The 108,294-nt window shown below is 61.3% G+C and carries 121 protein-coding genes and 1 pseudogene; 38 read left to right on the top strand and 84 right to left on the bottom strand.

What is annotated here, in order from left to right:
• Nucleotides 1–137: 137 nt before the first annotated feature.
• Nucleotides 138–728, bottom strand: coding sequence for a pyridoxal 5'-phosphate synthase glutaminase subunit PdxT (gene pdxT / locus BKN05_RS04120; protein ID WP_286688010.1), 591 nt, complete (start codon nt 726–728; stop codon nt 138–140).
• Nucleotides 722–1,624 carry a pyridoxal 5'-phosphate synthase lyase subunit PdxS gene (gene pdxS / locus BKN05_RS04115; protein WP_286688009.1) on the bottom strand — a complete coding sequence of 301 codons (903 nt, stop codon included), beginning with the start codon at nt 1,622–1,624 and terminating at the stop codon, nt 722–724. The genes pdxT and pdxS overlap by 7 nt, the downstream gene beginning before the upstream one ends.
• Nucleotides 1,625–1,705: 81 nt before the next feature.
• Between pdxS and pdxR the strand changes: the two genes are divergently transcribed.
• From pdxR to metX, 4 genes are all read left to right on the top strand, one after another.
• On the top strand, nt 1,706–3,010 hold the full coding sequence (gene pdxR / locus BKN05_RS04110; RefSeq protein WP_286688008.1) for a MocR-like pyridoxine biosynthesis transcription factor PdxR: 1,305 nt from the start codon (nt 1,706–1,708) through the stop codon (nt 3,008–3,010).
• Between the two features lie 37 nt (nt 3,011–3,047).
• Nucleotides 3,048–3,209 (top strand): hypothetical protein, encoded by a 162-nt coding sequence (locus tag BKN05_RS04105; protein ID WP_239273749.1) that lies wholly within the window; start codon nt 3,048–3,050, stop codon nt 3,207–3,209.
• 122 nt (nt 3,210–3,331) lie between these two features.
• Complete coding sequence (locus BKN05_RS04100; protein ID WP_239273750.1) at nt 3,332–4,648, top strand: O-acetylhomoserine/O-acetylserine sulfhydrylase; 1,317 nt, start codon at nt 3,332–3,334, stop codon at nt 4,646–4,648.
• Nucleotides 4,645–5,763, top strand: coding sequence for a homoserine O-acetyltransferase MetX (gene metX, locus BKN05_RS04095; RefSeq protein ID WP_049378936.1), 1,119 nt, complete (start codon nt 4,645–4,647; stop codon nt 5,761–5,763). The genes BKN05_RS04100 and metX overlap by 4 nt, the downstream gene beginning before the upstream one ends.
• Before the next feature lie 113 nt (nt 5,764–5,876).
• Here the strand turns inward: metX and BKN05_RS04090 are convergent, their stop codons facing one another.
• The 3 genes from BKN05_RS04090 to BKN05_RS04080 form a co-directional block, all read right to left on the bottom strand.
• The gene (locus BKN05_RS04090; RefSeq protein ID WP_286688007.1) at nt 5,877–6,857 is read right to left on the bottom strand and encodes an HNH endonuclease signature motif containing protein; all 981 of its coding nucleotides are present in this window, start codon (nt 6,855–6,857) and stop codon (nt 5,877–5,879) included.
• A 125-nt stretch (nt 6,858–6,982) separates the two neighbouring features.
• Complete coding sequence (locus BKN05_RS04085; protein WP_286688006.1) at nt 6,983–7,297, bottom strand: DUF3017 domain-containing protein; 315 nt, start codon at nt 7,295–7,297, stop codon at nt 6,983–6,985.
• Nucleotides 7,294–8,142 carry a bifunctional methylenetetrahydrofolate dehydrogenase/methenyltetrahydrofolate cyclohydrolase gene (locus tag BKN05_RS04080; RefSeq protein WP_049378933.1) on the bottom strand — a complete coding sequence of 283 codons (849 nt, stop codon included), beginning with the start codon at nt 8,140–8,142 and terminating at the stop codon, nt 7,294–7,296. The genes BKN05_RS04085 and BKN05_RS04080 overlap by 4 nt, the downstream gene beginning before the upstream one ends.
• Before the next feature lie 23 nt (nt 8,143–8,165).
• Between BKN05_RS04080 and BKN05_RS04075 the strand changes: the two genes are divergently transcribed.
• Complete coding sequence (locus tag BKN05_RS04075; RefSeq protein WP_049378932.1) at nt 8,166–8,636, top strand: tRNA (cytidine(34)-2'-O)-methyltransferase; 471 nt, start codon at nt 8,166–8,168, stop codon at nt 8,634–8,636.
• Here the strand turns inward: BKN05_RS04075 and BKN05_RS04070 are convergent.
• Both BKN05_RS04070 and BKN05_RS04065 read right to left on the bottom strand, forming a co-directional pair.
• Nucleotides 8,620–9,945 carry a PH domain-containing protein gene (locus tag BKN05_RS04070; RefSeq protein WP_049378931.1) on the bottom strand — a complete coding sequence of 442 codons (1,326 nt, stop codon included), beginning with the start codon at nt 9,943–9,945 and terminating at the stop codon, nt 8,620–8,622. The genes BKN05_RS04075 and BKN05_RS04070 overlap by 17 nt on opposite strands.
• On the bottom strand, nt 9,942–10,403 hold the full coding sequence (locus tag BKN05_RS04065) for a PH domain-containing protein (protein WP_284787195.1): 462 nt from the start codon (nt 10,401–10,403) through the stop codon (nt 9,942–9,944). Before BKN05_RS04065 ends, BKN05_RS04070 begins: the two co-directional genes overlap by 4 nt.
• 111 nt (nt 10,404–10,514) lie before the next feature.
• Between BKN05_RS04065 and BKN05_RS04060 the strand changes: the two genes are divergently transcribed.
• From BKN05_RS04060 to BKN05_RS04045, 4 genes are read left to right on the top strand one after another with little or no spacing between them, the layout of a single operon-like run.
• Nucleotides 10,515–11,063: a hypothetical protein gene (locus BKN05_RS04060; RefSeq protein ID WP_286688005.1), complete on the top strand. Its 549-nt coding sequence runs from the start codon at nt 10,515–10,517 to the stop codon at nt 11,061–11,063.
• Between the two features lie 16 nt (nt 11,064–11,079).
• Nucleotides 11,080–11,274 carry a helix-turn-helix domain-containing protein gene (locus tag BKN05_RS04055; protein WP_286688013.1) on the top strand — a complete coding sequence of 65 codons (195 nt, stop codon included), beginning with the start codon at nt 11,080–11,082 and terminating at the stop codon, nt 11,272–11,274.
• A 42-nt stretch (nt 11,275–11,316) separates the two neighbouring features.
• A complete protein-coding gene (locus BKN05_RS04050) occupies nt 11,317–11,580 on the top strand; it encodes a helix-turn-helix transcriptional regulator (RefSeq protein ID WP_023020645.1) in 264 nt (87 codons plus the stop codon).
• On the top strand, nt 11,580–12,077 hold the full coding sequence (locus BKN05_RS04045; RefSeq protein WP_286688004.1) for a hypothetical protein: 498 nt from the start codon (nt 11,580–11,582) through the stop codon (nt 12,075–12,077). The genes BKN05_RS04050 and BKN05_RS04045 overlap by 1 nt, the downstream gene beginning before the upstream one ends.
• Here the strand turns inward: BKN05_RS04045 and BKN05_RS04040 are convergent.
• Nucleotides 12,074–15,193 carry an error-prone DNA polymerase gene (locus tag BKN05_RS04040; protein ID WP_286688003.1) on the bottom strand — a complete coding sequence of 1,040 codons (3,120 nt, stop codon included), beginning with the start codon at nt 15,191–15,193 and terminating at the stop codon, nt 12,074–12,076. The two genes, BKN05_RS04045 and BKN05_RS04040, sit on opposite strands and share 4 nt — an antisense overlap.
• A gap of 137 nt (nt 15,194–15,330) precedes the next feature.
• Here BKN05_RS04040 and BKN05_RS04035 point away from each other — a divergent pair, with 137 nt between their 5' ends.
• From BKN05_RS04035 to BKN05_RS04025, 3 genes are all read left to right on the top strand, one after another.
• Nucleotides 15,331–16,194, top strand: coding sequence for a MetQ/NlpA family ABC transporter substrate-binding protein (locus BKN05_RS04035; RefSeq protein WP_286688002.1), 864 nt, complete (start codon nt 15,331–15,333; stop codon nt 16,192–16,194).
• A gap of 70 nt (nt 16,195–16,264) precedes the next feature.
• Nucleotides 16,265–17,302, top strand: coding sequence for a methionine ABC transporter ATP-binding protein (locus BKN05_RS04030; protein ID WP_286688001.1), 1,038 nt, complete (start codon nt 16,265–16,267; stop codon nt 17,300–17,302).
• A complete protein-coding gene (locus tag BKN05_RS04025) occupies nt 17,299–17,979 on the top strand; it encodes a methionine ABC transporter permease (RefSeq protein WP_049378924.1) in 681 nt (226 codons plus the stop codon). The genes BKN05_RS04030 and BKN05_RS04025 overlap by 4 nt, the downstream gene beginning before the upstream one ends.
• Nucleotides 17,980–18,010: 31 nt before the next feature.
• On the opposite strand, the gene BKN05_RS04020 is transcribed toward BKN05_RS04025, so the two are convergent.
• Nucleotides 18,011–18,871: a sucrase ferredoxin gene (locus BKN05_RS04020; RefSeq protein ID WP_286688000.1), complete on the bottom strand. Its 861-nt coding sequence runs from the start codon at nt 18,869–18,871 to the stop codon at nt 18,011–18,013.
• A gap of 110 nt (nt 18,872–18,981) precedes the next feature.
• On the opposite strand from BKN05_RS04020, the gene BKN05_RS04015 reads away from it, so the two are divergent.
• Complete coding sequence (locus BKN05_RS04015; protein ID WP_049378922.1) at nt 18,982–19,539, top strand: AMIN-like domain-containing (lipo)protein; 558 nt, start codon at nt 18,982–18,984, stop codon at nt 19,537–19,539.
• On the opposite strand, the gene BKN05_RS04010 is transcribed toward BKN05_RS04015, so the two are convergent.
• Both BKN05_RS04010 and imuA' read right to left on the bottom strand, forming a co-directional pair.
• Complete coding sequence (locus tag BKN05_RS04010; protein WP_286687999.1) at nt 19,536–21,059, bottom strand: DNA polymerase Y family protein; 1,524 nt, start codon at nt 21,057–21,059, stop codon at nt 19,536–19,538. The two genes, BKN05_RS04015 and BKN05_RS04010, sit on opposite strands and share 4 nt — an antisense overlap.
• Nucleotides 21,056–21,718 carry a DnaE2-dependent mutagenesis accessory factor ImuA' gene (gene imuA', locus BKN05_RS04005; protein WP_502686332.1) on the bottom strand — a complete coding sequence of 221 codons (663 nt, stop codon included), beginning with the start codon at nt 21,716–21,718 and terminating at the stop codon, nt 21,056–21,058. The genes BKN05_RS04010 and imuA' overlap by 4 nt, the downstream gene beginning before the upstream one ends.
• A gap of 64 nt (nt 21,719–21,782) precedes the next feature.
• Between imuA' and BKN05_RS04000 the strand changes: the two genes are divergently transcribed.
• Both BKN05_RS04000 and BKN05_RS03995 read left to right on the top strand, forming a co-directional pair.
• Complete coding sequence (locus BKN05_RS04000) at nt 21,783–22,202, top strand: membrane protein (protein WP_049378919.1); 420 nt, start codon at nt 21,783–21,785, stop codon at nt 22,200–22,202.
• A 137-nt stretch (nt 22,203–22,339) separates the two neighbouring features.
• Complete coding sequence (locus BKN05_RS03995; RefSeq protein ID WP_049378918.1) at nt 22,340–23,377, top strand: HNH endonuclease signature motif containing protein; 1,038 nt, start codon at nt 22,340–22,342, stop codon at nt 23,375–23,377.
• Between the two features lie 66 nt (nt 23,378–23,443).
• Here the strand turns inward: BKN05_RS03995 and guaA are convergent, their stop codons facing one another.
• Entirely contained in the window at nt 23,444–25,018 is a 1,575-nt protein-coding gene (gene guaA / locus BKN05_RS03990; protein WP_049378917.1) for a glutamine-hydrolyzing GMP synthase, read from the bottom strand.
• Nucleotides 25,019–25,051: 33 nt separating this feature from the next.
• Between guaA and BKN05_RS03985 the strand changes: the two genes are divergently transcribed.
• Nucleotides 25,052–25,423 carry a hypothetical protein gene (locus tag BKN05_RS03985; protein ID WP_049383599.1) on the top strand — a complete coding sequence of 124 codons (372 nt, stop codon included), beginning with the start codon at nt 25,052–25,054 and terminating at the stop codon, nt 25,421–25,423.
• 111 nt (nt 25,424–25,534) lie between these two features.
• Here the strand turns inward: BKN05_RS03985 and BKN05_RS03980 are convergent, their stop codons facing one another.
• Both BKN05_RS03980 and guaB read right to left on the bottom strand, forming a co-directional pair.
• The gene (locus BKN05_RS03980; RefSeq protein ID WP_286687998.1) at nt 25,535–26,698 is read right to left on the bottom strand and encodes a GuaB3 family IMP dehydrogenase-related protein; all 1,164 of its coding nucleotides are present in this window, start codon (nt 26,696–26,698) and stop codon (nt 25,535–25,537) included.
• A gap of 7 nt (nt 26,699–26,705) precedes the next feature.
• Nucleotides 26,706–28,226: an IMP dehydrogenase gene (gene guaB / locus BKN05_RS03975; RefSeq protein ID WP_049378915.1), complete on the bottom strand. Its 1,521-nt coding sequence runs from the start codon at nt 28,224–28,226 to the stop codon at nt 26,706–26,708.
• 119 nt (nt 28,227–28,345) lie between these two features.
• Between guaB and BKN05_RS03970 the strand changes: the two genes are divergently transcribed.
• Nucleotides 28,346–28,717 (top strand): DUF5319 domain-containing protein, encoded by a 372-nt coding sequence (locus BKN05_RS03970; RefSeq protein WP_005326826.1) that lies wholly within the window; start codon nt 28,346–28,348, stop codon nt 28,715–28,717.
• Nucleotides 28,718–28,720: 3 nt separating this feature from the next.
• Here BKN05_RS03970 and BKN05_RS03965 read toward each other — a convergent pair whose 3' ends face one another.
• Nucleotides 28,721–29,476 carry a hypothetical protein gene (locus BKN05_RS03965; RefSeq protein ID WP_049378914.1) on the bottom strand — a complete coding sequence of 252 codons (756 nt, stop codon included), beginning with the start codon at nt 29,474–29,476 and terminating at the stop codon, nt 28,721–28,723.
• A gap of 65 nt (nt 29,477–29,541) precedes the next feature.
• Nucleotides 29,542–30,114 carry a sigma-70 family RNA polymerase sigma factor gene (locus tag BKN05_RS03960; RefSeq protein WP_049378946.1) on the bottom strand — a complete coding sequence of 191 codons (573 nt, stop codon included), beginning with the start codon at nt 30,112–30,114 and terminating at the stop codon, nt 29,542–29,544.
• Between the two features lie 306 nt (nt 30,115–30,420).
• Here BKN05_RS03960 and BKN05_RS03955 point away from each other — a divergent pair, with 306 nt between their 5' ends.
• Entirely contained in the window at nt 30,421–30,723 is a 303-nt protein-coding gene (locus tag BKN05_RS03955) for a WhiB family transcriptional regulator (protein WP_198492550.1), read from the top strand.
• A 60-nt stretch (nt 30,724–30,783) separates the two neighbouring features.
• Here BKN05_RS03955 and BKN05_RS03950 read toward each other — a convergent pair whose 3' ends face one another.
• From BKN05_RS03950 to BKN05_RS03930, 5 genes are all read right to left on the bottom strand, one after another.
• Complete coding sequence (locus BKN05_RS03950) at nt 30,784–30,930, bottom strand: daunorubicin resistance protein (RefSeq protein ID WP_198492549.1); 147 nt, start codon at nt 30,928–30,930, stop codon at nt 30,784–30,786.
• A 224-nt stretch (nt 30,931–31,154) separates the two neighbouring features.
• Entirely contained in the window at nt 31,155–32,771 is a 1,617-nt protein-coding gene (gene groL / locus BKN05_RS03945; RefSeq protein WP_049378912.1) for a chaperonin GroEL, read from the bottom strand.
• 8 nt (nt 32,772–32,779) lie between these two features.
• Nucleotides 32,780–33,073 (bottom strand): co-chaperone GroES, encoded by a 294-nt coding sequence (groES, locus tag BKN05_RS03940; RefSeq protein WP_005322702.1) that lies wholly within the window; start codon nt 33,071–33,073, stop codon nt 32,780–32,782.
• A 174-nt stretch (nt 33,074–33,247) separates the two neighbouring features.
• Nucleotides 33,248–34,501 carry an FtsX-like permease family protein gene (locus BKN05_RS03935; protein WP_286687997.1) on the bottom strand — a complete coding sequence of 418 codons (1,254 nt, stop codon included), beginning with the start codon at nt 34,499–34,501 and terminating at the stop codon, nt 33,248–33,250.
• Nucleotides 34,485–35,090 (bottom strand): ABC transporter ATP-binding protein, encoded by a 606-nt coding sequence (locus BKN05_RS03930; RefSeq protein WP_198492546.1) that lies wholly within the window; start codon nt 35,088–35,090, stop codon nt 34,485–34,487. Before BKN05_RS03930 ends, BKN05_RS03935 begins: the two co-directional genes overlap by 17 nt.
• 112 nt (nt 35,091–35,202) lie before the next feature.
• Here BKN05_RS03930 and BKN05_RS03925 point away from each other — a divergent pair, with 112 nt between their 5' ends.
• Nucleotides 35,203–36,357, top strand: a complete 1,155-nt coding sequence (locus BKN05_RS03925; RefSeq protein WP_286687996.1) for a sensor histidine kinase — start codon at nt 35,203–35,205, stop codon at nt 36,355–36,357.
• Nucleotides 36,354–36,989: a response regulator gene (locus BKN05_RS03920; RefSeq protein WP_225745944.1), complete on the top strand. Its 636-nt coding sequence runs from the start codon at nt 36,354–36,356 to the stop codon at nt 36,987–36,989. The genes BKN05_RS03925 and BKN05_RS03920 overlap by 4 nt, the downstream gene beginning before the upstream one ends.
• A gap of 18 nt (nt 36,990–37,007) precedes the next feature.
• Here the strand turns inward: BKN05_RS03920 and BKN05_RS03915 are convergent, their stop codons facing one another.
• The 12 genes from BKN05_RS03915 to BKN05_RS03860 all read right to left on the bottom strand — a co-directional run bounded on the left by BKN05_RS03915 (nt 37,008) and on the right by BKN05_RS03860 (nt 51,866).
• Nucleotides 37,008–38,462 (bottom strand): purple acid phosphatase family protein, encoded by a 1,455-nt coding sequence (locus tag BKN05_RS03915; protein WP_286687995.1) that lies wholly within the window; start codon nt 38,460–38,462, stop codon nt 37,008–37,010.
• Nucleotides 38,463–38,584: 122 nt separating this feature from the next.
• Nucleotides 38,585–39,013 carry a hypothetical protein gene (locus tag BKN05_RS03910; RefSeq protein WP_005322709.1) on the bottom strand — a complete coding sequence of 143 codons (429 nt, stop codon included), beginning with the start codon at nt 39,011–39,013 and terminating at the stop codon, nt 38,585–38,587.
• 91 nt (nt 39,014–39,104) lie between these two features.
• Nucleotides 39,105–40,148, bottom strand: coding sequence for a tRNA (adenosine(37)-N6)-threonylcarbamoyltransferase complex transferase subunit TsaD (tsaD, locus tag BKN05_RS03905; RefSeq protein ID WP_049378906.1), 1,044 nt, complete (start codon nt 40,146–40,148; stop codon nt 39,105–39,107).
• 9 nt (nt 40,149–40,157) lie between these two features.
• On the bottom strand, nt 40,158–40,646 hold the full coding sequence (gene rimI / locus BKN05_RS03900) for a ribosomal protein S18-alanine N-acetyltransferase (RefSeq protein ID WP_286687994.1): 489 nt from the start codon (nt 40,644–40,646) through the stop codon (nt 40,158–40,160).
• Nucleotides 40,643–41,350, bottom strand: a complete 708-nt coding sequence (gene tsaB / locus BKN05_RS03895) for a tRNA (adenosine(37)-N6)-threonylcarbamoyltransferase complex dimerization subunit type 1 TsaB (protein WP_198492541.1) — start codon at nt 41,348–41,350, stop codon at nt 40,643–40,645. Before tsaB ends, rimI begins: the two co-directional genes overlap by 4 nt.
• Nucleotides 41,350–41,859 carry a hypothetical protein gene (locus BKN05_RS03890; protein ID WP_198492540.1) on the bottom strand — a complete coding sequence of 170 codons (510 nt, stop codon included), beginning with the start codon at nt 41,857–41,859 and terminating at the stop codon, nt 41,350–41,352. The genes tsaB and BKN05_RS03890 overlap by 1 nt, the downstream gene beginning before the upstream one ends.
• Nucleotides 41,860–42,023: 164 nt before the next feature.
• Nucleotides 42,024–43,613, bottom strand: coding sequence for an aspartate:alanine exchanger family transporter (locus BKN05_RS03885; RefSeq protein WP_198492539.1), 1,590 nt, complete (start codon nt 43,611–43,613; stop codon nt 42,024–42,026).
• 89 nt (nt 43,614–43,702) lie between these two features.
• The gene (tsaE, locus tag BKN05_RS03880; protein ID WP_286688012.1) at nt 43,703–44,203 is read right to left on the bottom strand and encodes a tRNA (adenosine(37)-N6)-threonylcarbamoyltransferase complex ATPase subunit type 1 TsaE; all 501 of its coding nucleotides are present in this window, start codon (nt 44,201–44,203) and stop codon (nt 43,703–43,705) included.
• The gene (gene alr, locus BKN05_RS03875) at nt 44,193–45,296 is read right to left on the bottom strand and encodes an alanine racemase (protein WP_049378945.1); all 1,104 of its coding nucleotides are present in this window, start codon (nt 45,294–45,296) and stop codon (nt 44,193–44,195) included. The genes tsaE and alr overlap by 11 nt, the downstream gene beginning before the upstream one ends.
• An 82-nt stretch (nt 45,297–45,378) precedes the next feature.
• Nucleotides 45,379–46,902, bottom strand: a complete 1,524-nt coding sequence (locus BKN05_RS03870) for an ABC-F family ATP-binding cassette domain-containing protein (RefSeq protein ID WP_286687993.1) — start codon at nt 46,900–46,902, stop codon at nt 45,379–45,381.
• Nucleotides 46,903–47,094: 192 nt separating this feature from the next.
• Complete coding sequence (glmS, locus tag BKN05_RS03865; protein ID WP_198492537.1) at nt 47,095–48,966, bottom strand: glutamine--fructose-6-phosphate transaminase (isomerizing); 1,872 nt, start codon at nt 48,964–48,966, stop codon at nt 47,095–47,097.
• Between the two features lie 95 nt (nt 48,967–49,061).
• Nucleotides 49,062–51,866 carry an FAD-binding and (Fe-S)-binding domain-containing protein gene (locus BKN05_RS03860; protein WP_286687992.1) on the bottom strand — a complete coding sequence of 935 codons (2,805 nt, stop codon included), beginning with the start codon at nt 51,864–51,866 and terminating at the stop codon, nt 49,062–49,064.
• Between the two features lie 204 nt (nt 51,867–52,070).
• Here BKN05_RS03860 and BKN05_RS03855 point away from each other — a divergent pair, with 204 nt between their 5' ends.
• A complete protein-coding gene (locus BKN05_RS03855; RefSeq protein WP_049378898.1) occupies nt 52,071–52,904 on the top strand; it encodes a dienelactone hydrolase family protein in 834 nt (277 codons plus the stop codon).
• 3 nt (nt 52,905–52,907) lie between these two features.
• Here BKN05_RS03855 and BKN05_RS03850 read toward each other — a convergent pair whose 3' ends face one another.
• The 10 genes from BKN05_RS03850 to eccCa all read right to left on the bottom strand — a co-directional run bounded on the left by BKN05_RS03850 (nt 52,908) and on the right by eccCa (nt 63,925).
• Nucleotides 52,908–53,168, bottom strand: coding sequence for a hypothetical protein (locus tag BKN05_RS03850; RefSeq protein ID WP_005322739.1), 261 nt, complete (start codon nt 53,166–53,168; stop codon nt 52,908–52,910).
• Entirely contained in the window at nt 53,168–54,925 is a 1,758-nt protein-coding gene (locus BKN05_RS03845; protein ID WP_049378897.1) for a hypothetical protein, read from the bottom strand. The genes BKN05_RS03850 and BKN05_RS03845 overlap by 1 nt, the downstream gene beginning before the upstream one ends.
• Entirely contained in the window at nt 54,922–55,233 is a 312-nt protein-coding gene (locus BKN05_RS03840; protein ID WP_239661112.1) for a hypothetical protein, read from the bottom strand. The genes BKN05_RS03845 and BKN05_RS03840 overlap by 4 nt, the downstream gene beginning before the upstream one ends.
• A gap of 111 nt (nt 55,234–55,344) precedes the next feature.
• On the bottom strand, nt 55,345–56,688 hold the full coding sequence (glmM, locus tag BKN05_RS03835) for a phosphoglucosamine mutase (RefSeq protein ID WP_049378896.1): 1,344 nt from the start codon (nt 56,686–56,688) through the stop codon (nt 55,345–55,347).
• Nucleotides 56,689–56,875: 187 nt separating this feature from the next.
• A complete protein-coding gene (rpsI, locus tag BKN05_RS03830; RefSeq protein ID WP_049378895.1) occupies nt 56,876–57,418 on the bottom strand; it encodes a 30S ribosomal protein S9 in 543 nt (180 codons plus the stop codon).
• Complete coding sequence (rplM, locus tag BKN05_RS03825; protein ID WP_049378943.1) at nt 57,418–57,861, bottom strand: 50S ribosomal protein L13; 444 nt, start codon at nt 57,859–57,861, stop codon at nt 57,418–57,420. The genes rpsI and rplM overlap by 1 nt, the downstream gene beginning before the upstream one ends.
• A 405-nt stretch (nt 57,862–58,266) precedes the next feature.
• A complete protein-coding gene (locus BKN05_RS03820) occupies nt 58,267–58,554 on the bottom strand; it encodes a WXG100 family type VII secretion target (RefSeq protein ID WP_005322746.1) in 288 nt (95 codons plus the stop codon).
• Nucleotides 58,555–58,623: 69 nt separating this feature from the next.
• Nucleotides 58,624–58,938, bottom strand: coding sequence for a WXG100 family type VII secretion target (locus BKN05_RS03815; protein ID WP_005322747.1), 315 nt, complete (start codon nt 58,936–58,938; stop codon nt 58,624–58,626).
• Between the two features lie 142 nt (nt 58,939–59,080).
• Nucleotides 59,081–60,205, bottom strand: a complete 1,125-nt coding sequence (locus tag BKN05_RS03810) for a type VII secretion-associated protein (RefSeq protein ID WP_049378894.1) — start codon at nt 60,203–60,205, stop codon at nt 59,081–59,083.
• Nucleotides 60,206–63,925, bottom strand: a complete 3,720-nt coding sequence (gene eccCa, locus BKN05_RS03805; protein ID WP_286687991.1) for a type VII secretion protein EccCa — start codon at nt 63,923–63,925, stop codon at nt 60,206–60,208.
• Nucleotides 63,926–64,079: 154 nt separating this feature from the next.
• Between eccCa and eccD the strand changes: the two genes are divergently transcribed.
• Entirely contained in the window at nt 64,080–65,507 is a 1,428-nt protein-coding gene (gene eccD / locus BKN05_RS03800; protein ID WP_286687990.1) for a type VII secretion integral membrane protein EccD, read from the top strand.
• Entirely contained in the window at nt 65,507–66,655 is a 1,149-nt protein-coding gene (locus BKN05_RS03795) for a S8 family serine peptidase (RefSeq protein WP_049378891.1), read from the top strand. Before eccD ends, BKN05_RS03795 begins: the two co-directional genes overlap by 1 nt.
• On the opposite strand, the gene eccB is transcribed toward BKN05_RS03795, so the two are convergent.
• The 12 genes from eccB to secY all read right to left on the bottom strand — a co-directional run bounded on the left by eccB (nt 66,645) and on the right by secY (nt 76,384).
• On the bottom strand, nt 66,645–67,931 hold the full coding sequence (eccB, locus tag BKN05_RS03790) for a type VII secretion protein EccB (protein ID WP_049378890.1): 1,287 nt from the start codon (nt 67,929–67,931) through the stop codon (nt 66,645–66,647). The two genes, BKN05_RS03795 and eccB, sit on opposite strands and share 11 nt — an antisense overlap.
• Nucleotides 67,932–68,005: 74 nt before the next feature.
• Entirely contained in the window at nt 68,006–68,899 is an 894-nt protein-coding gene (gene truA, locus BKN05_RS03785; RefSeq protein WP_286687989.1) for a tRNA pseudouridine(38-40) synthase TruA, read from the bottom strand.
• A gap of 134 nt (nt 68,900–69,033) precedes the next feature.
• On the bottom strand, nt 69,034–69,531 hold the full coding sequence (gene rplQ, locus BKN05_RS03780) for a 50S ribosomal protein L17 (RefSeq protein ID WP_286687988.1): 498 nt from the start codon (nt 69,529–69,531) through the stop codon (nt 69,034–69,036).
• Between the two features lie 72 nt (nt 69,532–69,603).
• Nucleotides 69,604–70,614 carry a DNA-directed RNA polymerase subunit alpha gene (locus BKN05_RS03775; protein WP_005322760.1) on the bottom strand — a complete coding sequence of 337 codons (1,011 nt, stop codon included), beginning with the start codon at nt 70,612–70,614 and terminating at the stop codon, nt 69,604–69,606.
• Nucleotides 70,615–70,728: 114 nt separating this feature from the next.
• On the bottom strand, nt 70,729–71,334 hold the full coding sequence (gene rpsD / locus BKN05_RS03770; RefSeq protein WP_005322762.1) for a 30S ribosomal protein S4: 606 nt from the start codon (nt 71,332–71,334) through the stop codon (nt 70,729–70,731).
• Between the two features lie 21 nt (nt 71,335–71,355).
• A complete protein-coding gene (gene rpsK, locus BKN05_RS03765) occupies nt 71,356–71,760 on the bottom strand; it encodes a 30S ribosomal protein S11 (RefSeq protein WP_005322764.1) in 405 nt (134 codons plus the stop codon).
• A 3-nt stretch (nt 71,761–71,763) separates the two neighbouring features.
• A complete protein-coding gene (gene rpsM / locus BKN05_RS03760; RefSeq protein WP_005322765.1) occupies nt 71,764–72,132 on the bottom strand; it encodes a 30S ribosomal protein S13 in 369 nt (122 codons plus the stop codon).
• Between the two features lie 183 nt (nt 72,133–72,315).
• Nucleotides 72,316–72,534, bottom strand: a complete 219-nt coding sequence (infA, locus tag BKN05_RS03755; RefSeq protein ID WP_004566852.1) for a translation initiation factor IF-1 — start codon at nt 72,532–72,534, stop codon at nt 72,316–72,318.
• 265 nt (nt 72,535–72,799) lie between these two features.
• Nucleotides 72,800–73,651 (bottom strand): L,D-transpeptidase, encoded by an 852-nt coding sequence (locus tag BKN05_RS03750; protein ID WP_286687987.1) that lies wholly within the window; start codon nt 73,649–73,651, stop codon nt 72,800–72,802.
• Between the two features lie 65 nt (nt 73,652–73,716).
• Nucleotides 73,717–74,511, bottom strand: coding sequence for a type I methionyl aminopeptidase (map, locus tag BKN05_RS03745; RefSeq protein ID WP_049378886.1), 795 nt, complete (start codon nt 74,509–74,511; stop codon nt 73,717–73,719).
• A 2-nt stretch (nt 74,512–74,513) separates the two neighbouring features.
• Complete coding sequence (locus BKN05_RS03740) at nt 74,514–75,059, bottom strand: adenylate kinase (protein WP_225745961.1); 546 nt, start codon at nt 75,057–75,059, stop codon at nt 74,514–74,516.
• Complete coding sequence (gene secY, locus BKN05_RS03735; protein WP_049383597.1) at nt 75,059–76,384, bottom strand: preprotein translocase subunit SecY; 1,326 nt, start codon at nt 76,382–76,384, stop codon at nt 75,059–75,061. Before secY ends, BKN05_RS03740 begins: the two co-directional genes overlap by 1 nt.
• A 372-nt stretch (nt 76,385–76,756) precedes the next feature.
• Here secY and BKN05_RS03730 point away from each other — a divergent pair, with 372 nt between their 5' ends.
• Together BKN05_RS03730 and BKN05_RS03725 are read left to right on the top strand one after the other, a co-directional pair.
• Nucleotides 76,757–78,064, top strand: a complete 1,308-nt coding sequence (locus tag BKN05_RS03730) for a class I SAM-dependent methyltransferase (protein WP_286687986.1) — start codon at nt 76,757–76,759, stop codon at nt 78,062–78,064.
• An 11-nt stretch (nt 78,065–78,075) separates the two neighbouring features.
• The gene (locus tag BKN05_RS03725; protein WP_286687985.1) at nt 78,076–79,578 is read left to right on the top strand and encodes an FAD-binding oxidoreductase; all 1,503 of its coding nucleotides are present in this window, start codon (nt 78,076–78,078) and stop codon (nt 79,576–79,578) included.
• A gap of 105 nt (nt 79,579–79,683) precedes the next feature.
• Here the strand turns inward: BKN05_RS03725 and BKN05_RS03720 are convergent, their stop codons facing one another.
• From BKN05_RS03720 to rpsH, 7 genes are all read right to left on the bottom strand, one after another.
• Nucleotides 79,684–80,172: a hypothetical protein gene (locus BKN05_RS03720; protein ID WP_286687984.1), complete on the bottom strand. Its 489-nt coding sequence runs from the start codon at nt 80,170–80,172 to the stop codon at nt 79,684–79,686.
• 238 nt (nt 80,173–80,410) lie between these two features.
• Complete coding sequence (gene rplO / locus BKN05_RS03715; RefSeq protein ID WP_005322777.1) at nt 80,411–80,857, bottom strand: 50S ribosomal protein L15; 447 nt, start codon at nt 80,855–80,857, stop codon at nt 80,411–80,413.
• A 3-nt stretch (nt 80,858–80,860) separates the two neighbouring features.
• Entirely contained in the window at nt 80,861–81,046 is a 186-nt protein-coding gene (gene rpmD, locus BKN05_RS03710; RefSeq protein WP_023020587.1) for a 50S ribosomal protein L30, read from the bottom strand.
• Between the two features lie 3 nt (nt 81,047–81,049).
• Nucleotides 81,050–81,673 carry a 30S ribosomal protein S5 gene (rpsE, locus tag BKN05_RS03705; protein ID WP_023020586.1) on the bottom strand — a complete coding sequence of 208 codons (624 nt, stop codon included), beginning with the start codon at nt 81,671–81,673 and terminating at the stop codon, nt 81,050–81,052.
• Nucleotides 81,674–81,713: 40 nt separating this feature from the next.
• Nucleotides 81,714–82,115 carry a 50S ribosomal protein L18 gene (gene rplR / locus BKN05_RS03700; RefSeq protein ID WP_005322788.1) on the bottom strand — a complete coding sequence of 134 codons (402 nt, stop codon included), beginning with the start codon at nt 82,113–82,115 and terminating at the stop codon, nt 81,714–81,716.
• 3 nt (nt 82,116–82,118) lie between these two features.
• On the bottom strand, nt 82,119–82,655 hold the full coding sequence (gene rplF, locus BKN05_RS03695) for a 50S ribosomal protein L6 (protein WP_049378880.1): 537 nt from the start codon (nt 82,653–82,655) through the stop codon (nt 82,119–82,121).
• A 15-nt stretch (nt 82,656–82,670) separates the two neighbouring features.
• On the bottom strand, nt 82,671–83,054 hold the full coding sequence (gene rpsH / locus BKN05_RS03690) for a 30S ribosomal protein S8 (RefSeq protein ID WP_005322799.1): 384 nt from the start codon (nt 83,052–83,054) through the stop codon (nt 82,671–82,673).
• Between the two features lie 355 nt (nt 83,055–83,409).
• On the opposite strand from rpsH, the gene BKN05_RS03685 reads away from it, so the two are divergent.
• A complete protein-coding gene (locus BKN05_RS03685) occupies nt 83,410–83,658 on the top strand; it encodes a DUF6457 domain-containing protein (RefSeq protein WP_049378879.1) in 249 nt (82 codons plus the stop codon).
• Nucleotides 83,658–84,476: a formate dehydrogenase accessory sulfurtransferase FdhD gene (gene fdhD, locus BKN05_RS03680; protein ID WP_286687983.1), complete on the top strand. Its 819-nt coding sequence runs from the start codon at nt 83,658–83,660 to the stop codon at nt 84,474–84,476. Before BKN05_RS03685 ends, fdhD begins: the two co-directional genes overlap by 1 nt.
• Here fdhD and BKN05_RS03675 read toward each other — a convergent pair.
• Nucleotides 84,473–85,260, bottom strand: a pseudogene (locus BKN05_RS03675) (formate/nitrite transporter family protein). The gene fdhD and the pseudogene BKN05_RS03675 overlap by 4 nt on opposite strands.
• Before the next feature lie 140 nt (nt 85,261–85,400).
• On the opposite strand from BKN05_RS03675, the gene BKN05_RS03670 reads away from it, so the two are divergent.
• Complete coding sequence (locus BKN05_RS03670) at nt 85,401–86,282, top strand: sortase family protein (RefSeq protein ID WP_286687982.1); 882 nt, start codon at nt 85,401–85,403, stop codon at nt 86,280–86,282.
• 109 nt (nt 86,283–86,391) lie between these two features.
• Here the strand turns inward: BKN05_RS03670 and rplE are convergent, their stop codons facing one another.
• Genes rplE through rplN form a run of 3 tightly spaced genes read right to left on the bottom strand, consistent with a single transcriptional unit; the run spans nt 86,392 to nt 87,633 of the window.
• Nucleotides 86,392–86,943: a 50S ribosomal protein L5 gene (rplE, locus tag BKN05_RS03665; RefSeq protein ID WP_049358620.1), complete on the bottom strand. Its 552-nt coding sequence runs from the start codon at nt 86,941–86,943 to the stop codon at nt 86,392–86,394.
• A 2-nt stretch (nt 86,944–86,945) separates the two neighbouring features.
• The gene (gene rplX, locus BKN05_RS03660; protein WP_049378876.1) at nt 86,946–87,260 is read right to left on the bottom strand and encodes a 50S ribosomal protein L24; all 315 of its coding nucleotides are present in this window, start codon (nt 87,258–87,260) and stop codon (nt 86,946–86,948) included.
• A gap of 4 nt (nt 87,261–87,264) precedes the next feature.
• Complete coding sequence (rplN, locus tag BKN05_RS03655) at nt 87,265–87,633, bottom strand: 50S ribosomal protein L14 (protein ID WP_049378875.1); 369 nt, start codon at nt 87,631–87,633, stop codon at nt 87,265–87,267.
• 538 nt (nt 87,634–88,171) lie between these two features.
• Between rplN and BKN05_RS03650 the strand changes: the two genes are divergently transcribed.
• A complete protein-coding gene (locus BKN05_RS03650) occupies nt 88,172–89,104 on the top strand; it encodes a hypothetical protein (protein ID WP_198492513.1) in 933 nt (310 codons plus the stop codon).
• 270 nt (nt 89,105–89,374) lie between these two features.
• On the opposite strand, the gene BKN05_RS03645 is transcribed toward BKN05_RS03650, so the two are convergent.
• On the bottom strand, nt 89,375–91,396 hold the full coding sequence (locus BKN05_RS03645; protein WP_049383591.1) for a sucrose-specific PTS transporter subunit IIBC: 2,022 nt from the start codon (nt 91,394–91,396) through the stop codon (nt 89,375–89,377).
• Between the two features lie 133 nt (nt 91,397–91,529).
• Nucleotides 91,530–92,738 carry a glycoside hydrolase family 32 protein gene (locus tag BKN05_RS03640; protein ID WP_286687981.1) on the bottom strand — a complete coding sequence of 403 codons (1,209 nt, stop codon included), beginning with the start codon at nt 92,736–92,738 and terminating at the stop codon, nt 91,530–91,532.
• Nucleotides 92,739–92,758: 20 nt separating this feature from the next.
• On the opposite strand from BKN05_RS03640, the gene BKN05_RS03635 reads away from it, so the two are divergent.
• Complete coding sequence (locus BKN05_RS03635; protein WP_286687980.1) at nt 92,759–93,643, top strand: carbohydrate kinase family protein; 885 nt, start codon at nt 92,759–92,761, stop codon at nt 93,641–93,643.
• The gene (locus tag BKN05_RS03630) at nt 93,640–94,032 is read left to right on the top strand and encodes a multidrug transporter (RefSeq protein ID WP_286687979.1); all 393 of its coding nucleotides are present in this window, start codon (nt 93,640–93,642) and stop codon (nt 94,030–94,032) included. The genes BKN05_RS03635 and BKN05_RS03630 overlap by 4 nt, the downstream gene beginning before the upstream one ends.
• 36 nt (nt 94,033–94,068) lie before the next feature.
• Here BKN05_RS03630 and BKN05_RS03625 read toward each other — a convergent pair whose 3' ends face one another.
• The 4 genes from BKN05_RS03625 to BKN05_RS03610 all read right to left on the bottom strand — a co-directional run bounded on the left by BKN05_RS03625 (nt 94,069) and on the right by BKN05_RS03610 (nt 98,067).
• The gene (locus BKN05_RS03625) at nt 94,069–94,911 is read right to left on the bottom strand and encodes an ABC transporter ATP-binding protein (protein WP_286688011.1); all 843 of its coding nucleotides are present in this window, start codon (nt 94,909–94,911) and stop codon (nt 94,069–94,071) included.
• Nucleotides 94,912–94,995: 84 nt separating this feature from the next.
• Nucleotides 94,996–96,030, bottom strand: a complete 1,035-nt coding sequence (locus BKN05_RS03620) for a FecCD family ABC transporter permease (RefSeq protein WP_286687978.1) — start codon at nt 96,028–96,030, stop codon at nt 94,996–94,998.
• Between the two features lie 3 nt (nt 96,031–96,033).
• Nucleotides 96,034–97,119: a FecCD family ABC transporter permease gene (locus BKN05_RS03615; RefSeq protein ID WP_286687977.1), complete on the bottom strand. Its 1,086-nt coding sequence runs from the start codon at nt 97,117–97,119 to the stop codon at nt 96,034–96,036.
• Nucleotides 97,120–98,067, bottom strand: a complete 948-nt coding sequence (locus BKN05_RS03610; protein WP_286687976.1) for an ABC transporter substrate-binding protein — start codon at nt 98,065–98,067, stop codon at nt 97,120–97,122.
• 127 nt (nt 98,068–98,194) lie between these two features.
• Between BKN05_RS03610 and BKN05_RS03605 the strand changes: the two genes are divergently transcribed.
• Complete coding sequence (locus tag BKN05_RS03605; RefSeq protein ID WP_049378866.1) at nt 98,195–98,989, top strand: siderophore-interacting protein; 795 nt, start codon at nt 98,195–98,197, stop codon at nt 98,987–98,989.
• 71 nt (nt 98,990–99,060) lie between these two features.
• On the opposite strand, the gene rpsQ is transcribed toward BKN05_RS03605, so the two are convergent.
• Genes rpsQ through rpsJ form a run of 11 tightly spaced genes read right to left on the bottom strand, consistent with a single transcriptional unit; the run spans nt 99,061 to nt 104,222 of the window.
• Complete coding sequence (gene rpsQ, locus BKN05_RS03600) at nt 99,061–99,369, bottom strand: 30S ribosomal protein S17 (protein WP_049378865.1); 309 nt, start codon at nt 99,367–99,369, stop codon at nt 99,061–99,063.
• 2 nt (nt 99,370–99,371) lie between these two features.
• Nucleotides 99,372–99,602: a 50S ribosomal protein L29 gene (gene rpmC / locus BKN05_RS03595; RefSeq protein ID WP_005322842.1), complete on the bottom strand. Its 231-nt coding sequence runs from the start codon at nt 99,600–99,602 to the stop codon at nt 99,372–99,374.
• A complete protein-coding gene (rplP, locus tag BKN05_RS03590) occupies nt 99,602–100,018 on the bottom strand; it encodes a 50S ribosomal protein L16 (protein ID WP_023020553.1) in 417 nt (138 codons plus the stop codon). Before rplP ends, rpmC begins: the two co-directional genes overlap by 1 nt.
• Before the next feature lie 3 nt (nt 100,019–100,021).
• Complete coding sequence (gene rpsC, locus BKN05_RS03585; RefSeq protein WP_023027807.1) at nt 100,022–100,765, bottom strand: 30S ribosomal protein S3; 744 nt, start codon at nt 100,763–100,765, stop codon at nt 100,022–100,024.
• A complete protein-coding gene (gene rplV, locus BKN05_RS03580; protein ID WP_005276938.1) occupies nt 100,765–101,127 on the bottom strand; it encodes a 50S ribosomal protein L22 in 363 nt (120 codons plus the stop codon). Before rplV ends, rpsC begins: the two co-directional genes overlap by 1 nt.
• 3 nt (nt 101,128–101,130) lie before the next feature.
• Nucleotides 101,131–101,409, bottom strand: coding sequence for a 30S ribosomal protein S19 (gene rpsS, locus BKN05_RS03575; RefSeq protein ID WP_005276936.1), 279 nt, complete (start codon nt 101,407–101,409; stop codon nt 101,131–101,133).
• 13 nt (nt 101,410–101,422) lie between these two features.
• The gene (gene rplB / locus BKN05_RS03570; protein ID WP_023020551.1) at nt 101,423–102,259 is read right to left on the bottom strand and encodes a 50S ribosomal protein L2; all 837 of its coding nucleotides are present in this window, start codon (nt 102,257–102,259) and stop codon (nt 101,423–101,425) included.
• Between the two features lie 25 nt (nt 102,260–102,284).
• Nucleotides 102,285–102,587 carry a 50S ribosomal protein L23 gene (gene rplW, locus BKN05_RS03565; RefSeq protein WP_005322846.1) on the bottom strand — a complete coding sequence of 101 codons (303 nt, stop codon included), beginning with the start codon at nt 102,585–102,587 and terminating at the stop codon, nt 102,285–102,287.
• Nucleotides 102,587–103,240 (bottom strand): 50S ribosomal protein L4, encoded by a 654-nt coding sequence (gene rplD, locus BKN05_RS03560; RefSeq protein ID WP_005322847.1) that lies wholly within the window; start codon nt 103,238–103,240, stop codon nt 102,587–102,589. Before rplD ends, rplW begins: the two co-directional genes overlap by 1 nt.
• Nucleotides 103,237–103,893, bottom strand: a complete 657-nt coding sequence (rplC, locus tag BKN05_RS03555) for a 50S ribosomal protein L3 (protein WP_049378864.1) — start codon at nt 103,891–103,893, stop codon at nt 103,237–103,239. Before rplC ends, rplD begins: the two co-directional genes overlap by 4 nt.
• Nucleotides 103,894–103,916: 23 nt before the next feature.
• On the bottom strand, nt 103,917–104,222 hold the full coding sequence (rpsJ, locus tag BKN05_RS03550; protein WP_003848085.1) for a 30S ribosomal protein S10: 306 nt from the start codon (nt 104,220–104,222) through the stop codon (nt 103,917–103,919).
• Nucleotides 104,223–104,941: 719 nt separating this feature from the next.
• Between rpsJ and BKN05_RS03545 the strand changes: the two genes are divergently transcribed.
• From BKN05_RS03545 to amaP, 6 genes are read left to right on the top strand one after another with little or no spacing between them, the layout of a single operon-like run.
• The gene (locus BKN05_RS03545; protein WP_049378863.1) at nt 104,942–105,421 is read left to right on the top strand and encodes an Asp23/Gls24 family envelope stress response protein; all 480 of its coding nucleotides are present in this window, start codon (nt 104,942–104,944) and stop codon (nt 105,419–105,421) included.
• Nucleotides 105,422–105,426: 5 nt separating this feature from the next.
• A complete protein-coding gene (locus BKN05_RS03540) occupies nt 105,427–105,774 on the top strand; it encodes a hypothetical protein (RefSeq protein ID WP_049378862.1) in 348 nt (115 codons plus the stop codon).
• 2 nt (nt 105,775–105,776) lie between these two features.
• Nucleotides 105,777–105,971 (top strand): hypothetical protein, encoded by a 195-nt coding sequence (locus tag BKN05_RS03535; protein WP_005322852.1) that lies wholly within the window; start codon nt 105,777–105,779, stop codon nt 105,969–105,971.
• A complete protein-coding gene (locus tag BKN05_RS03530; protein WP_049378861.1) occupies nt 105,971–106,936 on the top strand; it encodes an Asp23/Gls24 family envelope stress response protein in 966 nt (321 codons plus the stop codon). Before BKN05_RS03535 ends, BKN05_RS03530 begins: the two co-directional genes overlap by 1 nt.
• Nucleotides 106,929–107,495: a DUF6286 domain-containing protein gene (locus BKN05_RS03525; protein WP_005327992.1), complete on the top strand. Its 567-nt coding sequence runs from the start codon at nt 106,929–106,931 to the stop codon at nt 107,493–107,495. Before BKN05_RS03530 ends, BKN05_RS03525 begins: the two co-directional genes overlap by 8 nt.
• Complete coding sequence (gene amaP / locus BKN05_RS03520) at nt 107,488–108,063, top strand: alkaline shock response membrane anchor protein AmaP (protein ID WP_049378860.1); 576 nt, start codon at nt 107,488–107,490, stop codon at nt 108,061–108,063. Before BKN05_RS03525 ends, amaP begins: the two co-directional genes overlap by 8 nt.
• Before the next feature lie 168 nt (nt 108,064–108,231).
• Here the strand turns inward: amaP and BKN05_RS12620 are convergent.
• Nucleotides 108,232–108,294, bottom strand: a 63-nt coding sequence (locus BKN05_RS12620) for an IS3 family transposase (RefSeq protein ID WP_353734806.1), incomplete at its 5' end; no start/stop codon positions are given.

The raw sequence follows: 108,294 nt of genomic DNA, 5'->3' as shown, positions 1-108,294 counted from the left end.
GCTGAACTTCACTCAGCGAACTACGTGCTCTCAAAGAAAATGCTCCCCACTAGTTGTTGGCAACTGATTTCTCAGTCCAACTAATGGGGAGCAGTTCACAATGAACGCTGCGGGGCGGCTTTGGTGTATCTGCGTACTTAGAAGCTTTCGAGCCAAGCGGCGTGCACGCGGGCGTCACCGTTTTCTTCTGGGTGGAAGCTCAGCGCCGTCACGCGGCCTTGGCGCACGCCGACCACCGCGTCGCCGTTCTCGCCCGGCACCGTCGCGATGATTTCGACGCCGTCGCCCACGCGAGTAACCAATGGGGCACGGATGAAGCTCGCCTCAATGTCGAGCGTGTCCTCCCCCATCGCGACGGGCACGATGCGTTCTTCGGAGAAGCGCTGGTTGCCAAAAGCATTGCGACGCACGGTCACGTCCAGCAGCCCCAGGGTTTGCTGCCCCGGCGCGGGATTCTCCAGCTCGCGGGCGCAGTAGATGAGCCCCGCGCAGGTCGCGAGCACCGGCAATCCTGCAGCTGCGTCGTCGCGCAGCGGCTCGGCCAGCCCGAAGCTACGCGCCAGCTTATCGATAACACTCGACTCGCCGCCCGGAATCACCAGCCCATCGAGCCCGTCCACGTCGCGCGGCACCCGCACCCGGCGCGTAGCCACACCGAGCCCGTCCAGAATGCGCAGGTGCTCCTCGACGCCGCCTTGCAGCGCCAGTACCCCGACGGTAGCTACCATCCGCGCTCAGCCAGGCGGTGCGGTGCAGGCACGTCGTTGACGTTGATGCCCACCATGGCCTCGCCGAGGCCGCGGGAAAGCTTGGCGAGTTCGGCGGGGTCGTCGTAAAGCGTGGCGGCCTTCACGATGGCTTCCGCGCGCGCTGCCGGGTTGCCGGACTTGAAGATGCCGGAGCCAACGAAGACGCCTTCGGCGCCCATCTGGCGGACAAGGGCGGCGTCGGCAGGCGTAGCCACACCACCGGCAACAAAGAGCACGACCGGGAGCTTGCCCGTCTCCGCAACCTCTGCGACCAGGTCATACGGGGCCTGCAGCTCCTTCGCTGCAACGTAGAGTTCATCCCGATCCAGGTGGCGCAGGCGCGCAATCTCGGCCTTAATGGTGCGCAGGTGCTTCACGGCCTCGGAGACGTCGCCGGTGCCGGCCTCGCCCTTGGAGCGAATCATGGCCGCGCCCTCGGTGATGCGGCGCAGCGCCTCACCCAGGTTGGTGGCGCCGCACACGAACGGCACGTCGAAGTCCCACTTATTGATGTGGTTGACGTAATCGGCCGGGCTGAGCACCTCGGACTCATCGATAAAGTCCACGCCGAGCTCGCCCAGGATCTGCGCCTCTACAAAGTGACCGATGCGAGCCTTGGCCATGACGGGGATGTCGACGGCCTCGACGATGCCCTCGATAAGCTCCGGGTCAGACATGCGGGCGACGCCGCCCTGCGCGCGGATATCGGCCGGCACGCGCTCCAGCGCCATCACGGCCGATGCGCCTGCGTCCTCCGCAATACGCGCCTGCTCCGGCGTGACGACGTCCATGATGACGCCGCCCTTCAACATATCGGCTAGTCCTCGCTTCACGCGCGTAGAGGCGCGTCCTTGTTCATTTACCTGTTCAGTCATAGGTCACATAGTGGCCCACACAAGTGGTACAAGACAAGAGCCATTTTCAGCGTGTTGGATTAGACCACTTATGATGGGTCCGTGCCCCTTCGTCTCGATCCCTCTGATACGCGGCCGCTGCCCGTGCAAATAGCCGCAGCCTTGCGCGCCCAGGTTGCCGCCGGCGTCCTCCTGCCCGGCGAGCGCGTTCCCTCGACCCGCCACTTGGCTTCGCAGCTCAGCGTTTCCCGAGGCAGCGTGGTCACCGCCTACGACCAACTCACAGCCGAGGGCTACCTCACCGCCGAGGTTGGCTCCGGTACCATCATCAACCCTCTGCTCCCCCACGCCCGGACTCCACAGCCTCAACCCGCGCCGCACCCTGCCCCTACCCCGAAACTCATCGAGCTAACCCCAGGCCTTCCGGACACCGCCGGGATCCTCACCCCCGAATGGAGGGCAGCGTGGCGTCAGGCAGCGGTGGACCCCTCCGGCGATCTCCCTCGCGAGGTAGCCGGGCACCTGCGTCACATGCGTGGACTCACCGTCGATCCGGCCTACGTGGTGGTGACCGCCGGCGCCCGCGATGGCTTGTCGGTGCTGCTGCACGCGCTGGGCGGGCAGCTTCGAGTGGGCGTAGAGTCGCCGGGCTACCCCAGCCTGCGCCGCGTACCCCACGCTTTGGGCCATACGCTTGTCGACGTCCCCACCGACGCCGAAGGCGTCACCGTCCCCACCGTGGACCTCGACGTTCTCATCGTTACTCCTTCCCACCAGCACCCCTATGGAGGATCCTTGCCAGCGGCGCGGCGCGCGGAGCTCGTCGAATGGGCCCGCGCACACGACGCCCTCCTCATCGAGGATGACTTTGATTCCGAACTGCGCTACATCGGCCAGCCACTGCCCGCCCTGGCCGCGCTCGCTCCAGAGCACACCGTGCTGCTGGGCACCTTCTCCTCGGTCATCTCCCCCTCCATTGCCTGCGGCTACCTCGTCGTCCCACCGCGCCTGCGCCCAGCCGTTGACCGCGTGCGCGAGGTCTTCGGCCAACCCGTCGGCGCCATCCCCCAGGCCGCACTCGCCCACTACCTTGCCAGCGGCGCTTTACGACGCCACACCGGCCGCATGCGCCGCACCTACAAACGCCGCCGCAACCTAGTGGCCGAAACGCTGGGCTCCGTCGATGGCGCCCAGCTCCTGCCCATCCACGGTGGCCTCCACGCGGTCCTTTTGTGCGATCCGGCCGTTGTTCCTCGCGCCGCCGCCCGCGGCATCAAACTCACCCCGCTGCGCGATTATTGGGGAGGCGCCGACGCCGAAGACGGCGTCGTCCTCGGCTTCGGCCACCTTAGCGACACCGAACTGCGCACGAGCCTCACCGCGGTCGCGGCCGCCTTACGCGAGTGATACCGTAATGCCAACGTTCATAAACGAAAGGCAATACATGTCCCTCGGCCCGCTTGAATTCCTACTCATACTCATTCCGTTTCTTATCCTCGCCGGAATCATCGCCATCGTGGTCAAGCTCGTGCGCAATAGCAACGAAACTCGCGCAAACACCCGCCGCATTGCCGAACAGCTCGAGAAACAAGACCGTCACCGCTAAGCAAGGCACCCCACCAGACCAAGCGCACACCGACCGCTTAGTCTATTTTTATTCTCGTTTCTGCCAGCGAGTTTCCATGAATCCATTCGCCATACATACCGCTTGGTCTAGTCTTGCCAAGCATGACGACGAAATACGATAACTCCAATTCCAACTGGTCCTTCGCTACCCGCTCCGTGCACGCGGGCCAAAACCTCGACGGGCACCACAACGCCCGCAACGTGCCGATTTACCAGACCACTTCCTACGTTTTTAACGATGCCGAGCACGCGGCCAACCGCTTCAATCTTTCCGACGCCGGCCCCATCTACACCCGCCTGACCAACCCCACCCAGGACGCGCTGGAAGAGCGCCTCGCCTCCCTCGAGGGCGGCGTCGCGGCCGTTGCCTTCGCCTCCGGCCAGGCCGCCGAAACCGCGGCCATTTTGAACCTCGCCTCGGCCGGCGACCACATCGTGACCTCCCCGCGCCTCTACGGCGGCACCTCAACACTCTTTACCGTCACGCTCAAGCGCCTAGGCATCGACGTTACCCTCGTCGAGGACCCGGATGACCCGCAATCCTGGCAGGACGCCGTCCAGCCGAATACTAAGGCCTTCTACGGCGAGACCTTCGGCAACCCCGTAGCCGATGTCCTCGATATCCCGGCCATCGCCGAGGTCGCCCACAATAACCAAGTCCCGCTCATCGTGGATAACACCATCGCCACCGCCGCCCTCGCCCGGCCGTTGGACCTCGGCGCGGACATCGTCGTGGTTTCGACCACCAAATTCTACACCGGCAATGGCTCGGCCATCGGCGGCGCGATTATCGACGGCGGCTCCTTCGACTGGACCGTCACCCGCAACGGCGAGCCCGTCTTCCCCTACTTCGTCACTCCAGATGAGGCCTACCACGGCCTGAAGTACGCCGATCTCGGCGCCCCAGCCTTTGCACTCAAGGCCCGCGCCGGCCTGCTGCGCGATACCGGCGCCGCCATCTCCCCCTTCAACGCCTGGCTGACGCTGAATGGAATTGAGACGGTGGGGCTGCGCGTCGAAAAGCACAATGCCAACGCCCAGGCCGTCGCCGAGTACCTGGAAGGCCACGCCAAGGTCACCAAGGTCAACTACGCCGGCCTGGATTCTTCGCCGTACAAGGCCACCAAGGAAAAGCTCGGCTATGCCTACACCGGCTCCGTCCTCTCCTTCGACATCGACGGCGGCCGCGAGGAAGCCTGGGCGTTTATCGACGCCCTCAAGCTCCACTCCAACCTCGCTAATATCGGTGACACCCGCTCCCTGGCCGTACACCCGGCAACCACCACGCACTCCCAGTCCGACGAGCCTGCGCTTGCTGCTGCCGGCATCACCCAGTCCACCATCCGCCTATCCGTGGGCATCGAGCACATCGATGACATCATCGCGGACCTCGAGCTGGGCTTTAACGCGCTGGCATGAAGCTAGTTAGCATCGGCGACTTTCACACCGAAGCCGGCGCCACGCTTGCCGACGCCCACATTGCCTACCACCGCTTCGGCCAGCTCCTCGGAGATCCCCACGGCCGCAATAACGTCATTGTGGTTGAACACGCTCTGACCGGGGACTCGAATGTGGCCGAATGGTGGGCCGATCTGGTCGGCCCTGGCAAGGCGCTAGATACGACGAAGTGGTGCGTTATCGCCACCAACGCACTGGGCGGATGCGGCGGCTCCACCGGCCCCGCCTCCCCGCACCCAGACGACGGCCGTGCCTGGGGCTCGCGCTTCCCCGCGCTTTCGGTGCGCGACCTTGTCTCGGCCGAGCGCGCCGCGCTCCGCGAGCTCGGCATCACCCACGTCCACGCCATCATTGGCGGTTCGATGGGCGGCGCGCGCACGCTGGAGTGGACGCTGATGCACCCCGAGGCCGTTGATGCGGCCTGCGTCATTGCCGTATCGGCCCGCGCTTCCGCCTGGCAGATTGGCATCCAGTCGGCGCAAATCGCGGCCATCGAGCAGGATTCCTTCTGGCATGGCGGCGACTACTACGCCTCCGCGCAGCGCCCACGCGAGGGGCTGGCGGCCGCGCGTCGCATTGCACACCTGACGTATCGCGGCGAGCAGGAAATCGACGAGCGCTTCGGTGTCCAGGCCCAGACCGGCGAGAACCCGCTCGGGCCCTACCGCCGCCGCAATGAGCGCTTTGCCGTCAATTCCTACCTGGACTACCAGGGCACCAAGCTGGCCGATCGCTTCGATGCCGGTTCCTATGTCACCCTCACCGAGGCGCTCAACCGCCACGATATCGGCCGCGGCCGCGGCGGCCTCAACCGCGCGCTGGGCTCGTCCAAGGTGCCAACGATGGTCGTCGGCGTGGACACGGATATCTTGTATCCGTACCATCAGCAAGAACACATCTCGCGCAATCTGGGAAATCTGTTGGCGATGGCGAAGGTTGTCTCCCCAGTGGGCCACGATGCCTTTCTTACCGAGTCACGCCAGATGGATCGCATCTTGCGAAACTTTCTCGCCCTTTCCCAACCGGACCCGCGCATCGATTCTGCGGCCGGCGATCCGACTGAGTACACGATTTAAGAACCCGCCAAGTCTGGGATCGCCAAAGCCGCGCAGCGCGCACTAGCGATAAGCGGTGCGGCACGCTGCGCTGGGACTATGGATTGACGGGGCGAGCAGAGGCGGGACGCGGCTCAGCGATCTTCGGGCGGTGTAGCCCAGGGCGGGCGCCAGACGATACCTTCGCCGGGGCGGCGCTCGAGCCGGCCGCGGCGCGGCGGCGCATTGGGGTCATCATCATTGACCCCGTTGTGATACTTGCAGGCCATGGTGAGGTTTTCGGAATTGGTGTCCCCACCGAGCAGCCACGGGGTGAGGTGGTGAACTTGGCATTCATCCGCTGGCGTGTGGCAGTCGGGCCACGGGCACACTGGATTTTCCGCCATCGCCATCTGCCGTTGCTTCCACGTAGCCCGGCGCCGCGATTGGTAAAGGTTTACGGGTCCGGTGACGGGATGGATGAGGGTGATAAGGCCGACGTCGGCAAGCGCACGGCGGGCAAGGTCCGCACCGGAAATCTGCGCGCCATTGGTCAGCTGCAGCGTCACGTCCTCGCCGTGGGTGACCTTGACCATCTCATTGAGGGTGAGGACCACGTTGGTGGTGATTGTGGAAGCGGCGGCACCCTGGGAAAAGACGCGGCGAGCATCGGCGACGGTGGAGACATGGTTATTAATCTCTGCCACCAGTTCGGACTCGGCGGTAATGGTCAGCGTCCACAGGTCATCGCGGCGGCGGGTTAGGCGCACTCCCTCAGAGCGCTTGGTGGTGCGCTCCTCGCGCACAAGGCGGCGGGCGCGCTTTTCAATCTCGCTGGTAGCAACGCGCAGAGCGCAGAGTTCTTCGCGCAGCGCCCAGGCCGCACGCTGGGTTTTCATCTTCTGGGCGTAGTGCTCGATGATTTTTAGCGCATCGAGCGGCAGCGTCGTGCGGCGGGCGGTGCGCTGCTTGGCGCGAAAGGAGGTGCGACCGAAGTAGGTATCGGCAAGGCGGGCGAACTCGGCGGCTTCGCGGTCGCTAAAGCCCTTATCGACGAGCTCTTCTACCGACAACCCAGCACACTCCTCGATGAGCACCATCGGGGAGTTCACGGCTGTCAGGTAGGTCGAAATCATGGCTCCGAGCCTAAGTGGGCCGCGCATGCCGGTGCGCGGAGGCGGGCGGTGACCTGTGGATAACCGCCCGAACTACACCATTTAGGGCCGAGATGGGTGATGGCTCTACAAAAACCTGTGGATAACTAGCTGCCGAGCGAGTCCACGGAAAAGGCCAGAAAGGCCATCGTGGCGCCGAGCAGGCCGGTGAAACAGGCGTCGAAGCGGCGCGAGCGCACGGCTAGCACGCCGACGCGACTAGAATCACACGTCAGTCGGACCACGGTGAGCCACAGCAAGGCCAAGCCGAGGAGGAATGTGGCTCGCCGCCAGTACTCGAAGACGGCGTAGCCACCGGAGACAACCACGCCGGCCACGAAGAGGCCGATTGCTGCCCACTGCGCGGCGGGCGGCAGCGGGGAGGGCGCGAGGCCGGCGTCGTGCGGGTTATCTAGATTCACGCCAACTTTTCCGCGCGCTCGACGATATTGCGCACCAAGAAGGCACGAGTCAGCGGGCCGACACCGCCCGGGTTCGGCGAGACGAATCCGGCCTTGTCCCAGCAGTCTGGGTGGATGTCGCCGGTGAGCTTGCCGTCGACGCGGGAAACTCCGACGTCGAGAAGCGCGGCGCCTTCCTTAATCATGTCCGCGGTGAGCATGTGGGGCTGGCCGGCGGCGGCGATGACGATATCGGCCTCGCGGGTCTCGGCGGCCAGGTCTTTGGTTCCGGTGTGGCACAGGGTGACGGTGGAGTTCTCGCTGCGGCGGGTAAGCATCAGGCCAATAGGGCGGCCCACGGTAACGCCGCGGCCGATGACCACGGTCTTGGCGCCGTTGAGCTCAACGCCGAAGCGTCGCAAAAGGTGCAGGCAGCCGTTCGGGGTGCACGGCAGGGGCGCCTCCTCGTTGAGCACGAGCTTGCCCAGATTGACCGGGTGCAGACCATCGGCATCCTTGGCGGGGTCGATGCGCTCGAGGATGGCGTTTTCATCCAGGTGCTTGGGCAGTGGCAGCTGGACGATGTAGCCGGTGCAGGCGTCATCGGCGTTGAGCTCATCGATGACGGCCTCGAGCTCTTCCTGCGTGATGTCGGCCGGCAGGTCCTTGCGGATGGAGTTGATACCGAGCTTTTCGCAGTCGCGGTGCTTCATCTTCACATAGGACTGGGAGCCGGGGTCCTCGCCGACCAGGACGGTGGCGAGGCCGGGCGTAATCCCCTTGTCCTTCAGCGCGGCCACGCGCTGGGCGAGGTCGGCGAAAATCTCGTCGCGGTACAGTGTGCCATCTAGTTTGGTAGCGCTCATAGCCACCATCCTAGACTGAAGGCATGAGCCAGCTGCACATTGTCTTTGATAACCCGGTCATTCCTACTAATACAGGCAACGCCATCCGCACGGCCGCGGTGACGGGCGCGAGCCTGCACCTAATTGAGCCGCTGGGTTTCAATTTCGACGATAAGCACTTAAAGCGCGCCGGGCTGGATTATCACGATCTGGCCGATGTGCAGATTCACAAGGATTTTCAGGCCTGCATGGATGCGCTGCCGGGCGCGCGCGTATTCGCGTTTACCACGCATACGGATAAGTGGTTTACGGATATCGAATACCAGGAAGGCGATGTCTTACTCTTTGGCACGGAGCCGACCGGCCTGCCGGAGGAGCATATTAACCATTCGCGCGTGACAGACCACGTGCGCATTCCTATGGTGCCGGCTAGGCGCTCGATGAACCTGTCGAATTCGGCGTCGACGGCCGTATTCGAGGCGTGGCGCCAGCTGGGCTTTAACGGGGCGGTTTAAAATCCGGCAGTTGGCGGGAGCGCAGGCGGGCAAGGAGTGCGGCGGCGTCGGCAAGCGTGAGGTTGCGCGCATCCATGCGCACGGGCCCTTGGACGAGGTCGAGGCCGACGGTGGCTAGGCCGAGCGCTTGGGAAATCGGCCCGCGGCGGTAGGTTAGCTCCTGGATATGGGAGGTGTGGATGGCCTTGACGCGGCGGTTGAGCCGGCCGTTGCGCACGATGACGTAGTCGCCGGTGAGCGCGACGGTTTGCTGGCGGTAATCCAGCGGGGAGACCCATTTGGCGCGGGCCGGCGAGGCGTAGGTGGGTGCGGCGTCGGCCGGCAGGAATTGCTGGGCTTGGGCGAGGGTGCCCACCGGCAGGATGCGGGTGGAGCCAGAAGCCTTGCCGCTTGCCGACGCCCCATATCCCGCCACCGAAACCCTCACCTCGTACCAGCCCAAGGGCCGCCAGAGGAAGGGCTGGGTTATCTGCACGGCGTGGATGCGGTCGAGGCGAATGCTTTGGCGGCGGCGATCAGCCAGGCCGTAGGTGATATTGAGTACCTCGCCGTCGGTGCGGGCGGTATAGCGCCAGGAAGAATCGAGCACGTTCCAAGCGTTGGGAAGCGCGCCGACGAGAATGGGCAGCGCGGTCGACAGCGGCAGCCGGGTGACCACGACGACGATCAGGAAGCCGACGAGGAAAAGCGTGGACGTACGCAACGCGGCCGCAATCAGGGAGCGGGCGATGGGGATTTCGGGCACGAGGGCCGGTTCTTCGGCCAGTTCTGCAGCCGATTCCTCGGCCGGTGTCTCGGTTTGGGAGATGGGAGCTCCGTGAACGCGGGCGAGGATGTCATCGCGTAGGGCCTCGGCGTCGGCCTTCTTCAGGTAGGCGATTTCGATGACAGAAGATTGACCGCCTGCGGTTTCCACGCGCACGGCCGCGAGGCGAAAGAGTCGGGCGATGACGGGCTCGACGACGTCAACGGCCTGCGTGCGGTCATAGCGTGCGGTGCGCAGCTGGACAGATAATAGGCCGCGGCGCAGAGAAAGCTCTTCTGCGCCGAGCCGATAGCCCATGCGGCGCCACCATAGGCCTGAGACGAGCCACACCACCGCGCAGACCGCGATGAAGCCGGCGAGGGCGAGGGCGGTATCGCGCAAGGCCTCGCCGCGGTGTTCGCCGGTAATAAAAGCGAAGATATCGCGCAGGGCTGCCAGGTTGACGTTGAGGGCGAAGGCCGCGATGAGGGCTAGGATTACGGACCACAGGCGCAGCAGCGGGGTGAGGCGGTGGACGCGCCGGAAGCTGAGCTGATCGCTCATAGGCCGCTCATCCGTTCGCGGGCTTGGTGGGCAAGGCGGGTACGGAGGGCGTCGGCAAGCGGGGCTTCCAAGCCTTTGATGGTGGCATCCGTGCTGGCCGAGGCCGTATGGAGCTGCAGCTTTTTCAAGCCTAGGGCACGGTCGATGGGCCCGGAGGTCACGTCGACGAACTGGATGCGGCCATAGGGCACGACGGTGAAGGTGTACCAGAGCTTGCCGCGGGTGATAAGTAGCTCGTCGTCGGTTTCGAGCCAGCCCATGTTGCGCACTTGGGCGGGGATGAGCCAGAGCAGCCAGAAGAAAAGGGCGACGAAAATTCCGGCCGCCCAATAGAACCACGGGGTCCACCAAAAGCCTGCAGCAGCGGCGGCCGCGGCGAGCAGAAACATCCAGCTCAGGTGGTGGATATAGCGCGAGGTCACCAGTCGCTGTGAGACGGGATTCATTTCTTCGCTCATAGATATTGACAGTATCAATCGGGTTCACCCCTTGCGCAACTTATCGTTACTCGATATTATCGAATTACGACAACATCGAAAGTCGATAAATTATCGACGGAAAGGATTGCCATGACCACCCCACAACCCACCCCTAAGGCCGAGCGCCGCGAAATTAATGCGGCAGCCGGTCTCGCCCTCCTCACCATTATCATCCTCGGCCCCACCTACCTGCGCGACCTTGCCACCGGCCACTTTTCCACCGCACTGAGCGCGGCCATCCCAGAAGGCCTAAGCAAACACAACCTCGACGGCGAACCATTCTGGATACTCACTGCGGCGCTCGTTACCAAAATCGCGGCAATCTTAATCATCGCGTTCTTTGCCTACCGCCTGGTCAGGCCAATGCTTCGCGGGCAGGTTTTTAATACGAAAAATATCCGCCTCCTGAACGGAATGACCGCCGGCATCCTCGTCTGGTTTATCGGACGGTTCGCACTCGAAGGCCTGGGCAATAACTGGGCCTCCTCACAGCTTGGAATCGACTGGTGGGCCAGCCAGGACGGAACGTCCCTTGGCGAGCTCGCCCTGCCCTACCTCTTCGTCTGCACCTTGCAGCTCTTCTCGGCCGCCATCAAGCGCGGCTGCAAGCTGGAAGAGGAGGCCGAAGGCCTTGTCTGAGACACAAGAACCCCAGGTGGTTTGCCACCTCGACCACATCATGCAAGAGCGCGACATTACCGGCGCGGCGCTCGCTAGAGAAGTAGGAATCACCCCAGTTAACCTCTCCGTCCTAAAGAATAATCGCGCCAAGGCCGTACGCTTTAGCACCCTGGCAGCACTGTGCACGGCACTGGACTGCCAGCCGGGAGACATCTTCGGCGTCGAGTAACGACCCTTGCCAGCATGTTGGGTTTATGCAATACTTTGATTTATGTCCCCAAAGAAGAAGCCCTCCGCACCCATTTATAACCGGGTTCGTGTGCTGCGCGCCGAGCGGGACATGTCGCGCGCGCAGTTGGCTGAGGCCATCGATGTCAACCCCCAGACCGTCGGTGCACTTGAGCGCGGCGACCACTCCCCCAGCCTGGACTTAGCCTTCCGCGTCTGTGAGGTCTTTGATCTCCCCGTGGAGGCTATTTTTTCCCGCCAGGAATTTTCCCCCATGTCCACTGAAATCTACAGGAAGAATTCCTAATGGCTAACACGATTCCCGCCTCCGTTTCTCGCCGCAAGCGCCTTGTCCTGACCGGCGACATTTTCCTCGGCCTGGCCATCGTGGCGGCGGCCCTGCACTTCTTCGCGCTCGGCTTGTCTAATCTGCTGTGGCCGATAGCTGGCATTGCGGCGACTATCTGCACCGCATGGCTGCGCCAGTCCATTCGGCACCTCGACGTTCCCACCACGGAGATGGACGAGTACGAGCTGCGTCTGCATACCGGCGCCCGCGACCAAGGCCTTAAAACTGCCTTGGCCACGGCCATAGTGCTCTTCCTCGTCGCCGGCGCCACCGCATGTGGGCTGCGCTTCTTAGGCGCGGAGCAGGTTGCGGTGGAGCAGGCAACCTCCGGGGCTAATATCGCCATCTTCTTTGCCAAGCTCATCTACATCCAGCTGCTGTGGATCCCATTTGCGGTAGCCAAGGAATTGGCCAATAAACTTAACGCGGACGAGCTGCGCAGCGGCGGCAACTAGCGGAAGTCGCGGGAGCCGCGGGAGAGGAATTCACCAAAGTCCAGCGGCTCTAGTTTGTCCGCGACCACGCTCACCGCACCAGTGGCATTTTGCACGATGCCGCGGATGATCATCGCACGCGCGGTGCGGGCCAGAACTTTATGCCGCGACCACAATCCGGGTGAAACCATCACATTCATCAGGCCGGTTTCATCCTCCACACCCAAAAAGGTCAGGCCAGACGCTGTACGCGGGCGCTGGCGGTGGGTAATAATGCCGGCAATGCGCACGCGGGTGCCATCGGGGACATGGGGGAGCTGGGAGGCAGGGAGGACGTCGGCAAGCGAGGCACGCACCAGCTCCATCGGCTGCTGGTTATGGGTCACGCCGGTGGCAGCGACGTCGGTAGCCATAAGCTCAAAAGCAGACATGCCGGGCAGGTGCGGCGAGGCCAGGGCGGAGGTGCCGGGCAGCATGCCCTCGCGCTCGGTGGCGGCAACGCCGGCCTGCCACAACGCTTGGCGACGGTCCAGCCCAAGGCACTCCAACGCCCCGGCCGTGGCCAGCGCCTCCACCTGCTCCACGCTGAGGTCCGCCCGGCGCGAAAGATCGGACACGCTAGCAAAAGGCGCGGCCGCCTCCACACGCTCGGCGGCGGACTCCCCCAGCCCTTTGATGAGGTTAAGGCCCAAGCGAATCTCGGCAGGTCCCGTCGCGCGGGCCTGGGCGCCGGAGTCATTAATACTTACCGGCAGCACCCGCACGCCGTGGCGCCGGGCATCCTGGATGAGTGACTGCGGGGAATAGAAACCCATCGGCTGTGCGCGCAGCAGGCCCACACAAAATTCCGCCGGGTAGTGATATTTAAACCACGCGGAAAAATACACCAGCGAGGCAAAGGACTGCGAGTGCGACTCCGGGAAGCCATAGGCAGCAAAGGCCACAATCTTGGTCCAGAGCTTATCGGCCACCTCGCCCTCGATGCCATTGGTTTCGCGCAGACCGGCATAGAAACGACTGCGCAGCGCGGCCATCTTTTCCGGGGAGCGCTTCGAGCCCATGGCGCGGCGCAGATCATCAGCCTCAGCACCGGAGAACCCGGCGGCGTCGACCGCGATCTGCATCAACTGCTCCTGGAAGAGCGGGATGCCCAGGGTCTTACCCAGGGACTTTTCCAGCACGGGATGGTCATAGGTGACCTCCTCTAGGCCATCGCGACGACGCAGGTAAGGGTGCACAGACCCGCCCTGGATGGGGCCGGGGCGAATGAGCGCGACTTCGACCACCAGGTCAAAGAAGCGGCGCGGCTTCAAGCGCGGCAGCGTGGCTAGCTGCGCACGAGATTCCACTTGGAAGACGCCCACCGCATCGGCGCGGCAGAGCATGTCATAGACTTCCGGTTCGGCGAGGTCGAGCTCCCACAGGTGCACCTCGCGGCCGGTGGTGGCGCCCACGGCGTCGATCATGTGATGTAGCGCCTCCAACATGCCCAGGCCCAAAAGGTCGAATTTCACCAGGCCGGCGGCCGCGCAATCATCCTTATCCCATTGCAATACGGAGCGATTTTCCATGCGTGCCCATTCCATGGGCACGACGTCCGCAATGGGCCGATCGCACAGCACCATGCCGCCGGAGTGGATTCCTAGGTGGCGGGGCTGGCCGAGGAATTGCTCGGCCAATAAGGAGACATCGGCAGGCGGCTCGGAGGTACCTTTCGACCACGCATCGGCCGAGCCCTGCGGGTAGCCCAACGCGCGGGCGGCATCTCGGGTAGCTCCCTTGCGGCGATAGGTAATGACATTGGCCACCTGCGCGGCGCGATCACGGCCGTGGGTGCGGTAGACATACTGGATGACTTCCTCGCGGCGGCCGGACTCGATGTCGATATCAATATCGGGCGGACCATCGCGGTCCGGGGAGAGAAAGCGCTCGAAAAGCAGCTGCGCGGAGATGGGCTCGGCGTTAGTAATGCCCAGCGCAAAGCACACCGCGGAGTTGGCGGCCGAGCCACGGCCTTGGCACAGAATATTCTCGCGGCGGCAAAAATCCACCAGGTCGCACACAATCAGGAAGTAGCCAGGAAAGCCCAGCTGCTTGATGACGCCCAGTTCATGTCGAATCTGTTTCCTTGCTGCCTGCCGGATCTCGGCCGGGCGCGAAGCATAGCGGCCCTTGGCGCGGCGCCAGACCTCGTGCTCCAGCCAGCTCATTTCGGTATGCCCCTCCGGCACCGGAAAATGCGGCAGGTTGGGTGCGAGGGCATCCCAGGTAAAGGAGCACTCGCGGGCGAGCGCCACGGTTTCGGCGATGAGCTCCGGCCGATCTGGCAAGAGTTGCGCCATCTGCTCGCCGGATCGCAGCCAGCCAGCACCCATGGGGTGGGCGTGCGGCGCGGCGGCCGCGAGGGATTCGCGCCGGGCTAGGGCACGCTTGGCTGCGGCGAGCCGTGCTTGGTCACGGGTCGCGGCCGCCGGCCGTGCGGTTGCGATGGCCCGCAGGTTATTGTATTTATCCAGGAAACGGTGCCGATCCGCATCCTCGGGGGACATGCTGCACGAATATTCGAGAACTATGCTGTCTATTTTTATTCTTTCGAGCAGGTTATCGATTTCTGCTAGCGCCTCCGGCCCCACCAGAAAGAAGCACTCCCCTTCCAGTTCGCGTGCCACCTCATCCAAAGGCGGATAAGCCACGCGATCCTTCTCCCCGGCTTCCATCCGGGCGTGCGCGATGAGGCGCGACAGGCGGCGATAGCCCTCCGGGGTGCGTGCCAGCACGGTCACCGAGGCCTCCGTGAGCGACAGCTCCGCACCATATACGGCGGGAAGTCCCGCTTTAGCTGCGGCTTCGGCAAATTTCATCAGGCCATAAAAGCCATCGCGGTCCACGATGGACAACCCCTCAAGGCCCAGCTCTACAGCTCGGGCCACCAGCTCCTCCGGCTCGGCAGCGCCGTCGAGAAAGCTATATGAACTTACCGCGTGCAGCTCCGCAAAGGGGACGGCGGAGTGACCGCGCCGAGCAGAATCCGCTGGCCCATGAAGGTGACTAACCAACACGGGCGCAGCAGATTCGCGACCAGAGAGAATGCGCTCTACCCGCGACCAGGACAGCGCCCTTCCACCATTAAATTCCACTCCAGACAGCGTAATATCGAATCATTGTTCTAGACAAGCCGGTGGGACGTGATGCCCGCAATAGACAAAGCGGTTCGCTGATTGCTAAGTTGCTAAACAGACAAATTATTTCAACTCCTACAAGAAGGGGATTCCCCATGCAGATCCGTCGCGTAGTGGCTGCTACCGCCGCCGTAACCATCGCTGCCACCAGCCTGGTGGCATGCTCTTCCGACTCCGATGACTCCAAGACCATCACAGTCGGCACCACCGATGACGCCAAGAAGGCGTGGGTAGCGTTCGAGCAGGAAGCAAAGAACGCAGGCTATGACATCGATATCCAGCCTTTCGCGGATTACAACACCCCAAACCAGGCTCTGGACCAAGGCGAGCTGGATACCAATAACTTCCAGCACCTGGAGTTCTTGGCAGAGTATAACCACGGCAACGGCACCAACCTGGTGCCTATCGTGGCCACCGAGATCGTGCCGCTGGCACTGTTCTGGAAGGACCACGACTCCCTCGACGGCATCGAGGGCGAAGAGGTCGCCATTCCGAATGACTCCACCAACCAGGCTCGCGCCATCAACGTGCTGGTTCAGGCCGGCCTTCTCACTCTGAAGGACAAGGACAACCTGGAGCCCACCCCGCTGGATATTGACGAGGCGAAGTCCAAGGTCAAGGTCACCCCGGTAGATGCGGCACAGACCACGTCCGCACACGGCGAGGGCACCCCGGCGATTATCAATAACTCCTTCCTGGAGCGTGCCGGCATCGACCCAGCCACCGCCATCTTCCAGGACGATCCGAACTCTGAAGAGGCAGAGCCGTACATCAATGTCTTCGCCGTCCGCGAGGAAGACGCCGATAACGAGGACATCAAGAAGCTCGCCGAGCTGTGGCACTCCGACGCCGTCCAGGAGGGCGTCGACGAAGACTCCGCCGGTACCTCCGTCGAGGTGGAGCGCAGCCAGGAGGATCTGCAGAAGATCCTGGATAAGCTCGAAGCAGATCTGGACTAATCACCCTTGCTTTTACCCCGCCGGAGCCCCCGGCGGGGTTTGGCACTTTCCTAGCTAAGGACGCAAACACGTGGCAGATTCCACCCACCGCGGCACCCGCATTGAGTTCCGCGAGATCACCAAGGTCTTTAAACAGAAAAAGGCACGAGTCAAGGCCCTCGACAATGTCTCCATGACCATCGAGCCCGGCGAAATCGTCGGCATCATTGGCTATTCCGGCGCCGGCAAGTCAACCCTCGTGCGCATGATCAACGGTTTGGACACTCCGTCCGCGGGCGAGCTACTGCTTGATGACACCAATATCGTCGGCATGTCCGAGAAAAAGCTGCGCGGCATTCGCCGCAATATCGGCATGATTTTCCAGCAGTTCAACCTGATGAACTCGCGCACCGCGGCCGGCAATATTGAATACCCGCTGCAGCTGCAGGGCGTCGGCAAGCAGGAGCGCGCCAAGCGCGTGCAAGAGCTGCTGGACTTCGTCGGCCTGGGAGACAAAGGCAAGAGCTACCCGGAGCAACTCTCCGGCGGCCAGAAGCAGCGCGTCGGCATTGCCCGTGCGCTGGCCACTAACCCTTCGCTGCTGCTTGCCGACGAAGCCACTTCCGCCCTCGACCCCACCACCACGCAAGAAGTCCTCGACCTACTGCGGCGGGTGAACAAGGAATTCGGCATCACCATCGTGGTTATTACCCACGAGATGGAAGTCGTACGCTCCATCGCCGATAAGGTCGCCGTGATGGAAAGCGGCCGCGTAGTGGAACAAGGCAGCGTCTACGAGGTCTTCTCCAACCCGCAGACCTCCGTGGCCGCCAAGTTCGTGGCCACCTCGCTGCGCAACGAACCCGACGTCGTAGAAACCGACGACCTGCTTGCGCACGAAGGCCGCCTGTTTACCATCAACCTCACCGAGGAATCCGGATTCTTCACCGCCGCCGCCCGCCTCAAGGAAGCCGGCGTATCCATCGCCGTTGTCCACGGCGGTATCACCACGCTGCAGCAGCATTCCTTTGGCAAGCTGACCGTGCGACTCAGCGGCGATAATAACGCCATCGAAGAGTTCTACCGCACGCTTTCTACCACCACCCAGATTGAGGAGATTGCACGATGACCGTCACCACCCTCGCCCAAGCCAACTGGGACCGCCTCGGCCCTTCACTAGCCGAGGCCATCGTCGATACCCTCATCATGGTCTCGACCACCCTCATCATCTCCGGCATCCTCGGCCTTGGCCTGGGCATGCTGCTCTATACCACCCGCACGGGCGGCATCCTGCAAAACCGGTTTGTCTATTTCATAGTCAACCTGCTGGTAAACTTCGTCCGCCCCATCCCGTTCATTATCTTGCTGGCTTTTGCCCAGCCACTGACCGTCATGGTGATGGGCGGTTCCATCGGCCGCGGACCGGCCACCTTCGTCATGGTCATCGCCGCGACCTTCTCCGTAGCCCGCGTGGTGGAACAAAACCTCGTGTCCATCGATCCCGGAGTTATCGAGGCCGCCCGCTCCATGGGTGCCTCGCCGTGGAAGATCATTACCTCCGTTATCGTCCCAGAGGCCCTCGGCCCGCTGATTCTGGGCTACACCTTCCTGTTCATCGCCATCGTGGATATGTCCGCTATGGCCGGCTACGTCGGCGGCGGCGGCTTGGGTGACTTTGCCATCGTCTACGGCTACCGCGCCTTCGAGTGGGAAGTCACCGTCGTGGCCACGCTCATCATCATCGTGCTGGTGCAGGCCGCCCAGTTCTTTGGCAACTGGCTCTCCTCCAAGGTCATGCGCCGCTAGCCCCCGCTTGCCGACGCCGCCTTCGCGCAGCCTACCCCGCGACCGGCTCCACGCCGGTCGCTACGATGGCTTGGCCTTTCTTCGGTGCATCGCCGCACGAGGAGACCACACCTTCTACCTCGCGCTCCTCGAGCGCCACGCGCCAGCGCCGGCCGTCAGCGTGGCTGACCTCGCCGCTGTCGGTGGCGGTGAGCTGGCCATAGGAGAGGTCCTCGCCGGCGTCGATAAGCGAGCGGGCCACCGCCAACTCCGCCACCTGGCCGCGCGGGCCGAAAATACCGCGCCCGCGATTTACCGGGTAGAAATACTTCCCCTTCGCCGCCGCCGCAATCATCTGCGCGGCGGCTTCTTTATTCATACGGCCAAAGGAATAGCCCCACGGCATGAGCATGACCGACGGCGCGAACCGGTGTCCCTTCGTGTGCGAGGTCTCCCACACTATATCTGGGTAATCCGCCACCAGCTCCGCGGCCAGCGGCCGGCCCTTGACCGCACAACACGTATCGCGCTTCGCATGCGTACACACCAGCACCAACGGCGTGTCCAAAGCGCCGCCCCCATTGCAGCCAGGCCCGGTCAGGTCCAGATCGAGGATTTTCTCCGGGCCCGTCAGCAGCACGAGTTCCATCACGCCCTGCTCGGCCCACACCAGGTAGCAGCGGTGCATCTTGCCTACCTGGCGGCCGTCGCGGCCCGGCCGGCGGATAAGCTGCAGCCCCGCCATTCCCTTCAGCTTGGCCTTGAGTTGCGCCGTGAGCTCCGGTCCAAAAGTATCGCCGTCGAGCACGTCTCGCGACCATCCGCCCGGCCACTCGAAAAGCACATAGACGGATTCCTTCTTCGCCGTGCCTGGCAGCGGCTCTACCTGGATATCTGAACAGAACTCGGTCATATACCTAAGCCTAACCTTTCTGCTTTTCAGCTCACACCCTTGGCAACAATTCGGCCACGAAGTACCCCCTCAGCTATACAGTTCACGGCCGAAAATATAACCTAGGGAACATGTTGAAAGTCCGTCTCGCCGCAACGCTTCTCGTCGCTGCTTCTCTCAGCGGCTGCGCTGCCCACGAGACGGACCGCACCACCATGGCCGCGTCCGCGGATAACTCCCAGCTCAATCCGCTGGGCCAGGCCAATATGGAGATGAAAACCCTCCGGCCGCAAGCCCCCTCCGAGCTCACGGTGACCGACGTGCGCATCGGCCAGCACGAAGGCTTCGAGCGCGTCGTCTTCGAACTCGACGGCGGCGGCACACCCGGTTGGTTTGTGGACTACGCTGACACGCCTACGCAGCAAGGCTCCGGCAAGACCATTGATTACTCCGGCGAGACCGCGCTCAATGTCAATATCGACGGCGTGGTCTACCCCTTCGAGGCCGGCAAGGAGGACCCCCGCATCGGCGTAGTAGATGCGCCCACGGAGGGAATTGTCACCCAAGTGGTCAACGGCGGCACCTTTGAAGGCCGCCGCCAGTTTGTCATCGGCATGAATGCCCGCAAGCCTTACTCCGTGCAGGTGCTCGATAACCCCACCCGCCTCGTGGTCGATATTCACAATTAGTAAGTCGCCTCAACCCGCCAGCGGCCGCCGGACCATACCAACAGCCACGCCCGCTGATGCTCTTCGTGGTCGGCTTGGCCCACCACCTGTAGGCGTGCTACGTGCTGTGGGGTATCGGTCCACCACTGCGTATCCACCGGCCAGGGGCCGGCCCAGCCCAGTACGCGGAAGCGATGTGCACCCCAGCTCAAGGCCACCGGCACCCCGGACAGGAGGGCCTCAGCGGTAACGAAGACGGGGCGCTCGGCGGCGTCGATAAGCCGAATGCGCGCGGCTGGGTGGTTCGGCCCACCGCCCAGCCGCGCGGGCAGGGGCGCGGGAATGCGGCCGGGCCACTCGCCGTCCGGCGGTGCGTCACGCTGCTCGCCATAGGGCACGTACTCGATGCGCTCGGCCACCCCACGGCCGCCCACCGCCCGCGGCTGCAGCACACGATCCACCCCCAGCTGCGATTGCACACGGGTGATCACGCGTTTGACCTGCTCCTGCGAGCCTTCCCCACCCCAGAGGCCGGTGGCGGACGGGGCGGCAACCTCCACCGGCTCCAGCGCTAGGCGGTGAATGGCCGCGCCCTCACCAGTAGCGCGCGTGAGCCAGCCATCGAGCTGCCAGCGCACGCGGTCCGCGGTGGCCTGCTCCGTCAGCGCTTCCTGCGTGCGCCATACCCGCGCCAGCTCCTCGCCGGTGCCAAACTCCGCCACCACGTGCAGCCGCAGGCATACCTTGCCGGCCTCCTCCAAGCGGCCATGCAACCGGGCCGCGAGCTGGCGAGCCGCGAACGCCGCCGCATCCACGCGCTCGATGCGCTCTTCCATTTCTACGGCCAGGTCTGGGCGCGCCAGCTCTGGTGCCACGCGCCTATCCGCACGGGCTTGGGCCAACTCGTGGGCCCGCCGGCCAGGCTCGCCAAACCGGGTGGCTACCTGCTTACACGGCAGCGCCGCTAAGTCACCCAGGCGCCGCACACCCAGCTTATCCAGTTGTGCGATAAACCCAGCCTCAAAGCCCAAGGCCTCATCGGCCGCCAGTACCCCTATGGGCTGGGTGGCCAAAAACTCCCGCGAGCCGCCCTCTGGCACCACCGTGCCCACACCACGATGCCGGGCTGCGATGACGGCCGTGGCAATCTCGTCGGCGACGCCGAGGGTGGAGTCGAAGCCGGCGTACGAAGAGGCGTCGACAAGCATCTCTAGTGCTTTCTCCCCGTGGTAGCGCAGCGCCGCGCCCGCGTCCACAATTGCCAGGCCGGGGCGCAGCACCTCCACAGAGGACGCCACCGCATCCAAGCCGGCCGCAACCTCTGCAAACGCCGCGCCATCCCGGTCCGGATTGGCCTCCACCACCGCAGCTTCGGGGCACAGAGCTTGGGCCTGGCGCAGACGCATCCCGCGCCGCACACCCGCCCGGCGCGCCTTCCTATCGCACACCGCCACCGCGTGGTTGCGCGCAATAACCATAGGGCCCTGCCCGCCGGCGGCCTGGACGGGCCAATCCGGAAACCACACGGCCGCTACCCTCATACGGCCTCCAACCGGCGGCGCTCACCCACCGTAAGCACCCCGCGCGAGGCACCCTGCTTCGAGGTCACCTCCACGTCCATGTCCACACCGCGAATGCGCCCACTGCCCTTGCCGACGCCCCGGTAAGCACTCACCCGCGCCCCTATCCCCACCGCCGTACCCGGCAGCCGGGTTCCTACCGTGAGTACCGCCGCACGCCCGCCGCGCACCTTCGCCAGCACCGGCCGAGCCTTGGTGGGGCTCACCTCGCCGGGCGGCCCACGGTGGATGACAAGGTCCAATCCTTCCGCCAATACTCCCGTCACCATCCAAGATTCCAGGCCCGGATCCGGCACGGTTACCACACGTTCAATATCACCTTTATCGGCCACTTGTGCGAGGAGGAGATCTGGCCACCCCACCACTCCCACATGCCCACCACGGGCAGTGAGGTGACAGATAAGCTCCACCACCAGCGCCGGACAGTTCGCACAGTGCACCACCTGCCGGCGCGCCAGTCCACCTGCAGGAAGCAAGCGCGCTAGCCCAGGGGACGTATCTACCAGCTCTTCTTCCGGACCACGCTCCATAGCGCGCATGCGGGTACGCAGCATCGCCACACGGTCTGACCTGCTTAGCCCGGCCACCGCTTTTTCTAGACGAACGCTCGTTTGACTCACCCAAATAGTATGAACTCTCACCCGGACACATGCAAGTGTATGTTCGAATGGTAGCCTTAACGGCATGAACTTCAACGCTGCCTACAGCGCCATGCGCGAGCACACCACCCCCATCCCCACTCCGCCATGGGTGCGCTTGGGCTCGTCCATCCTCATCGGTGCGGCCGTGGCACTCTTGGCTAGCCGCGCGCATATCTTTGCCGCACTGGTTGGGGCACTCGTATGCCTTGTGGCGGCCTTCGTTCTCGTCTTTGCCCACCCCTACCGCCGCGCGATGCGCGCTTATGCCGACAAGCGCAATGTCGCTCTGGTTCCCACCGTCGCACAGCTCGTGCCGCTGATGATCCTGTGGCTTATGGTGATGCTCGCACCCATCGTGGCCCTGCCCGCCTGGGGCGCCGGTCTGGTGTGGCTGGCGGTCTTTGGGCTGAGCTTTTTCGTCTTCCCCCACGTGGATGGCACGCGCCGGCTCGCGTTTGCCTAATCTATACGACACTTTTCGGGGTTATCCACAGCTTTTCCGGCCCTAGTGCCGGGGGTGGGGCGGGTTATCCACAAAATCCGCTGTAGCGGTTGCGCCGGCCGTGCACCGGTGCAGGTGCGCGCCGTAGCGTTGCAGGCATGAACGCACTCGAGACCTACCTCACCGCCTTGGGCCCCGGCATGGACATCATCGCCGGGTGCCAGGGCATGTCTGGGTCCGAGCTTATGGACCGCGGCGCGCCCGATGCCATCGCCGCCGATCTACTTCTTTTGTGCGAAAGCTACTTCGGCCGCACCAAATTTACGCGCCTGCAGCGCTGCGCTATTGCCGACGCCCGCCGCAACACCCATTCCATTGCCACGCTTACCGCCCTAGAGCGCATTGTTAACCGCGCGCCCAGCAAGAAGCAGGCCTGGCAACTTCGCGCGGAATGTTGCGCGATGACCGGCTCGATGAGCCACATCCTTAAACACGCCCGACGGCGCCTGCGCGAGATGAAAGACAACACCGTAACCCCAGGCGTGCGCACTTACCGACGCCCCAATGACTACTGGACGCTGGCCATCACCGGAACCTCTAGTTTCATCGCAGATCTCAACGCCGCGCTGGCCGCGACCGGAAAGCAATCGCTCGAGGCGGTGGAAAAGATCTTCTTTGACCAAGCTGCAGCCGCGCGGGCAGAAGTGGTGACCAATGCCATCGTGCCCTTGGACAAATTCATCCGCATCCGCGACGGCCATGGTGATGATATCGAGCTCGATCTGACCAATGGCGCCACCATCACCGGCACAGAATATTTGCGGCGTGTGCTCAACGACGTCGGCTTTTCTGGCGATAAAGAAACCGGCTACGTCACGCTCGTGCACCCCGAAGAAGGTCCAGTCAACTTGTACCGGACCGCACGTGTGGCCAATGACAAGCAGCGCATTATGGCCGCTGCAGAAAATCCACGCTGTGCCTGGCCGGGCTGCAACCAACCGGCCGACCTCTCCCAAGTCCACCACCTTAAAGCGTGGAGCAACGGCGGGGAGACGAATATGAAAAACCTGGTCATGTGCTGCGCCTACCATAATGGCGTCAACGACGATGACCCCAACGCCCCACCTCGGCGCGGCCGCCTCGAACGGGTGGGCGGGCGCATTGTGTGGCGCCCACCGTTTATCCCGCGCGAGTAAGTGCCGCCGCTAAAACGAGCGAAAAGGCGCTCAGCGATAGCCTGAGCGCCTTCTACGCATGCCGTTTTACTCCCACTCGATGGTTCCCGGTGGCTTGGAGGTGCAATCCAAGACCACACGGTTGACGTCCTTTACCTCGTTGGTGATGCGGGTAGAAATCTTCTCCAGCACCTCGTAAGGCAAACGGGTCCAGTCCGCGGTCATAGCGTCCTCCGAGGACACCGGGCGCAGCACAATCGGGTGACCATAGGTGCGGCCGTCGCCCTGCACGCCAACGGAGCGGACATCGGCCAGCAGTACTACCGGGCACTGCCAAATCTGGTCATCCAGGCCGGCATTGGTCAGCTCGGTGCGGGCAATGAGGTCTGCCTCGCGCAGCGTCTCCAAGCGCTCCTCGGTCACCTCACCGATAATGCGGATACCTAAGCCCGGGCCGGGGAATGGCTGACGGCTAACGATCTCTTCCGGCAGACCCAGCTCACGGCCGACGGCGCGAACCTCGTCCTTAAACAGCAGGCGTAACGGCTCGACCAGTTCGAACTCCACGTCATCCGGCAAACCGCCGACATTGTGGTGAGACTTAATATTCGCCGTGCCATCGCCGCCGCCAGACTCGACAACGTCCGGGTACAGCGTGCCCTGGACGAGGTAGTCGACGGTGGAGCCAGCAGGGGCGTCGTCAAGCACGCCTGCAACCGCACGCTCAAAGGAACGGATAAACTCCGCGCCGATAGCCTTGCGCTTGGCTTCTGGGTCGCTAACTCCTGCCAGCTTATCCAGGAAGGCGGCGCGCTCATCGGCAGTCACCAGCTTCGCGCCGGTGGAGGCGACAAAGTCCTTTTCTACCTGCTCGCGCTCGCCAGCACGCAGCAGACCGTGGTCAACGAAGACACAGGTGAGGCGATCACCGATAGCACGCTGCACCAGAGCGGCCGCTACAGCGGAGTCCACACCGCCGGACAGGCCGCAAATAGCGCGGCCTTCCTCGCCCACCTGGGCGCGGACATCGGCAATGAGCTGCTCGGCGATATTATCGGCCGTCCAGTTCTGCTCTAGGCCGGCAATCTCAGTAAGGAAGCGGGTAAGCACCTCCTGGCCGTGCGGCGAGTGCTGTACCTCAGGGTGGTACTGCACGCCGGCCATCTTCTTGTCTAGGCACTCCATTGCTGCAACCGGAGCACCGGCCGACGTGGCCGTAACCTCAAAGCCTTCGGGAGCGGCAGATACGGCATCGCCGTGAGACATCCACACCTTGTGGGTAGCCTCCAGGCCTTCGTGAAGTACGCCGCCCTTAACATTCATATCGGTACGGCCGTACTCACGCTCGCCAGTCGACGACACGGTGCCACCAAGCGCATGGTTCATGGCCTGGAAGCCGTAGCAGATGCCGAAGACGGGAATGCCGAGCTCAAGCAGCTCCGGCTTCAGAGCCGGGGCGCCGTCAGCATAGACAGAGGACGGACCGCCCGACAGGATAAGCGCGGCGGGGTCTTTAGCTTTGATTTCCTCCACAGACGCGGAGTGAGGGACAACCTCGGAGTAAATCTTGGCCTCGCGCACGCGGCGGGCAATAAGCTGCGCGTACTGAGCGCCAAAGTCCACAACGAGGACGGGGCGCGGGGTAGTATTTGGCTTAGTCACGCCCCATAGTCTAACCCACTAAACTGATAGCTTATGAAGCGCTTGGCTATTGTGCTCGCCGCGAGCCTGTTGTTGTGCGGTTGTGACGCCACCCCAACTACGGCGGAGGTGGCGTCTACGCTGGATGAACAAGGCCCGCAACAGGTGACACTTCCGGCCGCGGAAGTCTTTGGAAGCGAGTGGGATGAGTGGGTTCCATTGTGCGGCACGCAGCAGGCAGAGCGCGCGGGGCATCCAGAAGTAGCGCAAAATTCGGTGGTTCTACGCGCGAGCGGCGAAGAAAAGGTTGTAGAACTCAATCCCATGAGAGTACGCGTGTGCCCAATCCACAACGCAGGGCAATGGCGGCCAACGACGGGCAAGACCACGTGGAGGCGCGAAGGCGGCTGGCAATTGGTTTCCTAATCACTCTCCTACCTCGCCACCTGGCATCTGTTCAGCGACGAAGGAAGCAATAGGGCAAAGAAAAGCGGCTGCGCCAAGAAGGCACAGCCGCGTCGGGGACTCTCGCGCGGATTAGTAGCGAACGGCGAGTTCGACCTTCTGGAAGGACTTCAGGTCAGTGTAGCCACACTTGGCCATGGAACGGCGCAGCGCTCCGACAAGATTGGTGCGGCCGAAGGGCTCGCTAGAGGGTCCGTGGAGGACGGTTTCCAGCGAAGGAGCGTCAGACTCTTCTGCGGCTTCGGCCGGGGTACCGGTGGTGAGGAAATCGACGTCCAAGTCGGTATCGGCCCCGGAGAACTGCACGAAACCGCGTGGGAAACGCGGGTGGCCGGCCGTGGCAGGCCAGTACCAGCCCTTGCCGCCGGCCTCGCGGGCCTGAGCAAGCAGTGGTCCGAGAACAACACCGTCAGCGCCGCAGGCAAAGGCCTTGGCAATATTGCCGGAGTTTTCAAACTCGGTATCGGCGATGATGTGTACGTAGCGGCCGCCGGTCTCGTCGAGGTAGTCGCGGCGGGCTGCGGCGGCGTCGGCAATCGCGGTGCCCATGGCCGAGTCGATGCCTACGGTCTCGGCGTTAGTGGTCACGCCTGCGCCAACGATGACGCCGGCCGCACCGGTGCGCATCAGGTGTAGCGCAGTGGTGTAGTCGGTGACTCCGCCGGCGATGACCGGAACGTCAAGGGAGCCAATGAACTCCTTGAGGTTCAGCGGCTCACCGCCGGTAGCCACGTGCTCGGCCGACACCAAGGTGCCCTGGATAAATAGCAATTCGGCACCGGCCGCGATGACCTTTGGGGCCATCTCTCGCGCATTCTGCGGAGAAACGCGCACAGCGACGGTAACTCCGGAGTCGCGGACTTGGGAGATGCGTTCGGTAAGGAGGGCGTCGTCAAGCGGTACAGCGTGCAACTCTTGGATGATGGAGTTATCACCCGGCTGCGAGTAAATGCGGGCTAAAGCTCCCTCGAGGTCCTTGTGGCGGCCCCACAGGCCCTCGGCATTGATGACGCCGAGGCCACCTTGCTTGCCCATCTCGATGATGAACTCAGGGGTGGCGAGCGCATCGGTGGGGTGGGATACGAAGGGGATGTCGAAGGTATAGGCGTCGATGTGCCAGGTGGTGTCCACGTCCTTGGAGGAACGGGTGCGGCGCTGCGGCACGATGGATAGTTGCTCTAGATCGAAGGTGCGGCGGGCCTCGCGGCCGATGCCGATTTCGGCGTATTCACGCATGATATTCCTAGCGGTAGTTTGGTGCTTCTGCGATTTGCTGCAGGTGGTGCGGGTGGGATTCCTTCAAGCCCGCGGCGGTGATTTGGACGAAGCGCTTGGTCTTTAGCTCGGCCAGGGTGGCGGATCCGGTATAGCCCATGGAAGCGCGCAGACCGCCAATAATCTGGTGCACGATGGCATCGATATCGCCACGGAAGGGCACGCGACCCTCGACGCCTTCCGGAACCAGCTTGTCTTCGCTGCGGACGTCGGCCTGGAAGTAGCGGTCCTTGGAATAGGAGCGCTTCTCGCCGGAAAGTCCGCGACCCTGCATGGCGCCCATAGAGCCCATGCCGCGGTAGCGCTTGTACTGCTTGCCCTGGTAGACCACGATGTCACCGGGGGCTTCGGTGGTGCCGGCAAACATGGAGCCCAGCATGACGGTATCGGCGCCGGCCGCCAGGGCCTTGGCGACGTCGCCGGAGTACTGCATGCCACCATCGCCGATAACCGGCACACCGGCCGGGCCAGCTACTGCGGCGGCCTCCATCAGGGCCGTAATCTGCGGTGCGCCCACGCCGGCGACGACGCGGGTGGTGCAAATGGAGCCCGGGCCAATACCAACCTTGATGGCGTCGGCGCCGGCATCGATCATCGCCTGGGCGGCCTCGCGGGTGGCGAGGTTACCGCCGATGACATCAACCTTGGAACCGAAATCCTTCTGCACGCGGGAGACCATCTCCAGCACGCGGTTGTTGTGGGCGTGGGCGGAGTCGACGACGAGGGCGTCCACGCCGGCGTCGACAAGCGCGGCGGCGCGCTGGTAGGACTCTTCGCCGGTACCGATGCCGGCCGCAACCAACAGTCGGCCGGCCGAGTCCTTGGACGCGTTAGGGTACTGCTCGGTCTTGACAAAATCCTTGACGGTAATCAGGCCGGTGAGCTTATTATCCGCATCGACGATGGGCAGCTTTTCCACCTTATTGGCCGAGAGCAGTTCGAGGGCTTCCTTCTTGGATACGCCCTCGCGCGCAACGACGAGCGGCATGGCCGTCATGACCTCGCTAACCTTGCGGTCAAAGTCAGGCTCGAAGCGCATATCGCGGTTGGTGCAAATACCCACCAGGGTGCCATCCTCGTCTACCACCGGCAGGCCAGAAATACGGAAGCGGGCGCACAACGCGTCTACTTCCCCGATGGTCATATCCGGGCGGGCGGTGATGGGGTCGGTGACCATGCCAGACTCGGAGCGCTTCACAATCTCTACCTGCTCGGCCTGGTCCTCGGTGGACAGGTTGCGGTGCAGCACACCGATACCACCCTGACGGGCCATGGCAATGGCCATGCGGGCCTCGGTCACGGTATCCATGGCGGCCGAGGCAAGCGGAACGCCGAGGCGGATATTGCGGGTAAATTGCGCGCCAGTATCGACCTCGGAGGGCACGATATTGGATTCGGCGGGCAAAAGGAGCACATCATCAAAGGTCAGGCCGCGCAGGGCTACCTTGTTCGGGTCATCTCCACCAGTATGAATACGGTTCTCGCTCATCGAGGTCTCTCCTTAACAGGTTTAGCGGCTAACCTAACTGTAGTGCGTTGCCGGCCGAAGACACCATTTGGGCAGGGGGTAAATTGCCTCGGGAGGGTAAGTTCAATAGGCTCGCAGGCGTGAACTTCTTCGCCAATATGCCCCGCGATCCTTTCGCCGATGATCCGAATGACCCCGCCTCTTTCTTGGAGGAAGACGAGCAGGTCATGCCGCTTACCGACGACGACCGGATCGCCATCATTCACGACCTCGCGCTGGTGCAGAAATTTGCGTCCATCCTCGGCCCGCGCGGCATCGATGGCATCTTCTTCTTGTGCGAGGATTGCCAGGAAAACCACTTTTATGAGTGGGACATTATGGCCGCCAATATGCGCGCCACCCTTGAAGGCGAGCTAGCACCGGTGCATGAGCCAGGCGCCGAGCCAGATCCCTCCCGCTACGTGCCTTGGGACTACGCCTTGGGTTACTTGGATGGCCTAGAGGGCCGCTAGCTTCTACTGCTGCTGGCCCAACTCGATGGTGGTCGTCGGCTCATCCTCAACGTTGGGGTTGGGCTGCGGGTTTGGCTGCCCTTGTTCCGTGACCACCACGGTTTCGGTGGCGTACTGAGTTTCGGTCACGGTGACCTGCTCCGGCTGCTGTTCCGGTTGCGAAGCCTCTTCCGCCACGGTTTCGGTGGCGGTCTCCGTTACGGTGTGCGGGGTGGGCTTCGGGCGCGCAGAGCGCTTTTGTTCCGCCTCGCGGTTGGCGGCGATGGCCTTTTCTTCTTTGCCTTCGGCCTCGTCCAGCTTGGCGCGGGCGTCCTTCATCAGTTCGCGAGCGCCTTCAATATCGCCTTCGGCCGCGCGAGATTCCATCTCTTCCAGCGTCCCGGCCAGCTCTACGTTGCGGGTCTTATCGCCCTTATCAAAGGTTCCGGCGTGCAGCATCGCACCACCAGCACCAGCGATAACTAGGGTTGCGGCGGCAGCGCCGATGAGTCCATGTACGAACGGGCCGCCGCGGCGGCGCTTGCGGGCCTGGCCTAGGTCGATGACCTCAGGCTCAGCTTCGGCGCCTTCTACTAGCGGGGCTGGAGGCATCTGCTTATCGACGTCCCCCTTTAACTCCAGCAGCAGCTCCGCCAGGTCATCCTGGCCGTCGGAAGGGTTAGTTCCCTTCGAAAGCTCGGTGAGGAATGCATCATCATCGACCAAGGGCTGGAGCTGGTCTGCAAGGCCGTCATTATCGCCGTGGTGCTTCGGTGCCATGATGGTGTCTCTCCCCCTTCCTTTCTGTTAAGAGATATCTGCTGTAAGAGTCGGCCGCTAGGCCCTTAGCGCGCAGTTTCCTGGGCGGCTTGGAGGGTCTTTCGCAATTGAGCGAGTGCTCGGTGTTGTGCGACACGAACCGCGCCTGGGGTGGAACCCACAATTTCCGCGGTCTCTTCTGCCGACAAACCGTTGAACACGCGCAGAATAACGATGTTTTTCGCCTTGTCACTTAACGTATCGAGCAAGGCGCGCATTCTGTTACTACCGTCGGTCTCCAGCGCCCACTCTTCAGGGGTGGCGTCGCGCGCGGGGTCTTCTGGAATTTCTTCGGTAGGGGTGGACTTATCGCGCCCCATGGCGCGGTGGGCATCGGTGACCTTATTGAACGCAATGCCGTATACATAGGCCATAAACGGGCGGCCTTTGTCCTCGTAGGAGCCAATAGAGGTGGCCACTGCAAGACAGATCTCTTGGGCTACATCCTCCGCGGTGGGTTGACGGCCGCCACCGATGCGGGCGCGGCAGTAGCGCAGCACCTGCGGGTGAATGATCCGCAGGACTTTTTGCAGCGCTCGACGGCTGCCGTCGACGGCATGCGGGACGAGATCCGCTAGCTCCTGTTCTTTATCACTCACGTATGCACCCTCTGAGATGTTTTCGACCGGTAACTAACCATATTGGCACAGGGGAAGTTTATGCAAAGGCAACGCGCGGCCCCAGCGCGTGCGCAACCCGAGCGGCAGAAAATTCACAAACCGTTAACCTTTGCCGTTTCCGCTGGTAAACCATGGTTCCGGAGGGGCGATCAAGGAAAGAATACCTAAAAGTCAAAAATAGGTAACCCATCGTTAACCCACGCGCGAAACACTACGTGAGGTTGCTTCCCGTAACACTGCGGAAGCCACACAAGAATTCTCGCCGTTACAAAGGAGCTAAGTAACGTGTCTCAGCCTCATTTGCTTCCCGGTCCCACCGCTGACTTATGGGATTGGCAGCTACAAGGCGCCTGCCGCGGAGAAAACTCAGATGTGTTTTATCACCCGGATGGCGAGCGCGGCCGCGCTCGCGCCCAGCGCGAGAATCGCGCCAAAGCCATCTGCAATTCTTGCCCAGTCATTGATTTGTGTCGCGAGCATGCCTTGCAATCCGCCGAGCCCTATGGGGTATGGGGCGGAATGAGCGAATCCGAACGCGTCGTAGAGCTTCGCCAGCGCCGCCGCGCCACTGCCCCTGTCAACGCTTAGGACGGGAAACTAGGGGGAGACGAGGGCGTCGGCAAGAAAGCGCCCCGTCACCGAATCACGCTACTGTGCCAAGTCAGCTGGTGAGCTGCCATAGACCAGCTGGCCACTGGCTGAACCGGCGCCAGGGCCCAAGCCAGTGGCGTGCTCCGCATACGCGAGTACGGCCAAGTTGTGATCGATGCAGATGACGGTGTGGCCGGAGTCCACCCGCTCATCACGCCCTGTTCCACGTAGACCACACCCGCACCGCTGCGCTTGGGGCAGGCACCCTCGGAATGCGCGGAAAAGAGTGCGGGTTTGACGCCATTGGCCTTGGCGAAGGCCCTGCGAATGGGGTCGGTATCAGCGGTGACCTTGATGTATTCCACGGCCCTAGCTAGGTACAACAAAACCCGCCACGCGGGAAGCGGGGCGGGCGTTGTTGGGAAGGTTTAGTGCTGGTGGCCGTGACCGGCGTCAGCAGGCTGCTCTTCCTGTGGCTTTTCCACCACGGAGGCCTCGGTGGTAAGAACCATGCGGGCCACGGAGGTGGCGTTGACCACCGCGGAGTGGGTGACCTTCACCGGATCGATAATGCCGTTATCGATGAGGTTGCCGTACTCGAGGGTATTGGCGTTGAAGCCTTCACCGTTGGACATCTCGGCAACGCGGGAGACGACGACAGCACCGTCGAGGCCCGCGTTTTCGGCGATCCAGTAGGCCGGGCGGGTCAAGGCACGGGCGACGGCGAGAACGCCGACCTTAGCCTCGCCCTCGAAGCCCTCGGCGAAGGACTCGAGTTCCTTGGAAATCTGGACCAGCACGGAGCCGCCGCCGGCGATGACGCCCTCTTCGACGGCCGCGCGGGCCGCGTTGATGGCGTCTTCGACGCGCAGCTTGCGCTCGTTGACCTCGGTCTCGGTAGCCGCACCAACGCGGATGACGGCCACGCCGCCGGAGAGCTTAGCCAGGCGCTCCTCGAGCTTTTCCTTATCCCAGGTGGAATCGGTGCGCTCGATGTCGCGGCGAATGTGCTCGCGGCGCTCCTCTACTGCTTCAGGGGTGCCGCCGCCATCGACGATGACGGTGTCATCCTTGGTGATGGTCACGCGGCGGGCAGAACCGAGCACGTCGAGGCCAGCCTCGTTGAGGTTGACGCCGACCTCTGGGTCGATGACGGTGGCACCGGTAACGACGGCCAGGTCATCCATGAATCCCTTGCGGCGCTCGCCAAAGTACGGAGCCTTAACGGCCGCGACCTTGAGCACCTTGCGGATGGAGTTGACGACGAGCGCCTGCAGCGGCTCGCCCTCGATGTCCTCCGCGATTATGAGGGTCGGGCGATTGGTCTCGGCGATCTTCTCCAGCAGCGGCAGGAAGTCCGGCAGGGAGGAGATCTTGTTGCGGACGAGCAATACTGCAGCGTCGTCCAGCACGGCGTGGTAGGTCTCTTCCTCCGTAGCGAAGTACGGGGAAAGGTAGCCCTTGTCAAAGGAAATGCCCTCGGTGACGTCGACGGCGGAGTCGATGGTCTGGGATTCCTCGACGGTGACCACACCGTCCTTGCCCACCTTGTCCATGGCGCCGGCAACCATCTCGCCAACCTCCGGGTCGCGGGAGGAGACGGTGGCTACCTGGGCGATTTCAGAGGAGGAGTTGACCGCGGTGGCGCGGGCCTTGAGCTCCTCGACGGCCTTTTCGGCCGCCGCCGCGATGCCGCGGTTGAGCTCGACTGGGTTGGCTCCGGCCGCGACGTTGCGCAGGCCCTCGAAGATGAGCGCCTGGGCCAGCAAGGTAGCGGTGGTGGTGCCGTCACCTGCGGTGTCATTGGTCTTGACAGCAACGGACTTGACCAGCTGTGCGCCGAGGTTTTCGAAGGGCTCCTCGATGTCGATATCGCGGGCGATGGTCACGCCGTCATTGGTGACGGTGGGGCCACCGAAGGCCTTGGACAGCACGACGTTGCGGCCGCGCGGGCCGAGGGTGACCTTGACGGCATCAGCCAGCGTATCGACGCCGCGCTGGATTCCCTCGCGGGCTTCTTGGTCGAATGCAATGAGCTTTGCCATAAGTGGGCCTACTTCTCGATGACGGCGAGCAGGTCACGGGAGGACAGCAGCAGGTACTCCTCGCCGTTGTACTTCAGCTCGGTGCCGCCGTACTTGGAAAAGACCACGGTATCGCCTTCATTGACGCCTACCGGGGTGACCTCACCCTTGTCGTTGGTGCGGCCTGGGCCTACGGCAACGACGGTAGCTTCCTGCGGCTTTTCCTTGGCGGAATCCGGAATAACCAGGCCGGAAGCAGTGGTGGTTTCAGCTTCTACGATCTGTACGAGGACGCGGTCCTCGAGAGGCTTAATGTTTGCCATGATGTTTCCTCCGTAGTGTTCGTATGCGCGCCGGTATGGCGCGCGCGTGCCGGTTGTGGATGTCCAGCACAGCCGTCGTCGCGGGTGAACAACTGTGGGTCAAACAACCTGATTAGCACTCTACCCTCGTGACTGCTAACCCTCAACAATGACCCGGCCCACATTCCTACGCCCTCAGCGATCCCTACAGCGCTCTCGTTGCCCGGCGCGTACAAAGCCGGCCAGCGCCAGCTTGACGACGCCTAGGGCGATAAACATGGCACCAAAAATCACGGCGAAGGCCGACCACCACAGCTCCTCCACCAGCGTTCGGCCGAAGGAAGCCTGTGGGGTGAGCACGTGGTGGAGTGGGAGGAGCGTCGCCAAGCACAGCGCCCAGACCACGCCGGCCGCAGTCAGGGTGAGGCACGCCGCCTCCCCCACCTGCACGCGCGCCCAGGCCGAGGGGGTGGCGCCGGCCAGGGTGAGACCGCGGATATCGGAGGCGATGCGCCCGCGCATCAGCAGCGAGGTAAGCACAGCGCCCACGATGCTGGGTGCAAAGACCGGACCTAAAAGGGCGACGAAGACCTGCCACGAGGACAACGTGCCGCCGGCGCCTGCGTCGTTTGCAAAGCGCAGGCCCGAGCCGACGGCGACAATAAAGCCGCCGATGAGCACCCACGGCACTATGTGTGGGGTGGAAAAATTGCGGCGCACGCGCACGTTGGCCCCAGCGATGCCGGCCGGGCGGGTCCATTGGTCGATGCCGGGCATGAGCCAAGGTAAGAAGAGGGCGACGAGGATGACAAGCCCCATCTCGGCCGACAGGAGGTCACCAGGGTCATCGATGCGCAGGCACCCGTAGACCGTGCCGCCAATGGCCGCGGCCGCAAGCAGGAATTTCACCAGAAGCCAGGCCGGGCGCGCGGCGCCGCGCGGCCGGAATACCCGGCGCAGCGGAGGCAACGTACCGACTAGCGCCGCGGACGTGCAGACGGCTACCGCAATGACAACGACCTGGCCGGTGATGGCAATGTCTGGCATGGGGATGCCATCGCTGCGCAGGGCGCGCACGCACGGGGCAAGCAGCGGGCGGGCAGGCAGCACGCCGAGCAGCCCGGCACCCGCGCTGACCACTGCGACGTGGCCCAGGATGAAAGCGAGGATCATCCAGCCGGGCATGCCCACCATGCGCCAGGAGCGGTAGACCGGCTCGCGCTCGGCAATGATAAGGCGCATCTGCGATAGCGTCACCAATACCACCACGCACAGGGCCATGCCCAGCACCGTGCCACCCAGCGGGCCGGCGGGGTCTCCTTCGGTTCCGGAGGAAGCCACCAGCATGGCCAGCGCCAGGGTGCACGAGGCGGAAGACACCACCAGTGTCAGCGCCACGGCCAGCCACGATAACCAATTGGATTGTAAGTCCTTAAGCCACACCAGCATGGGCCACCTCCTCTAAGGAAATGATCCGGTCGGCCGCCTCAGCGGCGAGGTGCGAGTGAGTCACCATGACCACACTGGCGCCATCGCGGGCGGCGGCGCGCAGGTGGGAAAGGACGGTGGATGCGGTGGCGTCGTCAAGCGCGCCCGTAGGCTCGTCCGCGAATATATAGGGCGCCTGGGCCAGCAGTGCCCGGGCGACGGCCACGCGTTGCTGCTGCCCGCCGGAAAGCTGCACGGGCAGGCGGCGCTCTAAGCCAGCAAGGCCAAGCGAATCAAAGACCTCTGCCACCTGGCCGCGTGTAGGGCGCCGGCCGGAAAAGCGCGCGGTCAAGGTGGCATTGCGCTTGGCGTTGAGGGATTCCAGGAGGTTATAGTCCTGGAATACAAATGCCCGCTGCGTGCGCCCCGGCGCGTTGACTCGGCCGGAGGTGGGCTTATCTAGCCCGGATAACAGGTTCAGCAGCGTGGTTTTACCGCTGCCGGAAGGCCCCATGATGGCGACGAATTCGCCTGGGGCGATGGACACAGTGACGCGATTGAGCACGGTGTGGCGGCCGTAGCGCTTGCTGAGGTTGTCTGCTTTTAACATGCCTTTGATTCCACTCGGCCGCGCAGAAGAAAGACATGGGGCGGGCTACCCGGAAAATGGTAGAGCTAGCTCTACTGCCTCACCCTGGCTAAGACGGCTAGGCTCATGGGTTATGCGAACCCTCAAAGCCTGCGCGTGGAGCCTCGTCCTCGGCGCGCTATTTATCCCGGCGTTGGTGGTTTCGGTGCTGATGCTGCCGTGGATTCCGTTGGTGGGACGCGCCGCGGAATTTGTCGGCCGGTTGGGTGCGCAGTGGATGGGCGTGGAGATCCCACCCCGGCGTGCGGGCCGATGGTTTGATTGGCAGCAGTTTTATCACCTTATTGTGCAGCTATTGCTTTCAGCTGCCTGCTTTGCCGCGTGGACTGCCTTGGGGTTTACGGCGGGCGTGCTGGTAATTGCGCCATTCGTGCCAAAGACCGAATTCTCCTTTGGCGAGTGGTCTACCACCAACCGGCCGCTCATTTTCTTCACCTGCTGGCTGACCGCTTCGTTGCTGGTGGCTTTATTGGTGGGGCTCAACCGCCTGTTGGTCTTGGCGTCAACCTCGCTGACTCGGCTGGCATTGAGCCCCTCTGCCGAGGAGTTGGCGGCCTCGCGTGCCACGCTTATCGATGCCTTCTCCGGCGAGCGCCGCCGCATCGAGCGCGAACTGCACGATGGCCCACAGCAGTATCTCACCGCGCTCAAGCTCAATTTGGCTGCGGCAAAATTGCAAGCCCCTCCTGAGGCGCAATCGGCCTTGGCCGATGCGGAGCATAATGCTTCGTTGGCCTTGGCCTCCCTGCGGGCGACGGTGCGTGGCATTGCCCCGCAGGTGCTTTTCGACGCCGGATTAATCCCCGCCCTCGACGAACTCCTCGCCCACTCCGGGCTGGAGACCGAACTACGCGTCGAAGGCATCGAGCGCTCGGTGGATGAGACCACTGCCCTGCTGGCTTACCACGCGGTAGCCGAGGCGCTTACCAACGCTTCCAAGCATGGCGCGGCCACCGAGGCAACGGTAACGGTTGCTTTTGGGGACACGCTGCGCCTGGGCATCGTTGATAATGGCACCGGACCTAACCCCAGCCCCGGCTCCGGCCCCGGAGATGACCTCGGTCCCACGGCCAAGGAGCCGGCTGAGACCGGCACCGGTATCGCCGGGCTGCGCGAGCGCGCCGCCGCACTGGGCGGCACGGTGAGCTTTGCCGCCGCACATGACGCGGCTGCGGGTGAACGCGGTGGCCGGCTGCAGGTCGAATTGCCGCTGAAGGAGGCGGAATGAAACTACTACTGGCGGAAGATTCCGCGCTGCTGCGCGCGGGGCTCGAGCAGCTACTTAGCGCTCTGGGGCATAGCGTTACGGCGGCCACGGATGCCGAAGAACTGCGCGCTATTGCCGGGCAGGAAGATTTTGACCTGATTATCACCGATGTGCGCATGCCACCGACCATGACCGACGACGGCCTGCGCGCCGTGCATGACCTGCGAGCGGCCAATCCCACCCAGCCGGTGGTGGTGCTCAGCCAATACGTAGCGGCAAGCTATCTCGACCGGCTCTTGGAGCACGGCGGATTCGGATACCTGCTTAAAGAGCGCGTTTCTGCTGTGGAAGAATTCGTGCGCACGCTAGACGAGGTCGCGCGCGGGGGCACCGTGGTGGACCCCGAGGTGGTCACTGCACTGCTGTCAGCGCGGCGTACTGGTTTAGCCCAGCTCACCGCCCGCGAGCGGGAGGTACTGGGGCTTATGGCCCAAGGATTGAGCAATAAAGAAATTGAAGACACGCTCGTTCTTACCGCCGGAGCGGTAAGCAAGCATGTCTCCAATGTGTTTATGAAGCTCGGCTTTCGGCCCGAGGACTCCAACCGGCGGGTCAAGGCCGTATTGACGTGGCTGCGCCATACCGAGCGCTAGCCAGCGGGCCGACGCTAATTACTTCTGCGAGCTGAGCCCACCGAAAATATCGCTGGAGCTCAGGGAGCTGCTACCTTCCGGATCCTTGGGCACCTCTTGGGCGTCCGGCTCGGTGGAATCGGCGGGGTCGGTGGCGTCGTCGGCAGGCGCAGCGCCGCGGTCCTTCTTCTTGAGCGAAACCTTATCCACCAGCGTGTTATCGGCTTCGTTGAAGGTGGTGAAGGTGAGCGTGTCATCGGAGACATCCACGCGCATGTAGTCCTCGGTGTAGTCCTGGCGCCACATGGCGGTAGACTCGTGGGCAAGCTTTGGATCGATGGTCTCCATGCGCGCGCCCTTGTGCTTTTTGTTATTCACGTCGGTGAAGTCGTAGTACTTGCCGCCGCCCGCGGTGGTGGTGGTCAGGTACAGCGCCTCGCCATCCTTGGGCTCGAGAACATCGCCGCGCTGCGGCTTTTCTTCCGGCAGGACCGGCTTATTGTTCTTCATCAGGTGGCTGCGGGTGTAGATGTGGTCGTGGCCGGAGAGCACGGCATCGACGTTGAGCTCAGAGAGCACCGGGGTGAGCTTCTCGCGCAGGTTGGTGACGTCCTTATCAAAATAATGGGTGCCCTGGGAGTATGGGCCATGGTGCATGCCGACGACGATCCAGTCATTATCCGCGCCACGGGATTCGATGGCCTCGCGCAAGAACTGCTCGTGGCGGGCGATATCGGCGTCGGAAGAAGCATTGGAGTCCAAACCGATGAAGAGCACGTTATTGCGCTCGAAGTAGTGGTCGCGGATATCGTCCGCCTGGTGCGGGTTGGAGAAGTGCTCATCATGGTGCTTCATGGTGAGGTTATAGGTCTCGTGGTTGCCCGGGACCGTATTGGTAGGGATGTGGCGAATCTCCGGGGCGGAGAAGTACGCATCGTACTGCGGCACCTGCGCGCCCCAGCCCTCAACCTGGTCACCCAGGGACCAGATCATGCTGGCATTCGGCACATGGGAAGCCGCGTGGCCGATGGTCTTGCGCCACTGTTCGGCTTGGTCATCCACCTTGAGGTTCACGCCGATCTGTGGATCAGCGACGGTAAGGAAGGACCAGTCATCGCCATTGGAACCGGTGTTGAAGGTCTCTGGCTCGGACCAGCCACCTTCCTCGGAGCCAACGCGGTAAGAGTACTCCGTATCCGGCTGCAGGTCGGTAGCGGTGGCGAACTGGGACTTGTACAGCAAGGCGCCAAAGTCGCGCTCGTCGGCGCGGAAGGTCGTGGTGCCTTCTGGGCCGGTAACCTCGAGGACCTCGTCTGCCTTGGACTTCGTGCGCCAAGTGACCATGACCTGGGATTCATCCTCGCCCGGCTGCAAGATGGTGCGGTAGATGGGCGTATCAGCAGCCAGCGCCGGAGCGGCGGGCACGAGGACGGTAGCGCCACCCACGGCGAGGGCGGTGGCGAAGGAGGCGACGAAGCGCGATGAACGGAGCATACAGTTTTCACCTTTGGAGTCTTAGAAGAAGCGGTACGGCTCCCTAGAACACCATAAGAATGTGAACACCGTATTACGGGCGCGCGAAAAGCGCTTGAACCCTACCTGTGAGGGGCTGGGGTTTAGAGACTCTTATCGGAGTTGATAACGGCCGCGCGCCACAGGGTGTATTCCTCCGGGTTATCTTCGCGGTAGTTCTTCACTGCGCGAATACCCTGCTCCACAGACTCGATAACGGCATCGATGGTGGTGTCTTCGCCCTCGGCGTCAACGAAAATGACGGGACCGCAGATGGAGCGGATGGGGTCCTGCAGGAAGGCGGCATTGCCGGTAGCAGCCGCGTTGCGCGCCAGGGAGGCTACCGGGTTCGGCTCGGCGCCTTCGGCCTTGGCTTCGGGATTGTAGAGCGCGGCGTAGGTGGTGCCGTCTTCCTGGAAAACAACGGAGACGCGGTCCTCGGTGGTGCCGCCAAGGAACTGGTTGGCGTGCTCCAGCTCGAACTCGAGCTTGCGGCGGGTGAGATCAGGGTTGACAAGGAAACCGACGGTCATGAGAGAAAGCTCCTTCAGAAAGCCAAGAGGGCATGAACGTTGTTTAGAGTACCGGCCCCCTGCCCCGCCTGCAGCGCGAGCGAGAAGAACTTTAGGTTAACTGCGGCTCTTCCACATCCAGCTGGGTATCGGTGCCTACGCCGAGGCCAGAGGGCTGGGCGCCTTCGTGGATGAGTTGCGCGCCGATGGCCGCGATCATCACGCCGTTATCGGTGCACAGCGAAAAGCGCGGCACGCGCAGTTCCACCCCGGCGGCGGCGCAGCGCTCGGCGGCCAGCTCGCGCAGGCGGGAATTAGCGGCCACGCCGCCTCCCAGTAGTAACACCCGGGCGCCGGTGTCCTCGCAGGCACGCACGGCCTTGGCAGTCAGGACATCTGCCACGGCTTCTTGAAAGCTGGCGCAGACATTTTCCACGCTGATGGTCTCCCCTGCCTTTTCAGCGCGCTCCACATAGCGGGCCACGGAAGTCTTGAGTCCGGAGAAGGAGAAGTCGTGGCGGTGCGGGCCGCGCAGGTCCTCGGCGCGGGACATGCCGCGCGGGAAATCGATGGTGGCTTCGCCGCGGGCAGCGAGCTTATCAATCACCGGACCGCCCGGGTAACCCAAACCGAGGAGGCGGGAGACTTTGTCGTAAGCTTCACCGGCGGCGTCGTCAAGCGTAGAGCCCAACTCGCGCATGGGCTTGCCGACGGCCTCTACCTCCAACAGCTGCGTATGCCCGCCCGAGACCAAGAGGGCCACCGAGTGCGGCAGCTCTTCGCCTTCCAAGTTGGCCACGGCAACATGGCCACCCAGGTGGTTAACGCCGTAGAAAGGCACGCCCCAAGCCGCGGCATAGGCCTTAGCGGCCGAGGCTCCCACCAGCAAGGCACCGGCCAGGCCCGGCCCCACGGTGGCGGCGATGGCATCCGGCTTTTCGATGTCCGCCTCATTCAACGCCGCCTGCATGACCTGCGGCATGGCCTCAAGGTGGGCACGGGAGGCGATTTCCGGGACGACGCCGCCGAAACGCGCGTGCTGCTCCATGGAGGAAGCGACGGCATTGGCGATGATGTCCATGTGGCCGTCCTCGCGCAGCTCGACGATGCCCACGCCGGTTTCATCGCAGGAGGACTCGATGCCCATGATCTTCATGACTGCTCCTTAATCTTCTGGGCGCTCGGACTGGCGCGGGCGCACCATCACGTGCGCATCCGCCCCGGAAGGTTGGTAATAGTTCTTGCGGATCCCCTGCTTGGCAAAGCCGTAGCGCTCATACAGGCCAATAGCGGGATCATTGCCCACGCGAACCTCGAGGAAGACCGGGGCGTCCTTGAGATCCGCGATATGGCAGATATTGTCCATCATCATCCGCGCGATGCCGCGGCGCTGCGCGGCGGGGTCGACGCCAATGGTGTGGATTTCAAACTCCGGGTCCGCGGCCGGTCCCATCATGCCGATGCCCGCATAGCCTAGGAGTTCCAAGGGTTCCGGTTCCTCGATCGCACCTTCCACGCCGAAATAGAAGTTGAAGGGCTGGGCCATTTCTTCCCGGAAAATCCGGCTGGACCACGGAGTTTCGCCTGGGAAAAGGACCTCTTCCAGCGCGGCGCACCGAGGTGCATCGGCCGGGGTTAGCTCGCGGAGCTTCACAGTTCGACCTTGGGGATGGCTGCAGAAAGCTGCTGCTGCTTTGGCGGGACCGCATCTGGGCGGCGTAGGTACAGCGGCACGACGGGCGCCGGTTCTGCCTCTAGGTCGGCCGTGGCAACGAGGGCCGCTGCGGTTGGATGGGCCGCGCGGTGCGGCAGGGCGGCGAGCTTCTCGGGGAGCTGCTCAGCAAGGCGATCAGGAATAATGACCTGCGCGGTGGAGGCAAGTTCCACCTTGAGTTCGGCCGGTTTCGTCACCGCGGGGCCAGAAATGCGCTGCACACCGGAGTCGGTGGCGCGGTAAGTGGCCCAGTAGATCTCTTTGCGGCGGGCGTCGGTGGCCACCAAGGCGGTCGCCTCGTCGGCCGCGGCGGCAGGATCTAGGTGTAGCTCGGCGGCGGCCGCGATGGCATCGTGCGTGCAGATGCCGTGGAGGGGGATAGAAAGGGCGTCGGCAAGCGCGGAGGCAGTCGCCATACCCACGCGCAACCCGGTAAATGGACCCGGGCCCACGCCGGTGACCACCGCTTCGAGGTCGGAATACTCCATGCCTGCCTCTGCGAGGACCTCAGTGATGGTAGGAATGAGCAGCTCATTATGCGCGCGGGTATCCTCCAACACGCGCTCGGTGCTCTGCCCAGTTGCGGTATCCACTACCCCGGTAACCAGGGCGGTGGTAGCCGTATCGATCGCGAGGACGCGCATTAGGCGACCATCTTCCAGGTGCCATCCTCGCGCTGGAAGCCCAGCGGCTGGGTGCCCTGGATCATGGGCACGCCGCCATCAAGGCTCTGGCCCTGCTGCTCCATGGCCTTGACCTGCATGTCAATCATCTCGCACACCTCGACCTTTTCCGGATCCAGCTCTTCGATGAAGGGCTTAGCGCTCTGGGAAATAGCTACTGCGTAGCTCTTGCCTTCAGGCACCGCACCATCTTCAAAGGTGATGTTCTCGGTGTCGATCTGTGCTTCCTTGACCTTGTCCTCGCGCATGCCCGGGCAGATGAAACCGATGGCGGGGTATTCCTCACCATAAACATCGGTGGGCATGAGGGTCATAAACTCCAAGTTATTTGGTGCCTTGTCCAGCGTGGAGGCGAGGTTTCCCTCCAAGTGGTCATCCTCGCGCAGGGTGGCGGAGGCAAGAAGAACCATCATGACAACGATAAAGATGGCGATGATGGCGGCGGTGAGGTTGCGAGCGAATTTAGTCATGGGGTGAGTATGGCTCCTTGAAAAGATGTTTAAGTTTCAGGCGGGCGGCGGTAATTCTGGCAATCGATGCTACCTGGTTAACCGCAACACAAAACCCACAGGGTAGTGCCTGCCAGTGTAGGCGGGCGACCCTGTGGGTGAGTAATTAACGCGACATATTGCCGCTATAGCAACAGCAGGAGCAGCACCTGCGAGGCAATGATCTTGCCGATAATTGTGGTGGGATAGACCGTGGCCCATCCGCGGCCGGCCAGCTCGGTGCCGGTTTGATCACGAATATAGGCAAAGACTGCAGGGTTGGTGGTCATGCCGGCCGCACAGCCCATGGCCTCGTCCCACTTCAGCTTCAGGACCAGCATGCCGATGACGCCGATCAGGATGGCGGAGACCAGCGTAATGATAAGGCCCACGCCCATGATGGTCAGGGAGGATGGATCCGTCAGGGCATCGCGGAAAGAGGCGCCGGCCGAGGTGCCCACGCCAGCGAGGAAGAGGGTCAGTCCCATATTAGAAATGGTTTCGCGCGTGTGAAATGGCATCTGCCAGTTAAGCGGACCTGTCCGGTTGAGGTAGCCCAGCAGCAGACCGACAACCACGGGGCCGCCACCAAAGCCCAGCTGCAAGGTGGAACCGCCCGGCATCGGAATCGGAATGAGGCCGAGCAACATACCCAGCGACAGGCCGATGGCCATGGACAGCAGGTCCGCGTTGCCCAAAGCGGCCTCAGAGTCACCGAGGTACTTGCGCACGTACGGCAGGCGGCTCGGGCTGGTTACTACGCGAACACGGTCCGAGTAGTTAAGCACCGTATCCGGGTGCGGAACAATGTCATTATCACCCTTGCGGACACGAGCGATGATAAAGCCGTGATCAAGAGCCTTGATCTCGCGGACGGACTTACCGGCAATATCCGGGTTGGACACGGTAATACGGGCGTACTTCAAACCGGCTTCCTCCGTCAGCTCCACCGGGTATTCTTCACCCAAAATCTCAATAGCCTTATCGACGGCCTCTTCAGAGCCGTTAAGCAGATAAGCCTCGCCCTCGCACAACGGCATTTCCGGAACAGCCAGGCGGTGGCGCTCTTCGTCAGAAATAATACGAGTAGCAACGACAGTCTGGCCGGTAACGCGGTAGATATGGCCAGCGGTGTCATTAAAGTTCTTGGTCAAACGCACGCCCTTGGCCACAAGCTCGGCGGGAATCATGCCCTCTGCGCGGGCATCTTCCTCATGGTTGACCTTAAGCACCTTAGCGCCAATGGCGGCAACGAGAATCGCGCCTATCACCGCGCCCGGATAAGCCAAGGAGTAACCGACAACCGGGGTGGAATCGCCCACCATTTCCACCACAGCGGCCATACCCGGCGTGGAGGAAAGCGAACCGGCAAACATACCGGTAGCTTCTGGCGCGCTCAGGTCAAAGGCGCGGATAAGGCCATAGCCGACCGCGACCAAAATAACCAGCATGCCCAGCATAAAGACGGTGAGCTTCCAACCGCGGGTTTTGAACTCGCGGACAAAGGAAGGCCCGAAGCTAAGGCCAATGGCATAAACGAAGATCGCCAGGCCAAATTGATAGACCAGCGGCGGAATTTGGATATCCGGATTGGCAGTAGATAGACCCAGCGCCACAAACATTGCAGCCGCGGCACCGAGGGAGATGCCGAAGATCTTAATCTTGCCGATCGCTAGACCCACCGCCATGATGACGAAGAGAGATAGCAAAGGACTTGAGGCGAGAAAATTCAACACCGTAATAGATTTACGTAGTGGTTATACCCGGATCAAGTTAACCACCCAGTGATAATGATCACTTTATCCCCCTGGGGCTAAGATTTGTGCTATGCCGCACCTTGCCAGGACCATGTGAAGCGGCGAACATCCTCATCTGCGCCGGCATAGTCCGCCGGCTCGCGGTCAATGCTGATAAATAGGTAGCGCTCCGCAATCTGCTCTACTAGTCCCCCGCCCCATTCGGCAATAACCACGGCGTCTTCAAGCTCCGTGTCCAGGTCGAGGGCGTCAAGCTCCCCTAACGGATCCCCAGAATTAGCACCGCCTTCATCGAGCAGGCGGTAGGCATCCACATGCACAAGGTCTGGCCCACCCACAGTAGAACGGTGCACGCGGGCGATAACGAAGGTCGGCGAGGTAACGCGACCTTTAACCCGCGTGCCCTTGGCAACGCCCTGCGTGAGCGTCGTCTTTCCAGCCCCCAACGGCCCATCCAGAATCACTACATCGCCGGCTTCAAGCGCTGCGCCCAGTTCTTCCCCGAATGCGTAGGTTTCTTCCACCGTGGATAGGTCGCGGCTGCCGGATTCCGGAAAGCTACTGCGCATCATCTTCTCCTATATATTCGCGTTCGGTGCGGCCATCGGGCAGGCACACTACCTCATAGTTAATGGTTCCTGCCGCCGCGGCGAGATCCGTGGCCGATACTCCCCCGTTGCCAAAGATCACGGCTTCTTGCCCCGTGTCCACACCATGGGGGTTTTCGCCCAAGTCCACCACAATCTGGTCCATGCAGATACGGCCTACTTGGGGGTAGAGGTGCCCACCAATGCCTACGTGCAGGTCGCCCTGGTAGCCACGCGGCAGGCCATCGGCATAACCACAATCCACTGTGGCCAAAAATCCCGGCTTATCCGCCTTCCAGGTCAATCCATAGCACGTGCCCTCCCCCGGTTTAATGGGCTTGACGTTAAAAATCTGTCCGGACCAGGTCATGGCGGGGCGCAGGCCGTGCTCACGCCCTTCGATGGGCTCCAAGCCATAGCAGGCGGCGCCTACGCGCACCTGCTCAAAATAGGAGGAAGGGCGCGTCAGCACGGCAGGCGAATTGGCCAGGTGATTGACTGGGCACTCCAGGCCAATCTCGCGCGCGAGCCGCAGGGCCGCGCGAAACGCCTCCTCTTGGGCATCATTGTGCGGATTATCAGGCTCATCGGCACACGCAAAGTGAGACATGAGGCCGAGCACTTTGATGTGTGGGGCATCGCGCAGCACCTTAAAGGTCTCTGCCCAATCCTCTTCATCCACACCGGAGCGGTGCATGCCGGTTTCCACCTTGACGTATACCTCAGCAGGAAAATCGGCCTTGACCAGCTTATGCGCCTGCTCAAGGGAGTTGACCGCCACCTCGATTCCATTGGCCAAGGCTTCTTCGAGGATTTCATCTGTTTGCCAAATCCACGCCACGATGGGCGCATCCACGCCCGCGCGGCGCAGGTCCACGGCCTCCCGCAGGGTGGCCACGCCAAAGCAATCCGCGCCGGCGCGCGCCATCACCGGCACAACCTTGGCCGCGCCATGCCCATAGGCATCGGCCTTGACCACGCACATCAGCTTGACCCCAGGCCCCACCTTTTCCTTGATGAGGCGGACGTTGTGCGCAATAGCGGAGAGATCAATCGTGGTTTTCAGCATGCCCACCATTGTGCCACTGCTCACCCTTGTGCTGAATTCGGGTAGGGTGCGGCGCACTGACTCGCGATACCTCCACCTTGGAGTTGGCTCATCCAATGTCCTCTATGGAAACTTGTCTCGTAAGTTCTATCCGCGAGCAGAAATCTTCATCATGGCTCACCACTAGCAATGCGCCCCGATAGTTTTTCAAGACCGAGACCAACCAATCAACAGTTGAAATATCAATGTTGTTAGTCGGCTCATCGAGCATTAGAAATTGTGGCGCCGGATCCGCTAAGAGCACTCTGGCGAATTCCGCTCTAAATCTTTCGCCTCCCGAGAGGGTCCCTGTCAACGCATGAACCGAGTCAGATTGAAACAACAACTGAGCAAGCCGATCACGGATGAACTGCGGATTCTCTTGTGGATTCGCGTTAGTAACCACGTCCCATACGCTTAAAGAAGGATCTAATCCAATTCGTTGACGCAAGTATCCTGAATTATCGATCACGTAGCCCGCCTCACCGGAGTTAATTCGGTTTAAGAGCGTGGTCTTGCCACTTCCATTTGGTCCTGACAAGCGCACCCGTTCTGAGCCGACAATTGAAAGCCCAGGAATCGAAATAACCCGCCTTCCTTCCGGCAGCTCAGTTTGTGGCAGCTCGATATACACCGAATCATCATCTCGTATGTTTCGCTCAGCTCGAGCTAAAGAGCGTTGGGCCGCTTCAACTGCGCCTGAATGCAGCTGCGCTCTGCGCGATGCCGTCTTTTCGGATCGCTGCTTATCGAGCTTCATCGTCATGCCTGGTTTGCGCTTCGACTCCGCGAACTTCTTTCCACGGCGCGCATCACGCGCAATCCGTGTTTGCATTGCTTGTTGTTCGTGGAGTTGCTGCTTATAAGTCGCCTTGGCGGTAGATACTGCTTTTTGAGCTACTTCTTGTTCTGCATTAATCGTGGCAAGGTAGTCGGAATAGTTGCCTTGGAAGAAGCGTAGGTTCCCATCCCTTAATTCCGCTACCTCGGAAACTACATCCAACAGATCTTTGTCATGGCTTACCATTAACACCGGCGCCGCGACACTTACCAACATATCTTTCAGGTGCTTCTTTGCAGTTCCGTCGAGGTTATTGGTCGGTTCATCGAGGATAATGAAATCTGGCTCAGACAAGAACACTGCCACCAAACCGACGCGGACCGCTTCCCCTCCAGAGAGACTTTCGATAGGGCGGTCCAACGGGATATCCAATCCGGCAGCAGAAAGGGCAGCGGTAATGCGCTCACCGACGTCCCATTGCTCCCCAATTAACTCATAGAGTTCTGGTTCATACTCACCGGCTTCGACTGCGGAAATCGCCGCGAGCACTTGGGCGACACCGAAGATGTCTGCTACTACATCATTTTCATTCCAAGCAAGGTCTTGTGGCAGGTACGCTATCGATTCCGGCTTTTCCACCGTTCCAGCAGTGGGCAAGATTTTACCAAGGATGACGCTTAACAGAGTTGTCTTTCCTGCACCATTATCCCCAATGAGCGCAGTTAAAGGGCTGGAAAAGGCACCGTTTAGGCCACTGAAGCAGGTTGTGCCGTCGGGCCATACTAGGGAAAGGTCGTTCAATAAAATAGGCATGCTTAAATCCGTTCTTCCTTTAGTGTTTTATGCAAAAACACGACGGATGAGCACTGCCTACTCCTTTCACCGACAACAATTGCTCCCCATAGCATAACAGTTTCAAGCTTCAAAGAAAGGCCAAAGCCCCCTTACCTCCCACGCAAGAAACGCGGCAAGTAAGGGGGCTTAGCTAGTACCGTTCGGTGTGGATTACTCCACGGTCACGGACTTGGCCAGGTTACGCGGCTGATCCACGTCGTAGCCCTTGGACTTTGCTACATGGGCAGCAAAAATTTGCAGCGGCACGGTGGCCAGCAGCGGCTGCATGAGGGTCGGTGCCTTCGGGATGCGGATGACGTGGTTAGCGTAATCCTCCACGGCGGTATCGCCTTCTTCCGCAATCACGATGGTGATGGCACCGCGGGCGCGGATCTCCTGGATATTGGAGACGACCTTGGAGTGCAGGGAGTCGCGGCCGCGCGGGGACGGCACGATGACGAAGACCGGCTGGCCTTCTTCAATCAGCGCAATCGGGCCGTGCTTGAGCTCGCCGGCGGCAAAGCCCTCGGCGTGCAGGTAGGCGATCTCCTTGAGCTTCAGCGCGCCCTCAAGAGCTACAGGGAAGCCGACGTGGCGGCCCAGGAAGAGCACGGATTCCGCGTCCTTCATGGAGTTGGCCAGGTTGGCCACTTGGTCCTCTTCGTCGATGACGTTTTGGACCTTGTCCGGCATGTGACGCAGCTCAGCAAGAACGCTCTGGATTTCATCGGCGAACATGTTGCCGCGCAGCTGGGCCAGGTAGAGGCCGAGCAGGTAGGTAGCGGTAATCTGCGCCAGGAAGGCCTTGGTGGAGGCTACGGCGATTTCCGGACCGGCGTGGGTGTAGAGTGCGGCATCGGATTCGCGCGGGATGGACGAGCCCTGGGTATTGCAGATGGCAATAACCTTGGCGCCCTGCTGGCGAGCGTGGCGCACGGCCATCAAGGTATCCATGGTCTCGCCGGACTGGGACAGTGCAACAACGAGGGTCTTCTCGTTCACAATCGGATCGCGGTAGCGGAACTCGTGGGCGAGCTCAACCTCGGTAGGAATGCGGCACCAGTGCTCGATAGCGTAGCGTGCCACGTGGCCGGCATAAGCGGCGGTACCGCAGGCAATGACGATGATCTTGTCGATGGACTTCAAAACGGTCTCATCGATGCGCAGATCATCGAGAGCCAGCTGGCCCTGTTCATCGAAGCGGCCGAGGAGGGTATCGCGCACAGCGGCGGGCTGATCGTGGATTTCCTTTTCCATGAAGGAATCAAAGCCGCCCTTTTCCGCGGCGGCGGCATCCCACTTGATTTCAAATGGCTTGCCCTGTGCAGGGTTGCCCTCATAATCGGTGATTTCTACCTCGTCGGCGGTGATGGTCACGACCTGGTCGTTATCCATCTCCACGGCGGACTTGGTGTAGTCAATGAAGCCGGATACATCGGAGCCGAGGAAGTTTTCGCCCTCGCCTAGGCCGATAACCAACGGCGAGTCACGGCGAGCGGCAACGATGCGATCGGCCTGCTCGGCGTGGATGGCCAGCAGGGTGAATGCGCCCTCCAGGCGGGAGCAGGTCAGCTGCATGGCCTTGGTCAGGTCACCAGCGGCCTCGTTGTGGAAGACATCGCCCAGCAACGTAGCGGCAACTTCAGTGTCGGTCTCAGAAACGAAGTTATAGCCCTTATTCAAAAGCTCGGACTTAAGCTCGGCAAAGTTTTCAATGATGCCGTTGTGCACCACGGCCAGCTTGCCACCATCGACCACGTGCGGGTGCGCATTCAGATCGGTAGGGCCACCATGGGTAGCCCAGCGGGTATGGCCAATGCCCAGCACGGAGTCTGGCAACGGGCGGGCCTCAATCTCAGCATCCAGCGCAGCGACCTTACCGGCCTTCTTGCGCCAGCTGATGTCCCCGTCGGCGTACATTGCTACGCCAGCGGAGTCATAGCCGCGGTATTCCAAACGGCGCAGCCCTTCCAGAACTACGTCGAGGGCGAAGTAATCACGGTCACCACCAGCGTGACCAATATATCCAACAATTCCACACATGGTTGCTGATTTTACAGCACGAGGGGCAAACCTCTAGGCGGGCGGGGCGTCGGCAAGTAAGGCCTAACACCCCACCCGCTAGTGCGCTGGGAAAACTAGCGCGTCGCCTGCTCCAAAAGCTCCAGAATGTGGTGGTAATCCTCGCCGGTAGCACGGGTCAGGCCGAGCTCGCAGGTGCGGTTGGTCGAGGCGTGATACTGCGCCCCGATTTCCTTGACTTGCGCTGCCTCGGCGCGGGTAGCGGCTTCTGTAAGTTCTGGGTGGAGCATGCCGCGGTCGCCAGCATAACCACAGCAATTCCAGTCAGTAGGAATGTGGACCTCGGCCGCGGCGGCGCGGGCTACCTTTTCTACGTCCTCCATCATGCCCAGCTGGAAGGCAGAGCAGGTGGGGTGCACGGTCACGGAGGCCGCGGGGTTCTTGACCGCAAGCTGTGGCAGGAGGGTATCGGCCGTAAAGCTAATGGCGTCGATGACGGTAATGCCTACCGACTCCAGCATGTCCTTAAATCCGGCTGTGCAGCTGCTAGCGTCCACGATGACCGGCAGGCGCGCACCATCGGTGGCCTCCATGACGACATCGCGCACGCGCTGTTCCATTGCATCGTGGCCGGCCTGCATGCCCTTAGAAGCCCATGGGGTGCCACAGCAGAGCTTGTCGATGCCCGCCGGAACCTCCAGCGCTACCCCGGCGCGTTCCAAGAGAGCCACGAAGGAATCGGTAGTGCCCTTGCCGCCGCCCTGCGGGCCAAACATGGTGTTCACGCAGGCGGGCAGGTAGATGCCGGTGGTCTGCGCGTAGCGGTCGCCCACGCGCCCGGCCAAGCGGCCGCGGGACTTGCCGCCCTTGCCCAGCTCCGGCTGGTATTGCGGCAGGTTATCGGTGCCGATGAGGCTGCGGCCCACGTCGGTAACCTTCTTGACTAGCTGGGTGGGAAGCAAGTGCGCGCCGGTCAGCGCCAGCCCGGCGCCTTGGCTAACCACCTGCCAGTTCTTGGCGGCCGCGCCCCATAGCTTCTGCTGCGCTGGTTGGGCCTCCTCGCGGCGCAGGCGCTTGATGAACTTGCCGGTATCGATGCCTACTGGGCAGGCTGTGCGGCACATGGAATCTACCGCGCAGGTCTCGATACCCATGTATTCATAGGCCTCATCCAGCTCGGCTACGAGCTGGCTATCGCCGGCTTCTTCCGCGCGCTTGCGAGCGCGGCGCACCACAATGCGTTGGCGTGGGGTCAGCGTGAGATCGCGCGACGGGCAAACCGGCTCGCAGTAGCCGCACTCCACGCAGCGGTCCACTTCCTCTTCCACCGTGGGGTTGAGCTTGATGTTTTTGATGTGCGCATCCGGATCATCATCCAAGATGACGCCCGGGTTCATCGTGTTGGTGGGATCGCAGGCCCGCTTGAGTTCCTGCATGACCGCATAGAGCTCGTCGCCGTACTGGCGGCGCACATACGGCGCCATGGCGCGGCCGGTGCCGTGTTCCGCCTTGAGGTTGCCCTCGGCCGCGAGGACCAAGTCCACCATGCCCTCGTTGAAGTCGTTATACCGACCGATGGCGTCATCGCCTTCAAAGCGGTCCGTAAGCAAGAAGTGGATATTGCCGTCCTTGGCGTGGCCGAAGATTACGGCGTCGTCATAGCCATAGCGGGCAAAGAGTTCCTGCAGGGAAGAACAGGTATCAGCCAAGTCCCCCACGGGCACGACGATGTCTTCCAAAAGCGCGGTTGTACCGGACGGGCGCGCCTCAGCTACCTGGGCATACAGGCCCTTGCGGAAGCTCCATGCGGTATTGCGCGAAGCGGTATCGGCCGAGAAGGCGGCTGGCGATTGCAGCGGTAGCTCGCGCAGAAGCTGCGAGCCCTTGCCCTCCTTCTCCCGCAATTCTTCTTCCGCGTCGGCATGGTACTCAATGAGCAGTGCGGCCTGCTTGTCCACATCGAAACCGGTGATGGCCTGCGGGACCTTGTCAAAACCTTGGCCCACGCGAATAGAGGCGGAGTCCATTAGCTCCAAGGTGGCCGCCCCGGTATCCAGCAGAGCCGGCAGGGACTTGGTGGCAGCGGTGAGGTCATCAAATACCGCCACCGTGGTGGTGGTCAGCTTAGAAATCGGCACGGTGCGGAAAACCGCTTCCGCAATAAAGGCCAGGGTGCCCTCCGAGCCGATAAGCAGGTGCTCAAAAAGTTTGACCGGGCTATCAAAGTCCAAGAAGGAATTGAGGCCATAGCCCATCGTGTTTTTCAGCTGGAAGTGGCGGCGGATAATATCCACGGACTCTTGATTATCGCGCACGCGGCGCTGCAGGCGGATAAGCGTGTCCACCAGCTCCGGCTCCTGCGCTTGGAACTGCCGGTCGGCGTCCGGATCGGCGGTGTTAATCACGGTGCCGGTGGGCAGCACGAAGGTCAGCGATTCCAGGGTGTTATACGTATTGAGCTCAGTGCCGCAGGCCATGCCGGAAGAGTTATTGGCCACCACGCCGCCAATGGTGCAGGCAGACTCACTCGCCGGATCCGGGCCGAGCTTGCGGTTGCGCAGGCCCAACCGAGCATTAACCTGGCGCACCGTCGCACCAGGCTGGACGCGCACGCGCTTGCCCTCATCCAATACCTCGATGCCGCGGAAGTGCTTGCGCACGTCCACCAGGTAACCATCGCCAGAGGCCTGGCCGGCAAGGGACGTGCCGCCAGAGCGCAGGGTTACCGGAACATTCTGCTGTCGGCCCGCACGGAAGATGGCGGCCACGTGCTCGGCGGAGCGAGCCTCGATGACTGCCTTGGGGGTGTACAGGTAGTGCGAGGCATCGGAAGCATGCGCCACGCGGTCAATAACCTCGGTTTTTACCTCCATCCCGTAGCGGTTAGAAAGTTCTTCCACATCAACGACACCGGTAGTCATGTACCGCAGCCTGCCTTCCCAGAAAAATAGAGTATGTAGTTGCCCACACATTGCACTCCCCTGCGCACAGGCGCGCAAGTTAGGAGGGGCTTAGGAAAGCTTTTCCACCACACCCGTAGCTCGGCTGGATACTGCGCAGACATTTCTCAGATAAACCCGCACCCTTTCCCGCCTAGCGGGTGATCTTCATCTATCCTGGAATGCGTGTCTGCGAATTTGAATAAACATCTAGCAACGTTGTCGAAGCGTGGTCGCAACCGAGTTTTGGTTGGCGACCTTGACTATGCCGGAATCACCGGCAAGGTTTATACCCCCGCGGAGGGCCAAAGCCTGCCCGCCGTGGCCTTTGGCCATGACTGGATGCACAAGATTAAGGATTACCACGCCACCCTGCGCCACCTAGCTAGCTGGGGCATCGTCGTGGTAGCCCCCGATTCCGAGACCGGCCCCTTCCCCAACCACCGCAACTTGGCCGCGGATATGGAATCCGCGCTGCAGATTGCCGCTGGGGTAAAACTTGGCGCCGGAAATATTACGGTCTCCCCGGGCAAGCTCGGCATGATTGGCCACGGCATGGGCGGTGGTACGGCCGTGCTTGGCGCCTTGGATAACCAGAAGGTCGCCGCCGTCGCCGCCATTTACCCTTCCATCACCGCGCCGTCTGCGGTGCAGGCGGCCCGCCGCATTACTACCCCGGGCTTGGTCATTGGCGCCGGCCAGGAAGACATTTTCAATGCCGGCAACCCCGCCAAGCTAGCCTATAACTGGAATGGCCCAGTCTGCTTCCGCGCCATCGACAAGGGCAGTCACGCTGGCTTTACCGAGGATCGCCTGCGCAAGCTGGCCATCGGCACCGCCGCATTCCAATCCGGCCCCACCGAAATCGCCCGCGGTTTGGTCACCGGATTCTTGCTAGCCACCCTCAATGGCGATTCCACCTATGACGCCTTTGCGGATCCAGAGGCCAGCGCGAAGAAGGTCCAAAGCCTCGTAGGCGAGGACTTGGCCGAGCGCGCAGGTGTCACCCGCGACGCCTAAGTATTAGCCCCGCCGCAGCACAGATTGCACCTGCCCCGACGCGTTCCGTGAGCGCGCCGGGGCAGCGCCATATCGGGGCCTTGGCACCGCCGCCGCTTGCCGACGCCCCACCTGTCCTTTCTCCCTTCGCGCCTCCTGCATGGCTTTATCCGCGGACTTTTCTAGCTCGTCCTGCGCTTTCGCCAGCGTTTTTTCAAATTCCAGCAGGCGTTTAGCCGTCCTTTCCCGAAAGCCCTGCGCAAATTCTGCGAAGTCGTTATTCATTACCACTGACCTGCCTTTCGTGCCTTAATGGTTGGTTCTTCTGGCGCGGGCGCCGCCTCCTGCTGCGGTGCCGGCTGTGGTGACGGTGCCGGTGCTGGTTCAGGAACTGGGGCTGGTGGCGGTGCCTCCGCTGGACCGGACGCCGGGAGGTGTGCCACCTTCTCTGGTGGCGGCGTTGGCTCCTCTACCTGAGACAGCTCAGGAGGCGGAGTCATGACGTCATCATCACCAATTGGCTCCGGTTTGGGCTCTGGCTCTGGTTTAGGTTCCGGGCAGGGATCAAGTTCTGGCTCCAGCTCCGCCTCAGGAACGGGATCCGGTTCAGGTTCCTGCACTGGGCAATCCGCCTCGGACATGATCTCCAGGCACTGCGCGGCGCCTTCCACAATGAGTCCCACGCCTACCAAAGCGATTCCGGCTCCCACCATGCCGAGGCTGCCACTGCAGGAGGATTCAATTCCACAGCCTTCTGAGCTGGTTTGGGTCGTTTCCACACATTCTTCGGTACTTTCCGCGGTACTTTCCGGGCAGAGCGTTTCCTCGCCTGCGCCCGATTCAGAAGCGGGTTCCGTATCCAAGTCTGGTTTAGCTTTCGGCTCTGGCTGAGGTTCAGGTTCCGGGCACGGTTCTTCTACTTGCTGTGGCTGTTCTGGCGGCTCCTGCGGCGGAATGATCTCCGCCTGTGCCGGCCTAGTGATCTCTACTTCGCGCTGGAACTGCGATGGACGCTCGGTAAATGATTGCTCGGTGCACTCTTGGCAATGGCAGCCGAGACCGTGTTCTGCAGTGGTCTCCGTGTGCACTTCCGGCTTGGCTGAAGGCTCGGGATTAGGTGTGCTAGTCCGCTCCGGCTCCGGTTCGGTGCATTCCCTTGGTGGAACTGGTGGTGGCGATGGAGGCGTCGGCTGTGGCGGCGCGGAAGTGGTGTGGCTCGATTCTTGTTTTGAGTAATGCTCCGGCATGGGCGTGGGCTCTGGTGGGCACTCCACTTGGGCCGGCTCGGTGGGCTGCGAGGGCGGGGGCGGGCATTCTTCCTTCGGCGTCGGCTTAGTGGGAATAGGAGTGTCCGGGCATTGTTCTACCGGTGCGGGGCAGGCACCATCTGCAGGTTTAGCCGGCGTCGGGCATTCTTCCGGCATCGGGCGCTCACAGACGCATTCGCAGCGCGATTCAAACTCGTTATAGCAGGACTCAATCGCATCATCGCGGTCGCGGCAGGTGCTAGCGATATTGTGATTCGTCTCTTCGATAACGCGCCCGCCGATGGTGGAAAGAATCGGGATGATAAACCGGGCCAGCGGGTGCTTGGTGGCCACCATGGACAAGATATTCAGCAATGGGATGACCGCAGAGATGAGCTCGGTAAGGGCAGTGTCGGAGACATCGACGACGTCGGCAATAGCGCCCGAGCACTGCTCCGCCGAGCTGGTGAGATGTGCGGCATCTTGGCGGTCAATGTCGAAGTCTTCCTGCACGCCGCACAGGTGCTCCCGCATGGCGCCCTGAGCAACCTCGGAATCATCCTGCTGCAAATAGCCCGCTAGTCCAGCACCGCCTCCCTTCGGGCGATTACCGCCCACCGCCGCGACGGTGTTTTTCACCAGGTTTTCGGGCGCGATGCCATCGACCGCACCGACTAACTCCCCCAGTAAATTCATCGGCATGCTGGGGCCCGGGTAGCTTCCCAAGCATGCGAATTGGAATTGGGAAATCGCGTTGGAATAGTCCCCCAACAAGGATTTGGTCAGCGTACTCACTTGTTCGCCTCCCCGCCGCGCGCAAAGGAGCTGCCGAAGGACTCATCAAAATCGGCAAAAGCGCGCACCTGTTCATGGGCGGCGTGGGCGGTGGCGGATAAATTATCCAACCTCTGCCCGCCACGCTCATGGATGCGCGCCAAGACATCACGAATGCGCTCACCGTGGCCGCCAAAGTTGCGCCCAGCCGCGGCCACCGGAAAATCCGGTACCTCGGCCCGGTGGGCATCGCGTTGCTCGTCGTTATCGGCTACGACCTGCCGTAGTGCGGACATCGCCTCCGAGGGGCGAAGAAAAACCTCAGACACTGGTGTATTCCCCCAAATCCATATGCGGTAAAAGTTCTCACCTTCATTGGACTGGGGATTGCGCCAAATGGTTCCCTAGGAGGCCAAAATTCTTCCGCCCCGGCGGTTGTCCTAGACCGAGGAAACGATGGCGGAAAGCCTCCCGGCAACCTTGCGAGCCTGCTCCTTATCGGCGGCCTCCACCATGACGCGGAAAACCTCCTCAGTGCCGGAAGGGCGCAACAAGACGCGGCCGGTTTCGCCAAGTTCTTCCTCGGCCTGGGCAATGGCTTCTTGTACTTCGGGGGCGTCCATGATGACACCCTTATCAGAAACCGGCACGTTAATGAGCACCTGCGGCAGCACGGTCATCACCGATGCTAATTCCTTTAGGGACTTCCCGGACTTGGCCATGCGCGCCATGATGGACAGGCCAGTAAGCGTGCCGTCGCCAGTCGTGCAATCATCTGGCAACACGACGTGGCCAGACTGCTCGCCGCCCAAGGAGAAATCGCCGCGGTTGAGCTCTTCCAGAACATAGCGGTCGCCTACTGCGGTGTGACGCACCTCAATGCCTTGTTCCTGCATGGCTAGCTTCAGGCCTAGGTTAGACATGACGGTTGCTACCAGGGTGTTGTAGCGCAGGTCATTATCTTCCTTCATGCCTACGGCCAGCAGTGCCATAATCTGGTCACCGTCAACAACATTGCCCTCGGCATCCACAGCCAGGCAACGGTCGGCGTCGCCATCGTGTGCCAGGCCCAGATCGGCGCCATGCTCGACGACGGCCTCCTGGGCCTTTTCAATGTGCGTCGAACCGCAGTCCTCATTGATATTGAAAGCATTCGGCTTGTTGTGGATAGCAATAACCTCTGCGCCAGCCGCCTCGTAGGCGATCGGAGCAACCTTGGAGGCCGCACCATTGGCGGTATCTACGACCACCTTGATGCCGCTGAGGTCGGTGGAGACTACTTCCTTCAAGTGGTTGAGGTAGCGCTCGCGTCCGTCTGGGGCCTCCGAGATGATGCGGCCCAGTTTGGTGCCGGTCGGGCCATCCTCGGTGAGGTTTTCCATGGTTGCCTGAATCTGATCTTCTACCTCGTCCGGCAGCTTCTTGCCACCTGCGGAGAAGAACTTGATGCCGTTGTCTGGCATCGGGTTGTGGGAGGCGGAAATCATCACGCCCAAATCCGCACCATAGTCATCCGTCAGGTAAGCAATTGCTGGGGTTGGCAGCACGCCCACGCGCACCACGTCCACGCCGCGGGAAGCCAGACCGGACGCAATCGCCGCATCCAGCATCTCGCCGGAAACGCGCGGGTCGCGACCAATGATGGCCAGCGGCTGGCGCTCGTAGGATTCACGCTTGGCGGTAAATACCTCCGCAGCGGCCTGGCCTAGTTGCAAGGCCAGAATAGGGGTCAGCTTCTTGTTCGCGAGGCCGCGAACGCCATCGGTTCCAAAAAGTCGAGTCATGCAGTCAATTATGCACTCCTGTGCCCATCGATTGCATGTTGGGGCGGTTTAGGCGGAAGCAAGCTTTTGGTTTATCGACGGATTGAGCGATATTCCCTCCTTCCGCGCTCCATAAAACGACGAAGGCCGCCGCCTCCCAAAGGAAGCAGCGGCTTTCGTAGCGCTTGCGCGCGCAGTGAGAGCGAGATTAACGCTTGGAGTACTGCGGTGCGCGACGTGCCTTGTGCAGACCGGCCTTCTTACGCTCAACTGCACGAGCATCTCGGGTGAGCAGACCAGCCTTCTTGAGGGCGGTGCGGTCAGCCGGGTTGTAGATGTTCAGTGCACGAGCGATAGCCAGACGCAGGGCGCCAGCCTGACCGGTTGGGCCGCCGCCGTTAACGGTGACCTTGAGGTCGAACTGGTTCTCGCGCTCCAGCAGGGTCAGCGGAGTGAGGATGTCCTGCTGGTGCAGCTTGTTCGGGAAGTACTCGCCGAACTCGCGGCCGTTAACTACAATCTGGCCGGAGCCAGCAACGAGGCGAACACGTGCGACGGCGCGCTTACGGCGACCGACGGTCTGGATCGGGCCCTCGTGTACCGGAGCGGCAGCCTCGACCTCTGCCTCAGTCTCCGCGTTGGCGCTAGCCAACGAATCACCGATGGTGTTGGTGAACTCTTCGGTAGCGGCGCTTGCTGCAGCGATGTCAGCAGCGTCGGCTACGTTGTTGTCGATGTTCTGCTCAGACATTACTGTGCCACCTGCTTAAACTCGAAGGTTTCCGGCTTCTGGCCGGCGTACGGGTGCTCTTCGCCTGCGAAGACGTGCAGCTTCTTGATGGAAGCGCGGGAGAGCTTGTTGTGCGGCATCATGCCGGCAACGGATTCTTCGATAACGCGAACCGGGTTGGCGTCCAAAGACTGACCCAGGGTCATGGACTTCAGGCCGCCCGGGTAACCGGAGTGGCGGTAGCGCATCTCACGGCCGCGCTTGTTGGAAGAAACGTGGATCTTGTCAGCGTTGATGATGATGACGTGGTCACCAGCGTCAACGTTCGGTGCGAACTGTGGCTTGTGCTTACCGCGCAGCAGGTCTGCAACGGTGGAAGCGAGCTTGCCCAGCACCACATCAGTAGCGTCGATGACGTACCACTTGCGGGTGATGTCACCGCTCTTTGGGTGGAAAGTAGACAATTTGACTCCTTGAAAGTCTGTCTCGGAACTGCCGGCCAGCGCTAAGCATCCATTCACTCCCGTACAGCGGCCGGTGGAGACCTGCAGGGAGCGCTTCGCCAGCTGCTTGCCGACGAGCGAACACATAGGTTTCCTACCCTACTTGCTCACCTGCCCAAAGACCAAAACACCGAAACCGGCACCTTCCGCGGCTTAAACGGGAGATGCCGGCTCGTGGGTACGGACTAGAAAGGTACGACTTCAAAGAATGGAAGAGATAGCAAGAGAAAAGAACTAGAAAAGGAGTATTCACGCTGGCTTCTTGGTCGAGGCTGCGGCTGCGTCCGCCTCCTGCCACGCGGGTGTGGTCAGTGGCACCGCAGCCCCGACGGGGACAGCGTAGAACCGTGCGAACAGGGTGTGGATTTAGCCCCAGCTTGCGGCGGCGCGACGATTGACGTCGCTCATTGCATCATTGCCCTGCGAGACGGTCTTGGAGATGGTGGCGAGCACGGTGTTGAGTTCTTGCGACGCCTTATCCCACTTAGCCTGTGCTTGGTTATAAGCCACGGCGGACTCGCCTTCCCAGGTGCTCACCATCGGCTGCAGGCGCGCTTTCAGGTCTGCCAGAGTGCTGTTGATGCGACCAGAGGTAGCGTTGATATCGGCTGCGGCGGAAGAAATGGCACCGAATTCGTATTTGATCTCGGACATGTGGTGGTGGATTCCCTTCTGTGAATCTATAGCTTTGAGGCTGCGGACTAGTGAAGTGTGCGGTGCGGTTTAGAGAGCGAGGCCGCCGCCCACGTTGGAGAAGGCCTGGGTGTTTTCGGCTTCCACGTTGTCGAAGTTGTGGGCGTTGCTGCGGATATTGTCAGAGATTGAGGCCAAGGCCTCGCGCAGCTGCTGTGCAGAGGTGTTGTAGCGTTGCATCAGGTCATCGAAGGAGACCTGGGCCTGGCCAACCCAGCTGCCGCGGACGGAGTCGACGACGCCCTGCAGGCGGGTGAGCTCGCCTTGGACTTCATCATTGGTGTTATCGACTTTGCCGGCGGTGGCGATCATGACATCGGCTTGTGTCTTGAAAGTCTGAGACATAAGAGTGCGCCCCTCCTTAGGGCGGATGAGATTGTGTGTATTTCCCCCGAAAAAGCAGCTGTGCTTCGCATCTGTGCTTTCTCACTTTTATTGGACTGAGCTTTCCGCCAAACGGTTCCCGGCTGGGGGAAAGTTTTTGAGACTATTTTTTGACTAGGCTTTCTGTGGCCATGCGGCAAGCCGCTTTTTGAACGGCGTTGGAGTTATGCCGGGTATGGCATCCCACGGACATCTGGTGCCCACGGTCTTCCCAGGTGGTCCATTCCACCAAGGAGCCGTCCCCGGGGTCTTCGGTATAGGTCAGTCGCCCGGCCTCATCGGTGGCATCGCGAAGCGCCGGATCTTCGTCCACCTGCGCGTGAATTTCTTTAAACAAGGCATCCGCCGGCACGTTAAACATCTCATCCGCCGCCAGCAGGATGCGTAGGTTCGGGTCTTCCCCGGTGGCGGTGACCAGACCATTTTCTACCTTGGTGTGGAACCCACTGGGGACGACTACTGACATTCCCTCCACGTCTAGGCGCTTTTCACCTGGACTCAATTCATCACTGCCGGATTCCGGCGCACCCGTCGTACCCGGCTGTGGCAAGGCCGGCGCGGACTCCGTTGCGTTCTCGCGGCTTGGCGCGGCGGCGCGCGGTTGCGGGCGCGCTGTATCCGAAGCGGCGTCGCCATCACCGGAACCCTGGGCACCGATAGCCCACCAGGAAGCTCCGGCCACGGCGATGATGACCACCGCGATTGCGACATGAAAGATATCAATGGCCCCGAACCAACCGCGCAGGCGGTCGGTCCAACGTGGGGTTACTGGCTCGTCGTAGGCAGGCATCTCCATCACAGCGGTGGGCGGTGCCGATTCTGAGGCCTCGCTGACTGAATGTGAACGCGGAGCGAGTGGGTCTGGGGCTACTGGCGGGGAGATGGCTGGTGCTGGGTCGATGAGGCGCACCCCAGTGACTTCCAATTGCCGGCAAATGATGGTGGTAGCTTCCTGTGCAATTCCCGTGCCGGAAGAGTCTGCCGCCACGCAGACTTCCACGTCGGGCCAGGACGATCCCGCCATCTTGGATATCTGATCCATGACTTGGCCTAAGGCCCAGCCTTCCACAATGCCGGTTCCTGGCAGGTCATAGCGGTAGACCGTTTCAGGCCCTTCAAAGATGGTGGCCGCATCCAGGATGGTGACGGTAATGGGGCTGGCGGTGGTCTCCCCACCAGTAGGGATAGGGGTGTCGGTCGGCGCATTCGCGCTGAGATTGGTGGTCATTTACTTTTCTCCTTCTAGATACACCGCTTGGACGACGCCGAGGTTTTCACCGCGGATGCTCCACTGACCGCGGCCGGATGGTTGGTGGCAGGGCTTGAGTCCGAAGATGGTTCCTTCGTCCCGGTCGGCGTCGAAAAGCAGCAGCGCCGGCTGCAGATCGCGCACCGCGGAAAAGAATTGACCAAAGAGGGCACGGCCGATGCCGCCGGATTTGCGAGCGATAACAAGGTGCAGGCCAATGTCGCGAGCATGGGGAAGCAACTCCAATAGCGGCGAGAGAGCGATATCGCTTAGCAGGTCCGCATCATCGATGACTAGGTAAATGTCTGGGCCCTGCCACCAATCTCGTGCGGCGAGCTGCGCCGGGGTAATGCCCGGGCCAGGCAGGCGAGATTCCAGGGTCCGGACTGTATCGACAATGGTCTCTTGCGCACTCGACTGCGTCGCGGCATAGGCAGCAACCATGTTCTGCTCCAAGGTTCCCAGGTGGGCTCGGCGCTGGTCGATGACGACGAGCCGGGCGTCTTCCCGCGCAAAGTCGCTAATGCCGCGCATGATCTGCGCCAGGAAGGTGGACTTGCCACAGCCCTGCGCCCCGATTGCCACAAGGTGCGGCTCACGAGACGGATTCCAGGTCAGCGTATCGAGGTCGCGCCCGCCGATGCCCCAGGCGATCTCGCCGGTGGGCACGCCCCCTTGAGCCGCGAGTGCGGACGGAGTAAGCACGGCGGGCAGCATCTTGAGCTGTGGAACTGGGTCAGCCGCAGCATGCACGCGGCAGATGTGGGCGATGTCCTGGTTGGAGGTGCGAGCTAAGAGCATATTCTCACCCGCCAAGGTGAGCCCGCGGCCCGGCGCGCTGGGGAGCTTGTGCTGTAGTTTGCGGTCGATGAGCGAATCCAAAGCCTCACCCAGGCGCAGCTCGAGGCGATTGGCAATGAGGTCGCGGATAGCCGGGCGCATCGTGGTCCACCGCGAAGTGGCAATGATGACATGCACGTGGGCGGAGGCACCATCGGCGACGATCTCGGTGACCTTCTCCGCTATGTCTTCAAACTCGGCGTTGGAGGTACCAATGTGGTGCCAGCCATCAATGACAAGGAAGGTTGCGCACCGTTCTGGGCGGCGGATAAACCCAGCTACTTCGTCGACGATGCGCCGTACCTTTTCGCCCTCCTCGCGCCCGGCAACTCCGGCCACGTGGGGCAGGCGCTCTAGGGACGTTAGCTGACCGCCGCCAAGATCGATGACGTAGAAGCGTGCCGTCTGCGGGTCATGCCGTAGAGCTAGCGCAGAGACGATCGTGCGCAGCGCACTCGATTTACCGGACTGCGGGCCACCGCACAGTGCCATGTGTCCGCCGTGCTGGGTGAAATCAATAATCAGCTCATCCTGGCGTTGGTAATACGGCCTATCGATAATACCGATGGGCGCGCACAGCTGCCTTTGGTCCGCTGCGGGCGAGACTGCACCCGCGGCATGTACACCGGAAAGCCCTGGCAGCGCGGATAGCTCAATGACCGGCGGTAGCGGCGGCAGCCAGATGCGGTGCGCCGATTGATCGCGCATGTGGGCCTCTTCCGCCGCGGCGCGAACGACCTCGGTAAGCACAGTGGTGGAGTCATCGAGAACCACCGCAGCGCTAGCACTTTCCTCTTCCTGGGACCAGCCATGAAAGAGCTGCACGCGGCCGCGGGTTGGGGCGGGGTGGTCCCCGGAATCCTCGGCAAGCGCCCGGCGCGGCAGGGGCCCAGACACGTAGGAAGCTTGGAAGCGGGTCAAGGCCTCGGCATCGGATTTGAGGTAGCCCGCGCCGGGCTGGCCGGGCAGGTGGTACGCATCGGTCACGCCCAATACCTGGCGGGATTCCGCTGAGGAGAAGGTTTTCAGGCCGATTCGGTAGGACAAGTGGGAATCTAGCCCCCGCAAGCGGCCTTCTTCGAGCCTTTGGGAGGCTAAAAGCAGGTGCACGTGGAGACTGCGCCCCAAGCGGCCGACGGCGACGAAGAGTTCCGCGAAGTCCGGGTGCTGGCCCAAAAGCTCCGAGAACTCATCGACGACGATAACCAAGGCCGGCAAGGGCCCGTGCTCACGCACGGCGGTGACAGAAGCGTTGTACTCACTGACATTGGCAAAGTTTCCGGCGGTGCGCAGCAGCTCTTGTCGTCGGTTCATCTCGCCGGAGATGGCATCGTACATGCGCTCTACCAGCGTAGATTCCTCCTCCAGGTTGGTAATCACCGCGGAAGTATGCGGCAGGCGGTCGCATCCTAAGAATGTCGCGCCGCCCTTGAAATCCACGAGCACGAGGTTAAGCTCGTCCGGACTATGGGTAGCCGCCAACGCGGTGACAAGGGTGCGCAGCAGCTCTGACTTTCCGCTGCCAGTCGCGCCGATGCACAGGCCGTGCGGTCCCATACCGCCGTGGGCAGATTCCTTGAGATCCACCGTGACGGGCTGGCCCACCGTATCGATGCCGATGGGCACCATGAGACGCGCCGAGCCCTCCCGGCCATGCCACATGCCGCTAGCCGCTAGCTCTTCCACATCGCGATAGCCCAGAAGGCCCATAAGGTCACTGCCGCGCCGGCCAGAAGTGCTATCGGGGCGGCGGTAGGAGGCCATACTGCGCGCGAGCAACGTCGCGCCGGCCACACTCATCCCATCGGGAGACCCAAGGTCTTCCACCCCTGCCGCGGTGACCACCTGCAGCTGTTCCCCTGCCACGAGGCTTAGCCCTTCGTGCTCGGCGCGTACCCCCAGCGCCGAAGACGGCGCCCCACCAACCTCAATAATGGTGGTAAAGGAGTCATCGTGGAAGAAGTCTTCGGTTCCCGTGGTCAGCACGCCATCGACTATGAGGATGCGAAAGCGCGCCTTTTCCGGCGTGCGCGCATGGGGCAGCCACTTCAGCCACTCCCACTGGCCACCGATGGCCTCGATACCGCAGGTTTCCGGGCCATGCGCCAACGCCATCTGCAGCACCATTGCGCGCACCATATCGCGGGAGGGATCTGCGGGCTCTTCGCCCCGAGTCGACGCCATTCCGGACACGGACAAGAAGCGAAAGGCCTGCAGTTGGATAACCACCGGCATATCGGGAACGGTGCCCACCGCCTTAATGGTCTGGCGCATGCTCACCGCACACACCGGGTCTAGGTCTTCCGTGGCGCCCGAATCCGGCACGTTGATGGGAGTGCACAAAGTCGTTGGTCCAGTTCCCACGCGTACCTCGAGGGCGTCCGAGTCATCCGGGCCACGCTCCCACATGCGGCGCGAGCCGACTAGAGTGTTGAGTTCCACCGGTGCCGGGTGGCGATAACTTTCATGTGCACGCTGCGCCGAGGCATTGCGCAGCGCCTTTTCTCGCAAGGCTTTGATGTGGCGCAGGTAAGTGCGCCGGGTTTCATCCGGATCCTGCCCGCTATTATTGGGCCCAAACATCATGGCCATGCTCGCCAGCATCATCAATGGAAACATCAAGGCCATCGGGCTAATCTGCCGGGATTCCCCAGCGCCTAACACCATGAGGGCGACCATGCCGAGCATAGCCGCAATCATCACCACCGGAAGCAGCAGCCGCACCAGCGGCACCGGTTGCGGGCGCACCGCCTCCGGGACTTCCTCCGCCTCGATGCTGCCGGTGGGCAGCGGCGGCGCAGCATCCCGCAGTGGCATGGTCAACGGCTCAATGACGCGGGTATCCCCGATCCCAAGCATGCCTAAATAACCTCCCCCGAGCCACGCGCCAAGCGCCCTTGGCCCCCTGCCAAGATTCCTCGCGCTGCGGTGGACACGTCGCCACTAGTAAGCCACAATATGTGGCATTGGGCAAGGGGGACGCCCACAATCCATACATGTTTCGGGGGACATCATGACTACTGCAACGGCGCATCATCTGCGCCTTACCGTTCGCATTCATGCCGGCGCCTTCCACAAGGAGGCAGACGTGGCGCTACCGCTAAGCTCCAGCGTGGGCGAGCTTTTGGCGGAGATCACTGACTTGGTGGATGCGCCCACCATTTCTGAACCCTGGCGCGCCAGTACAGCCTCCGGCCGCGCCATCGATCTCACCGCCCCATTGGCTGCCACTGCGCTCACGGAAGGCTCAATTCTTGTTATTAGTCCGCGCGAGCGCCGGTCTGCACCGGTGATTCGGGATGCGGCGGAATCGCTCGCCGCCGCGGCTGAAGAGGATACTACCGCCGCCCTTCCCACCATCTGGGCTTGGGCAGGGCTGCTTGCCGCCTTCGCCCTAGTGTGGGTTAGCACCCTTCCCCTAGCTGCGTGGGCGGCGTTGACCGCTGGAGCCCTGTTGCTCGCCTTGTGGACCCGTGCCCTATCACTGGTGCACCTTAGCCTGGTAGCCGGCATGGCGTGTGGCTGGGTGGTGATTTCGCCCTCGCTTAGCGAAGCCCCCTTTGCCGCACTCACCGCCTGCGTCGCCCTCCTCATCGTGCTGCTTGCCTGCCACGTCACCGGGTTAAGCACGGTTCGCACTACTGCCGTGGCACTCACCGTCTCAGTGCTGTTGTTGGTCGCGGCTGTGGGCTACCTGCTGCCCGGACCAGGGACGGGTCTCCAGGGCAGCCACGGTACGGCGGCAGCCGCTTGCGTAGTGATCGCCGGCATTATCCTGCTAGCCGCAGCCCCTGCGCTGACCGTTGCCACCGCTGGGCTCAAAGTCCCGCAGTTGCCCACGGCCGGCCAAGACCTCGCGGTTTCTGATGCCGTCCAGCCGGATATCGATATCCGCGCCCGGCGCGCCGGCAGCGCCTATGAGGGAATGTGCGTTGGGCTGTCGCTCTGTCTCATTCCGGCCCTTATCGCCCTCTCGCTGACGGGCAGTGGTCCGGCCTTGGCGCCGACTAGCGGCGCGCCCGATTCTCTCGCCGAGTACGTTGCGGTGCTCTTTGGTGCCGAGCGCACCGGCGTGGGCTTCGTCCAAGCACTCTGCGTGACCACCGCGGGTGCCGTCGTCATGCATGCTGCCCGGCACGGTCGTGTGCTGGCTAGCTGGGCCCTGATGCTGCTGGCGATGACCGCCTGTCTCGCTGCATGCTTGTGCGCTACCCACACGGTAGCGGATTCCGGCCTTGCCGATGCCTGGGCGCCGATCCTTGTTGCCTGCCTGATTCTCCTCGCCATGCTGAGCGCCCCGCTGTGGGCACCCAAGGTGGCCGGGCTCGAGCCCACCACCATCGCGTGGTTTGAGCGCATAGAATCCCTCGCCATTGCCGCTAGTTTGCCGCTGGCCGCGCACCTAGCCGGTGTCTTCGTACTCATTAGGGGGCTTGGATAATGCGCGTACTGCCCACCGCTTTAGTAGTTGCATTCGCTGCAGGACTGACTGCTGCGCCCTACGCGGCCGCGCGCGAACCGGACCGCGAATGCGCCGCCGCGCATTCCTCACCGCTTTCGCCCCAACCAAGCCAGGAGCAGTTAGACTACCGGGCCCGTCTACATTCCTTTGCTACCGGGGAAGGCGTCAAAGTAGCCGTTATCGATACTGGCGTGGCCCGTCACGATCAACTGCGGCATCTCAGCAGTGGCGCGGACCTTGTCGCGCCCGAGGACCCAGAACCGCATCGCGATTGCGACCTGCACGGCACCGTCGTGGCCGGTGTCATCGCCGGACACGATATCGGTATCGCTCCGCGAGCAGAGATTTACGCTGTGCGCCAGACCAGCGCGCACTACCGCCAGGAAGCCGAGGACAGTACCACCGGCTCCCTGGACACCTTGGCCCGCGCCATCGATGACGCTGCCGATGCCAGTGCCCGCGTCATTAACATTTCGGTTGTTTCCTGCGTTCCGCCAGATGTGGCCGCGCAGGTCGATACTTCCCGATTGGATCGCGCTTTGGCGCATGCGGAAGACTCCGGCGCCGTGGTGATCGCTGCTTCGGGCAATGCGTCCTCTGGCAGCTGTGAGATGGGTGACCGCGTCTTTCCGGCGGATTCGCCCACGGTGCTCTCAGTAAGCGCCCTCGCGGATTCACACGAACTCGCTGACTATTCGCTGAATTCGGCCGACGGACCCCAGCTTGCTGCGCAAGGTTTCATTCCGCTAGCGCTCAACCCCGCGGGTGGATGGGCCGATGGTAAGGAGGGCACGGACGGAACGGCGCAGTTCCATGGCACCTCCTTTGCCGCGCCGGTGGTCAGCGGCACCGCTGCCCTCTTGGCACAGCGCTTTCCCGACGATAGCCCGGCCGCCCTCCGTAAACGCTTGGAGGACGCCGCGGAACCGGGACATGGCTTCATCGACCCGCTCACTGTGCTCACCCACGTGGAAGCAGGCGCGGACGTCGATACCCGAGCTATGACCATCCGCCCCACTGACGAAGGCGACTCCCGCGCCCCCACACGCAGTGCCTGGGTGCTAGGTGGATTAGCGCTGGCGCTTGCTGCGTGGGCCGTGTGGCGCGGGCTACGGCCTAAGAACTAACCTGCAGCGCCTGCTCACGGTTCAGCGCGGAGCCTTCCGGCAGCAAGCGCAGGATCTCCCACGGCACCTGCGCGCCCACGCCGGTGCCTAGGGCTTCCAGAGTCTCTTTGTCCTTGACCTCGTGCCGCTGCCCCGTGGGTGAGACCACGTGATAGCCATGGCCGCTGTCTACGCCTACGCCACCGGCGTCGAGTCCACCAAAGCGATGGGCCACCGACTCACCTGCCAAGGCGATGGTGCCTGCTTGGGCAGGTACCACTACCCCGCCGCCCTCGTTACCGGCACACATCCAGCCATCGTCCGGGCTTAAGAAGCGGAAGGACGTGGAGGGAAGGTTGAGGTTTAAAGGGGCGTCGGCAAGCGCGGCAATCTCCTGCGGCGTGGCTGTCGTCTCCTTGGCACCCACGCCTGTGAGCATCTCCGCCTGCGTAGGCGTGAGCTCCGCTACGCCCTCGGGCGTACGCGCCCACAGGCTCTGCCCAGTATCGACAACCTCGGGCGGATTAGCCGGAAAGTTCAGCGGCGGCAGCTCCGCAAAAGCATTGAGCAGCTCGGGCGGCACGGGCCAGGTGTGGGTACTATCGTCCACGCCCAGCGCCCGGCGCACGACGCGCCCTTCGGTGCTGGAAGAATCTGGCAACGCCACCCGGCCTTCCTCTGTGATAAGCCACTGCGTGCCCTCGGATTCCACCAGTGCGGCGCGCTCCTCACCGAGGCTTTTCTGCTCGGGCTCGGCGAGAACAATAACCTCCTGCGACGCAACCTGGTGCCCGCCGATGCTGGTTGGGTTTTCTGTAGTCGGCGCCTCATCCTTGCCAGCTAAACACGCTGCCCAACGCTGCTGGGGAGTCTCGCCTGCTGCCGCGAGGTACCCAGGGGCATCCGAGATACCCACCGGTGAGCCCAGTAGCGCTTCTTGCAAGTGCTCATCTCCGATCGTCTGCGCGTCGGCCGCCTGTCCGGCGATAATGCGCGCCGACGCCAGGTTGAATACAGGGTGGTAGGTGTCGTTGACATCCACAAAGAGCTGGCCCTGCTCCGAGCGCACAATCGGCGCATCACCCGGCTGCGGACTCGGCTGCAGCCATGCCAACATACCGGACCCCACCGCAAGGAAGGCGACGCCGACCCCGCCGAAAAGGAGCGCTTTGCGGCGCCTAGCCAATGGATCGTGAATCATGCGGATATCGCCTAATACGAGCCCATGCTCGACGCGGCGGCGCAAGAATTTATGGCCCGATACCTGGGCCTTGGTAGTAGGCAGCGGACGTGCCATGATTTTCCCCCGAAATGTCTGTGTACACCCAGCACACAGGCTATCCCAGGGAAGCACCCGTTGCCACTTGGGCGCTAGTCGGCGCTGCGCCTTTCGCGGGTGACCTCGGCGCGTGCCGCCAGTTGATCCGCGGCCGGGTAATCAACGGCGACGAGCGAGAGTCCCTTGGCCGGGGCCACGGGAATGCTGGAAGAGCGCTTCGTCTCCTGCAGCAGTGCCTCGGCGAAGTCAGCATCGCGCCGCCCCTCCCCCACGCGCAGGCAACACCCTACCAGCGAGCGCACCATCGACCAGCAGAACGCATCGGCGCTCACGCGGGCCTCAAAAAGCTCCGGTTCTTCGGGCGTAGAAACGTCGCGCCAAGAAAATTCCTGCAATTCCCGGATGGTCGTGGCATTTGGCTTGGCTTTACAAAAGGCCGCAAAATCATGCAGGCCCACCAGCGCGGTAGCAGCGTCCTGCATGGCGTCAATATCTACCGGCTTAATCCACTCGGCCGTATCCCGCGCCCGGGACGGCAGCGCGCCGCGCGGGTTGGTGGTAATCCGGTAGACGTAGTGCCGCCGCAGCGCCGAAAACCGCGCATCAAAGCCCGCGGGTGCGAACTCGCACCCGTGTACCCGCACGTCTTCTGGCAGAAGCTTTGCTAACCGACGCACCAGCTTCGCCGGCTCCCCCGCCACCGAGCGCTGCGCCAGCATATCTGTCGGAACGTCCACGTGCGCCACCTGGCCACGAGCGTGCACGCCGGCATCCGTCCGGCCAGCGACCGTAAGCGGCACCTCCGTGCGTGCAATCATCGCCAGCTTCTCTTCCAGTACCCCCTGCACCGTGCGCAGACCGCCCTTCTGCTTGGCCCAGCCATGAAAGTCCGTGCCGTCATAAGCCAAGTCCAAGCGCAGGCGAACGAACCCGTCCGCCGGCCCTTCGGGGGAAGTCGATGCTGCATCTGTCATAGTGGACTTCATGCTACCGGAGTGTTTACTGCCCGCCGGCCCTGGGTCGTTCGTGCGTTGAGCCCTAGTTGGGTGTGGACATGACAAAGCCGCCGCCCTCCCACAGGTGGGAAAGACGGCGGCGAGGCGCTAGGGCCGAAGGGAAATTACTTCTCCTCGGACTCCTCAGCTGCGGTCTCCTCGGCAGGTGCCTCGGTCTCAGCAGCCTCGTCTGCCTTAGCTTCCTCAGCCTCAGCGGCCTTGGATGCGGCAGCGCGGGTAGCGCGGTTAGCCTCGGAGGTCACGGTCTCCTCGAGAACGAGGGAGATCTGGGACATCGGGGCGTTGTCACCGGTGCGGTTGTCCAGCTTGATGGTGCGGGTGTAGCCACCTTCACGGTTCTCAAACTTCGGCGCAACCTCGTCGAACAGGTAAGAAACAACATCCTTGCGCGGGATGAGCTTCAGGACTGCGCGGCGGTCAGCGATGGTGCCGGCCTTAGCCTTGGTGATGATCTTTTCGATGTACGGGCGAAGGACCTTCGCCTTGGCATCGGTGGTCTTGATAGCGCCGTGCTCGATCAGGCTGGCTGCCAAGTTGCTCAGCATGTGAGCCTGCTGCTTGGCGGAGCCGCCGAGACGGGCACCCTTCTTAGGGGTTGGCATTGTGTACTCCTCGTATGCGGTAAAAGTTGAGCGCGCGGCAATTGGGTTATTGCCGCAAGTCAGCGGGGTTCTTTACTCGGAATCCTCAGCAGCCGGATCCTTGAAGTCACCGGTTTCTGCGTCGTAGCCCTCGAGCTGGGTTGGGTCGAAATCCTCAGGGGTGTCCTTGAGAGCCAGGCCCAGGTTAGCCAGCTTGATCTTTACCTCATTGATCGACTTCTGGCCGAAGTTGCGGATATCCAGCAGGTCGGACTCGGTGCATTCAGCGAGCTCGCCCACGGTGTGAATCTCCTGACGCTTCAGGCAGTTATAAGAGCGGACGGAGAAGTTCAGGTCCTCGATCGGCATGCCGTAGGCAGCGATGTACTCGGTCTCCTGCGGGGAGGGTCCGATCTCAATGCCTTCGGCAGCGTTGTTCAGCTCGCGAGCCAGGCCGAAGAGCTCGACCAGGGTGCCGCCGGCGGAAGCCAGGGCATCGCGGGCAGAAATCGAGTTCTTGGTTTCGACGTCGATGGTCAGCTTGTCAAAGTCGGTACGCTGCTCAACACGAGTTGCCTCGACCTTGTAGGAGACCTTGAGGACCGGGGAATAAATCTGGTCGACCGGGATGCGGCCGATCTCACCGGAGGTAGGAGCGGCTGGGACGTAGCCACGGCCGCGCTCGACGACGAGCTCAATGTCCAGCTTGGCGGTGTCATTCAGGGAAGCGATATGGAGATCCGGGTTGTGGATCTCCACGCCAGCCGGCGGCTGGATATCGCCCGCAGTGACATCGCCCGGGCCTTCCTTGCTCAGGTACATAACAACCGGCTCATCGGAGTCGGAAGAAAGCACCATGCTCTTGATGTTCAAGATGATCTCGGAAACGTCTTCCTTCACACCGTTGATGGTGGTGAACTCGTGGAGAACACCATCGATCTTGATGGAGGTTACCGCTGCACCCGGAATGGAGGACAGCAGGGTACGACGCAGCGAGTTACCGAGGGTGTAGCCAAAGCCCGGCTCGAGCGGTTCGATGACGAACTTGGAACGAGACGAGTCGATGAATTCCTCGGTGAGCTGAGGACGCTGGGAAATGAGCATTGAAATTCTCCTTTTCGGCGACCGCTATTTGACGCCGGTAGAGGGGTAAAAATCTTCGGGATTGAAGATTCCTGGTTATCCGCCAGGCCATTACAGGCCGTGCGGTATAACAGTTTACTTCGAGTAAAGCTCGACGATGAGCTGCTCCTGCAGCGGAATGTCGATCTGAGCGCGCTCGGGCAGCTGGTGCACGAGGATGCGCAGGGTATCAGGAACAACCTGCAGCCATGCCGGTACGTTGGCATCGATGAGGGCGTCCTGAGCATCTTCGAACCATTCCATCTTCTTGGAGCGGTCACGGACATCGATGATGTCGTACTGGGTGACCTTGTAGGAAGGAACGTTGATGTTCTTGCCGTTCACGGTGAAGTGACCGTGGGAGACAAGCTGGCGAGCCTGGCGGCGGGTGCGTGCCAGACCTGCACGGTAAACTACGTTGTCCAAGCGGGACTCGAGCAGGATAACCAGGTTATCGCCGGTCTTTCCCGGGAGGCGGTTAGCCTCTGCGTAGTAGCGACGGAACTGACGCTCCAGCACACCGTAGGTGTACTTTGCCTTCTGCTTCTCCTGGAGCTGCAGCAGGTACTCAGATTCCTTGATGCGGTTGCGGCCAGCCTGTCCCGGTGGGTACGGGCGGCGCTCGAATGCCATATCGCCGCCGACCAAGTCGACGCGAAGACGGCGGGATACGCGGGTAGCGGGGCCAGTGTAACGAGCCATTTTCTTACCTCTTCCTTTCCCTTAAACCTTGCGGCGCTTGGTCGGACGGCAGCCGTTGTGCGGCTGTGGGGTTGCATCCGTGATCGAGGAAACCTCGAGGCCTGCAGCCTGCAGGGAACGGATGGCGGTCTCGCGGCCGGAGCCCGGACCCTTGACGAATACGTCAACCTTCTTCATGCCATGATCCATTGCCTTGCGAGCAGCGTTCTCGGCTGCCATCTGAGCGGCGAACGGAGTGGACTTACGGGATCCCTTGAAGCCAACGTGGCCGGAGGATGCCCAAGAGATAACAGCACCGGTCTGATCGGTGATCGAGACGATGGTGTTATTGAAGGTGGACTTGATGTATGCGTGGCCGAGGGCCACATTCTTCTTTACGACGCGACGGCCGGAACGGCGCGCGCCGGAACGAGTCTTTGGAGGCATGAATTACTTCTTCTTTCCTGCGATCGTCTTCTTCGGACCCTTACGAGTACGCGCATTGGTCTTGGTGCGCTGGCCACGTACAGGCAGGCCACGGCGGTGGCGCAGACCCTTGTAGCTACCGATTTCAATCTTGCGGCGGATATCAGCCTGAACCTGACGGCGGAGGTCACCCTCAACCTTCCAGGTAGCCTCAATTGCGTCACGGAGCGCCGACAGCTGGTCATCATCCAGGTTGTCAGTGCGCAGGTCAGGAGAAATGCCAGTCTTTTCTAGCAGTTCCTTGGCACGGGTTGGACCGATGCCGTAGATGTAGGTGAGAGCGACCTCCATGCGCTTATTGCGGGGGAGGTCAACACCAGCTAGACGTGCCATATGGCGTGTCCTTTCGGGTTGTTACGGCGGTTTTCTCCCCATCCGTCCCGCTCCACGCAACGCTTCGCCCGGACCGTGCCGGGAATCCTTGGGTTGCTTACCAGTGCGGGCTCAGGCCACCGTAGCCTGAGGTGGACAGGATGAACCTACGGGTTCACCCTTGGGTGAGGAGGCTTACTGTCTTTACTTGTAGCGGTAGACGATGCGTCCGCGGGTCAGGTCATAAGGAGACAGCTCTACAACCACGCGATCCTCTGGGAGGATGCGAATGTAGTGCTGACGCATCTTGCCAGAAATGTGTGCAAGAACCTTGTGCCCATTGTCGAGCTCGACACGGAACATTGCGTTGGGCAAAGGCTCGATAATGCGGCCTTCTACCTCGATTGCGCCTTCCTTAGCCATAACCTCTACTTTTCTGGCGACGGACAAGTGCGCCGTCACCTGCATGTTTGTTGTCTACTGCGGTGGCGTATCCGCGCCAGTCTCGCTGACGCTATACACCGACTTAACAGCATACGCTGCAGCGACACGTTTTCCAAACCGCTGTGCTTTCCGACGCCCCGCTCAATCGCCCGCCCCGCACCCCTAAGCCAGCAAAATCCCCCGATCCGATTCTCCTTGTCGGAAGCTCAGTTCGGGGGATGAGGCTTTCGCTTATGCGCGGGTCTTAGTAGATAAAGACCTTATCGCCAACCTGCACATTATCCCAGTAGCGCTTTGCAGCGTCTGGCGGCAGGTGAACACAACCATTGGAATCAACGGCTGGGTCATCCAGGTGGAAGGCGTGACCGTTGTTGGTGAAGTAAATGGAATACGGCATCGGCGCGTTATTGAACTCGCGGGAAATCTCATGTTCTACCTTGCGGGTCACATGGAAAGTGCCGCGCGGGGTTTCCTGACCGCGCATGCCAGCAGACATGGCCGGGGAGACATAAGAAACCTTGCCGCCGTCCTGCAGCCAGGTGCGGCGACCATTCAAGTCAACGCATACCTTGGCATCCGCCGGGCATGGGCCACGGTCGAACTGGTTAGCACGGCGCTGTGCTTCCGCCTTGCGTGCCGCAGCCTCAGAACGAGCCTTCTCAGCAGCGACGCGCTCAGCGTTGGCGCGAGCAGCGGCCTCGCGGGCCTTGCGTGCTTCCTCATTCTTCTGCGCAATCAAGCCTGGGAAGAGGAATTCTACTGCGCCATCCACAGCGGTCTGGACGTTAGGTGCCAGTTCCGGGGAGAACTTCTCTGCCTGGTCCAGAATCTGGTTGCGAGTATTCCAAGCCTGCTCGCGGGTCTGGCCATAGAAGTTATCCAGCTGCTTCTTTGCCTCGGCGGTGAGGTCATCTAGACCGGACTGGGAAGAGAGCTGAGCGAGGTCGGAGTTTGCCTTGGAGCTGAGCTGATCCAGGTTCGGAATCTCCTGGGCGGTAGCGGCAGGAGCCGCAATGGTGGCGCTCAAGGCCATCACGCCAGCGACTGCGGGCGCTGCAACCGTGGCACGGATCTTGCGGAAGCTAAATTTAGACATGGCTGTGAGTATAAACCTTTCAGGGGCATATGCCTAGTGCAACAGGCAATATCGGGGAATAAATGTCAGTAGCGGCGGGTAAGAATACGGGGCCCATCGGCGGTCGCGGCGACCGTATGCTCCCAGTGAGCGGCGAAGGAGCCATCGAGGGTAACGACCGTCCAGTCATCCTCTAGCACGGCAGAATCCTCTGTCCCCAAAGTTAGCATGGGTTCAATAGCTAGGACGGAACCTTCTTGGATCAGCGGGCCACGGCCCGGGCGACCCTCATTGGCTAGGTAAGGATCCTCGTGCATGGTGCGCCCGATGCCGTGACCGCCGTAACCATCCACGATGAATAGATCCACGCCGAACTTCTGCTCGGCCCGTCGGGTGGCTTGCTCGAGGGCATGGGAGACGTCGGTAAGCAGATTGCCCGGAACCATAGCCTGCATGCCCTCCATAAGGACATACTCGGTGGCTGTGTTGAGGGCCGCGACATCAGCATCGAGCTCACCCACTGCAAAGGACCAAGCGCTATCGCCTACCCAACCATCGAGCGTGGCACCGCAATCGATGGACACCAAGTCGCCTTCTGCCAGGATGGTTTCCTTATCCGGAATGCCGTGCACGATGACGTCATTAACGGAAGCACAGATGGAGCCCGGAAATCCTTCGTACCCCTTGAAGGTGGGATAGGCGCCGGCATCGCGAATGGTCTGCTCAGCCACCGCATCCAGCTCGAGAGTAGATACGCCAGACGCCGCAGCAGCGCGGACTTCCTGCAGTGCCTTGCCAACAATTTCGCCGGCGGCCTGCATGGCGTCAAGTTCTCCCGGAGTACGGGCGGGGATGCGCTTACTGCGGCGTCGAAAAGCCATGCTTACTTACCCAGTGCTTCCATCGCACGGGCATTGATTTCCTCCACGGTGCCTTCGGCCTTAATGGAGATAATGGCATCGCCGTAGTGCTCGATAAGCGGGAAGGTTTCCTCGCGGTAGACACCGAGGCGGGTGCGGATGGTCTCCTCGTTGTCGTCGGCGCGGCCACGGGCCATCATGCGCTCAACCACAACGTCCTCGGAGACCTCGAAGTTGAGAACTCCGTCGAGCTTCTCGCCCTTCTTATCCAGCAGCTCCTCCAGGATGTCTGCCTGCTCGGTGGTACGCGGGAAGCCGTCCAACAGGAAGCCATTCTTGGCATCATCTTGGTTAAGGCGGTCCTCGACCATGCGGGCGGTGACGTCGGTAGGTACTAGCTTGCCTGCATCGATGTAGGACTTTGCCTCTACACCCAGCGGGGTGCCTTCGCCGATATTGGCGCGGAACAGGTCGCCGGTGGAGATGTGCGGAACGTTCAGCTTCTCGCTGAGGATAGCTGCCTGGGTGCCCTTGCCGGCACCGGGAGGTCCTAGAAGTACAAGACGCATTACTTAAGTAGTCCTTCGTAGTTGGATTGCAGTAGCTGGGACTCGATCTGCTTGACCGTAGTCAAGGCGACGGAGACCATAATCAGGATGGCCGTACCACCAAAGGCGGACGTGCCGCTGGCGGAGGATCTGCCTACGCCGAGGTCCAAGAGGATATTCGGCAGGATGGCGATAAGTGCCAAGTACAGGGCGCCCACGCACAGCAGACGGTTCATCACATAACCAAGGTACTCCGCGGTTGGGCGGCCCGGGCGAATACCCGGGATGAAGCCGCCGTACTTCTTCATATTATCCGCCTGCTCTGCCGGATCGTACTGGACCGAGACATAGAAATAAGCGAAGAAGATGGTCAGGACGAAGTACAGCACAATGTACTGCCAGGAGGAAGGTGCCTGCAGGTGCGCGATGACGTTGCGCTGCCACCAGTTATCGGGGGTACCGGGGGAGCCAGAGTTCACAATCTGGGTAATGAGAACCGGCATGTAGATAAGGGAGGAAGCGAAGATGACCGGGATAACTCCGGCCTGGTTGACCTTTAGCGGCAGGTAGGTAGAGGAACCACCGTACTGGCGGCGGCCGACCATGCGCTTAGCGTACTGGACCGGAATGCGGCGCTGGCCCTGTTCGATGAAGGTAATGCCAACAACCAGGATGACCAAGCCGGCTACCACCATGGCGAAGACGAGTCCACCATTGTTCTGCAGGATGCTTACACCATCGGTTGGCAGGCGGGTTGCAATGCCAGCAAAGATGAGCAGGGACATACCGTTACCGATACCCTTTTCGGTGATAAGCTCGCCCATCCACATCACCAGTACGGCACCGGAGGTCATGGTGATCACCAGGACGATGAGGGTGAAGAAGTTACGGTCATCAGCCAAGACCGGTACGCCCTGGCCCAGCAGCTGCTCGCGGTCTGCCAGCGCGACGATGCCGGAGGATTGCAGCAGCGCCAACGCGAGGGTCAGGTAGCGGGTGTACTGGGTCATCTTGGCCTGACCGGACTGGCCTTCCTTCTTCAATTCCTCAAAGCGAGGAATGACCACGGTCAGCAGCTGCACAATAATCGACGCCGTAATGTACGGCATGATGCCGATAGCGAAGATCGACAGCTGTAGCAGCGCACCACCCGAGAAGAGGTTGATCACGGAGTAAAGGTCTCCGGACTGCTCGGTCAACTGGCGCAAGCGGCCAGCAATAGACGCATAGTCAACACCCGGAGACGGGATCTGTGCACCGACGCGGTACGCGATGATCATCACGATGGTGAAGATGATCTTCTTACGTAGGTCGGCATCCTTGAAAGCCTGGACAATGGCGGACACTACAAAATCCTCCTGGCCTACCGCTGCCGAACGCGAAATCTAGGGAGGGTTTCGCGTTCACACACGGAGGTGGAAACTCATCTACCCCTAGGAAACCACACCCCCTGAGCCAGAAAGCTTAGGGGAAATTCAGGTTTCCTTCAGGGACGGTTGAACACTTATGACCCCATTACCCTACCAGCCTTACCCCACATAGCCACATTAAGCCCCAATAGTGTGACCATGATTGCTTCTTCGTTCGCACCTTTTGTATGCGGGGTTTACCATGGGGGCATTGCCAGCGCGCAATTCCCTTTTTAGTCTCCGACCTCGCGGGTCCCTGCGCCACGAGGCCGTTATTGGTGTGAACCTAATATTTCGAAAGAAGTACTTATGAGCAAGAAATTCGCGTCGATGACCGTTGCTGAGATCATCGACGTTTTTGTCCCTAGCCCCAACCCCTTCCGCTGGGAGGCCTTCGACGGGTCCGCAACCGGACCGGAAGACTCCCAGTACAAGGTGACTATTAATAGCCTTGAGGGCCTCTCTTTTATTGCCACCCATCCCGGCGATGTGGGTTTTGCGCGTGCATATGTCACGGACGGCATCACGGTGCATGGCGATCACCCGGCCCACCCCTATGGCATTTTTGACGCGCTGCATGCCATGTATGACAAATTCCAAAAGCCGGACGCGAAGACACTGGCACGCGTGGTGCGCTCGCTGGCGTCCATGGGCGCCTTCCAGATCCAGCCGGTCCCCGAGGTGGAGCGCGCTTCATGGCTGCGCCGCAAGCTACACGACGGCCTATCCAAGCACTCGAAACAGCGCGATGCCGATGTCATTTCTGATCACTACGACGTAGGCAATGATTTCTACGAGCTCTTCTTGGGCGATTCAATGACCTATACCTGCGCCTACTACCCCTCCCCGGACGCCACGCTAGAGGAAGCGCAGGAAAATAAGTACCGCCTCATCTTTGACAAACTCCGCCTCAAAGAGGGCGACCGCCACTTGGATGTGGGCTGCGGCTGGGGCGGTATGGTGCGCTACGCGGCGCGCCGCGGCGTGAAGTCCATCGGCGTCACCTTGTCCAAGGAACAGGCCGAGTGGGGCCAGCGCAAGATTGAGGAGGAAGGCCTCCAAGACTTGGCGGAAGTCCGCTTCATGGACTACCGCGATATCACCGAAGAGGGCTTCGATGCTATCTCCGCCATCGGCATTATCGAGCACATTGGTGTGAAGAACTACAACGACTTCTTCAAGTTCCTCCACGGCAAATTGAAGGTCGGCGGCTTGATGCTCAACCACAACATCACCTACCCGGATAACCACAAGACTCCCAAGGGCGGCTTCATTGACCGCTATATCTTCCCGGACGGCGAGCTCACCGGTTCCGGCAACGTCACCAAGGCGATGCAAGACAATGGCTTCGAGGTCATCCACACCGAGTCTCTGCGCTTTGATTACATGCGCACGCTGCATGATTGGTGCGAGAACCTGAAGGAAAATTGGGATGAGGCCTGCGCCACCGTGGGCCTGCCAACCGCCCGCCTGTACGGCATTTATATGGCCGGATCCGAATGGGGCTTTGAGCGAAATATCATCAACCTTTATCACTTCCTCGGCGTAAAGCTGGGCGAGGCCGGCTCCCGCGCCGGTGTGCCTGAGCGCCGCTGGTGGGAAGATAGCCGCTTTTAAGGAGGGGTGCTATGACTCTCATTGATAATCTGCGCCAACGCCTCGCCGCTGCCCAGCCGCGGCCGGTGGATGCCATGCCCATTGAGCCGGTGGGATGGACGGCGCACCAAGAGGGCGTCGACAAGCTGCTGGCGAGCTTCCGTGCTGTCCCGGCCGGAAAGCGCGTGCGCCTGGCTAAGAAGACCTCTAACCTTTTCCGCGGCCGCAGCGAGGCGCAGGAAGGCCTCGATGTATCCGGCCTTAGCGGCGTCATTGAGGTCGACCCGATAGCCCGCACGGCCGATGTGCAGGGCATGTGCACCTATGAGGACCTCGTGGATGCCACCCTGGCCCATGGCCTCATGCCCTTCGTCGTACCGCAGCTTAAGACCATTACTTTGGGCGGTGCGGTTACTGGCATGGGCGTGGAATCCACCAGCTTCCGTAACGGTCTCCCACACGAGTCCGTGCTGGAGATGGACGTGCTTACGGGCACCGGCGAGATCCTTACCTGCTCCCGCGAGGAGAATGTGGATCTCTTCCGCCTCTTCCCCAACTCCTATGGCTCGCTGGGCTACGCGGTGCGCCTAAAGATTGAGCTGGAACCCGTGCCCGCCTATGTAGAGCTGCGCGAGGAGCGTTTCCACACCGTGGAGGAAGCGAGCCGCGTGCTTGCCGACGCCGCCTCTTCCCACACCCACCGCGGCGAGCCCGTCCATGGCCTCGACGGCGTGGTCTTCTCCGAGGACGAGGCCTACCTCGTCTTCGCCCGCTTTACCGATGAGGAGGGACCAACCTCCGATTACACGCGGGACAAGATTTACTACCGCAGCCTCCAGCACGCCTCTGGCATCCGCCGCGACCGCCTGACCATCCGCGACTATATCTGGCGCTGGGATACCGACTGGTTCTGGTGCTCGCGCGCCTTTGGTGCGCAGAACCCGAAGGTGCGCAAGGTGTGGCCGCGCGAATTGCGCCGCAGCTCCTTCTATTGGAAGCTAGTCCGCCTCGACCGCAAGTACGAGCTGGAATATAACTTCATCAAAAAGCCCCACGGCAAGCCACGTGCTGAACGCGTGGTCCAAGATATCGAGGTCACTCCAGAAAACCTGCCGGAATTCCTCCATTGGTTCTTTAATGCTTCCGATATCCAGCCGGTGTGGCTCTGTCCAATCCGACTTCGCGATGGCGTGAACGAGCTAGTAGGCACCGGCGACATCGCCTCTAACTCGAGCGACCCCTGGCCGCTCTACCCGCTTCGCCCCGGGCAGACCTGGGTCAACGTTGGCTTTTGGTCCGGCGTAGAAGGCGACCACGTCGACCCTTCTGCCCCGAATAATGGTGCTTTCAACCGCGTCATTGAATCCAAGGTGAACGAGCTTGGCGGACACAAGTCCCTCTACTCCGAGGCCTTTTATTCCCGGGAAAAGTTCGAAGAGCTCTACGGCGGCAGCCTTCCCGCCGCCATTAAGGCAGTCACCGATCCGGATGACCGCTTCCCCGGCCTATACGAAAAGACCGTAGACGAGGCCTAGCCCCCTCCCCGGCCCCTAGACCGGTATGGAAAACATATAAGGGTGGCACGCTCCCCCACGAACGTCCCACCCTTTTCTTATGCCCTAAATCTGGACGTTAGCGCTTTAGTATGCAGCGGTGATGTTGTCGTATCCGTTGATCTTCAGCGCGTCCATGACCCGCTGCACGGCCGCCTCATCCTTGTCCGGGTTGTAGGTCTCCGGGAAGGTCAGGTGGGCGGAGTGCTCATCCTTGAACTCAATGTTCATGAACTCGTGGCCGACCTCCTGGGTAGCTAGGGCCAGCTCGCGCTGCACGGCCAGCTTGCCGGTTTGCAGGTTGCCGCCATTGAAGCCAGGATCAACCTCATCGGCACCTTCCCCCTCACCGTTGATGACATCTTCCTTGTCACCGGTGATACGGCCCTTTTCAGCGTGCGCACCCGGCTGCTGGTCCTGAGCGGGCTGCTCACCAGCCTCGTCTGGTGCGGTCTGGGCGGTTTCCGCAGGATCCGGCTGGGACAGCTGGTCCTGTGCATCGACTGGGCCGGTAGAACCGGCAAACGGCATGACAGCGGCAATTGCGGTAGCGAGCAGGGAAGAAATAGACGACATAAGAGTCTCCTTAACGTTAGATGATTTTCAACTAAGGACGACTGTAATACTCATGAATATAAATCGCTATACTCGCTGCCTTATTTATTAATAAAGGTTTCCTGTCAACTATTTTCAGCACCAACGACGCTCATAGCCCGGGCGCCGCGTTATATAACGGCACTGGGGTGCCTACAAAACGGAAACATCCCCCTGCCCCGCGTGTGCGGAGAGGGGGATGAAATCTACCTAGAGGAGATTACTTGGTGTTGGCGGAACCGCCAGCAGCCTCGATCTTCTCAACAGCAGACTTGGAGAACTTGTCAGCGGTGACGTTCAACTTAACGTTGATGTCGCCGTTGCCCAGAACCTTGACCGGCTTATTAGCGCGGACCAGGCCAGCAGCTGCGATGTCAGCGACGGTGATGTCGCCGCCATCTGCGAACTTCTCAGCCAGGTCAGCAACGTTAACTACCTGGTACTCAACATGGTTCGGGTTCTTGAAGCCCTTCAACTTGGGCAGACGCATGTGGATCGGCATCTGGCCACCCTCGAAAGCAGCGGAAACCTGCTTACGAGCACCGGTACCCTTGGTACCGCGACCAGCGGTCTTACCCTTGGATGCCTCACCGCGACCGACGCGGGTCTTAGGCTTATTTGCTCCTGCGGTTGGGCGCAGGTCGTGCAGCTTGATGATATCAGCCATGGTTTACTCCCCTGCCACTTCTTCGACGGTGACCAGGTGGCGAACCTTGTGAACCATACCGCGAACGATCGGGGTGTCCTGCTTAACTACGGACTGACCGATGCGCTTGAGACCAAGAGCCTCAATGTTCTTGCGGTGATTCGGCTTGGTGCCCACCAGGCCCTTTACCTGTGTAATCTTCAGAGCCATTGCTTATGCCTCCTGACCTGCGCGCTTGCGCAGCATACGGGCCGGGGTGACCTCTTCGATGGACTTGCCACGACGTGCGGCAACCTCTTCAGGGCGGACCAGCTGCTTGAGGCCGTCCACGGTAGCGCGGACGACGTTGAGTGCATTGTCGGAGCCCAGGGACTTCGACAGGATGTCCTGCACGCCAGCGCATTCGAGCACTGGACGAGCAGCACCACCAGCGATAACACCGGTACCAGGTGCGGCAGGCTTCATCATGACGATGCCAGCTGCGTCGCGACCCTCAACCGGGTGGGTGATGGTGCCGGCAATCATCGGAACGCGGAAGAAGTTCTTGCGAGCCTCTTCAGCACCCTTCTGGATTGCGGCCGGGACTTCCTTGGCCTTGCCGTAACCAACGCCGACCTGACCCTGGCCGTCACCTACGACGACGAGGGCGGTGAAGGACATATTGCGGCCACCCTTAACGGTCTTGGAGACGCGGTTGATGGTCACAACGCGCTCGATGTACTTATCGCGCTCGTTGTCCTGGTGGTTACGACGATCGTTGCGGCGGCCGTTGCCACCGCGGTTGTTCTTGTTGTTCTCGGCGGAGCGTCCGCCGTCACGCTGTTCACGGTCCGACATTAGGCGTTCCTTCCGTTGATGTTTCCGTTGACGATGATCATTAGAACTTCAGACCACCTTCACGTGCGGCGTCAGCCAGCGCAGCGACGCGGCCGTGGTACTTGTAGCCTGCGCGGTCAAATACGACGTGCTCGATGCCAGCGGCCTTAGCGCGCTCGGCAACCAACTCGCCTACCTTGGCAGCCTTGGCCTTCTTATCGCCCTCGAGTGCACGAACGTCCGCCTCCATGGAGGATGCGGAGACCAGGGTGTGGCCTGCCAGGTCATCGATGACCTGCACGTGCATGTGACGGGAGGAGCGGTGAAGAACCAGACGCGGCGCCTCAGGGGTGCCACGCAGAGTCTTACGGATACGGAAGTGACGGCGTGCGCGTGCTTCGCGACGACGAGAGGAAATGTCCTTGCCGACTGGAGTGCGCTTGGTGTTTTCAGTGTTTGCCATTGCTTACTTACCCGTCTTTCCGACCTTGCGACGGATCTGCTCGCCCTCGTAGCGAATACCCTTGCCCTTGTAAGGATCGTCCTTACGCAGACGACGGATATTAGCGGCGATCTGTCCGACTAGTTGCTTGTCAATACCGGTAATGGACAGCTTGGTTGCGCCGTCCACTGCGAAGGTAATTCCCTCCGGAGCCTCGATGAGGATCGGGTGGGAGTAGCCCAGGCTGAATTCCAGGTCCTTACCCTTCTGCTGAACACGGTAGCCAACACCGAAGATTTCCATCTTGATGGTGTAGCCCTCGGTCACGCCAACTACGGCGTTGTTCAGCAGGGAGCGGGACAGACCGTGCAGGGCACGGTGCTTGCGGTGGTCATCAGGGCGGGAGACGGACAGGACGCCGTCTTCCAGGTTGATGGCGATAGGCTCTGGAATGTTAACGCTCTGGGTGCCCTTAGGGCCCTTCACCTCAACGTCTTGGCCGTTGATCTTGATTTCGACGCCGTTCGGTACGGCGATTGGTGCTAGACCGACTCGAGACATGTGTCAAACCTCCCTTTACCAGACGTAGGCGAGAACTTCTCCGCCTACGCCCTTCTCCTCAGCCTGACGGTCAGTCAGCACGCCGTGGGACGTGGAAATGATAGCCACGCCCAGGCCGCCCAAGACCTGTGGCAGTTCGGTGGACTTTGCGTACACACGCAGACCCGGCTTAGACACGCGACGCAGGCCAGACAGGGAGCGCTCGCGGTTGTTGTACTTCAGCTCGAGGGACAGGGTGTGGCCCTCGACGGTGTAGTCAGCGATGTAGCCTTCCTGCTTCAAGATGTCGGCAATGTTTGCCTTCAGCTTGGAGGTAGGCATCGACACGGTGTCATGGTGCGCATTACTTGCGTTGCGCACGCGCGACAGCATGTCGGCAATAGGATCAGTCATAGTCATATGAGTGACCGTGTACCTTTCTCGTTGCGGTTCCCGTGCTCACCAAAGCGTTCTCCGTGTGATTTCGGGCTACTCACGCTCCCTACGGTCAATACCGTAAGGCGCTCGCCACCCTTTGATTCAGACAACGGTCCGCTATCTACGGCGAGGGGCCTACAACAAAGTTGATGTTCAGTTCTTGCATCGGCTCGGCGCTTTCTGCAGCTCAGCGCGCCAAAATTCGCAATGATTGAGGCACGCCGAAACCTCGGCGCAAGCACGAGGTACCATACTACGCCATAACCTGCGGTTTTCCAAATAGTCTGGCACCTTCATTAGAGTCGAGACCAGCACGAACGTAAATAAGGAGATGGTGATGAGCCAAACACACGAGGATCCCATCCAATCCGCACACGAGTGGCTCAAAGAAGCCGCCCGTCACCTCGGCCTTGATCCGCAGGAGGCAACCGCACTCACCCGCGAGATCCTGGACCTCACCAAGGACGTCGCGCATAATCGCTCCCGCCCCGCGGCCCCACTTACTGCCTTCCTCGTGGGCCTAGCCTCCAGCGACGTAGAGGAAGCCCGCGGCAATATCACTGCCCTGAAGCAGGTGTTGCAGTAATGGCCGGCCGCAAGAACTCCACCTTTGCCGTCACCAAGGTCCGCCTGGGAGGTGGCCTGCAGGTCGATACCCGCGCAGATACGGTCGCCGGCGAGGAGCCCTTGGAAATCCGCGTAGGCGGTCAGACCATTACCACCACCATGCGCACTCCCGGCCATGACGTGGAGTTGGCGCACGGTTTCTTACATTCGGAGGGCCACATTGCCTCGCTTGGCGACGTCGCCGAGGCCCGCTACTGCGCCGGCGCCACCGTCGATGGCATGAATACCTACAATTTGCTCGACGTCGAATTAACAAAAAAGAATGTGCTCGACCTCAGCGATCTGCGCTTGACCACCACCACTTCCGCCTGCGGCGTATGTGGCACCTCTTCTATCGAGGCCTTGACCAAACAGACCCGCTACCGGATTCCCCGGGTGCCGGTGGAACCCCATGTCGTCGCCAAGCTGCCAGACAAGCTCCGGGCTGAACAGAAGCAATTTAAAAAGACCGGCGGCATCCATGCCGCCGGCGCCTTCACCCTAGACGGTGAACCGGTAGTCATCCGCGAGGATATCGGCCGGCACAATGCCGCCGATAAGGTCATCGGCCACCTCCTTTTAGAAGACCGACTTCCCGCGGACGATCTCATTTTGGTCATGAGCTCGCGCGCCAGCTTCGAACTCGTTCAAAAGGCCGCAATGGCCGGATTCGGCATGCTCGTTGCTGTCAGCGCCGCCTCCTCCCTAGCGGTAGAGACTGCCCGCGAAACTGGCATGGCACTCGTCGGTTTCGCCCGCGGTGACCGCTTTAATCTGTATTCCGGTGAACTCGCTTAGTCGCGGTAGGCCTCCGGGCCGCGATTGAGCCACGCGTAGACGCCGCCAACCAAAAGGCCGCCGCCAATAAAGTTGCCGATCCAGACCAGGATCCAATTGAGAGCCACGTTGCCGGCCGTCAACGCTGTCGGCACCGGGTCGGAGGCGAATAGCGTGATGCTAAACAGGCAGAAGTTCGCGATAACGTGCTCCAGGCCTAACGCCACGAAAGCGCCAATGATCGGAATGATGACAAAGAACTTCGAAGCCGCATCCTTGGCAAAGATGGCACCGACGATGCCCATGTTGACCACGAAGTTCGCGGCGATGGCCTCTACCAACATGCCCTGCGGGGACTTGGTGAGCTTGCCTTCAGAAACCGTCACCAAAAGGTGCGAGGGATCAAGGTCTGCAAATTTAGCGGACATCGCCATGATAGCGGCAAAGATGATCGCGCCTACCAGGTTGAAAATGGTGGTGATGAGCAGCAGGTACAGGGCCTTGCCCCACGCCACGTGCTTATTGCTAGCGGCATAGACCATGTACATCATGTTGCCGGTAGCCAGATCGGCGCCCAAGAGCAGAATGGCGAACAGGCCTACGCCGAAAAATAGGGCAAAAGCCACGGAGCCCATTCCCGGCGCAACGCCGTTGACGGCTTGGCCTACCACGCCGGCGAAGGCGGTACCGATGCACAGGTATACGCCGGCCAAGGTCGCGCGAACTGCAAAGCGAGCGAAGGATTCACATCTAATAAGGTGACCTTCTTGACGGCCGCCGCCTTGGCGGCATCATTGAGAGACATTTCTACCTCATTAATCAAAGAGTATTAAACCCTTCTAATCCTATCCTGACCACCTGATTCCGCGTCAATTCCGGGTATGCATAACACTACGTTGTAAGCTAGAACTTTCCTATTACCCGTATTTTCTCTTCGGAGGTCGCATGGATTCCCACTACCGGCCGCGGAGGGAACCGAATCGGCTTCCCGCTAACGGGCGCCGCAGCGTTCCATCGCGATCCGACCGCACAAATGCTGATCGCCAATGGCGCCAGACCGAAACGCGCACCCGCCAACAACAGCGCCGCCGCCCACCGCGGCGCATTGAGGACACCTCACTTCCCCGACACCGCCGCAAACCCACGCTGTGGGAGCGGATCAAAAAGATATGGAAGTCCTCCGGCATCCTTCGCGTGGTTATCGGCATCGTTGCCACGGTGTTACTCGCCAGCACGATTAACCGGGTGGTCAACCCACCAGAGGGTCTAGAGACCAATGAAGTCACTGCAGAAGAGGCACCTGCCATCGATCCTTCACCTGCAGTCGAGCTCTTCATCCCAGCTATTGAGGTTCATGCCGATTTTCAAGACGGCTCCTGCCGCGTAGTCAACGGCGCCATCAATCCGGACTCCATGAATAAGGCCTGCACCTATACTGCCGAAGACCGCCCTTATTCTCTGCCGGGCACGACGTCCCAGGACATCGTGGTCATTGCCGGCCATACCGGTGCGGGCGTGCCAGGCGTTTTCAATAACCTCTACGATGGTTCCGCGAATGAGCACAAGGTTCATCTGGGGGATAAACTCTACGTGCGCACACAGAACTCCGGCCAGAACTGGCTCATCTATACGGCTACCGACTTACACGATCCAGATAAACAGGGGCTTTCTGACGACGCCTCTATTTGGGGCGAAGGCCCCATGCCCGGCCGCCTTCTCACCATCAGTTGCATTCAACCTGCCAACCCTTTGGAGCCGGCAGTGCGTAACGCAGTCGTCGGCTGGCAGTATGAGGGCACCACGCACACAGAGACCGAAAGCGCCTAAGCCACACCCGCACAAGCCGGCGCCTGCACACCTTTGAAGTCAAGCTGCTCGGTAAAACTAGAAAATCCCAACGCCCCTTGCGGGGAGTTGGGATTTCTTAGCGCTCTATTTACTTGAACGGGAAGCCGAGCTCGCGCAGGAGCTTGCGGCCCTCGTCGTCGTTAGTAGCGGTGGTAACGACGGTGATGTCCATACCACGAGGGCGGTCGATCTTGTCGATGTCAATCTCGTAGAACATGGACTGCTCGGACAGGCCGAAGGTGTAGTTGCCGTGGCCGTCGAACTGCTGATCAGACAGACCGCGGAAGTCACGAATACGTGGCAGCGCGATGGTCAGCAGGCGGTCCAGGAACTCCCACATGCGGTCGCCGCGCAGGGTAACGCGTGCACCGATGGGCATGCCCTCGCGGAGCTTGAAGTTCGCGATGGACTTCTTAGCGCGACGCAGCTGCGGCTTCTGACCGGTAATAGCGGTCAGGTCCTCGAGTGCGCCGTTGATGACCTTGGAGTCACGTGCGGCTTCGCCAACACCCATGTTGACAACAACCTTGGTGACGCCAGGGATCTGCATGACGTTGTCGTAGTTGAACTCGTCATTCAGGGTCTTGCGGATTTCCTCGCGGTAGCGAGTCTTCAGACGCGGGGTGTAGTTCTCGCTCATTTTTAGATGTCCTTCCCGTTGCTACGCGCGATACGGACCTTCTTGCCGTTCTCGTCGAAACGGTAGCCCACGCGGGTCGGGTTGCCTTCGGAGTCAACGATCGCAACGTTAGACACGTGGATCGGAGCTTCCTGGGTAACGATTCCGCCGGACTCGGCGCCACGCTCGGCAGCAGAGTTTGCGACGTGCTTCTTGATGCGGTTAACGCCCTCTACGAGGACCTTTTCACGCTTTGGGTATGCCTCGATGACCTTGCCCTTCGCGCCCTTATCTGGGCCCGAAATGACGATCACCATATCTCCCTTATGGATCTTCATAAGACTAGATCACCTCCGGTGCGAGAGAAACGATCTTCATGAAACGCTTGTCACGAAGTTCGCGAGCAACCGGTCCGAAGATACGGGTACCACGAGGCTCGCTATCGCCCTTGAGAACAACTGCAGCGTTCTCGTCAAAGCGAATGTAGGAGCCGTCTGGACGACGGGTTTCCTTCTTCGCACGGACGATAACTGCCTTTACAATGTCGCCTTCCTTGACGTTGCCACCTGGGACAGCGTCCTTGACAGTCGCGACGATGACGTCGCCGATGCCAGCGGAGCGTCGGACAGAGCCGCCGAGAACGCGGATGCACAGCAGTTCACGTGCACCAGAGTTGTCGGCGACGCGCAGACGCGATTCTTGCTGAATCACTATGGGTCTCCTGACCTGGATTGATGTGCGGTAAGATTTCCGTCCTTGCCGCACGCGGTCTACAAACTTGCGATGCTCAAGCTTTTACAACGGACTGTGCCGAAGGGTCTCGGACCGGCGGTTCGGAAACGCACCGCTACGGGCCGACCAGCTTTTGCAACCTACACATTCAACCACACGCGCGCACCATTACCAAAACACTGTCTTTTGCTTGCCGACACCCCCTCTAACGCCTAAATATTCCCTGCATTACCCCCGGATACCCCCATAAAGCCTTGTTTCGAATAGGTCAATTCTCCTCGCCCGTCGTATTTAATCGCTCTATCTGGGACTTTAGTTCGCACGTTCAAGCCTTGCGGTGCAAATATCCAGGCACGCATGTTCTAAATTTTCACAACTCTCACACATGCAACACATGAAAAGTCCAGTTAATTTAAGTTTTTGGGGTGACAATTGGGAACGGTGTGACTATTGTGGTTTGCGTCAAGAAAGACATCTGCTTTTTGGCGCGTACCTATATTTCCCGAAGGAGAAACACATGAAGCGTTTGCCACAGACCCTGACCGCTGCTGTTCTGACCGGCGCGCTCGCCTTTGGCGGCGCAGCTGTTGCTCAGGCTCAGATGCCACTACCAGCTTCCATCGAAACCGATGGCATTACCTACGACAAGCAGCCCGACGGCAGCTACGCACCACGCGACCGCTTTGAGAACCCAGCCGGCGAGGACACCGCGCCTACCCTCACTGAAGATCAGGCTCGCGCTATCTGGGAGCGTCAGCAGTCCGAGGATAGTGAAGACACTGATTCTGAGACCCCTGGAACCGAGACCGATACTGAAGGCGCAGCCGACGCCGAGGGTACTGACTCCGAGGGCACTGACTCCGAGGGCTCCGAAGAAGAGGGCATCCCTGCCCCAGCCACCAAGAAGGACGCAGAGGGCAACGAGTGGTACCAGAGCCTGAAGGATCCGGCTATCTACGTTAACGACCCAGCTCTGGTAAACGAAGAGATCACCGACGAGATGCGTGACGCTTACGCAAAGGCGTTCCCGTCTGAGGATCCGAAGCCAGGCTTCGACAAGAAGAAGCTGGCTTGGTTGGCACTGCCAGCTGCATTGATCATCGGTGGCATCACCTGGTACCTGTCCCAGGATGGCAAGACCTACGTCAAGGACGAAGCACGCAAGAATCAGCAGCCGACCGCTGAGGAGAAGGCTGCTTCCGAGCAGATGCTGAACGCTAACAAGGACGAAGTTATCGCCCAGGGCGGTCAGCTCGCTGAGGGCGACAATGCTCAGGCTGACGCCCCTTCCGCTCCATCTGCCCCAGCTGCTGGCGAGTCCGCAGACTCCGCACGTGGTATGTCCGCTGAGACGGGCTCCAACTCCGTTGCGCAGGCTCTGGCTGCACTGGCTGTAGCTGCGATGGTTGCTGCTGGCGCATTCGCCGCACGCCGCAAGTTCTTCGCTTAAGCAAGAGCCTTCCTACCAATTAGGAAACTGAATTGAGACTGGCTGTGCCGGTCGGACTTTGGTCCGGCCGGCACAGCTTTTTGTATGCCTGACTAAAACTGCGGTCACGCAGAGTCAAGGGCCCATCCGAGTTAAGGCCGATCTGATCAGGCTTAATTGAGGTAGAAAAGGCCGATCTGAGGAGTAGTTTTCCTCAGATCGGCCTGATCACTATGGACCTAATGTGATGGACCCGAATGCCCACCGTTGGCTTTTAAAGGATGCGGCGCATTAAGACGCGGAGTCGGAAGCCGGCGAGGCTGTCTGTACCGGTACTACGGCGGGCTTGGGGTCCACGGTGAAGATATCGGTGCCGGAGCCAATGAGCTCGCCGGGGCGGAAGGCCTCGGTAGGAATAACGGGGCCGGTCTTCTTGGAGTTGGAGACCACCACCGGGGTGGTTACCGGAAGGCCGGCGGCCTTGATGGCGTCGATATCGAATTCGGCAAGAACATCGCCCCGCTTGACCTCATCGCCCTTGTTTACGTGGGAGGTGAAGTGCTCGCCTTTGAGGTTTACCGTATCGAAACCGATATGCATGAGGATATCGATATTGCCCACTGCCGGGTCCTTGGTGCGGATGGCGTAGGCGTGGTGGGAGGGGAAGGTGACGGTGACTTTGCCGTCGGCAGGCGCAACCAGTTTCCCCACGGTGGGCTCAATCGCCACGCCTTGGCCCAACTTGCCACCGGCAAACATGGGGTCACTGACCTGAGAAAGAGGAACGGCGGTGCCCTCCAGTGGGGAGAAGATGGTGAAGGCATCGTCGGCAGCTACCGCAGCGGGGGTGGCAGCGGCGGCTTGGGCTTCGGCTGCCGGAGGGTTGACCTCATCCGGGTCGATGGAGCCATTCTTGCGGATGAGCACGCGGCCGTAGAGGTACGCGCTCACAAAGGCGACCACGAAGGAAATAACGCCGCACAACAGGAAGGTAGGGACAAAGCGGGGGACAGAGACGAAGCCGATGAAGCCGGCGGCACCGAGAGCATCGGCAAGCACGCCAAAGATGGCGATGAAGGCAGAAGAAACGGCGGAAGCGGCCATGCCGATATAGAACGGCCAGCGCAGGCGTAGGTTAACGCCGAAGATTGCGGGCTCAGTAATACCAAAGAGTGCGGAGACACCCGAAGCGCCGGCCAAACCCTTGAGCTTTTCGGAGCGAGCCAGGAAGTACACGGCGAGTGCGACGCCGCCTTGGGCAATATTGGCCATAGAGGCAATCGGGAAGATAAAGGAGCCACCCTCGTTCCACAGCATCGTCTCAATCGGCGGGAAGGATTGGTGCAGGCCGGTAATCACGATCGGCGAGTAAACGAGGCCGAAGAGGAAGCCGGCGACTGGACCGGCAAAGTCATAGAGGTTGGCCAAGCCCATGCCGAGCCATTCACCGGCCGTGCGCAGGATGGGGCCTAGGCCCATAAAGGTAAGGAAGCCGGTAATGAGCAGCGTGAGCAGCGGGGTGAGCATGAAATCAACCGTGCCCTTTAGGTGCTTGTGCAGGAATTTCTCCAGGGTGGCGAGGATCCACGAAATCACCAAAATGGGCAGGATGGAGCCCTGGTAGCCAGCCTGCGCGACGTCGAATCCGAAGATATTCCAGTAGGACATTTCGCCGTTGTCGATGGCCTCGGCAACGTTGTAGCCGCTGACCAAATCGGGCATGACCATCGCCATGGCCATGCCGGCGCCGAGGAATTCATTGCCGCCAAAGCGCTTCGTCGCGGTAAAGCCGACGAGGATGGGCAGGAAGGCAAAGGGCGCAGAAGCAAGCAGATTAACCAGACCGGCGAAGCCTTCCCAGACGGGGAACATCTCGATGACGGATTGGTCGCCGAATAGCCCTTCGGCCGTCAAGACGTTGTTGAGTGCCATGAGCAGACCGCCACCAAGCAAGATGGGGATGAGCGGCACGAAGATATCCGCCAGCACCTTGACCGCACGGCTAAACCAATTGCCGGATTCGGCAGCGATGTCTTTCAGACGGTCAGTGGATACGGCCACGTCCTTGGAAATGAGGCTGGTCATTTCCCGGAAGACGATATTGACGTCGCCGGGGCCGACGATGACCTGGAACATGCCGCCGGCCTCAAAGGTGCCCTTGAGGTCGGGGTCATTATCCAGCGCGGCGGTATCCACCTTGTCCGAGTCTTGCAGCACCATGCGCAGGCGCGTAGCGCAGTGCGCGAGTGCGATGATGTTGTCTTCGCCGCCCAGTGCCTTTAGCGTGCGGGCGGCTACTTCCTTGTGGTCCATAGAAGAGCCCTTCAGTGTAACGGATCACATCCGGGTACCGGACGTGACTGCTTATTTCCATTACAGCTGGGATTCAGGCCTAAGTCCACACATTCGGGCGGAGTGTTGGCAACTTCACCGGTTCCGGGTACACCTACCCGCGCGGCTCCCACCCCTGCCAGGGGGACTCGCCAAACACGGCGAAGGACGCGGCGATGCGACCGCCACCGGCATAGACCTCAACGGCGCAGCCATCAGCGATTAAGCGCATCTCGCCATCCGGGCAGTCGATGGGATCGCCGCCGTTAAAGGCGATGGTGCCGTCCTGTTGGGTGACGCGGAAGGCTTCGTCCCCGGCGGCGTCGATAAGAGCAAAGGAGCCTTCGCCCTTGATATCGATGGTGGAGCCAAAGCCTTCGCGCCCGTGGGTCTCCGGCAAGGCGGACCACAGCGGCTCCTGGTGCAAGTAGTTATCCTCCAGCCAGATGCGGCGCGGCAATGTCAAGGTATGGACCCAGCCTTCCGATGGGGTGTCATCCTGGGCGGGCATGCCCATCCACCCCAGGAGGATGCCGTCCTCGGTGGCCTGGGGTGCATAGAACTGGGTGCCATGATCCAGGAGGGTAAAACCGCGCTCGATATGGAAATCCAGGCCATCGAGCGTGCCCACGATATAGCCGCAGCGGTCAGTTTCTGCCTGGGGGCAGAAGATGAGGACCTGCTTATCGCCCAAGGTGAGGAGGTTGGGGCACTCCCACATGTAGCCCCCAGGCAGTTGCGAAGGATCGTCGAAGGAAATCTCGCCCTGGAATTCCCATTGGGCCAGGTCCTGCGATCGGTACAGGACAATGGTGCCGCGCTCGTCTTCGGTCTGGGCACCGATGACCATCCGCCAGCCATCGCCATCGCGGGTGATCTGTGGATCCCGGAAGTGCCCGGTATAGCCCTCCGGGGAGTCCGGAATCAGGGGATTATTCTCGTCGCGAAGGTAGATGCCGCCCTCCGGGCCCGAAGGGTCTATGGCACGCACGCGGTTCTGGGACGGAATGCGACGGCCATCATCTTTCAAATTGCCCGTATAAAACAGCCAGACGTCGGTGCCATCAACCACCGCCCCACCCGAGTAGCAGCCATCCTTGTCATAGGGCAGGTCCGGGTACAAGGCATCGGGGTGGTGCTGCCACGGCGTAGGCGCCGATACGCTCACCGTCGCATGCCCCCAGCCCGTACGCTTGGGCTTGCGGGGAAACGCCGGGTCGTGCTGGTAGAACACGTGCAGGGTATCGCCATCCACAAAGACGCCATTGGGATCATTGAGGCGGCCTTGCGGCGGGGCGAGGTGAAAATTGGGACGGTAGTTCATATCCCCGATACTATGGAAACATGACTATTCATGTGTGCGGTGAAGGCCTCGTGGACCTCGTTCCAGTGGCCCCTGGCAGCTTGAACGACCACACGCCGGCGCTGGGCGGCGGGCCATTTAACGTGGCCATCGCGGCGGCGCGACTGGGCGCCGCTGTGGAATTCCAGTCCCGCATCTCCACCGATGGTTTTGGACAAGAACTTGTCGGCCGCCTTGAGGCCGAGGGCGTGACCACCACGCACCTACAGCGCGGCTATGAGCCCACCACACTTGCCGTGACGACCATCCACGAGGATGGCTCGGCCTCCTATAACTTCTATATCGAAGGCACGGCCGACCGCCTGGTCGAGCCACAGCTGGTCCCGGCCGATATCGCGTGCTTCGGCACGGTCTCCCTCGCCCTTGAACCTGGTGCCTCCCGCTATGCGCAACTGCTAAAGGATTTTGCCGCCCAAGGCACGTTGGTCGCCCTGGATCCGAATATCCGGCCGTTCTACGCCACCCCAGAGCACCGCGCGTTCCTGGCGAACCTACTCCCCCACGTCACCTTGCTTAAACTTTCTGACGAAGAGGTGGATTTCCTCGGCCCCGATCTCATCTCCCAGGTTCCCGTCGTAATTGTCACCCGCGGCGGGGAGGGTCTTAGCGTGCAGGCCGGTGAGACCAAGCTAAACGTGCCGGCCGCACAGGTTCCTGTGACCGATACCATCGGCGCCGGCGATACCATCATGGCCGCATTGCTGACCCAAATTGACGAGCGGGGGTTCGACTCCTCCGCGCTCGCCCAACTAGGCGCTGCAGAGTGGAAGGAACTGCTTTCCTTCGCCGCAGCCGCTGCAGGAATCACCGTCTCCCGGAAGGGCGCCAACCCACCGCGGCGCGAGGAAGTAGAGTCTTCGCTATGACCTATACCAACCGAACCCTGTGGCTGCACGCCGCGCTCTTTCTCCTCGCGTTTCTCGCCTTCATCCTGCCCGTAGTCTTTGGTACCGCCGCCCTACTCCCCGTCTGGTTGACCGGCGGGCTGAGTCTGGGGCTTGCAGCTTGCGCGCTTGTCGACGCCGCCTATAAATTCTTCGCGCCTACCTCCCCTCGTAGCCTCCGCCTGCTCTCTGGTCTTGCCGGCCTCGTTCTGCTCATCGGCTGGGGCATCTGGGTCTATATCTACGGCAATATGGCCGCCGTAGGCACAGGCTCCTATCGAATCGGCACCTTTTTGCTCGGCGCGGGAAGCGTGCTCAATCTTTTTGTAGTGGCAATTTCCTTTCTAGATGTACAACGAAAGGTCAAGTAAAGCATCTGGCACACAGCCACTATTGGCAGGTCTCCACTAATGCGCCGCTACGACGCGGCGGGGAACGATGATGGGGGCATCGCCAAGCGGATCCTCCCAGGCCTCAGCCTCGATGCCGTAGGCCTGCGCCAATACCTTCGGCAACAGCGCTTGTTTCGGCGCCCCGCGAGCGATGATATCGCCGGCTTTCATCACCACCATGGAATCAGAATAGTGGCCCGCCAGCATGAGATCGTGTAGGACTACAACCACTGTCTTTCCCGCCTGCGCCTGTGCGCGGGCCAACTCCAGCATGCGCATGGCATGAGCAGGGTCGAGAAAGGTCGTGGGTTCATCGAGAAGCAACACGGGCGTATCTTGTGCCAGTGCCAACGCCAGCCAGACGCGCTGGCGCTGCCCGCCCGATAGCGAAGCGATATCACGATCGAGGAAGTCTACAATTTCGGTAGCCTCGCAGGCCTGCGCAATGATCTCCCGGTCCGTAGCGGAAAGGCCGCGCATCCTCCCCTGATAGGGATGACGCCCGCGCGCGACCAACTCACCCACCCGCAGCCCATCAGGGGCCACGGGGTGCTGTGGCAGCAGCGCCACCTGCTGCGCGGCATCCTTCGCGGACATCGCGTGTAAGTCAACTTCCCCGACCATGACGCTGCCCTGCCGCGGGGCCAGGATTTTCGAGAGGGTTTTCAGCAGCGTGGACTTGCCGCAGCCATTGGGCCCAATGAGCGTGGTGACTTCGCCGGCGCGGGCGTGCAGATCAACGCCGGCAAGGATATCCCCGCCATCCTTATATCCCGCATGAATGCCGGTGGCGTGGAGGCTGCACCGAGGCTTCGGGGTCGTGGTCTGTTTAGGCTGATCAGGCCGATTATCCTTCATTTCTTTTCCTTCATCCACGTCTGACTGTCTAGCGCCATCTGGCACCGTGCTTATCCGTTCCCCTGCTGTGCCGCGGCACAACGTTTAGCTGCGCCCGGCCGCATTCCACACCAATATCACCAAGGCGCAGCCGCCGATGACCGAGGAAACCGCACCCACCGGTGCATTTACCGGGATAGCACCGGCGATCACAGCACACACGGTCAGCAATGCGGAACCCGCGGCTGCCGATGCCAGCGGCGATGGCGTGGGGGTGCGCGCCACCATCCGCGCCAGGTGCGGCGCTAGCAGCGCGATAAACCCAATGGGCCCCACCACCGAGACCACCACGGCGCTGATACCGGTTGCCGCAATAAGCAGGAGGGCGCGCTGGCGGGAGATATTCACGCCCAGGGTGGTTGCGGAGGAATCATCATGGGCAAGCAGCGGCAACTCCCTCGAGCACCAGATTCCTATGGCGAGAAACGGTGCTAATGCCACCAGGAGGGGGAGAATGACCTCCATGCGCACGAATCCAGTCGATCCTGCGAGCCAAGTTTGCGCCTCCGCAGCGCGCAGGATCTGGGCGCTGCGCATCAAATACGCGACGATGGCTTGAAACATCAGCGATAAGGCAATACCGACGATGACGATGCGGTTGCTCGTACCGATGCCACCCAGAACGGCGAGCAGGATGACAACGAGGAGAGCGCCGATCATCGCCAAGCATGCCCGCCACCAAAACTCCGGGATACCCTCGGCGAAACTGGGGCGCGAATGCACGGTGCCCAAGACCACCAGCACCGACGCCCCGCCGGTAACGCCTAAAATATCCGGGGAGGCCAGCGGGTTACGAGCCATGGTTTGCGTCCAAGAACCGGCCAGGCCGAGGGCGGCGCCCACGATGACGGTGGCGATGGCAACCGGCAGGCGCAAGTCCCACACCACCCTGATGTGGTTCTTGCTGCCGCCTCCGGTGAGGACGTCGATGACCTGCCGCGGACTCAATGCCATGGGACCTTGCCCCAGTAACACTAGGTACGCGCTAAGGGCGATGAGGATGAATGCCAGCGTGGAAGCGAGCACGCGCATGTGCCGGCGGCGTTGCTGCGCTTGTAAAATAGTGCTGATTGCGTTCATGCGTTATTGCCCCCATGCTCTGCCTACGCCGCGGTGAGCACCCCAAATGAGGAAAGGTGCGCCCACTATCGCGAGGACGATCGACATCTCCAGCTCCGAGTTACCCGCAATGAGGCGGCCGGTGATATCAGCGGCAAGCACGGCACAACCGCCCAAGAGCGCGGAGGGCAAAAGCAAGGTGGCAACGCTAGGGCCCACCACCCTCCGCACGATGTGGGGAATGGCAAAACCGACGAAGGCAATGGGACCCGTTGCTGCCGTTGCGCTGCCAGCCAACACCACGACGCTGAGCGCCGCGCCTACCCGCGCGGTAGTGGGGGACCCACCTAAGGCGAGGGAGGACTCCTCCCCCATGGCCAAAAGGTCGAGGGGTCTAGCCACCATCGCCGCACACGCTACGCCAATAACTAGCCCTATGCCCGCGATCGCGACATCTTCTGGGCCGCGGCCAAAGGTCGAGCCGATAGTCCACCGCCGCATGCTATCGAGGACGTCCGTGGAATATAGACCGATGATCGTCGCGCCCGATCCCAAGGCTGCGGAGACGCCGGCACCCACCAGAATGAGCGTCAGGGGATCCTCAAACCGCCGCGATACGGCTAAGACCAGCAGCGTAGTAATACCCGCGCCAACGAGCGCGAGGGCGGTCCGCATACTGATGGAGGTAGCAATGCCAATGGCCGTGCCTAAGGCAACGAAGAAGGACGCGCCCGCGGTAACACCAATAAATCCTGGATCCGCTAGCGGGTTTCTGGTCCACGATTGTGCCAGCACACCGGCCACAGCAAGAGCCGCGCCGGCGAAATAAGCCAAGAAGGTGCGCGGCAGGCGCAGGTTCCACACGATATCGCGGATATCCTGCTCCCCTGCCCCGTGCAAGGCAGCAATAACCTCCCCGGGCGGAATCGAGCGGGATCCCACCGCCAAAGACGCCACCGCCAACACCAGGCTGGCGAGGATGAAGACGACAAGGAGCATCTTATGACTCTGTGCCCGCGCCACTACCGGTGCGTGGGTGCCGGTGGTCGTAGGACTATCTGCTGCGGAATCCGACTGGATTTGTTGGCCGTCCATCGTGGTTGTTGACAATTACAGCTTCTCTTCAAATTTATCTACTGCCCAGGGGATGGTCACCGGGTTCGGCATACTCATGGCATTGCCGGTATCCGTATCCAAGTAGCGAACGCGATCATCCTTGACAATGTCGAGGCCTTGGAAGGTCTTATCCTTCTTCAAGGCATCGGAGGAGCCGTTGTAGTCCAGGACAAAGAGGTAATCAACCTGGTTAAGCTTCGCGTAGTTTTCTGGGGCAATGTCGACGAAGAAGCTGCCTCCATCGCCCTGCAATGCATCGGGGATCTCCATGCCAAGGTCCTCGATAAATTGTCCACGCCCATCCTCCTCGGTGTATAGACCAATTTTGCCGTCATAAGGCATGACGATGGCCGCAGACTTATCCTGCAATTCCGCGTGCTCGTGGCGGAATTCCTCGAAGGCCTTTTCGGTGTCATCGATAAGCTTATCGCCTTCGTCTTCCTTACCCACCGCGTCTGCGATGGTTTCTACCTGCTTTTCCCAGGGCACCTGCCAGTCTTCATAGCCATCTGGCTTGATGGTGGTAGGCGCGATGTCTTCCAGGGATTCCTTCGTATGCGCATCCACGGCCTGGTTCACCGCAATGATCTGGGTGGGGTCTGCCGCAGTGATCTGCTCAAAGGTATCCGCGGTGAATCCGGTTGCGGTGTTATAAATCACCTCAGGCTTTGCATCGCCCAAAAGATTCTCTGCCCAGGGGCCGACGCCGGAGGGGTCGCCATCGCCCTCAGCACCCCACGGTGCCACCGTCACAGGAGTAATCCCCAGGGCAAGCAGCGTGTCGGCGTCACCCAGGCCCAGGCTAGCCACGCGCTGCTCGCTGGAAGCGTCAGTAGCCTTAGCCGCTTCATCGCCTTCACCGCGGGAGCAGCCTCCTAAGGCTACGGCTCCGGCAGAAAGCACTGCTACTGCACCCAAACTACGACGGCCGAAAATCTTCACCAGGCTAACCCTTTCAAGAAGGAGGAAAATAACTTTGCTTAGCCTATACCGCAAAACGTTATTTAGGCAAGGCTTAACTTACTTTGGGTATGTTAGACGTATGAACTCTTCCCCACAATCGGCCCCGATGCGGGAACACGAACTCATCCCCGTTACTTTGACCGCCAATAAACGGATCCGTCCGCGCTTGCACCGGCTCACGTTCTACGCCGAGGCTTTCCGGACATACACCCTCTCCGGTCCCGATGAATTCTTCGGACTCGTCATGCCCCGAGCTAAACAAGAATTTACCCCCTTCCCCGTCGACGGCATAAACCTCCGCTCGGCTGTGAGCGCGATCGACGAGGAGAGGCGGCCGGACCTGCGCTGGTACACCATCCACGCGCTCCACTCGCAGGAGGCCACAGTCGATGTCGACGTGGTGACACACGGTGATTCAGGACCTGGCTCGCGGTGGATTCGCCGCGCACAAGCCGGGGATACAGCGGGATTCTTCACCTGCAACGACCTGTGGCGGCCAACCGAGAAGCCGCAACTTCTAGTCGCCGACGCATCCGCCCTGCCCGCGCTGCGGCACATTTTGGCCTACCAAGAAAACCATAACCCGCAAATGCTTCGGGCCACCGACGTTATGGCCGTGGTTACCAGCAACGACGAGGTAGAACCAGGCCTCGCAGCTAGATGGGAGGCGAGCGTACGCAGCCTGCGGATTATTCATACCCAACCGCACGGGGAGGCGGAGGCTGTCGTTGCCGCCCTGAGAACGGACTATGCCGGTGCACCGGGGCCAGGGTACGTATGGGCTTCTGGCGAGGGGAGGCTAGCAAAAAGCGTGCGAGGCCTCGCGGTGAATGAATGGGGCCTAGATACCGCCGACATCACGTGGGTACCCTACTGGTTTTATGGCAGGGCCCGGCCGTAAAGAAGTCCTAAAACGGCGAAGGCCCCACCCCGAACCCTAAGGTTCGGAGCAGGGGCTGCGCTGGCTAGTTTTTACTTAGCCTTCTCGATGATCTCAACGAGACGGAAGTGCTTGTCCTTGGACAGCGGGCGGGTCTCAGCGATGCGTACGAGATCGCCGATGCCTGCGGTTTCTTCCTCATCATGCACCTTGACCTTCTTGTTAGAGCGCATGATCTTGCCGTACAGGGCGTGCTGCTTGCGGTCTTCCAGCTCGACAACGATGGTCTTGGTCATCTTGTCAGATACTACATAGCCGGTGCGAACCTTAGGAGCGCCCTTGACCTTCTCCTTCTTCGGAGTAGGTGCCTTCTTGGAATCAGTCACGTTAGCCTCACTCATGATTAAGCCTCAGCTCCCGGAGCAACGGACAGGCCCAGCTCGCGCTCGCGCAGAACGGTGTAGATGCGGGCAATGTCGCGCTTAACCGTGCCGATGCGGCGGTTGTTGGTCAGCTGGCCGGTGGCCTTCTGGAAACGAAGGTTGAACAGTTCTTCCTTCGCATCCTTCAGACGGGACTGCAGCTCAGCGTTGTCGAGCTCACGGAACTCGTGGGCGGGGGTACCGGTTGCCATTAGAACTGGTCCTCCTTCTTGATGATACGGACCTTGCAAGGAAGCTTCTGGCCAGCGCGGCGCAGAGCCTCAATTGCAACGGCATCGTTCGGATAGCTCATCTCGAAAAGTACGCGGCCCGGCTTAACGTTAGCCACCCACTTCTCAACCGGGCCCTTACCGGAACCCATACGAACGCCGAGCGGCTTCTGGGTCAACGGACGGTCCGGGAAGATGTTGATCCACACCTTGCCACCACGCTTGACATGGCGGTTGATGGCAATACGTGCGGCCTCAATCTGACGGTTGGTGATGTACGCCGGCTCGAGAGCCTGGATTGCGTAATCGCCGAAGTTGATGCGGTTACCGCCCTTGGACACGCCGCGACGGTTCGGGCGGTGCTGACGGCGGTACTTAACACGCTTAGGAATCAGCATGGATTAGCCCTCCTGCTTCTGCTGTGCACGCTGGCGGCGCTGGCCACCGCGGCGGGAGCGACCATTGCGGTCACGGCCACGGCCCTGTGCCGGAGCGTTCAGTTCGGACTCGCGTACGCCACCGACGACGTCACCCTTGTAGATCCACACCTTGATGCCGATGCGGCCGAAGGTGGTGTGGGCCTCTGCGGTGCCGTAGTCGATTTCGGCGCGAAGAGTGTGCAGCGGAACGCGACCCTCGTGGTAGCGCTCAACGCGGGACATTTCTGCACCGCCCAGGCGGCCGGACAGCAGGATCTTGATGCCCTTAACCTGTGGCTGGCGCATAGCGGACTGGATAGCCTTGCGCATTGCACGACGGAATGCGACACGGTTAACCAACTGCTCCGCGATGGAGTGAGCAACCAGGGTTGCGTTTGCGTCTACCTGCTTGACCTCGAGGATGTTGAGGGCAACCATCTTGCCGGTGAGCTTTTCCAGCTCGCGGCGGATGCGGTCAGCCTCAGCACCGCGGCGGCCAATCACGATGCCCGGGCGGGCGGTGTGAATGTCGACGCGGACGCGGTCGCGGGTGCGCTCGATAACGACGTCGGCAATGCCGGCGCGCTCAAGGCCCTTGTTGAGGTAGTTACGAATCTTGATGTCTTCGGCTACGTAGTTCGCGTAGTCCTTATCGGCGAACCAGTGGGTCTTCCAGTCGGAAGTGATGCCCAAACGTAGGCCGTGAGGATGGATCTTCTGGCCCATTACTTGGCCCCTTCCTGCTGGCTTTCGACCACCACGGTGATGTGGCTGGTGCGCTTACGAATCATGAATGCACGACCCTGTGCACGCGGCTGGAAACGACGCATGGTCGGACCCTCGTTGGCATAAGCCTCGGAGATGACCAGGGTGCGTGGGTCGAGGCCGAAGTTGTTCTCAGCGTTAGCGGCTGCAGAAGCAACGACCTTAGCAACTGGCTTGGAGGCACCCTGCGGTGCGTACTTCAGGATAGCCAGGGCTTCGCTTACGGACTTGCCGCGGACCAGATCGAGCACGCGACGTGCCTTCATCGGGGTGACGCGGACGTAGCGGGCCGTGGCGGATGCGGAGGTGATGGTCTCACTCATCGCTTATCGACGTCCCTTCTTGTCATCCTTGACGTGACCCTTAAAGGTCTTGGTTGGTGCAAACTCGCCGAGCTTGTGGCCGACCATGGAGTCCTCGATGAAGACCGGCACATGCTTGCGGCCGTCATGGACGGCGAAGGTGTGACCGATGAAATCGGGGAGAATGGTCGAGCGGCGAGACCAGGTCTTGATGACCTGCTTGGTGCCTGCATCGTTCTGAGCATCCACCTTGTTGAGGAGGTGCTCATCGACGAACGGGCCCTTCTTAAGGCTGCGTGGCATTGTTTACCTCCTCTTAGCGCTTCTTGTTCGGGCGACGACGGCGCACGATCATGTTGTTGGAGTAACGGTTCGGGTTGCGGGTGCGACCCTCCTTGTGGCCCCATGGGGACACAGGGTGGCGACCACCCGAGGTCTTACCCTCACCACCACCGTGTGGGTGGTCAACCGGGTTCATAACGACACCGCGGACGGTCGGGCGTACGCCCTTCCAGCGCATGCGGCCGGCCTTGCCCCAGCGGATGTTCATCTGCTCAGCGTTGCCGACCTCACCAACAGTGGCGCGGCAGCGGATGTCCACACGGCGGATTTCAGAAGACGGCATACGCAGAACTGCGTACTTGCCTTCCTTACCCAGCAGCTGAATGGAAGCACCAGCGGAGCGAGCCAGCTTAGCGCCAGCGCCCGGCTTGAGCTCAACAGCGTGGATGGTGGAACCGGTCGGGATGTTACGCAGCGGCAGGTTGTTGCCAACCTTGATATCTGCGTTCGGGCCGGACTCTACGATGGTGCCCTGCTTCAGGCCCTTAGGGGCGATGATGTAGCGCTTCTCGCCATCAACGTAGTGAAGCAGTGCGATGTTTGCGGTGCGGTTCGGGTCGTACTCGATGTGAGCGACCTTTGCCGGAATGCCGTCCTTGTCGTTACGACGGAAGTCGATCAGACGGTAACGGCGCTTGTGGCCACCGCCGATGTGGCGGGTGGTGATGCGGCCGTAGTTGTTACGGCCACCAGTCTTGCTTAGCGGGCGCAGCAGGGACTTCTCCGGAGTAGAACGAGTGATCTCGTCAAACTCAGAAACGGAGGATGCGCGGCGACCCGGAGTTGTCGGCTTGTACTTACGAATAGCCATAATTCTTCCTTACTTCGTCTCCGTCTTAGGCCTGTGCGCCAAAGACGTCGATGGAGTCGCTGCCTTCACGGAGCGTCACGTATGCACGCTTGGTGGACTTACGCTGGCCGTAACCGGTGCGGGTGCGCTTACGCTTACCTGCACGGTTCACGGTGTTCACGGAGTCGACCTTTACGTCAAAGATCTGCTCTACGGCATCTTTAATCTGGGACTTGTTGGAGTCCGTGGAGACGTAGAACGTGTATACGTTCTGCTCCATCAGACCGTAGGACTTCTCGGATACAACCGGGGCGATGATGATATCGCGTGGGTTAGAAATCTTAGCCATTAGTTCTCCTCCTTATCCGCGCCGGTTGCGCGGTTGATGAAGGTGTGTAGCGCCTCAACGGAGAACACAACGTCATCGGAGTAGAGAACGTCGTAGGTGTTGAGCTGGCCAGCGTCCAGGATCTGAACGTTAGGCAGGTTATTAGCGCTACGACGAGCGTTGATGTCCTCGCGGCCGATGACCAGGAGCACGTTCTTGCGCTCGGTCAGGGACTCGAGGAAGGCCTTGGCCGACTTGGTGGACGGCTTCTGGCCCGGTACGAGCTCTTCGATGACGTGGATGCGCTCGTTGCGAGCACGGTCGGACAGTGCACCGAAGAGAGCAGCCTTGATCATCTTCTTAGGGGTGCGCTGTGCGTAGTCGCGCGGCTGTGGGCCATGGACGGTGCCGCCACCGGTGTAGTGCGGTGCGCGGATGGAGCCCTGGCGTGCACGGCCGGTGCCCTTCTGACGGAAAGGCTTGCGACCACCACCGCGGACGTCGCCGCGGGTCTTGGTTGCGTGGGTGCCCTGGCGTGCAGCAGCAAGCTGAGCGTTAACAACCTGGTGCATCAAAGCAATGGATGCCTCGGTGTCAAAGATTTCAGCTGGCAGGTCTACAGAGCCGTTGGTCTTACCCTCGGAAGTGTGGACGTCTAGCTTGAGGTTGCTCATGCGTGTGCACCGCCCTTCACTGCGGTCTTAACGGTGACGAGGCCGCCGCGCGCACCGGGGATAGCACCCTTGATGAGCAGCAGGTTGGACTCGGCATCGATTTTCTGAATCTTCAGGTTTTGGGTGGTCACGCGGTCCTGGCCCATACGGCCAGCCATACGCTTGCCCTTGAAGACGCGGCCCGGGGTAGCGGCGCCGCCGATACCGCCAACGCGGCGATGAGCGGCCTGGTTACCGTGAGCTGCGCCTTGGCCTGCAAAGCCGTGGCGCTTCATGCCACCAGCGTAACCGTGGCCCTTGGTCTTGCCAGTGACGTCAACGAAGGAGATGCCCTCGAAGATGTCAACCTTGACCTCTTGGCCAACCTCGTAGGCAGAGGTGTCGTCCATGCGGATTTCCGCAACGTGACGGCGCGGGGTTACGCCAGCCTTCTTGAAGTGTCCACCAACCGGCTTATTTGCCTTGCGTGGGTCGATTTCGCCAAAGGCGATCTGGATGGCGCTGTAGCCATCGGTTTCGGGGGTGCGAATCTGGGTGACAACGCATGGCCCTGCCTCGACGACGGTAACCGGCACAACGCGGTTGTCCTCGTCGAAGACCTGGGTCATGCCGAGCTTCTTGCCCAGAATGCCCTTGATCTCGTTTTCACTCATTATTTGTTCTCCACCAAAGTCGCTTACTGGATGTTCACGTCGACGCTTGCCGGAAGATCGATGCGCATAAGAGCATCAACGGTCTTCGGGGTTGGGTCGAGAATGTCGATCAGGCGCTTGTGAGTGCGCATCTCGAAGTGCTCGCGAGAGTCCTTGTACTTGTGCGGAGAACGAATAACTGCGTATACGTTCTTCTCGGTTGGGAGCGGCACTGGGCCAACTACACGAGCACCGGTACGGGTAACGGTCTCGACAATCTTCTTTGCAGAAGCGTCGATAGCCTCGTGGTCATAGGCCTTCAGCCGAATGCGGATTTTTTGTCCCGCCACGCTTATCCTCTTCCTCGCTTCCCCACTTTCACATTCCCGGCGTTTCCGGGGCGTGAAGCGGTGGGAAATTGCTTCTCGATTTCTCTATAACGTTGTCCGGGCTTGGGGCCTGACACAACGCCAGTGGTCTGACTGTCATGACGACCAAGAGTTGCGGTACATGGCAAGTGCCAGAACGCAGTGCTCTCGACGGGGTACAAGACCCGTAGTCAAAGTATTGTGAAGAGGACGGTTTTCACGCATTACACGTGGTGAGTGTCCAATTCGTCTACTGCCGCTGTTTATTTGCCATGCCCCTTCTCCGGTCCATCTTCTCGGGGTGTCACTGCTCTAACGCGGACCTAGCCCGATTGGATGACCTTCCAGTCAATGCTTCAGGTTTTCCTGAAGCATGGCGACAACGAAGGTGTCATGTTCGCTTTACCAGCTCAGCGTCTCCCCGGGACTGATGCTTGGCGACGTCCGCCGCCATCACCGAACCTCGGTTCTCGCTGCCCTGTTAAAGCAACCTTTGTATTTAAGCATGTTGGGCTGCGGTTTTTCAAGCCGCGTAATAAACCGTGCCAAAAATCACGTTTTGGAAAATTTTGTCGCCTCGCACCCCACACTCAGCCGAGAAGCATCTAAGCTCGGAGGCAGTGGCTGTCGACTCCTTGTCCTGCCTAGATAGTTGAATATCGCGTTCATACATCACCCAATAGAGAAAGGTTCACTCGCCCATGTCTGAAAACAAGACCCCTGCACAAAACGCTGACAACCAGGTTCCTGCTTCCGAGGAGCGCGAGGTCAATAACAACCTGGAGACCCAGTACGGCACCACCACCATCGATGATGTCGTGGTGTCCAAGATTGCCGGCATCGCTGCCCGCGAGGTTTCCGGCGTGGATGCCCTGGGTGGCGGCGGAGCCCGCATGATCGGCAATATCCGCGAGTCCTTCGGTGGTTCTGAGGACGTCCGCCAGGGTGTGGACGTAGAGGTAGCGGACGGCACCGCTCGCATCGACATTGCCATCACCGCTGAGTACGGCGTGGCCATCCATGAGCTCGCCGAGGCCATCCGCCGCAACATCATGAATGCCGTTGAGCGCATGACCGGCCTGAGCGTCGAGCGCGTCAACGTTGTTGTTCACGACGTTAAGCTGCCGAAGGAAGAGTCCGAGACCGAAGACCAGGCTGCTCTGAACCAGGGTCAGGCTTAAGCCCAATGCCTGAGCCCCGAGCACGTTTCGAGCTCGAGGTAAGCCACGCCCGCGCTATTGCAGAGGCAGTCCAGAAGGTACGCGGCGTCGCCGCGCTCGACGGCGGTTCGTTCGGTTCGGTGAGTTTGTACCTACCGGGCGAACGCATCGTCGGCATGCGGCGGCCCGACCCGCGCGATGATCGCCACCTGCAGATCAACATTCGCGTTGATATCAGCGCCGCGCCGGACCTGTATGCCTTGGCAGAAGATATTCGGTCCGCCGCCCGTGGGGCTTGTCCCGAACTGCAGCGCATTGACGTTGAGTTTTCTGACGCCGTGGATGGCTTATCCGCTGCTCCATCGAAGGAATAGATATGAAGAATTACACCACTTTGGGCATCATTTCCGGCCTTATTCTTGCCTTCTTTTTGTACCTAGGCTGGGGTCCTACATTGCTCGCCGTACTCCTTGCCGCAATCGGCGGCATTGTGGGAGCACACTTTGATGGCCGTATCGATCTCACTTCTGTGTGGAATGGCCTCATTGGTAAGGAGAAAGGCCAAGGTTAATGACAGATAGTTCCACTCAGGGCCACACGCGTATCTCGCTGCGGACCATGGAACGCATCGTTACCGCCGCGATTGCTAGCGTGCCCGGCACCAAGGCTATAGAGGCCAAGCTAGCGGGCATCGGCGGCCGCGGTTTTCCACGGGTCTCGGTCCAAATGGACTCGGAGCGCGAGGTAGCGGCCGTCAACGCCACCATTGGCGTGGTGTGGCCTTCGCCGGTCACCACGGTGGCGGAACATACTCGTGCTGCTATCTCGGAGGCCATCGCGGCACACACCGGTTATTCCACAACGCGCGTCAATGTCACCGTCGGCGGTTCCGTTCCGGGCAATCGAGTGACTACCGCAGAGGTGGAGCAGCGCCAGGTTGCTGCTGCCGTCGCGCCACGCATCACGCCCTCCCCGGTATGGCAGCCGGTCACTGCAGAGTCGGTGAATGTACGCAGCATTGCCACACCGCAGGAGACACCGGTGCGCACCATCGCTGCGCCGGCCGCCGGCGTCGCAGTGGAGTCCGTGGACACCCCGCGCGAGACTGAGGTACGCAACATTTCCAGTGACCTCCCAGACCACCAGCTGCGTGAGATTTCGTCCCCAAGCGACCACACGGTGCGGCCGATTAGGGAACCCAAGCCGGTTCGCGTGCACAGCGTGGCTGCACCTCGCCCAGCCAGGTTGATCCCTAGTGGGCAGGTTCGTCCGCTGGCACGAAAGGTTCAGGTAGCAACTCCTCGGCCGCAGCCGCTGCGCGAGATTGAAATTCGCCACGAGTGGACTCCGCGCCGCGTCGAGGTCCCCAAGTCTGCCTCTGCGCGCACGGTAAAGGCCCCGCGGCCACAACCGCTCAAGCGCATTGAGGTCACGCCGGCAAATCCTCGGCCGTTCCACGTCGATGCGCCACGACCCGAGCCCTTGCGCGCCATTTCCATTAACCCGTATCGCCCACAAGGAGGCAATAATGGCTGATCAGCACATGCCTGAACACTTTGGGCAGCAGCCGAAGGCATCTCCGGCGGCGCGTACTTGGGCCGTGATCCTTGGGCTCCTACTGCTCGCCGCGGGCGTCGTCGGCGTGCGCGAGACGTGGCTGGTGGGCTCCGGCTCCGATGCCCAGTCCTGGGTACAGCCGGTACTTAATCTCATTGCCACCGAAGAGCTGCAGACCTGGATGATCTGGGCCGGCGTTGCCTCCATTGTCGTAGGTCTGATTTTCCTCTTCGCGGCAGTGAAGACGCGCCGCACCACGCACATGCAGCTTGCCTCCGATACCGCGTCCATGTGGATGCGGCCGGTGGATATCGCCCGCCTCTCTTCGGCCACTGCCCGCCGTGTTCCGGGCGTGGCCTCCGCGCAAACCTCCGCGGATAGCAAGACTGCCAAAGTCACCGTCAATGGCGATACGGACGATGCGGAGCTGCAGGGCCGGGTAGAGACCGCGGTAACGCGCTGCCTGGCTCACCTCAAGAACCCGCCGCAGGTCACCGTAGCTGTAGAGAAGATCCCGGAGTTGGATAACAATGTCTAGAAAACTTGCTACCTTTGACCGCATCCTGCTGGGCCTGCTGGGAATAGTCCTCATCGCTTTGGGCGTGTGGCCTATCTTGATCCACTTCAACGTGGATTTTGCCAAGTACTTAGCCCTGTGGGTGGATCACGATACGTGGAAGAGCTTGGCGGACAATGACTGGTGGGTGTGGGCGCTGGCCGGTGGCTCCGCACTGCTACTTATTTTGGGGCTGTGGATTATCGTGGCCAACCTGCGCCACCGCCGCTTCAATAACGTAGAGTCCGCTTCTTCCAATGACAAGGGCTCTATCACGACGTCGATGAACGCTATCGCCGGCGCCGTGGCCCAAGATTTGGATGGACTCAAGGGAGTAGACCACGTAGAGCGCCTTGTGGCCTATGACCGCGCGCGGCCCACGTTGCAGTACACGGTGACGGCAAATCCGGACACCCCGGTGGAGCGCCTTACTGGCGCCGTTGAAACCAATGAGCGCGATTTTCGGGCAGCGTTTCCCGACGCCGATTTGGACACCATTTACAAGCTGCAGTTCAGCAAGGTAGGTCCGATGAAGGACCTATCCGAATAACGGGTTAGGAGTCTCCGCCACCAAGATTTCCTGAACGGTCCCAAGGCGGGCCGACTCGCCGCCCCCGAGGATCATTTCCAGTTCCTCGCCGGGGCGGCATTTTTCTATGCGCTGCCAAGAGTAGTCCTGGCGAATGAACTGGCCCCCGAAAGTTGGACTGGTTTAATTCTAGGCGGTTAGGGCTTCAAGGGTCTGATTTCGATATTGCATCGGGGTTAGACCCTTGAGTCG

The organism is Corynebacterium sp. S5S1 (assembly GCF_001913985.1).
GTDB lineage: Bacteria > Actinomycetota > Actinomycetes > Mycobacteriales > Mycobacteriaceae > Corynebacterium > Corynebacterium marquesiae.
Note: the sequence above shows the minus strand (reverse complement) of the source record. Positions and strands in the feature narration are given on the sequence as shown.

Bases quoted from the DNA above. Each gene is read 5' to 3' on its own strand.
- BKN05_RS03930 (WP_198492546.1), bottom strand. From the start codon at position 35,090: ATGTTAAAAGCAGACAACCTCAGCAAGCGCTACGGCCGCCACACCGTG.
- BKN05_RS03720 (WP_286687984.1), bottom strand. From the start codon at position 80,172: ATGTCGTCTATTTCTTCCCTGCTCGCTACCGCAATTGCCGCTGTCATG.
- metX (WP_049378936.1), top strand. From the start codon at position 4,645: ATGAAGCTAGTTAGCATCGGCGACTTTCACACCGAAGCCGGCGCCACG.
- eccCa (WP_286687991.1), bottom strand. From the start codon at position 63,925: ATGCTTGGGATCGGGGATACCCGCGTCATTGAGCCGTTGACCATGCCA.
- rplW (WP_005322846.1), bottom strand. From the start codon at position 102,587: ATGGCTAAGATTTCTAACCCACGCGATATCATCATCGCCCCGGTTGTA.
- BKN05_RS03795 (WP_049378891.1), top strand. From the start codon at position 65,507: ATGCGCGTACTGCCCACCGCTTTAGTAGTTGCATTCGCTGCAGGACTG.
- rpsH (WP_005322799.1), bottom strand. From the start codon at position 83,054: ATGACTATGACTGATCCTATTGCCGACATGCTGTCGCGCGTGCGCAAC.
- BKN05_RS03965 (WP_049378914.1), bottom strand. From the start codon at position 29,476: ATGGCACCGAAGCACCACGGCGATAATGACGGCCTTGCAGACCAGCTC.
- BKN05_RS03540 (WP_049378862.1), top strand. From the start codon at position 105,427: ATGCCTGAGCCCCGAGCACGTTTCGAGCTCGAGGTAAGCCACGCCCGC.
- rpsQ (WP_049378865.1), bottom strand. From the start codon at position 99,369: ATGAGTGAGGCTAACGTGACTGATTCCAAGAAGGCACCTACTCCGAAG.
- rpsM (WP_005322765.1), bottom strand. From the start codon at position 72,132: ATGGCACGTCTAGCTGGTGTTGACCTCCCCCGCAATAAGCGCATGGAG.
- guaB (WP_049378915.1), bottom strand. From the start codon at position 28,226: ATGAGCGAGAACCGTATTCATACTGGTGGAGATGACCCGAACAAGGTA.
- BKN05_RS03910 (WP_005322709.1), bottom strand. From the start codon at position 39,013: ATGACCGTCGGTTTCCTTGTCAACCCTGATCTCACCCGCCGCAAGCTC.
- BKN05_RS03670 (WP_286687982.1), top strand. From the start codon at position 85,401: ATGGATTCCCACTACCGGCCGCGGAGGGAACCGAATCGGCTTCCCGCT.
- BKN05_RS03775 (WP_005322760.1), bottom strand. From the start codon at position 70,614: ATGCTCATTTCCCAGCGTCCTCAGCTCACCGAGGAATTCATCGACTCG.
- groL (WP_049378912.1), bottom strand. From the start codon at position 32,771: ATGGCAAAGCTCATTGCATTCGACCAAGAAGCCCGCGAGGGAATCCAG.
- rpsC (WP_023027807.1), bottom strand. From the start codon at position 100,765: ATGGGCCAGAAGATCCATCCTCACGGCCTACGTTTGGGCATCACTTCC.
- BKN05_RS03740 (WP_225745961.1), bottom strand. From the start codon at position 75,059: ATGCGTCTTGTACTTCTAGGACCTCCCGGTGCCGGCAAGGGCACCCAG.
- rplB (WP_023020551.1), bottom strand. From the start codon at position 102,259: ATGGCTATTCGTAAGTACAAGCCGACAACTCCGGGTCGCCGCGCATCC.
- BKN05_RS04090 (WP_286688007.1), bottom strand. From the start codon at position 6,857: ATGATTTCGACCTACCTGACAGCCGTGAACTCCCCGATGGTGCTCATC.
- BKN05_RS04020 (WP_286688000.1), bottom strand. From the start codon at position 18,871: ATGACCGAGTTCTGTTCAGATATCCAGGTAGAGCCGCTGCCAGGCACG.
- rplV (WP_005276938.1), bottom strand. From the start codon at position 101,127: ATGAGTGAGACCATCACCTCCGCATCCGCCACGGCCCGCTACGTCCGC.
- glmS (WP_198492537.1), bottom strand. From the start codon at position 48,966: ATGTGTGGAATTGTTGGATATATTGGTCACGCTGGTGGTGACCGTGAT.
- BKN05_RS03730 (WP_286687986.1), top strand. From the start codon at position 76,757: ATGAGCAAGAAATTCGCGTCGATGACCGTTGCTGAGATCATCGACGTT.
- rpsE (WP_023020586.1), bottom strand. From the start codon at position 81,673: ATGTCGGACCGTGAACAGCGTGACGGCGGACGCTCCGCCGAGAACAAC.
- BKN05_RS03860 (WP_286687992.1), bottom strand. From the start codon at position 51,866: ATGACTACCGGTGTCGTTGATGTGGAAGAACTTTCTAACCGCTACGGG.
- BKN05_RS04000 (WP_049378919.1), top strand. From the start codon at position 21,783: ATGAACTTCAACGCTGCCTACAGCGCCATGCGCGAGCACACCACCCCC.
- fdhD (WP_286687983.1), top strand. From the start codon at position 83,658: ATGGCCGGCCGCAAGAACTCCACCTTTGCCGTCACCAAGGTCCGCCTG.
- BKN05_RS03915 (WP_286687995.1), bottom strand. From the start codon at position 38,462: ATGCTCCGTTCATCGCGCTTCGTCGCCTCCTTCGCCACCGCCCTCGCC.
- BKN05_RS03685 (WP_049378879.1), top strand. From the start codon at position 83,410: ATGAGCCAAACACACGAGGATCCCATCCAATCCGCACACGAGTGGCTC.
- tsaE (WP_286688012.1), bottom strand. From the start codon at position 44,203: ATGCGCAGTAGCTTTCCGGAATCCGGCAGCCGCGACCTATCCACGGTG.
- rplE (WP_049358620.1), bottom strand. From the start codon at position 86,943: ATGAGCGAGAACTACACCCCGCGTCTGAAGACTCGCTACCGCGAGGAA.
- BKN05_RS03810 (WP_049378894.1), bottom strand. From the start codon at position 60,205: ATGACCACCAATCTCAGCGCGAATGCGCCGACCGACACCCCTATCCCT.
- BKN05_RS04035 (WP_286688002.1), top strand. From the start codon at position 15,331: ATGCAGATCCGTCGCGTAGTGGCTGCTACCGCCGCCGTAACCATCGCT.
- BKN05_RS03725 (WP_286687985.1), top strand. From the start codon at position 78,076: ATGACTCTCATTGATAATCTGCGCCAACGCCTCGCCGCTGCCCAGCCG.
- BKN05_RS03545 (WP_049378863.1), top strand. From the start codon at position 104,942: ATGTCTGAAAACAAGACCCCTGCACAAAACGCTGACAACCAGGTTCCT.
- BKN05_RS04075 (WP_049378932.1), top strand. From the start codon at position 8,166: ATGAGCCAGCTGCACATTGTCTTTGATAACCCGGTCATTCCTACTAAT.
- BKN05_RS04010 (WP_286687999.1), bottom strand. From the start codon at position 21,059: ATGAGGGTAGCGGCCGTGTGGTTTCCGGATTGGCCCGTCCAGGCCGCC.
- BKN05_RS04105 (WP_239273749.1), top strand. From the start codon at position 3,048: ATGTCCCTCGGCCCGCTTGAATTCCTACTCATACTCATTCCGTTTCTT.
- BKN05_RS03530 (WP_049378861.1), top strand. From the start codon at position 105,971: ATGACAGATAGTTCCACTCAGGGCCACACGCGTATCTCGCTGCGGACC.
- BKN05_RS03925 (WP_286687996.1), top strand. From the start codon at position 35,203: ATGCGAACCCTCAAAGCCTGCGCGTGGAGCCTCGTCCTCGGCGCGCTA.
- amaP (WP_049378860.1), top strand. From the start codon at position 107,488: ATGTCTAGAAAACTTGCTACCTTTGACCGCATCCTGCTGGGCCTGCTG.
- truA (WP_286687989.1), bottom strand. From the start codon at position 68,899: ATGAAGTCCACTATGACAGATGCAGCATCGACTTCCCCCGAAGGGCCG.
- BKN05_RS03620 (WP_286687978.1), bottom strand. From the start codon at position 96,030: ATGAACGCAATCAGCACTATTTTACAAGCGCAGCAACGCCGCCGGCAC.
- rpmC (WP_005322842.1), bottom strand. From the start codon at position 99,602: ATGGCAACCGGTACCCCCGCCCACGAGTTCCGTGAGCTCGACAACGCT.
- rplF (WP_049378880.1), bottom strand. From the start codon at position 82,655: ATGTCTCGAGTCGGTCTAGCACCAATCGCCGTACCGAACGGCGTCGAA.
- BKN05_RS03890 (WP_198492540.1), bottom strand. From the start codon at position 41,859: ATGACTAAATTCGCTCGCAACCTCACCGCCGCCATCATCGCCATCTTT.
- BKN05_RS04015 (WP_049378922.1), top strand. From the start codon at position 18,982: ATGTTGAAAGTCCGTCTCGCCGCAACGCTTCTCGTCGCTGCTTCTCTC.
- BKN05_RS04100 (WP_239273750.1), top strand. From the start codon at position 3,332: ATGACGACGAAATACGATAACTCCAATTCCAACTGGTCCTTCGCTACC.
- BKN05_RS03820 (WP_005322746.1), bottom strand. From the start codon at position 58,554: ATGTCCGAGATCAAATACGAATTCGGTGCCATTTCTTCCGCCGCAGCC.
- BKN05_RS03815 (WP_005322747.1), bottom strand. From the start codon at position 58,938: ATGTCTCAGACTTTCAAGACACAAGCCGATGTCATGATCGCCACCGCC.
- BKN05_RS04060 (WP_286688005.1), top strand. From the start codon at position 10,515: ATGACCACCCCACAACCCACCCCTAAGGCCGAGCGCCGCGAAATTAAT.
- rpsI (WP_049378895.1), bottom strand. From the start codon at position 57,418: ATGTCTGAGCAGAACATCGACAACAACGTAGCCGACGCTGCTGACATC.
- BKN05_RS04050 (WP_023020645.1), top strand. From the start codon at position 11,317: ATGTCCCCAAAGAAGAAGCCCTCCGCACCCATTTATAACCGGGTTCGT.
- eccB (WP_049378890.1), bottom strand. From the start codon at position 67,931: ATGGCACGTCCGCTGCCTACTACCAAGGCCCAGGTATCGGGCCATAAA.
- BKN05_RS04080 (WP_049378933.1), bottom strand. From the start codon at position 8,142: ATGAGCGCTACCAAACTAGATGGCACACTGTACCGCGACGAGATTTTC.
- BKN05_RS03645 (WP_049383591.1), bottom strand. From the start codon at position 91,396: ATGGACCACAAGGAAGTAGCCGCCCGCACGCTAAAGGCACTGGGCGGC.
- BKN05_RS03935 (WP_286687997.1), bottom strand. From the start codon at position 34,501: ATGCTGGTGTGGCTTAAGGACTTACAATCCAATTGGTTATCGTGGCTG.
- pdxT (WP_286688010.1), bottom strand. From the start codon at position 728: ATGGTAGCTACCGTCGGGGTACTGGCGCTGCAAGGCGGCGTCGAGGAG.
- BKN05_RS03850 (WP_005322739.1), bottom strand. From the start codon at position 53,168: ATGAATAACGACTTCGCAGAATTTGCGCAGGGCTTTCGGGAAAGGACG.
- BKN05_RS03635 (WP_286687980.1), top strand. From the start codon at position 92,759: ATGACTATTCATGTGTGCGGTGAAGGCCTCGTGGACCTCGTTCCAGTG.
- pdxS (WP_286688009.1), bottom strand. From the start codon at position 1,624: ATGACTGAACAGGTAAATGAACAAGGACGCGCCTCTACGCGCGTGAAG.
- BKN05_RS03640 (WP_286687981.1), bottom strand. From the start codon at position 92,738: ATGAACTACCGTCCCAATTTTCACCTCGCCCCGCCGCAAGGCCGCCTC.
- BKN05_RS04025 (WP_049378924.1), top strand. From the start codon at position 17,299: ATGACCGTCACCACCCTCGCCCAAGCCAACTGGGACCGCCTCGGCCCT.
- BKN05_RS03920 (WP_225745944.1), top strand. From the start codon at position 36,354: ATGAAACTACTACTGGCGGAAGATTCCGCGCTGCTGCGCGCGGGGCTC.
- BKN05_RS03650 (WP_198492513.1), top strand. From the start codon at position 88,172: ATGAAGCGTTTGCCACAGACCCTGACCGCTGCTGTTCTGACCGGCGCG.
- rplC (WP_049378864.1), bottom strand. From the start codon at position 103,893: ATGAGTGAAAACGAGATCAAGGGCATTCTGGGCAAGAAGCTCGGCATG.
- BKN05_RS04070 (WP_049378931.1), bottom strand. From the start codon at position 9,945: ATGAGCGATCAGCTCAGCTTCCGGCGCGTCCACCGCCTCACCCCGCTG.
- BKN05_RS04065 (WP_284787195.1), bottom strand. From the start codon at position 10,403: ATGAGCGAAGAAATGAATCCCGTCTCACAGCGACTGGTGACCTCGCGC.
- BKN05_RS03605 (WP_049378866.1), top strand. From the start codon at position 98,195: ATGCGGGAACACGAACTCATCCCCGTTACTTTGACCGCCAATAAACGG.
- BKN05_RS03870 (WP_286687993.1), bottom strand. From the start codon at position 46,902: ATGCCTATTTTATTGAACGACCTTTCCCTAGTATGGCCCGACGGCACA.
- BKN05_RS03625 (WP_286688011.1), bottom strand. From the start codon at position 94,911: ATGAAGGATAATCGGCCTGATCAGCCTAAACAGACCACGACCCCGAAG.
- rplR (WP_005322788.1), bottom strand. From the start codon at position 82,115: ATGGCAAACACTGAAAACACCAAGCGCACTCCAGTCGGCAAGGACATT.
- glmM (WP_049378896.1), bottom strand. From the start codon at position 56,688: ATGACTCGACTTTTTGGAACCGATGGCGTTCGCGGCCTCGCGAACAAG.
- BKN05_RS03980 (WP_286687998.1), bottom strand. From the start codon at position 26,698: ATGCGTGAATACGCCGAAATCGGCATCGGCCGCGAGGCCCGCCGCACC.
- rpsD (WP_005322762.1), bottom strand. From the start codon at position 71,334: ATGGCTCGTTACACTGGCCCCGCTACCCGCGTATCCCGCCGTCTTCGC.
- rplD (WP_005322847.1), bottom strand. From the start codon at position 103,240: ATGAGCAACCTCAAGCTAGACGTCCACACTTCCGAGGGTAAGACCAAC.
- BKN05_RS03995 (WP_049378918.1), top strand. From the start codon at position 22,340: ATGAACGCACTCGAGACCTACCTCACCGCCTTGGGCCCCGGCATGGAC.
- tsaB (WP_198492541.1), bottom strand. From the start codon at position 41,350: ATGCGCGTCCTCGCGATCGATACGGCTACCACCGCCCTGGTTACCGGG.
- groES (WP_005322702.1), bottom strand. From the start codon at position 33,073: ATGGCAAACATTAAGCCTCTCGAGGACCGCGTCCTCGTACAGATCGTA.
- eccD (WP_286687990.1), top strand. From the start codon at position 64,080: ATGACTACTGCAACGGCGCATCATCTGCGCCTTACCGTTCGCATTCAT.
- BKN05_RS03750 (WP_286687987.1), bottom strand. From the start codon at position 73,651: ATGTCTAAATTTAGCTTCCGCAAGATCCGTGCCACGGTTGCAGCGCCC.
- BKN05_RS03985 (WP_049383599.1), top strand. From the start codon at position 25,052: ATGAAGCGCTTGGCTATTGTGCTCGCCGCGAGCCTGTTGTTGTGCGGT.
- rpsS (WP_005276936.1), bottom strand. From the start codon at position 101,409: ATGCCACGCAGCCTTAAGAAGGGCCCGTTCGTCGATGAGCACCTCCTC.
- rplQ (WP_286687988.1), bottom strand. From the start codon at position 69,531: ATGCCAACCCCTAAGAAGGGTGCCCGTCTCGGCGGCTCCGCCAAGCAG.
- rplX (WP_049378876.1), bottom strand. From the start codon at position 87,260: ATGAAGATCCATAAGGGAGATATGGTGATCGTCATTTCGGGCCCAGAT.
- rpsK (WP_005322764.1), bottom strand. From the start codon at position 71,760: ATGCCTCCAAAGACTCGTTCCGGCGCGCGCCGTTCCGGCCGTCGCGTC.
- BKN05_RS03535 (WP_005322852.1), top strand. From the start codon at position 105,777: ATGAAGAATTACACCACTTTGGGCATCATTTCCGGCCTTATTCTTGCC.
- BKN05_RS04045 (WP_286688004.1), top strand. From the start codon at position 11,580: ATGGCTAACACGATTCCCGCCTCCGTTTCTCGCCGCAAGCGCCTTGTC.
- infA (WP_004566852.1), bottom strand. From the start codon at position 72,534: ATGGCTAAGGAAGGCGCAATCGAGGTAGAAGGCCGCATTATCGAGCCT.
- rplO (WP_005322777.1), bottom strand. From the start codon at position 80,857: ATGGCTGATATCATCAAGCTGCACGACCTGCGCCCAACCGCAGGAGCA.
- tsaD (WP_049378906.1), bottom strand. From the start codon at position 40,148: ATGAAGATCATGGGCATCGAGTCCTCCTGCGATGAAACCGGCGTGGGC.
- BKN05_RS03630 (WP_286687979.1), top strand. From the start codon at position 93,640: ATGACCTATACCAACCGAACCCTGTGGCTGCACGCCGCGCTCTTTCTC.
- rpmD (WP_023020587.1), bottom strand. From the start codon at position 81,046: ATGGCTCTGAAGATTACACAGGTAAAGGGCCTGGTGGGCACCAAGCCG.
- map (WP_049378886.1), bottom strand. From the start codon at position 74,511: ATGGCTTTTCGACGCCGCAGTAAGCGCATCCCCGCCCGTACTCCGGGA.
- BKN05_RS03525 (WP_005327992.1), top strand. From the start codon at position 106,929: ATGGCTGATCAGCACATGCCTGAACACTTTGGGCAGCAGCCGAAGGCA.
- rplP (WP_023020553.1), bottom strand. From the start codon at position 100,018: ATGCTGATTCCTAAGCGTGTTAAGTACCGCCGTCAGCACCGCCCGAAC.